Raw genomic sequence first — 112979 nt, 5'->3', positions numbered from 1 at the left:
CTGACCGTAACGCATGCCCCAGTCGACCACGACATTAGGCAGATCTTTCAACGCTGCCGCCATCAACTCGCCCTGGCTGCGTGTATAAGTGCGCAGGTAGCTTTCATTGCGTTCGTGGTTCCAGATTTCCTCATAGGCCTTGCCGACCTTCTGCGGGCGCTTGTTGAGGACGATACCGTAAAGAATGGGATACCAGTAAAGGCGCGACCATTCGATTACGCGCTTGTCGCTCAGAAACTCCGCCAGATAACGGCGCATCGGCCAATAGTCCGTGCCGTCGGGCGTACCCAGATTGACGAGCAGGACGCCCACCTTGCCAAAAGTTACAAGGGGATGGTTTGCGGGGAGTGGGGATAGTTCTGTCGCCATGAATGATACCCTGAAACTCGGACTGGTTGTACGAGGAGCGGCCCGCCTCGGATAAAGGCCAGAAACGCTCCATCTTCTGTTTATCTGCCCGAACGCAAACCGATGAGGTTTGGCCGGAATGCCCGAGCTATACGCTCGGGTCGTCATTTTGTTCACCGTGTTCTAGACGAAATTCTTCAGGATTGAACCATCGGCGGCGGCAATTTCCGGGGTGAGGGGAGGCGAAGGCTGTCCCTTGGCAAATCTTTATCCTTAGCGCCTTGTTTTTAAACAGAAAACAAGAAGCCGGTCCCGATGTCCGGGGCCGGCTCTGTGTCTGCGGCAAATTGCCCTGTTCGTTCCCGCCCGGCTTATTGGGCCGGCAGTTCCAGCTCCTCGCCAATTTCAATGTGGTTCGGCTGCTTCAGCGTGTTTGCCTTGGCAATTCTGTGCCAGAGAGCGCCGTCGCCATATTTCTCCGCTGCGATCTTCCAGAGCGAGTCGCCCTTTTCGACGACGTATTTGCTGACGGCGGCAGCGGCCGCAGCAGGTGCCGGGGATGCCGGCGTGGTTGCAGCCGGTGCTGTGGCAGCAGGCGCCGCAGGTGCCGGAGCAGCAGCTGGGGCAGGCGTGGTTGCGGCTGGCGCTGGTGCCGCAGGCTTTGCCGGAGCAACATAACCGGCAGGCGTCACTTCACTGATACGGCCGTCGGTATAGGGCTTATAGGGGCTGTTGGCGGTGATATAGGCCGCAACTGCCTCTTCGAGGTTGGGGCCGAAGTCATAGGCATTGATCGCCTTGGTCGCGAAAACCTTGAAGCCATCACCGCCGGTGCGCACGTAATTATTGGCCGCCACGATATAGGTCTTGGCGGGATCGAGAGGCACGAAGGCGTCGCCTTCCTTGACGTCGACCGAAACGATACGGCTGCCGGCCGGCTTGGAACGGTCGAAGGAATATTTCATGCCGGAAACCTGCATGAAGCGGCCCGCGCCGTCGTCAATCTGGCTGACGCCGTTTTCGAGGGCGGCACGAATATCTTCGCCCTTGAGCTGGAAGGTTGCAACGGTGTTCTGGAACGGCAGAACCGTCAGCACTTCACCCATGGAGACATCGCCGCCATCAATGGAGGAACGCAGGCCGCCGCTGTTTGCAAAAGCGATGGTGACACCCTGATCTTTGACGCGGGCCAGCGTCGCATCGGCCACCAGATTGCCCATGGAGCATTCCTTCACGCGGCAAACCTTGCGGTCGCCCTCAATCGGGCCTTCCGAAGTGCCGACGACCTTTGCTTTCAGGGCTTCGATCGGCGCCTTCAGCTCGTCGATGCGCTTCAGCGTGGCTTCATCGGGTTTGAACGAGGAATCGACGAGGATCGGGTCGCCCTTGCTTTCCTTCACGACGCCGCTGTCATCGAAGACCACTTTGAGGTCGCCGAGATATTTGCTGTACTGCCCGGCCTGCACGACCGGAACCTTGTAACCGCCGGGATTGTCGACGAGCGTCGGATAAGGGCCTTCGGCCTTCTGGTCGGTGTTGGACAGCAGCGTGTGGGTATGGCCGCCAACCACGACGTCGACGTCAGGAATTTTGGCGATGAATTCGAGATCGCGTGGATAGCCGACATGGGTCAGCGCGATGATCTTGTTGACGCCGTCCTGCTTCAGCTTCTGCACCTGTTCGCTGATTTTCGCGACATCTTCGGCGATGGTGATATTGGGACCGGGCGTTGCCAGTTCCGCCGTGTCGTTGGCGACGGCGCCGACGATGCCGATTTTCTGTCCGCCGACTTCGAGCACGATGGACGGCTTGACGCGGTCGCCGATTTTCGAGGCGGCGGTGGCTACCACATTGGCGGTCACGACCGGGAACTGCACCTTGTCGAGGAAGCCGGCAAGGCCGTCTTCGCTATCGTCGAATTCATGATTGCCGACGGTCATGGCGTCGAACTTCATGGCGTTGAGCACTTCCGCTTCCACCGTGCCTTTATAGGTGGTGTAGAACAGCGATCCCTGGAAATTGTCGCCGGCATTCAGCAGCAGGACATTTTTCCCTTCCGCCTTCAGCGCATCACGGGTCTGGTTGATTGCGGTCAGCAGGCGCGCGGCGCCGCCGAAGCATTCGTTCTTGCCTTCTTCTTCCGCCGAGCAGGTCGAGTCGAATTTGTTGATCGATTCGATACGGGAGTGAAAATCGTTGATGTGAAGAATGTTGAGCTCATAATCGGCCAGAGCCGCTCCAGCTGAAAGCGTTATTGCCGAAACGCTCAGCATGCCCAGTCCCAAAATTTTCTTCATGGTCCCTCTCTCCTGTTCAAAGCGGAAGTCCAGGCCGGCTGATCATTCTCCGACCGAGCTCATTCTTTATTCCGAAAACATGTCAGTCTTTCGAAAACCGGATGTTTCCATTTAGCGGCAGCCGCCGCAAGCGAAATTATGACAGGTGGGCAATAAAGAAAAACGCACGCCGAAGGCGTGCGTTTCAGAAAGTCATATCACTGAAAAGACTAGATTATCAGCCTTGTCGCGTCAGCGAGAACTGGCTGTTTGTGTCGGTCGTGCAGTTCAATTGTGACGGGGAGACGAGGGCGCAGTTGACGCGCGACTGCGTGTTGCGCACCAACGACGTCATGTTGATTTCGTAAAGCGTCGGCGAAATCGTCACGTAGGTGCCGGAGGCCAGCAGCGTGTTGGTGTCTGTCGAACGCGTGGAGAAGGCGCCGTTCTGGAACGTGGATACGATGCCGTTGCGGTCGATCCAGCGGCCGTCAACGGCCGGGCCGCGGGAAAGCGAAGGCGCCATCGAGGTCTGCTGGGAGGGGCCCGGCGCGACGCATGAAGACACCGCGATGGCGGCTGAAAGCAAAGCAGCGCTTGTCTTGAAGTTCATGAGCCTGTTCTCCTGCGATTCGATGAAACCTTTTATGCTTCGACCATGCCGTGAAGCGTTCTTTATTTCAAGGCAACGTTGTTCGCTCTCCCCGGTTCCTGACGTCGTTCAGGAAAGCCCCGGCGTGGCAAATATGAGACTCTGCCCCCTCAGCGTACGAGGATGTTGCGGAACTGCCAGGGATCGGACGTGTCGATATTGTCGGGGAACAGTCCCGGGCGGCCATCGAGCGGCGTCCAGTCGGTATAATGTCCTTCGACGGGCCCGAGATAGGGGCGTTGCACCTCGAGGCAGCGGCGGTAATCCACCTCGTCCGCTTCAACGATGCCGGCCTGCGGATTTTCAATCGCCCAGACCATGCCGGCCAATACTGCAGAACTGACCTGCAATCCGGTGGCATTCTGGCTGGGGGCGAGCGAGCGCGTCTCCTGCAGGGTGAGACGCGAACCATACCAATAGGCGTTCTTGTCATGACCATAGAGCAGAACACCCAGTTCGTCGGCGCCGTCGACAAGCTCGTCTTCACCGAGCACATGCTGGATCGGCTGGGGGTTGCCGCCATTGCCGAACAGCTCATGCAGCGACAGAATGGCGTCGTTGCACGGGTGATAGGCATAGTGACAGGTGGGCCGATAGGTCACATCGCCGTCATCGTTGCGGACGGTGAAATAGTCCGAAATCGAAATCGCCTCATTGTGGGTGACGAGAAACCCATATTGCGGTCCGAGCCCCGGGCACCAGGTGCGCACCCGTGTATTGGCGCCGGGCTGATCGAGATAGATCGCCGACTTGCTTCCCTTTTTCTGCTTTTTCGCGTTTTTCGGCATCCAGTTTTCATGCGTTCCCCAGCCGAGTTCGGCGGGCTGGAAACCTTCGGCGATAAAACCTTCCACGGACCATGTGTTCCAGAAAGCCCCGAAAGGCTTCGGCTCTTTCGCCCGCTGGGTATCGCGCTCGGCCACATGCACGCCCTTGACGCCAAGCTGCTTCATCAGCTTCGCCCAGCCTTCCCGGTCATGTGATTGCGGTTCCTCGATGTCGAGGCCGGTATCCTTGGCGAGATTGACGAGCGCCTGCTTCACGAACCAGGACACCATGCCGGGATTGGCGCCGCAGGTGGAAACCGCGGTCGTGCCGCCGGGCCTGCGCGCTCTTTCCTTCAGCATGGTTTCGCGCAGCGAATAATTGGTTCTGGCCGCATTGTCGGCATCGGCATCGAAATAAAAACCGGGCCACGGTTCCACCACGGTGTCGATGTAAAGCATGCCGTGCTTGCGACAGATCCGCATCAGGTCGACGGAGGCGGCATCAACCGAAAGATTGACACAGAAGCCCTGGCCCTGCACGCCTTTGAGAAGCGGCTTGAGAACTTCCTTATAGTTCTCCTTGGTCAGATGTGTCTGGACGTGGCGAATGTTTCTCTCAGCCAGAAAGGCGGCTATATCTTCGCGCGGGTCGATGACGACGAGCCGGGTCCTGTCGAAATTGAAATGACGTTCGATCAACGGAAGAGTACCGCGCCCGATGGAGCCGAAGCCGATCATGATGATGGGGCCGTCAATATCGCCGTAAATCGGGTGGTTTGCGTCCGTCATTCGTCAATTTTCCTTTTTCAGCCAATAAGTAAGCTAGATCATAAAAGCGTGCCACAATAAAGGGCAGGTGGATGACGGACATATGACGATAATGACGGCGAGACGGGCGAACGCATTGTTTCCACCATTTCTGCCTCTTCGCATTTTAGAGAGTGCGTTTATAATTAAATTCTCCTTTTCGTTTGCACGTCCAGAGGCTTGGGGGCGCTCTGACCGGATGACGGCAGGGGAGTTTTTCGCCATCACAGGGGAGTTGCCTGTTGAATGATCTTTTAGAGCGTGTCGCAGCGCTTCAAAGTGCCACCCCCGTTCTTATCGCCCTTTACGATTCCGAGGACCGGTTGCGCCATGCCAATCCGTCGTTTCGGGAAAGCTTTCAGCTTGCCGACGGTGATTTGCCAACCTGGGCGGATATCATGCGGCTGAACCACCGGCTGCGCACCGGTGTCGTCATCCGCAACAATGATTTCGAGGGATGGCTGCTCTCGGCGCAGTCCCGGCGCGGCAAGCTGCCCTATCGCGCCTTTGAGATGGACCTCTATGACGGTCGCTGGTTCTGGATGACCGAGACGGTGCAGCAGGATGGCTGGATGCTGTGCGTCGCAAGCGACGTCACCGAACTTCGCCAGGGTTACAGAACCCTGCGGCAGGACAGGGATCTGGCGGTGCGCGCCTCGCAGACGGATGAATTGACGGGAACGGCAAACCGCCGGTTCGTCTTCGCCAAGCTCGCTCTGCAGGTGGAGCAGGTCGCCAAGGGGCGTGAGGCGCCCTTTTGCCTCTGCACGCTGGACATCGATTTTTTCAAGCAGATCAACGATCGCTTCGGTCACAAATGCGGTGATGCGGTATTGCGCGATTTTGTCACCATCGCCCACTCCGTCATCCGGCGGGTGGATTGTTTCGGCAGGATCGGCGGTGAGGAATTCATGCTCATTTTGCCGCGTAGTTCGGTTGCCGAAGGCCAGGAGATCGTTGAGCGGCTGCTGCAGAAAGTGCGCCTTTCCAGACCGCTTTCCGAATTCCCGGATTTTTCCTATAGCTGCTCGGCGGGCATGACCGTCTACCAGGCGGCGGAGAGCGCCGACGATGTTTTCCTGCGTGCCGATCAGGCCCTTTATGCGGCCAAGGAGAAAGGGCGGGACCGGCTTCTGGCGGTGACGGTTTAAACAAGCTCCGCCGCAATCAGCCCGTGCAGCGAATTCCCGACGAACAGCTTCCGGCCGGTAATGTCCTCCGGTTTCAGCGCCTGTCCGCGCGCCCTGCGTTCGCGGATCAGATCGGCGCGCAGCACACCCGGCAGAATGCCGCTGTCGAGTGGCGGCGTCAGCAATTGCCCATCCGGCATTTCGACGAAAATGCTGGTCGAGGAGCCCTCGCATAATTCACCGCGCTCGTTGAGCAGCAGCACCTCATCTGCCTCGTCAGTTGAAAATTCGGCTCGGGCGGCGTCATAGGGCTCCCTGCGGGAGGACTTGTGGCGATAGAAGGTGTCGGAGGAATCGAGCCTGGTCTGCCGGGCGATGCGAACCCGCCAGACCGCATCCCGCTGCAAGGGCTGGAAATCGGCGGTTTCGATATCGAGTTCGCCCTTGTAGTTCATCACCAGCCTGACGCAGAGCGGCTTTTCACCGCTCACCTTCTTTTCCAGCAGCTGCACCGCATTGACCGGTGCGCGAAAGCCGAGTGCGTCGGCGGAGCGCAGCAATCGGCGCATATGCTGGTCGATGCGCTGAAAGCCGGTCTGCGGCTCCCAGCGCAGGGTTTCCCTCAAGGTCAGATCGGCGGGTTTGCGTTTCATAGCCTGTGTTCGTCGCCTGATTTGTCTACCGGTGTCTTCTGCCGGCAATATCAACCGGCAAAGCTTGTCCGAAATAGGATAGCCCTGCCGGCGGAAGAGATTAAGCCTGTTTGTTATCCAGCGCTTCCAGTTCGTCAATCAGTCCTTCGATCATTGAAAGTCCCTTGTCCCAGAAGGACGGATCGGTCGCATCGAGGCCGAATGGTTTGAGAAGCTCCGAATGGTGCTTGGTGCCGCCTGCCTTCAGAAGCTCGAAATATTTCTCCTGAAAGCCGGTCTCGGCCTTCTGGTAAACCGCATAAAGCGAGTTCACCAGGCAATCGCCGAAGGCATAGGCATATACGTAGAAGGGCGAATGGATGAAATGGGGGATATAGGTCCACCAGGTCTCATAGCCCTCGGAAATCCGGATCGCCGGACCGAGACTCTCGGCCTGAACGGAAAGCCACAATTCGCCGATCTGTTCGGAGGTCAGCTCTCCCTGTTTGCGGGCGGTGTGCAGCTTTCGCTCGAATTCGTAGAAAGCGATCTGGCGCACGACCGTATTGATCATATCCTCGACCTTGCGGGCGAGCATGGCCTTGCGTTCCCTGATGTCCTTGGTGTCGTCAAGCAGCTTGCGGAAGGTCAGCATTTCCCCGAAAACGGAGGCTGTCTCGGCAAGCGTCAGCGGCGTGGCGCACATCAAGGCGCCCTGTTCGCCGGCCAGAACCTGATGAACGCCATGACCAAGCTCATGGGCAAGCGTCATCACGTCACGCGGTTTGCCGAGATAGTTGACGAGCACATAAGGATGGGCCGAGGGCACGGTCGGATGCGCGAATGCGCCCGGCGCCTTGCCGGGGCGGGCCGGCGCGTCGATCCACTCTTCATCGAAGAAACGGCGGGCAATATCGGCCATCTCTGGGGCAAAATTGCCATAGGCGGAAAGCACGGTATCCTTGGCCTCATCCCAGGGGATGATCGTGTTCGACGTATCAGGAAGCGGCGCATTGCGGTCCCAATAATTCATCTGCTCCATGCCAAGCCATTTCGCCTTCATGGCGTAATAACGATGCGAAAGACGCGGATAGGCCTTTTTGACTGCTGCCGCCAAGGCGTCGACCACCTCGCGCTCGACGCGGTTCGCCAGATGGCGGCTATCGGCAATATCCTCGAACTTGCGCCAGCGGTCGGAAATATCCTTGTCCTTGGCAAGCGTGTTGGTGATGAGGGTGAAAACCCGCAGATTGTCCTTGAAAGTGGCGCTCAGCGCTTCCGCCGCTTTCTTTCGGGTTTCCGGCTCCGGCTCCTGCAGCATGTTGAGCGTCACTTCCAGTGGAAGGCTTGCGCCGTCAATGTCGAAACGCAGATCGGCCATCGTCTCATCGAAGAGGCGGTTGAAGGCTGCCGCGCTGGTCATGGATTTTTCGAGGAACAGCTGCTCCAGCTGGTCGTCGAGCTGGTGCGGCTTGTCCTTGCGCAAATCCACGAGCCATGGGCGGTAGTGGCCCGCCGCGGCATCATTGGCCATGCAGGCGTCCATCGTGGCGTCATCGATGCGGTTGAGTTCAAGTGTGAAAAACAGGAGATGCGCGGAAATATCCGTCAGTTTCGCCTGGGCATCGCCGTAAAGCTTGCCGTTTGCCGGGTTCGACGTATCGGAGAAATAAGTGAGACCGGCAAAGGAGCCGATGCGGCCGATGAGATCGTCCAGCGCCTCATATTCCTTCAGCGCGGTGCCGATGCCGTTTTCTCCCGTGGCCTTCGCGGCGGCTTCGAGCTTTCCCTTCCACTTACCCTCGAAAGCAGCCGCCATCGACGCCGCCTTCTCGAGATCACCCTTATATTCCGGTGAATCCCCCGACGGATAGAGATCCGAGAGCTTCCAGCCGGGCAGATCGCCAAGCGCTGGGCCGGAGGTTTCGGCAAGGGAGAAGACGGGTTGCGGGGTAGCGCGGTTGAGGGTCATCCAACATGTCCTTCTGATTATGCGTGCGAAGCATATGGGGACCTTGTTTCCCGCGGCAATGGATAAAATGCAAGCAATTCTCAAAACTGGATGTTCAAGTCTCCCATGCCAGAGTGCGGAATAAGGGACCGCATGAAGCAGGTCCATAAACCGGAAACCGGAGCTAAAAATGACCGCGCATGTTCTCGTGATAGACGATGATCCCGTCCAGCGCCGCCTGCTCAAAAATGCGGTGGAACGTTATGGGCATCTCGCCTTGCTTGCCGAAAACGGCAAAGCGGGGCTGGAATTGCTCAAGCAATATAGCGGCGAGATCAATGTCGTCGTCCTTGATCTGATGATGCCGGAAATGGACGGGCTTAGCTTTCTGAAGGCCGTCGGCGAACTCGGCACAGACGTTCCCGTCATTGTCCAGACGGGACAGGGCGGCATCGATACCGTCGTGCAGGCCATGCGCGCCGGCGCCTTCGATTTCGTTGTGAAGCCGGTCTCGCCGGAAAGGATCGGCGCCGCCATCTCCAATGCGCTCAAGCTCGACAGGAGAGAGGCAAAAGCCCGCACGGGAAGGCGCGGACGGAGCAATGCAGTGAATTTTACCGATATCGTTTCCGCAAGCCCGGCAATGCTGAGGGTCATTGAACTCGCGCAGCGCGCCGCCCAGTCCAGCATTCCCGTGGTGCTTGAAGGTGAATCCGGCGTGGGCAAGGAAATGGTCGCCCGGGCCATCCAGTCGGCCGGCGACAGGACGAACAAGCCCTTCATCACTGTCAATTGCGGCGCCATTCCCCATAATCTGGTGGAGAGCATCCTCTTCGGCCATGAAAAGGGAGCCTTCACGGGTGCTACGGAAAAACATGTCGGCAAATTCATGGAGGCGGATGGCGGCACGCTGTTCCTCGATGAAATCGGCGACCTGCCGCTGGACGTACAGGTAAAGCTGCTCCGCGCGGTCCAGCAGGGCGAAATCGAAACCGTCGGCTCCGCACGGGTGCAGAAGGTGAATGTGCGGCTGATTTCCGCTACCAACAAGAACCTCATCGAGGAGGTTAAGGAAGGCCGCTTCCGCGAGGACCTTTATTATCGCCTCAACGTCTTTCCGATCACCATTCCGGCACTGCGTCGCCGCAAGGAAGACATCCCGCATCTCGCACGGGTTTTCGCCGAGCGCTTTTCGGCGGAACAGAAATTGCCCAATCCCGTCGGCCTCAACGCCAGCGCGCTGGCGCTGCTGACCGCCTATGACTGGCCGGGCAATATCCGCCAGCTTGAGAACGCCGTTTTCCGCGCCGTGGTGCTGTCGCAGGGTGAGGAACTGTCAGATTCCGATTTTCCGCAGATCGCGCTGCAGCTGCCGGAATTTGCGACCGGCGATGATGCGGATGATCTCATCCGCGCGCCTTCAGGGGCGTCGCTGAAGCTTGCGGCCTATTCACCGCCCCCGCCGGCGGCTGCCGAAAGCCATGCCGTCATCGAGGAGCCGTCGGATATTTCCACCACCATCTACCGCGGCGGAAATCTGATCTCCAGCATGGATGAGTCGGGCAATATCCGCAAACTGGCGGAAATCGAGGAAGAACTCATCCGTTTCGCCCTGCGCTTTTATCGCGGGCAGATGAGCCAGGTCGCCAGAAAGCTCGGCATTGGCCGCTCGACGCTTTATCGCAAGCTGAAGGATTATGGCATCGATCCCGACGATCCCCTTCGAGATGCAGCCTGAAGGCAGCGACCGCGTATTCGAAGGCAGATCGCAAATTCGTTAACTTCTGAGCAAGGATATCCGCTTACCGTCTATAAACCTCTTGTTAGTGGCTGATTCACTATGTAGAGGAAGGTTGTATGTGTGTGGCAATTTTGCCATCGTGTCACCGTATTTGACGTTCATTTGAGGCAATGTGACAGAAATTGTCTTCCAGGCGGGGATCGAATTGCCATATCTGCATCGGAATAACGCGCTTTCGACTAGGATCGCGCGCGGCTTGATCAAGGATATATGCACGAAGCTGTCGGCGCGCGCTGTCACCTTTGCCTGCCTGATGCTCGCCGCAATGCCCTTCGTAGGTGTTTCGGCGACGGAAGCCGCCGCCGAGACGCGTAGCCTCAAACTGTATTATATCCATACACGCGAGAAGGCGGTCATCACCTTCAAGCGCAATGGGAAATATGACCAGAAGGGCCTGCAGGAGCTGAACCGGTTCCTGCGCGACTGGCGTCGCAACCAGCCGACACGCATGGACCCGCGCCTTTTCGATCTCGTCTGGGAAGTTTATCGCCGCAGTGGCGCGACTGATTACATCAACGTCGTTTCGGCCTTCCGCTCGCCGGAGACCAACGGTCTCTTGCGGACGCGCACCAAAGGCGTCGCCGAAAAAAGCCAGCATATGCTCGGCAAGGCCATGGATTTTTATATCCCCGGTGTGAAGCTTGCCCGCCTTCGTGAAATTGGTATGCAGATGCAGATCGGCGGTGTTGGCTTCTATCCGACCTCGGGATCTCCCTTCGTGCACATGGATGTCGGCGGTGTTCGCGCCTGGCCGCGTATGAGCCGCCAGGAACTCGTCCGCATCTTCCCGAACGGCAATACGCTGCATCTTCCGTCCGACGGCAAGCCGCTTCCCGGTTATGAACAGGCGCTCGCCGATTACAAGAAGCGCGTCAACTCCTCCTCCGTTCAGGTTGCTTCCAGTGCCGGTGCCGGCCCTGCCTCTTCCGGCGGCGGCAAACGCAAGACCCTGTTGCAGGCCCTCTTTGGCGGTGGCGACGAGGATGAAGATCCCGATAGCATCGCAGCGCCGGAGCCCGCAGAACGCCCGGCTGTTGCTCGCCCGGCGGCTCCGCAGCAGGCAGCTCCCGAGCCTGAACCCACCATTGCAGTTGCTTCGGCACAGGCACTTCCCGGCGTGAATGATGCGCCGCTGCCGACGGCTCGTCCCGCATTCGGCAACCAGCCGCCTGCCAATACCGGCCTTGCAACAGCGCTTTATTCTCCGGCCCGTAATGCCGCGCAGGACGCACTGCAGGCCGCGACCACGCCGACGCCGACGTCAGCTCCGGCCGAGCGCCAGCAATTTGCTGATCTCGCTGAGGTTTCCGTGCCCGTACCCACACTTCTCGGCCCGCGTGGCATGAAGGGTGATGCGGAAGGGTCTATCCTGACGGCTTCCGCCGATGGTGCGACACCGGCTGCGACCGGCGAACTCGCTTCCGTTCCGGTTCCGGCCAACCGTCCGGCCGTGGCGGAAGCCCTGCTCGCGGCTGCAAATGCCGATTCGGAAGGTGAGGACGATCTCGCCGAGGCGCAACAGGATACGCTTTCGCCGACGGTGGTTGCGGCTCTTGAACAGAGCGGTCAGGCTGCCCGGTCGCAGGTCCAGTCGGCTGCCATGCCGACAGCCGCACCATTCCCGGCTGCCGTCAACCACAAGGTTACCGTCGCACCCGCCGAAACGGCCAAGGCCGAACCGCAGGCTGGCTTCGGTGATGCTTTTGACCTGAAGCCCGCCATCAATGGCGGCCTCAGCGCCGGCATGCCGACCAAGGGTTCGCGTCCAAGCAGGCAGGATGCCGCCGTTTCCCAGCAGGCCATGGTGGGTGGTGGACGCCTGACGCAGGACCTTATTTCGGACTGGGCGCTCAACCAGAACAAGGGCGCGACCGGACGCTCCGTAAAGGCACCGCGTGTTGTCGCCAACCGCATGCTCAGCAACGACATGTCGGCTTCCGCCACTTCGGCGAGCTTCAAGCCGGGCGCCGTGGCCATCGAATCCAGCCGCTTCAGCACGCCGGTGAAGATGCACTGAGCCAGTTCTATCAGATGGCCGAAAGGCCAATAAAAAACCCGCCGGCGACGGCGGGTTTTTTCATGCTGTATGTTGCGAGGCGTCAGACGCCGCTCTGGCCGTCCGAGCCAATATAGGCGATGCGCACCATGTTTGTCGCGCCGGGGGTGCCGAGCGGCACACCTGCGGAGATGATGATACGATCGCCCGGCTTGCCGAAACCTTCGGAAACCACGATGCGACAAGCGCGGTTCACCATGTCGTCGAGGTCGCTGGCATCGCCGGTGACGACGCAGTGCAGACCCCAGACGACCGACAGGCGGCGTGCGGTCTGGATGATCGGCGACAGCGCAATGATCGGCACCTGCGGCCGTTCGCGCGCGGCGCGCAGGCCGGTCGTGCCCGAGGACGTATAGGTGACGATTGCCGCAAGCTTCAGCGTTTCGGCGATCTGGCGGGCGGCAAGCGAAATGGCGTCGGCGCCGGTCGGTTCCGGCTGGGCGCGCTGCGCATAGATGATATTGGAATAATAGGGGTCTTGCTCCACCGTGCTGGCGATGGAGGCCATGGTGGAAACCGCTTCGACCGGGTAGTCGCCGGAGGCGGATTCAGCCGACAGCATGATGGCATCAGCGCCTTCGAAGACGGCGGTCGCGACGTCGGAGACTTCGGCGCGTGTCGGTACAGGCGCGGTGATCATCGATTCCAGCATCTGTGTGGCGACCACGACCGGCTTGCCGGCGCGGCGGCAGGCGCGGGTCAACTGCTTCTGGATGCCGGGAACGGCTTCCAGCGGCATTTCGACACCCAGGTCGCCGCGGGCAACCATCAGCGCGTCGGAAAGCTCGATGATTTCCTCGATGCGCTCGACAGCCTGCGGCTTTTCGATCTTGGACATCAGGCCGACGCGGCCGCGTGCGATCTTGCGCACTTCCGCCAGGTCTTCCGGACGCTGGACGAAGGAAAGCGCCACCCAGTCGACTTCACCGGTTTCGAGGACTGCATCGAGGTCGACGCGGTCCTTGTCGGTCAGAACGCCGACGCCGAGCAGCGTATCCGGCAGGCTGATGCCCTTGCGGTCGGAAATGCGGGTGCCGGAAATGACTGTCGTGACGATGCTGTTGCCGTCGCTCTTTTCAGCGCGCAGATGCAGCTTGCCGTCATCGATCAGCAGGCGGTGGCCGGGCTTGACCGCTTCAAGAATTTCAGGGTGCGGCAGGAAAACACGGGTGTTGTCGCCGGGGGTGTCGTTGTTATCAAGCGTGAAGGTCTGGCCCGGAACCAGATCGACCTTCGTCTCGGCGAATTTTCCGACGCGCAGCTTGGGACCCTGCAGGTCGGCCAGAATGCCGATGGGACGACCGGTACGGCTCTCGACGGAGCGGATGCGCTGAATGAGCGTCCGCATCACGTCGTGGCTCGCATGGCTCATGTTGATCCGGAAAAGATCGGCGCCAGCAAGATGCAGCTTCTCGATCATCGCCTCTTCGGAAGAGGCCGGGCCGAGAGTTGCAAGAATTTTGACTTTGCGGTTACGCTTCATCAGTTTTGATTTCCCTGTGTGCCTGGCGTATCGGAAAGCTGGACCATCCAGCTGCCCTGTCTGCCCGTGTCATATTCCTTGAAACCCATTCTCTGGAAGCTGCGGGCAAAACAATCGTCCACGCCGTTGATCTTGAACTCGTTCTCCGCCACGCACATGTTGACGTCACCGGTCCAGCGGCCGCCATGGGCGGCATCTTCGGCATAGAGATAATAATAACGTGACTGCAGCTCACCTTCGATCAGCGTCGCGCAGGTCGAAGAGGGGACCTGCCACCAGCCTTCGCTGACCCAGCCCTCCTGTGCCCGGTAGCCGATTGCGACCCCCACGAGGTTCTGCGTGCTGTTGCACACGCGAAAATCCGCATGCGCGGGCGCCGCGATCATGAACGGGGTCAAAAACAATGCCGCTGCGGAAAAAAGACGGGCGATATGCCTGAAGTGGCGAGGAAGAGCGAGAGATGACTGAGTCACGGCTTCCATCCGGATTCCATGGTTATAATGAACACACTTCTTGGCGTGGCCGCCCAAGAAAGTCAACGCGAGTTTAATCGATTATATTGTTCGTGGGATCATGAGTGCGATAAGGTAGATGGCTGTTCTGCCGCCGTAACTTGCGCCCGGCCTCAAGCCATGCCATCAAGCTTCTCTCCTCAATCCTGCCCCAGAAAATCATCGATGAACGACTTCATACCCTATGAAATCATAGAAGGCGATTATGACAAAGGCATGGTTCTTCTGGCGGACCATGCCATGAACCTCCTGCCGGCACACTACGGCAAACTTGGCCTTCCGCAAACCGCTTTTCATCGCCACATCGCATTTGATATCGGTATAGAAGGGCTGACGCGCTCGCTTGCCGCGCGCCTGGGCGTGCCGGCGGTGCTCGGGCGGTTTTCGCGGCTCCTGATCGATCCGAATCGCGGCGAGGATGACCCCACTCTCATCATGAAGATTTCGGACGGGGCGATCATCCCCGGCAATCATCCGATTTCGGACGAGGAATGGCAAAGGCGGATCGAGATTTTTCACCGGCCCTATCACAATGCCGTGGACCGTGTGCTTACCGGCGTGGCCGAGGCCTCGGAAGAAGCGCCTCTCGTCCTGTCGCTGCATTCCTACACGCCGTTCTGGAAGGAAACGCCGCGGCAATGGCATGCGGCGGTTCTGTGGGATACCGATCATCGGGCGGTCGATCCGCTTCTGGCGCATCTGCGCGCCACCGGCGATATCCTCGTGGGTGACAACGAACCCTATGACGGGGCGCTGAAGGGCGACACCATGTATCGTCATTGCATGATGAAGGGCATACCGCATGCGCTTCTCGAGGTTCGGCAGGATCTGATCGCGAATGAAGAGGGGATCGCCGAATGGTCGGATCGGCTCGCTCCCATTTTCGCCGCAATGAATGACGATCCCGTCTTGCATGAATATCAGCTTTTCGCCTCCCGCACCGGCCCCTATTGAGCCTGGAGTTTCGCCATGACGAAAGAGAACGACAACAGGCAGATCGAGTTTGAAGCGGCGGCCTTCCGCCGCCTCGTGAAGCACCTTCGCGAACGTCACGACGTGCAGAATATCGACCTGATGAATCTCGCGGGCTTTTGCCGCAACTGCCTTTCCAACTGGTATAGGGAAGCGGCCGAAGAGGCCGGCGTCCCTCTCAGCAAGGATGAATCCCGGGAAATCGTCTACGGCATGCCGTATGAGGATTGGAAAGAGAAATATCAGGCGGAGGCGAGTGATACCCAGAAAGCCGCCTTTGAGCAGAGCCGGCCAAGGGAATAACCTCTGATCGACGGAAACGACTTGACGGGACGCCTTTCAGTGGGCAGTTCACAGGCCTGAATTTTGCTGCCCGCTGGCAGCGGCCGGCGAAGGCTTCGCCCGGAATGATGAACAAGGCTCGCATGCGGGCCGCCAATAAAGGATGATATGATGGACGATACCAGCACCACCGAAACCGTCGCCGCCGCAGAACTGCGCCAGATTATTGAGCGCATTGAGCGTCTGGAAGAAGAAAAGGCCGCCATCCAGGGCGATATCAAGGATGTCATCGGTGAGGCAAAGGGTCGTGGTTACGATACCAAGGCGATCCGCACCATCATCCGCCTGCGTAAGAAAGACGCCAATGAGCGCATCGAAGAAGAAACCATTCTTCAGACCTACATGGCTGCGCTCGGCATGGAATAATAATTAACAGCTAGCTGTGGGGCGACTTCCGCGTGCGCCCTACAGCTAAATCTTATTGTCCAACACGTCCTTGTTGGCGATAAGGAGCTCTAGGATTTTTTCACTTACGAATTTGTGCTCTTTTGACAATTCGGCTTGGCGCTCCTCCGCGGATCGTGAAATCTCTGCAAACATAACGACTGTGAACAGAAACTCCTCGAAGCCGCCTGGACGGGTCACTTCGGATGTGGCGCGTTCCGTCGTGAGAGTACGAAACAAATTGCGCTTCTCCTCGTCCGAAACGTGGAATACCAGTTTGTGCGCAAACCTGTTCCGTAAGTTATTGACCGCCCTTAGAACATTGCCGAATTCATCACGAAAATATCCCAGCGCCTGACATAGGCTGAGTTTCTCAGCGAACGATCTGTGGCCGTTGAAATATGATGCGGGATGATCGAGATGCGTGTTCAAAACTTCAGTGACGATGTGATCTAAATAGATATGGGCGACGATGAGTTTTCCCCAATCCTCAGCCACGGAAATCCGATCTATGAACTCGCTTATATCGAAACTCGGATTGTCTCCGATAGAGTTTAAAAGACTTTCGGCTGCTTTAAATTCATTCTGCTCTGCCAAAATAAAACCCTGCTAAGTCCAATAAATAAAATCAGTGGCTATCGAATTCAGCCGCGCGTACCCGCCAGCTTTTCCGAGAGGTCGGCAGCTTCCTTGCGGGCGTCCTTGTCCGCAGGATAAAGCGCCAGATAACGCTCCCAAGCCTTCAGCGCCAACTCGTCGCGGCCCGAGGCTTCGAGGATGTTGGCAAGGCTTGCGAGCGCCGGGAAATAGCGCGGCTCCCTTGCCAGCGTCAGATTGATGTCCGCCATCGCCTTGCGGGTATCGCCATCGGCGAAATGGACCATGGCGCGGCGATACGGCGCCTGCACATAGTCAGGATCGAGCAAAACAACCTGGTCGAGAAAATCGTAAGCGGCGGCGTTACGCTTTTCGTCGGCGGCTTCGCCCGCCCATTGCATCAGGAGATTGATTGTCGCGCTACCGGAATCATTCCATTCGGAGGCGATCTGGTTGGCAATGCTGCGCGCCTTGACTGCATTCCGTTCTTTTTTCAGCGATGCAAAAAGAGTGTCGATGGTTTTGGCGGGTGAAGGCGCGGAGTCCACCACGGCAGCTGGTTGTCCGTCCGCCGCATGGGCAATGGCAGCCATTCCCGGAAGCGGGAGGCTTGAAAGCAGGAAGCCCTGGGCGAGGATGATAGTCGTGCAAAAACGATTTGGGCGCATGGGTTAAAGCTTAACCCGGCTGCGCCCAATATCAAATGCAAACTTCTGCACTGTCAACAAAGTGATCCGCGAAACCATCGCGAACCGCAGTCAATCAGCCCTGACGAGCCTTGAAGCGCGGGTTCTGCTTGTTGATGATGTAGACGCGGCCCTTGCGGCGAACCAGGCGGTTATCGCGATGACGGGCCTTAAGCGCTTTAAGCGAATTCTTGATCTTCATTTTACTGGTCCGCAGTTTTGCACGGATTTTGCCGTGCTATTCAAACAATCAAAAGCGCGCAACGGGGCGCGCTCTTTTGGGTTGGCAGGCAGATACCCGTTTGAGCCCTGCCTGTCAACACTTGGCCGTGCCTTTGCCTTAAAAGACTAGGCTTTTCCTGTGTGCAGAAGCTCGGTCACATGGCCCATCTTGCGGCCTGGCCGTGCTTCCGTCTTGCCATAGAGATGCACGAGACAGTCTTTTTTCGACAGCCATGCCGGCACATCGTTGATGTCGTCGCCGATTAGGTTGGTCATGACGCAATCCGAATGGCGCTCCGTGCTACCGGGGGCGAGACCCGACACGGCTCGGATATGCTGCTCGAACTGCGAGATCACGCAGGCCGCTTCCGTCCAGTGGCCGGTATTGTGAACGCGCGGCGCCATTTCATTGGCGACCAGCGAACCATCCGGCAGGACGAAGAATTCGATGCCGATGACGCCGACATATTCGAGCGCGGCCAGAAGCTTCTCTGCTGACACCACCGCGACGGCCTTCGCAGCATCGGAGAGCGCTGCCGGAACAGTGGACGTGTGCAGAATGCCGTTCAGATGGACATTCTCGGCGGGATCATAACAGGTGACGGTCCCGTCCTGGAAACGGGCGGCGATGATCGAAATCTCCCGCTCGAAGGCCACAAAGCTCTCGAGAATGAGCGGCACGCCGCCAAGCGCTGCAAAGGCGCCCGCGAGGTCTTCGCCGCCCCGGAAGAGACGCTGGCCCTTGCCGTCATAACCCATGCGTCGGGTCTTCAGCACGCCCTTGCCGCCGAAAGCGGTGAGAGCAGTTTCCAGCTCTTCCTGGCTGTCCACGGCGCGGAAATCGGCGGTCGGGATGCCGCAGCCGTTGAGGAAGCGTTTTTCCGTCAACCGATCCTGCGAGGCGCTGAGCGCCTGTGGCGGCGGATAGACGGGAACGGAGAGGCTGAGCTTTTCGGCGGCCGCGACAGGCACGTTTTCGAACTCGTAGGTGACGACATCGCAGCGGCTTGCGAGTTCAGCAAGCGCTTTTTCATCATCATATTCCGCGACGATCTGGTCGTTGCAGACCTGCGCAGCCGGACAATCGGCTTGCGGTTCCAGCACGATGGTGCGGTGGTTGAGACGGGCTGCGGCCATCGCCAGCATGCGCCCGAGCTGCCCGCCGCCGATGATGCCGATGGTCAGGTTGGTCGTCTTTGCCATCACTTCGGTCGTCACTGGGCGCTGTCCATGGGATATTCGGCGACGGCTGCCGACTGGCGCGCACGCCAGGCATCCAGCCGGTCGGCGAGGTCCTCGTCGCTCAGCGCCAGAACCGCAGCGGCAAGAAGGGCCGCATTGATCGCGCCGGCCTTGCCGATGGCGAGCGTGCCGACGGGGATGCCAGCGGGCATCTGCACGATGGAATAGAGGCTGTCCTGACCGGACATCGTCTTCGATTGGACTGGAACGCCGAACACCGGAAGCGGCGTCATCGAGGCCGTCATGCCGGGCAGATGGGCAGCGCCGCCGGCGCCCGCGATAATGACCTTGAAGCCTTCGTCCTTCGCGCCATTGGCGAAGTCATAAAGCCGGTCCGGGGTGCGGTGGGCGGAAATGATGCGGGCTTCGTATTCGATGTCGAGCGCATCCAGCGTATCGGCGGCGTTCTTCATGGTTTCCCAGTCGGACTGGCTGCCCATGATGATGGCGACGGGGGGCGTTTCTGCTGTCACGTAATCTCTCCGGCTCAGGCAATGATATCGGGAATGACCTGATCTTCAAGCTGGGTCATCTTGTCCTTGACGGCCAGCTTCTTCTTTTTCATACGCTGTATTCTCAGCGCATCGCAGCTGGTCTGGATCATCGCGTTGATCGCCGCGTCATAATCCTCATGCTCCTGGCGCAGCCGCGCCAGCGTGAGCCTGATGTCCGCCTGGTCCTGATCGGGCATCTCGTCATCCCCATTTTATGCTAGCCGGATCGGCTCCGGCGCGTCTGTGATCGTTCACGAGCCTCTATCATCAAATCGCGGTAACGGGAAGTTATCCCTTGCGACCAAATTGCCCACTTATTGCCTTCATTTCGCCTTCGACAAGACCAGCGATCCGTGTCACATTGTCGTCGCAAACCTGAAACTCCAGCGATGGAGAGCTGGAGGTAGGCTTAAAAATGGAAGGACGTGCCGCATGACCATTCAGGCTCATATTGCATCGCTCGAAAAGAAACACGGTGCTCTGGAGGAGGAGCTCGAAAGTATTCTTGCTTCCCCGTCCTCTGACGATAGAGAGATCGCCGACCTCAAACGCCGTAAACTGCGCCTGAAGGATGAACTGCAGAGGCTTAAAGCCTCCACAAGGCACTAATTGATGCCAAACCGCAGCCTTCAATGAAGGACTGACGGATTCCTTTTCGGCCCTGACGGCACCTGCGTGCTGCCAGGGCCTTTTAGTGGCTGCCTGAGCCTAGAAAGGCAACCCGTCCCAAAGCAGTTTCAGCGCGGCAATCAGCGCCATGGAATACATCAGCGGGTAAAACACTGATGGTTTCAGATATTTCACCACCCTTGCACCGGCAAGCGTCGCCAGCATCGCCACCGGCAGCAGGCTGGCCGAGGTTTTGAGGTTGGTGGCATCAAGCGCGCCGAGCGCGAAATAGGGAATGAGCTTGATCGCATTCATGATGGCGAAGAAGCGTACGCTCATGCCGGTATAGGTCTTCGGATCGAGCTTCAGCGGCAGAACATAGATCTGAAAGGGCGGTCCACCCGCATGGGCCACGAAGCTCGCATAACCGGAAAGGCTGGACCAGAGCGTCGCGGCTGCCGGTCTTTGCGGTTTGGCCGGAATTTCCTGTCCCTTACGGCTTTTGAAACTCTCCTGAAAATAACGCAGCACGAACAGGATCGTCACCGAGGCGACGACGAGACGCATGGCATCCGCGGAGATGAGGCTTGAGGTCGCCCAGCCGAGCGTGATGCCGGCGATTGCGCCGGGCAGCATGATGAGGAGCGTTTCCCGGTGGTTGTGGTGCCGCCAGGCCCAAAGCGCCACGAGATCCATCACGATCAGGATCGGCAGAAAGATTGCGGCGGCCTGCACAGGCGATACGGCAAGCGCCATCAGCGGCACGCCCATTAGGGCCAGTGCGCCGCCCAGCCCGCCCTTGGAAAGGCCGACGAGCACGACTGCGGGGATGGCGACGAGATAAAAATGAAAATCGGTCAGCATGGATGGACAGTTGATCCTTTCGCCGGTCCGGTTTATCGGATTTGTCATATGAAAACGAGTGCAGATTGCGCGGCAAGCGTCTTCTGTCTGAAATGGACGAACCGATGACCCTAGTTGAAGATCGTTGCCGCCTTGTCCTGATCGTTCCGGAATCGGACGACGCGCAAAAGCAGGCGACAGAAGTGGAAGAAGCATTGCGGGGCGGCGATGTCGCTTCCGTCATCATTCCGCAATATGGTCTGGATGACGCCGCTTTCCAGAAACGCGCCGAATTGATCGTGCCTGTCGTGCAAAAGGCCGGTGCGGCGGCGCTCATTGCCGGAGACAGCCGCGTTGCCGGTCGCGTGAAGGCGGATGGCCTTCATGTAGCTGGTAATGCCGAGGCGCTTGCCGAGGCCGTGGAAAAGTTCACGCCGAAGCTGATCGTCGGCGGCGGCAATGCGGATGACCGTCACAAGGCTCTGGAGCAGGGCGAGTCCAATCCGGATTATGTGTTTTTCGGAAAGCTGGAAGGCGACATCAAGCCTGAGGCGCACCCCAAAAACCTGGCTCTCGGTGAGTGGTGGGCGTCGATGATCGAAATTCCGGCCATCGTCATGGGTGGCACGGATGTGTCTTCGGTTGTTGCCGTAGCTGAAACCGGCGTGGAGTTCGTGGCGATGCGCAGCGGCGTCTTTGACAATGCCGGTGGCGCTGCCCAGGCGGTTTCTGAAATCAACGCCCTGCTTGACGAAAAAGCGCCACGGTTTGGCGGTTGATACAGGCGATGATCATGCGCTCGGTTCACCTCTGCTTTTCCGTTTCGCTGCTGACGCTTGCTTTCGGCGCGCCGGCGGGTGTCGCTTTTGCTCAATCCGGGCCGCAGAGCGAAAGCAATGCGCTTTCCCGTCAGCTGGAAAATGAGGCTCAGCCGACCCGTCAGGGCAGGGTGCAATCCGAAGAGCAGAAGGACTTGCAGCCGTCCGCAGGCGTCAATGTCTATCAGCGCATGGGTGCGGAGCTGCCCGCCCTGCCGCCTGAAAAGGAATTCAAGGGCAGGGTGGACGAAGCCTATGGGCATTTCCAGCGCGGTGAATATGTGCAGGCGCTCGACAAGGCGCTGAACCGTGCGCAGAACGGTGACGCATCCGCCCAGACGCTGGTGGCGGAAATGATGTCGCGTGGTCTGGGCATTGCCCGTGACGAAAAAACCGCTGCTTTCTGGTATCAGCAGGCCGCACAGGGTGGCGATCCCGTCGCCATGTTCAAATTCGCCCTGATCCTGATGGAAGGCAAATTCGTCACCCGCGACAAGGCGAAGGCCGACGATTTCATGCGCCGCGCCGCGGAAGGCGGTAACGCCTCTGCCCAGTTCAACTGGGGCCAGATTCTGGTTTCGGAAAATCCCGGCGCCAAGGGCCTGCTGATGGCATTGCCGTTCTACGAAAAATCCGCCGAACAGGGCATCGCAGACGCGCAATATGCGGTGTCGCAGATTTACTGGTCGGTGAAGGATGTACCAGCCGAAAAGAAGGCCAAGGCGCGGGACTGGCTGATGCGGGCCGCGAAAGCGGGTTACGACACCGCACAGGTCGATCTGGGCATCTGGCTGGTGAATGGTTTCGGCGGCGAGCGCAATCTGGATGAGGGCTTCCGCTGGCTCTACGGGGCGGCACAGCGCGGCAATGTCGTGGCGCAGAACAAGGTGGCGCATCTTTATATTCAGGCGCTTGGCACCCGGCCCGATGCGGTCGAAGCGGCCAAATGGTATGTGCTTTCCCGTCGCGCCGGGCTGAAGGATCCGTCCCTCGAGGACTTTTATCTCGGGATCACCGACGAGCAGCAGAAGAAGGCGATTGAGGCCGCAAATCGTTTCCGCCCAACGTGATGGAAGACGGGCCTAACCATGCCGGTGCTGCCCCATGGGCTTTTTGCCTTGAATTTCCGCGCGTTTTGTGGTCTTGAACCGCAAACTTTCAATTCAAGAAAATAATGACGTGCCTGCCCGGTGAGCTTCCGGGCGGTTCGCAAGCTTTCCAGGAAACAACATCGATGGCCCGTTCAGCCCTTCTCAATGTCATGGTTCAGGCCGCCATCAAGGCGGGTAAGTCTTTGTCGCGTGACTTCGGTGAAGTGCAGAACCTTCAGGTCTCGGTCAAGGGACCGAGCGATTTCGTCTCGCAGGCGGATCTGAAAGCCGAAAAGATCGTGCGGGATGAATTGATGAAAGCCCGCCCGACCTATGACTTCCTGGGTGAAGAAGGCGGCGAGGAAAAGGGTAGCGATGGCGCGCATCGCTGGATCGTGGATCCGCTTGATGGCACCACCAACTTCCTGCACGGCATTCCGCATTTTGCGGTTTCCATCGCGCTGGAGCGTAACGGTGAAGTCGTTGCCGGCGTGATCTTCAATCCGGCGACCGACGAACTCTACACCGCCGAGCGTGGCGGCGGCGCGTTCCTCAACGATCGTCGCATCCGTGTTGCCGCGCGCAAGGCGCTCACCGATTGCGTCATCGGCTGCGGCGTGCCGCATCTCGGTCGCGGCAATCATGGCAAGTTCCTGGTAGAGCTTCGCCATGTCATGGGTGAGGCTGCCGGCATCCGTCGCATGGGTGCGGCGTCGCTCGATCTGGCCTATGTCGCCGCGGGCCGTCTCGATGGTTACTGGGAAGCCGATCTTTCGCCATGGGATATGGCGGCCGGTCTGGTGCTGATTCGTGAAGCCGGCGGCTTTGCCTCCGACATCAAGGGCGGCACGGATATCTTCGGCAGCGGCACCGTTGCTGCTGGTAATGAATATATCCACAAGGCGCTCGTTGAGGTCGCCAACCGTCCGATCCCGGGCCGCTGATCGGTTTTTGGCGGAAAACCTGTCGTTTTCTGCAAGTTTTAGACGCCCGGCGAATGTTCGCCGGGTGTTTTTGTTTTCCATTGCCGGGTGCTCACACGTTTTCCTAAAACGCCAGTGACGAAAGACCGGCTTTTCGCTTCAAATCGTCGCAATTTTCAAATAGCTTCCGCTGGATACCTGACCAGAGGGAATGCGAACGTTATGGCGGATTCGGAGCTGCTCGATCTTGGCGTCGAGAAACCGGTGACCACACGGCAATACAGCCAAAAGCTGTCCAGCCCCACACCGTTTCTCTGGACGATGGTTCTGTTTCTGATCCTCGTCGGCTTCCTGGCGGCTATTCTCTATCGGCAGGCGCACACCGCCTTCATGACCAATCCGGGGCTCAACGGCTTCATTCTCGGCGTGCTGGCCATCGGCATCATTCTGGTGTTTACGCAGACGATGAGCCTGCGCTCGGAAGTCCGCTGGTTCAATGCCTTTCGCGCTGCCGGCAGCGTCGAAAAGGTCGGTCGTGCGCCAAAACTGCTTGCGCCGATGAGCACGCTGATCGGCAAGCGCGGCGAAGTCCTGCTTTCCACGGTCACGCAGCGGACGATCCTCGATTCCATCGCGACACGGCTCGATGAGTCACGTGATACCTCGCGTTATCTCGTCGGCCTGCTGGTGTTTCTCGGTCTGCTCGGCACCTTCTGGGGCCTGATCGGCACCATCGGCGCCATCAGCAATGTCATCCAGTCACTCGATCCGAGCGCGGGTGACAGCAACGATATTCTCGGTTCGCTGAAGGCCGGTCTCACCGCGCCGCTGGCCGGCATGGGAACGGCCTTCTCCTCGTCGCTGCTCGGTCTCTCCGGTTCGCTGATCCTTGGTTTTCTCGATCTTCAGGCCGGCCGCGCGCAGAACCGTTTTTATACCCAGCTTGAAAACTGGCTGTCATCAGTAACTGATACTTCGGTGGAAGGGCCGAGGGAGTTCAAGGTTGCCGAGCCGGGCGCCGTGGTCAGCACCGAGCGTTCGCTGGCGGCCATGACCAGCCTTGCCGAGGGCATTCAGGGTCTGGTCAAGAACATGCGCAGCGAACAGCAGATGTTGCGAGACTGGATCGAAGCGCAGCAGGAGGAATCGAAATCACTCCGCCGCACGCTCGACCGGTTGTCAGCGCGGATCGACGGCGATACGAAATCTTCCGGACGCACCCGGCACGATAACGGGAGCGAGTAGCCATGGCGCTTGCGCGCAACCGCCGCCGCGACAGGGGTGTGGATTATTGGCCGGGTTTCGTTGATGCGCTTTCGACGCTGCTGATGGCCATCATGTTTTTGCTGACGGTCTTCGTGTTGGCGCAATTCGTGCTGTCGCGCGAAATTACCGGCAAGGACGAGGTGCTGACACGCCTCAACAGCCAGATTGCCGAACTGACCGAACTTCTGGCCATGGAAAAAGGCAACAAGCAGGATATTGAGGACGCGCTGGCAAGCCTGCAATCGACGCTTGCGGCTTCAGAAAACGAGCGTTCCCGACTGCAGGCGCTCCTCGATGCGGGGTCGGGCAACAATGCCAGCGCCAATGCCCGGATTGGCAGCCTGACCGGCGAACTGGACGACCAGAGGCAGGCCAATTCCCGCGCCTCCGCGCAGATCGAATTGCTGAACCAGCAAATTGCGGCGCTGAGAGCGCAGATCGCTTCGGTGGAAGCCGCCCTGCAGGCGTCGGAAGCCAAGGATACCTCCTCTCAGGTCAAGATCGCCGATCTCGGCCGCCGCCTCAATGTCGCACTGGCGCAGCGGGTGCAGGAACTGAACCGCTATCGGTCCGATTTCTTCGGGCGGCTGCGTGAAATCCTGTCGGACCGCGAAAACATCCGCATCGTCGGCGACCGCTTCGTCTTCCAGTCCGAAGTGCTCTTCCCTTCCGGCGGCAATGAACTCAATCCGGAAGGGCAGGCGGAGATGGAGAAGCTGGCGGTCGCGCTGCTCGATCTCGCCAAGGAAATTCCGGCGGAGATCAACTGGGTCCTGCGCGTGGATGGCCACACGGATAATGTCCAGCTTTCCGGTTCCGGACGTTACCGGGACAATTGGGAACTATCCTCTGCCCGTGCCACCTCGGTGGTGAAATTCCTGATTTCCAAGGGCGTACCGGCAAACCGGCTGGTTGCCGCTGGTTTCGGCGAATATCAGCCGATTGCCGAAGGTGATACGCCGGAAGCGCGGCAGCAGAACCGCCGTATCGAACTCAAGCTCACCGAGCGCTAGCATTTATGGAGAATGCATGACGTTTCCACACGAGCCTTACGCCGTTGCTCAATTGGCAATGTCACAGTTGAAGTCGGCCATTTATCTCCTACTGAAGGAGGCTAAGAGCGTCGGAATGAAGAATTCTGAAATCGGTCGTGCGCTTGGAATTTACACGGGCCATATTGAGCACGAAGGCCATATTTCACGGACTTTGTTGTCGATTATGGAGGCAGAGGGCGTGGTAGAACAAAATAAAGAAACAAAGCTCTGGTCACTTAAAAAAATCTAGCTCACTCAAGAATTTTATCTCCCACATTCGGGGGGCTGCGATAAGTTTTGAATTTACGTTCGCGTAAAAGTAATTGCGTCATATCTGGGAGGGGCTGATGGAACGCTATGATGTGATCGTTGTCGGCGCGGGGCTTGCCGGGCTGGTGGCGGCAACCGAGGCTGCTGAGCGAGGTTTCAGCGTCTGTATCGTGGATCAGGAGGGCGAGCAGAACCTTGGCGGCCAGGCCTTCTGGTCGCTGGGCGGTCTGTTTTTCGTCGACAGTCCCGAACAGCGCCGGATGCGGGTGCGCGACAGTCTCGATCTTGCAAGGCAGGACTGGTTCGGCTCAGCCGGTTTCGACCGTCCGGAGGATTATTGGCCGCGCCGTTGGGCGGAGGCCTATCTCGATTTTGCCGCCGGTGAAAAACGCGAATGGCTGCACCGCATGGGCATGCGCTGGTTTCCCGTGGTCGGCTGGGCCGAGCGCGGCGGCAGCCTCGCTCATGGTCATGGCAATTCCGTTCCGCGTTTCCATGTCACGTGGGGCACGGGTCCGGGCGTACTCGCACCCTTCGTTAAAAAGGCGAAGGCCATGGCGGCAACCGGCCGGCTGACCTTCCGTTTTCGCCACCGGGTTGATCGTCTGGATATCACCGACGGCCGGGTGACCGGTATTTCAGGCGCTGTTCTTGCAGCCGACCCCGTGCAGCGCGGGCAGGAGAGCAGCCGGGAAGAGCAGGGCGATTTTACCTTCTCCACTGCGGCGGTCATCGTCAGTTCCGGCGGCATCGGCGGCAATCAGGACTTGGTGCGGCGCAACTGGCCGGTGGAACGTCTGGGCGAGCCTCCTGCCGGCATGGTCTGCGGTGTCCCCGCGCATGTGGACGGCCGCATGGTCGCCATTACGGAAACGGCCGGCGGGGCCGTCATCAATCGTGACCGCATGTGGCATTATACCGAGGGCGTGAAAAACCATGATCCGATCTGGCCGGGTCACGGTATCCGCATCCTGCCCGGTCCCTCGTCCTTCTGGTGCGATGCGGATGGAAACCGCCTCGCCGCCCCCGCCATGCCGGGTTTCGATACGCTCGGCACGCTAAAAATGCTGGGTGAACGCGGCAGCGGCCATAGCTGGTTCATTCTGACCAAGGCGATCATCAAGAAGGAATTTGCGCTTTCGGGCTCCGAGCAGAATCCTGATCTGACCGGCAAGGATATACCGCTGCTGCTCAAAAGGCTGGGCAAGGAGCCGCCGGGACCAGTGCGTGCCTTCATGGAGCGTGGCGAAGATTTCGCGGTTCGGGATACGCTCGAAGAACTCGTGGCGGCGATGAACGCCATCAGTGGTGATAACCGGCTGCATATAGACCATATCCGCCGGCAGATAGAGGCGCGCGACCGCGAAATCGATAACGGTTTCAGCAAGGATGCGCAGGTAACGGCCATCCATGGCGCGCGCCGTTATCTCGGCGACCGGCTGATGCGGACGGCAAAACCGCACCGGCTGCTCGACCCGGCGATGGGGCCGCTGATTGCCGTGCGGCTGCATGTGTTGACGCGCAAGACGCTTGGCGGCCTTCATACCGATCTTGACGCGCGGGTGCTGGATGCTGCCGGTGAGCCGGTGCCGGGCCTTTATGCCGCCGGCGAAGTGGCGGGTTTCGGCGGCGGCGGCATGCATGGCTACAACGCCCTGGAGGGCACATTTCTTGGCGGCTGTCTGTTTTCAGGCCGTATTGCCGGACGCAGCGTGCTGGCGTGAGTCGTTGAGAGCGGAATGGCGAAACGCCAGCGGTTTTGCCTGAAATTCCGCTCCGATTGCGTGAACTAAGCCTGGGCGCGCAATTCGTCCGGCCCGGTCTGAAATTGCAGCCGGGCAAGCCGCGCATAAAGGCCGTTCTGGCGAATGAGGCTCTGATGCGTGCCTTCCTCGATGATGCGGCCCTCATCCATCACCAGAATACGGTCGGCCTTCAGCACAGTGGCGAGGCGGTGAGCGATGACGATGGTGGTGCGGGTCTTCATCAGTTCGTCGAGCGCCTTTTGAACCAGCGTTTCGCTTTCCGCATCAAGCGCCGAGGTCGCTTCGTCGAGCAGCAGGATCGGCGCGTTGCGCAGGATGGCGCGGGCAATGGCGATGCGCTGGCGCTGGCCGCCGGAAAGCGTCACGCCGCGTTCGCCCACCTGGGTGTCATATCCATCGGTGAGACGTTCGATGAAGCTGTCGGCCTGTGCGGCGATGGCGGCGGCGCGCACCTCCTCGCGTGTCGCGTCAGGTCGGCCGAAGGCGATATTGTCGTGGATGGAAGAGGCGAATATCGCCACATCCTGCGGAACGATGGACAGGCGCGCGCGCAGATCGGCGAGGGTGACGTCGCGGATATCCGTGCCGTCGACGGTGATGCTGCCCTGCTGCGGATCGTAAAAGCGCATCAGCAGCGAAAAGACCGTGCTCTTGCCCGCACCTGAAGGCCCGACGATGGCGACGGTTTCGCCGGCGCTGACCTTGAAGGAGAGGCCGGAGACGATTGGCCGCCCTGTCGCGAGCGGATAGACAAAATCGACATTTTCGAATTCGGCTTCGCCGCGCGGCGGCTGCGGCATGGCGACGGGTGTTGTAGGTTCTGCGACGGGCGAGCGCTCGTTCAGCAATTCGGAAAGCCGTTCGGCTGCACCACCCGCCTGCGCCAGTTCCCCCCAGACTTCCGAGAGCTGGCCGAGACCGCTTGCGGCGATGACCGAATAAAGCACGAATTGACCGAGCGTGCCTGCCGTCATGCTGCCCGACAGGACGCTTTGCGCGCCATACCAGAGAATGCCGACGACGCTGCCGAAGACCAGCGCGATGGCGACGGCGGTGAGAATGGAGCGTGCGCCGATTGCCGCCCGAGCGCCCTGATAGGCGGCTTCCACGGAAGCGCCATAACGGGCATTTGCCAGCATCTCGGCGTTAAAGGACTGCACGGTGCGGCTCGCAGCGATCGTCTCGGAAGCATAGGCGGCGGAATTGGCCAATGTATCCTGCGTAGTGCGGGAGCGGGCGCGAACCGAGCGCCCGAAGGCGATCAAAGGAAAAACGATGAAGGGAATGGCAAGCAGTGCGAGGCCGGAAAGGCCGGGGCTGGTATAGATCATCATCGCCACGGCGCCACAGCACATGATGATGTTGCGCAAAGCCACGGAGGCGGACGATCCAAAAGCCGAGCGGATCTGCACCGTATCGGCGGTCAGTCGCGAGGTCAGTTCGCCGGATCTGTTGCTATCGAAAAACTGCTGCGACAGGGTGGTGAGATGGGCAAAGACATCGCGACGCAGATCGGCAACGACCCTTTCACCAATGGTCATGACGTAATAATAACGCATGGCGCTGGCGAGCGCGAGGACAACGGCAATCGCCAGAAGCACGGCGAAATAGCTATTGATCATGCCGCCATCCGGCGTCTGGAAACCGTGGTCGATGATGCGGCGAACGGCGAGCGGCAGGGCCAATGTCGTGGCGGAGGACAGCACAAGCGCGAAAAGGGCTGCCGCCATCAGGCCGCGATAACGGCTCAGATAGGGGAAGAGGCCAAGAAGCGGCTTCAGGCTTCTCTGTTTCGCAGCTTTCTGCTCGTCAATGTCTGCCACGTCCTCTATGCTCCTCGTTCAATGCCGTTTTTGGGCCTTTTGCGGATGAATTTCCGGCGTGCGGTAAAATTCCAGCCCCTGCGGCCATCTCCTTTCACAAGGGGATAGCAGGCTCTTGTTATCTGGGCGACCTTCATGTATAGGCTCCGCATCGAATTGGGAAGCCATAGCCCATCTGGTCTATGGCTTCATTTATTAAAATGGCTCAGTTGACGCAATTGCGGCAAATGGACCGCACGTCACTTAACCAGGAAGATTGTCATGAAGGCTGATATCCATCCCGCTTATCACACGATCAAGGTCGTCATGACCGATGGCACCGAATACGAAACCCGCTCTACCTGGGGTTCGGAAGGCGCAGTCATGAACCTTGAAATCGACCCCAAGTCCCATCCGGCATGGACGGGCGGCAACCAGCAGCTTATGGACCGCGGTGGTCGCGTTTCCAAGTTCAACAAGCGTTTCGGCGGCCTCGGCCTCTGATCCACTTGCGGACGGATCGTTTAAAAAAAGCCCGGTTTTACCGGGCTTTTTTGTTGTCTGATTTTCGCGGCTGTACATATGGGTGTAACGACCAAAACAAAAAAGCAGGCTTTTCAGCCTGCTTTTCAAATTGTCCGGATAAGGTCGTCTTTTCTCAGTTGATCGAGAAAGCCGTGCGCAGAAGGTTGAGCTGCGCCTGCACGCTGTTTTCATTGTCCGGCACCTTGGCGGCTTCGGACGGGCGATAGATTTCGCGGTCGAGCAGGGCGATGCGGTTCTGGAGGCGCAGCGACCGTTCGATGAGGTCGCGGAAGGATTCGGGCAGGTCGTTCCAGCCGGGCGCGTTACGGTCGACATTGAAGCTGTCGAGCCGCACCTTGTTCTTTTCGCTCAGAACCTGGTCGCGCGTCATCTCGCCATTGTTGACGGCGCGCTGCAGAAGCAGCCAGGAGGCCATCTGCATCAGGCGGGTGGTGAGGCGCATTGATTCCGCCGCATAGAGCACAGAGGCCATGCGCGGCAGCACCTTGGAGGCGGCGCGGCCGGCGCCATCGAGATAACTTGCCGTTTCCTCAACCAAGGTCATGCCTTCGGTATAGAGGGTCTTGAACTGGTTGGAAGCAGCCGCGCGACCCGCAAAGCTTATGGTATTTAAAACCTGTTCCGACATTTTCTTTAAATCCCTGCTCACGCACCACACTGTCAGGCAACGACGATCCGGATATTTTGTTCCGGCCTTTAGTGTTTTCAGGATGGTATCTTTACCTGAAATGCGCAAGGCAATTATTAAAGAAGGGTTAATACCCACAGTTTTACGGAATCCGGCGAGCGGCAAAAAAAGAGCCGCGAAAGCGGCTCTCAAGGTAAAACAGGGAGAAAAATCAGACCAATTCGCCGTATGGAGAAGATGCCTGAGGTCCAGAAGAACTGGACATGTATAGTAATCTCTCAGAAAGCTTAATTTTTGGTTAATGGTAAACGAAAGACTGCCCCGGATATTCACTTCCAGATACCGCCTGAGCCGCAGCTTTAGGCATTGGAAGTGCAGTCCCATGTCTATTCTCAAGTGCGCGTCAGGATCGGAAGAGATTCTCAGCCGCCTGCCTGCCGGCGGATTTCCGTGTCCTCTCCTCTTCCAGCCGGGTGATTTCGGCTTGCAGAAGATCGATACGGCTGCTCAGTTCGTCCACCGAAAGAAGGCTGAGATCGCCGCCGATCTCGTGCGCTACCGGCTTTTGCGGACGGTCATCGTCAAAGAGGCTCATATGCCTGCTCCTTTTTCCACATAGTCGCCATCGTCTGCGGGATATTGCTGCGCGCGCGGGTCAAGCGCAATACTCTCCGGCGTGACGAGCGGTGAGGGCGTCGTCGGCATCATGGTCGAGAAATTGTCTTTTTCCTCGGTTGAAAGTGCTGCGCGCTGGCGACTTCTGATGATGGCGTAGGCGGTGATGAGCAGATGCGCCACAGCCGTCACCAGAAACAGGGCATAGGGGCCAGAATGGGTCATGATCGCGCCGCCGAGTGTCGGGCCGATGATGGTGCCGATGCCGTAAAGCAAGAGCAGGCCGCCCGAGACCTTGACGAAGTCTTCCGAGGCGGCGAAGTCGTTGGCATGCGCCACGGCGATGGGATAAAGCGCGTTGGCGGCAGCGCCGTAAATGGCGATCATGAAAATCAGCACATAGACGTCATGCGGTTGCACCACCGCGACAGCGAGACCCGCGACCGCGCCAAGCCCGGCAAGTCCCGCCAGCACGTATCGGCGGTCTATCCGGTCTGAAAGCCTTCCCGCCGGAAATTGCGCCAGCGCACCGACGAAAATCGTGACCGAAACCATGATGGCGATCATGGTCGGGTCCAGACCTGCGCGCGCGCCGAAGACGGCGCCGAGCGTACCGTAAGCGCCGTTGGCAATGCCGATCATCAGGATGCCGACGAAGGAGACCGGCGAGTTGCGGTAAAGGGCCGGCAGATCCAGCTTCACCTTCTGCAACGGTTGCGGACTGGCCGCTTTCGAAAGCGTGGCCGGCAGAATGGCGATGCAATAGATGATGCCGCAGATCATGAACAGCGACGTATTGCTGATATCGCCCATTGGCACGATCATCTGCCCCGCCACGACGCCGAGCAGCGTGATGGCGATATAGAGCGAGAAGATCATGCCACGGCTTTCATTGGTGGCGCGCTCGTTCAGCCAGCTTTCAATGATCATCGAGGTGCCGGCCGTGCAGAAGCCGGTAAGCGCGCGCAGTGCAATCCACGACGTGTCGTCGATGATAAGGCCGGTCATCAGCACCGTCAGGCACACCAGCGCCACGAAGGAGCCGAATGCCCGCACATGCCCCGCACGGCGCACGATGGCAGGCGCGACAAAGCAGCCGACGACGAAGCCCGCCGCCCATGAAGTGCCCAGAAAGCCCAGAATTTCATTGGAGTAACCTTCCGCCGAACCACGAACGGGCAGGATGAGACCCTGAAGGCCGTTGCCGAGAAAAAGAAACAGAGTGCTGGATAAAAGAGCGAATACGGGTAGAAGATTTCTGCTCATGAAAACACTCTCATGCGTTCGGACGGACGGTCGGACAGGCCATAGACGGGCATTGCCCGAATGAGTTGCACTCTTCTGGTGAACGGTAAAAATGTCCAGCCTGTGACGATGCAGAAATAAAGAAAAGGCTCAATAAATGACGAAGGCGATCGGCCTTTTTTTACTGCTGGCCATGGCGATCCAGATCATCCGGCCGCTCGGCCTGCCGGGCCTGAAGAAAAGAGGCGATTGCTGGAAGATCGCGGTTGCCGCCTTTGTCATATGGTCGGCGACGCTGCTTCTGCGCCCTTAACGAAAAAGCCGCCCCTGAGGGCGGCTTTTATTTGACTAAATGCCTGCCGGCGAGGGCCTCAGGCTGCCTTTTCGAGTTCCTGCTTCCAGTTGCCCTTGGCGGCAAGGCTGTTCATCGCGGCGCGGTGCGTGAAGGCGCGCTGGCCGGCGGCGACATTTTCCTGCTTGCCGCCCCAGGTCTTGAGGGCTGTATCCTGAAGCGCGCGGCCGTAGGAATAGGTCAGCGACCAGGGCAGGTCGTAGCCGGCATTCATGGCGGAGAGATGCGCCGTCGCCTCTTCGGAGGACTGGCCGCCGGAAAGGAAGGCGATGCCCGGAACGGCTGATGGCACGGTCGCCTTCAGAACCTTTACAGTCTTTTCCGCTACTTCCTCGACGGAAGCCTTGCGGGCTTTCTTGCCGTCGATGATCATGTTCGGCTTGAGGATCATGCCTTCCAGGTTGACGCGGGCGTCGAACAGATCCGCGAATACGGTCTGGAGAACCCATTGCGTGACCTCCGCACAGCGGTCGATGTCGTGCGTGCCCGGTTCGCCGTCCATCAGCACTTCGGGTTCCACGATCGGCACGATGTCTGCCTGCTGGCAGAGAGCGGCGTAACGGGCGAGCGACTGGGAGTTTGCCTTGATAGAACCCCAGCTCGGGCGCTGTTCACCGATGGTGATGACGCCGCGCCACTTGGCGAAGCGGGCGCCGGCTTCATGATATTTGCGCAGGCGCTCGTAAAGACCGTCGAGGCCTTCGGTGATGAATTCGTGAGGGTGGAAAGCCATCGGCTTCGCGCCGATATCCACCTTGATGCCCGGCAGGCTGCCGGCTGCCTTGATGATATCAACGAAAGGCGTGCCGTCGGCGGCCTTCTGGAACAGGGTCTCTTCGTAGAGAATGACGCCGGAGATGTATTTCTTCATGGCGTCGTCGGAGCGGAACAGCATTTCGCGGTAGTCGCGGCGGGCGGTCTCGGTGGACTCCAGATTGATGCTGTCGAAACGCTTTTTGATCGTTCCTGTGGATTCGTCGGCTGCGAGCAGGCCCTTGCCGTCGGCAACCATTTTGATGGCGATGTCTTCGAGACGTTCGGTCATTTGCTATTCTCCCAAGGCACAATAAATTTCCGATAACAGAAGTTCCAGGGCAGGGAAATGGCACGCTAACTCATTGAAACGATTGAAATCATTTCAATCGTTTGAAACTTTTCCTCAAGGTGCCGCTTACCAAAAGACAAGGCCGGACAAGCATGGCTTGTCCGGCCTTGTGTCAGGCAAGTAGGGTAAGTTTACTTGGCGGCGGTCAGGATGGCAACGCCTGGCAATTCCTTGCCTTCCATCCATTCGAGGAAGGCGCCGCCTGCCGTCGAGATATAGGTGAAATCGTCCGAAACGCCGGCATGGTTGAGTGCCGCCACGGTATCACCGCCGCCGGCGACGGAGACGAGCTTGCCGGCCTTCGTGCATTCGGCTGCGTGTTTCGCGGCAGCCACAGTCGCTGCGTCGAAGGGCTCGATTTCGAAAGCGCCGAGCGGGCCGTTCCAGACCAGCGTTTCCGCACGTGAAATCCAGGCCTTGATGCTTTCAACCGATTTCGGGCCAACATCGAGAACCATGGCGTCGGCGGGAATGGCGTTGATGTCGACGGTTTCATTGGCCGCACCGGCCTTGAACTCGCGGGCGACCACGCCGTCTTCCGGCAGCACGATGGCGCAGCCGGATGTCGCCGCCTCGATCATGATCTGCTTTGCGGTCTCGGCCAGATCATGCTCGCAGAGCGATTTGCCAACATTTGTGCCGCGGGCGGCGAGGAAGGTGTTGGCCATGCCGCCGCCGATGACAAGGGCATCGACCTTCTTGACGAGGTTCATCAGGAGATCGATCTTGCTCGAAACCTTGGCGCCGCCGACGATGGCGACCACCGGACGGACCGGCTGGCCGAGGCCCTTTTCCAGCGCCTCAAGCTCGGCCTGCATGGTGCGCCCGGCATAAGCGGGCAGGTGGCGCGCAAGGCCTTCGGTGGAGGCGTGGGCGCGGTGGGCGGCGGAGAAGGCGTCGTTCACATAGACATCGCCGTTGGCCGCCAGAGCCTCGACGAAGGCGGGATCGTTCTTTTCTTCGCCCTTGTGGAAGCGGGTGTTTTCCAGAAGCAGGATATCGCCGTCGTTCAGTTTCGCGACGGCATCCGCCGCCGGTGCGCCGATGCAATCGGAGGCGAAGGAAACGGCGTGATCCAGCACTTCCTCGACGGCGGGCACGATCTGGGAAAGTGACATGTCGGCGACCGGTTCGCCCTTCGGACGGCCGAAATGAGCGAGCAGGATGACTTTCGCGCCCTTTGAGGACAGTTCCAGAATGGTCGGCGCAACACGTTCGATACGGGTTGCGTCCGTCACCTTGCCATCCGCGACCGGTACGTTGAGATCAACGCGGACGAGAACGCGCTTTCCGGCAATGTCGTTGAGGTCGTCGAGGGTCTTGAAAGCGGGCATAGGTCGATCCTGATTTGTTGCGAGTTCGGCACGGACCATACTATGCCTGATTGACGACGCAAGCCGGTCAGGCCTCATTTTCTCTCACTGTATTGGCCGGGGCGGAGGCGTTTTCTTCAACGCCGGCGGGGCGTGGCTGACGCTTCTGCGCCAGATAATCACGCACACGGTTGAGGATTTCCGAAAAGCTGATGAAGATCGGCAGGCTGGTGGCCGGTTCCACCGGTTCGAGCGAAATTCCGACGCCGGTGATTGCCTCATGCTCGTCCAGTGCGCGGACGATCAGAACGATGGAGCCGAGGCGCACACGGTCGGCATAATCGGCCTTTCCGGCAAGACGCGCCTCGATGAGTTCGGCGACGCTCATCACCTGTTCGGCGGGCGAAAGCAGGCCGGGACCATAGGCCGCGTCCAGCTCCTTCGCCGGGCGGGCGGGTGAGATCGCGAAGGTGCCGAAGAAATCGGCGTCGTCATCAGCAACCGGCAGGGCGCTGGCGAACAGCCGGTCGATCAGGCGGGAATAGCCGGGCGCGATGAAAAGATAAACAAGATCGTTTTCACGCAGCCGTCCGGCATATTGGTAGCGGATCGATTTGCCGTCGCGCACAACCAGCGAGGGCATGGCCCAGCGGGGAATACGTTCACCCTGCATGATGGCGCTGCCCTTGGCGACCCGGTAGGAAATCAGTTCATGATTGGCGGTGCCCGGAAGGTCCACCTCGAGCTTGTCCACCTCGCCCATGCGCGGCGGCACGATCAACCCCAGCCTTGTCGCCACCGGCTTGATGGTCCAGCCCTGCACCAGCAGCGACACTAGCACGATGATGAAGGCGGCGTTGAAATAGATCTGCGCATTATCAAGCCCGCCGAGAATGGGCATGATGGCGAGCAGGATGGAGACCGCGCCGCGCAAGCCCACCCAGGCCACGAAGGATGTTTCCTGCTGGGTATAGTTGAAGGGCATAAGGCTCAGCCACACCGCGAGCGGGCGTGCGACGAAAATCAGGAACAGCGCCAGCAGGACGGCGGGGATGGCGATCGCCGGAAATTGCGACGGTGTGGCGAGAAGGCCGAGCATCAGGAACATGATGATCTGGGCAAGCCAGGTCAGCCCTTCGTGGAAACGGCGGATGGTTTCCTTGGCGAAAATCCGGCGGTTGCCGGCGACTATGCCCGCCACATAGACCGCCAGAAAACCGCTGCCGCCAATGGTGCCGGTGAAGGAGAAGACGAGCAGCGCCAGCGCCAGCACGAAGATCGGCGCGAGCCCGCGGTCGGCGGCGAATCGATTGACGACGGTGGCGATCATGATCCCGCCGAGCAGGCCGAAAATCACGCCAAGGCCCATCTGCTCGATGAAAAGCAGCAGAAAGCCGCTGTCGATGCCAGCAAGCCCCTGACCTTTGGCGATGATTTCGACCAGGGCGATGGTGAGGAAGATCGCCATGGGATCGTTGGTGCCGGATTCGACTTCCAGCGTGGAGCGCACCTGATCGCGGATATGAATGCCGCCGATGCGCAGCAGGAAGAAAACGGCGGCCGCATCCGTGGAGGCGACGATGGCGCCAAGCAGCAGGCCCTCCAGCCAGGAAAGCCCGAGCAGCAGGGCGGCCGCGCCCGCGAAAAAGACGGATGTGAGAATGACGCCGACCGTGGCGAGAGCGACGGCGGGTGCTGCCGAAAGCCGGAAGGATTGTATCGACGTACCGAAACCGGAATCGAAAAGAATGACGGCAAGCACGAGCGAACCGAGCATATAGGCCAGTGGATTGTTGGTGAATTCAATGCCGAGGCCATCCACACCCGCCGCAAGGCCGATCATCAGGAAGAGTAACAGGAGAGGTGCGCCGAAGCGGAAGGCGATGAGGCTCGAAAACGCCGCGACGAGAACCAGAACAGTTGCGACCAGCAACAGAAGATAAAATGATTCCACGTCCACCGCCTCATTCAAACCGCCTTGACCGCCGCAATGAATGCTCTGCGCGTCTGCAGTCAATGCGCCACGGGTTGCGGTCTGTCAGCGCTGTTTCGGGTGGCGTTGAAAGGCGACGCAAGGCGGGGTGTATCGAATGATACGGCAGGGCCGAAGTGCATTGCGCACGACCGTTATCCCTGTGTCTCTTGTCCGTCTCAAAGTGGACCAGACAAAGGCAAGAAAAGGGAATTTTCTCGGCCTGCGGACGAAAAAATACATGGCGTGGATAGCGGCAGATACCCCCCCCCGCAGAAACAATTCATCTTCCGTCGTCTTGACGTAACATAGAGACAATGCAGCTGCGTTAGTTCTCTCGTCCGAATTGCTTTTCAACATTACCGGAGCGATCGGATGAAACGGATAAATATTACTGGAATTATTATAGTATTGGCGGCGGGCGCGATCGTTTCGGGTTGCTCCAGTACGGAACAGACGGCTGAAAACATGGCCGCGCAACGCGAGCGCTGCCGCTCCTTTGGTTACCCTGAAGGCTCGCGGGATGCTGCCGACTGCATGATGAAACTTTCCATGCAGCAAAGTGAGTTGAGGCAACAGACTTTCGATACGATCTGGAGCAATGCCGGCTCGCGGGACCCAATCATCATCAACAACAGAAGGTGACGGTTGCGCGCCGGCGCTGGCTGCGGGTTGGCCCGTCTTGCCCCAACGATGGTTTCGATCCGAAGCGCCCCGCCTTGCTTCCGGATCGATGCCGACGGGTTTCCTCGTTCCCGTCGGCATTTTTACAAATAAAAAGCCGGCAGGATTGCTCCTGCCGGCTTTTTGATCGAACTGAGTTCCGCTTAGATGGTCTTCGCGAATGCGACGGCCGTGTCCGACATGCGGTTGGAGAAGCCCCACTCGTTGTCGTACCAGGACAGAACGCGCACGAACTTGCCTTCCATGACTTTCGTCTGGTCGATCGCGAAGATCGAGGAATGGCTGTCATGGTTGAAGTCGCGGGAGACCAGCGGCTCTTCGGTGTAGCCAAGGATGCCCTTCAGCTTGCCGTTGGATGCGGACTTGATCGCTTCGTTGACTTCCTCAACCGTCGTGTCGCGCTTGGCGATGAACTTGAAGTCGACAACCGAAACGTTCGGGGTCGGAACGCGGATCGACGTGCCGTCCAGCTTGCCCTTGAGGTGCGGCAGAACGAGGCCAACGGCCTTGGCTGCGCCCGTCGAGGTCGGGATCATGGACAGGGCTGCGGCGCGGGCGCGGTACAGATCCTTGTGCATGGTGTCCAGCGTCGGCTGGTCGCCGGTGTAGGAGTGGATCGTGGTCATGAAGCCATGATCGATGCCAACGACGTCATCGAGAACCTTCACAACCGGCACGAGGCAGTTGGTGGTGCAGGACGCGTTGGAAATGACCAGATGGTCCTTCGTCAGCTGATCGTCGTTGACGCCGAAGACGACCGTGAGGTCTGCGCCGTCAGCAGGAGCCGAAACGATGACGCGCTTGGCGCCTGCCGTCAGGTGTGCTGCCGCCTTGTCGCGGGCGGTGAAGATACCCGTGCATTCGAGCGCGATATCAACGCCGAGTTCCTTGTGCGGCAGCGTTGCCGGATCGCGAACGGCCGTCACCTTGATCGGCTTGCCGCCGCCAACGATGATCGTGTCGCCTTCGACCTTCACGTCGGCAGGGAACTTGCCGTGGATCGAATCGTAGCGCAGCAGATGGGCGTTGGTTTCAACCGGGCCGAGGTCGTTGATGGCAACGACTTCGATATCGGTGCGGCCGGATTCGACGATGGCGCGCAGAACATTGCGGCCGATGCGGCCAAAGCCGTTAATGGCAACTTTTACAGTCATTTACAGTCTCCCGAACAAGATATGTGCTTGGTCTTTGTGGAATGTGAGGGCTTGGGAAGCCCTCATGCAAGTTTTGCCTCGACTGCGGCGACAACGGCTTCCGCCGTGATGCCGAAGTGCTTGAAGAGATCCTTCGCCGGTGCGGATGCACCGAAGGAATGCATGCCGACGAATGCGCCGTCGGAGCCGATGAAATAATCCCAGCCCTGGCGGATGGCGGCTTCGACTGCGATCTTGACCGGAGCCTTGCCGATGATGGCGTTGCGGTAGGTTTCCGGCTGTTCCTTGAAAAGCTCGAAGCAGGGAACGGAAACGACGCGGGCGGAAACGCCGTTGTCCTTCAGCATCGCGGCGGCCTTGAGCGCCACTTCAACTTCCGAACCGGACGCGAAGATCGAAACCTTGGCGTCGCTTGCGGATACGAGTTCGTAAGCGCCGTAAGCGGAAAGGTTCTTCTCTTCATATTCCTTGCGCGAGGGCGCAAGGTTCTGGCGGGTGAGCGCCAGCGCAGACGGACGATGCTTTTGCTCAAGCGCCAGCTGCCAGCATTCCGCCGTCTCGGTTTCATCCGCCGGGCGGAAGAGGAGAAGGTTCGGAATGGCGCGCAGCGCTGCGATCTGCTCCACCGGCTGGTGGGTCGGGCCGTCTTCGCCGACACCGATGGAATCATGCGTCAGGACGTGCACGACGCGGATGCCCATGAGTGCGGCAAGGCGGATCGACGGACGGCAATAATCCGAGAAGATCAGGAAGCCGCCGGCATAGGGGATGAGACCGCCATGCAGCGCGATGCCGTTCATCGCCGCCGCCATGCCGTGCTCGCGGATACCGTAATGCAGGTAACGACCGGAGAAGTCCGTCGGCGTGATGGACTTCATTTGGCTGGTCTTGGTGTTGTTGGACGGCGTCAGGTCAGCCGAACCGCCGACCATTTCCGGCAGGATGCCGTTGATGACTTCAAGCGAGTCTTCAGAAGCCTTGCGGGTGGCGACGGTCGGGTTGTTTTCGATGATCTTCTTCTTGAAGGCATCGATCGCGCTGTCGAAGTTGCCGGGCAGGTCGCCGGCGAAACGGCGCTTGAACTCGGCCTTCTTGCCGGCTTCGGTCGCTTCGAGGCGGGCTTCCCAGTCCTGGCGGGCCTTGGTGGAGCGCAGGCCGGCGAGGCGCCATGCATCGAGCACATCTTCCGGAATGACGAAAGCTTCGGCTTCCCAGTTGAGGCTCTTGCGGGCGGCGGCGATTTCTTCGGCGCCGAGCGGGTTGCCGTGGACCTTGTGGGTGCCCTGCTTGTTGGGCGCGCCGAAACCGATCACGGTCTTGCAGGCGATGAAGGTCGGCCGGTCGGATTTCTGTGCGGCTTCGATGGCGGCTGCAATCGCATCCGGATCATGGCCGTCGACGCGGATGGTGTTCCAGTGCACGGCCTGGAAGCGGGCGATCTGGTCGGTGCTGTCGGAAAGGCCAACTTCACCGTCGATGGTGATGTTGTTGTCGTCCCAGAACAGAACGAGCTTGTTGAGCTTCAGATGCCCGGCAAGCGCGATGGCTTCGTGGCTGATGCCTTCCATGAGGCAGCCGTCGCCGCACAGCACGTAGGTGAAGTGGCTCTGCAGGTCGGAGCCGAATTCCTCTTCCAGCTTGCGCTCAGCGATAGCCATGCCGACGGCATTGGCGATGCCCTGGCCGAGCGGGCCGGTGGTCGTTTCGATGCCGGTCGCATGGCCATATTCGGGGTGGCCGGCGGTTTTGGAACCGAACTGACGGAAGCGCTTGATCTCGTCGATCGTCATGTCCTCGTAGCCCGTCAAATAGAGCAGCGAGTAAAGCAGCATCGAACCATGGCCTGCCGACAGCACGAAGCGGTCACGGTCAGCCCAGAGCGGCGCCTTGGGATCGAATTTCAGGTAACGGGTGAAAAGAACGGTGGCGACATCGGCGGCGCCCATCGGCAGTCCGGGATGGCCGGAATTGGCCTTCTCCACTGCATCCATGGCAAGAAAGCGGATCGCATTGGCCATCCGGTTGTGTTTGTCGCGAGAAATCATGGCTTTTCCGTCTGTTTCCGGGTGAAAGGAGATAGTTTTACGCAACTATCCAAAAAGCGGGTTGATCCATAGCAGGTGAGGCAGGCAAGTCAATAAATCCACGGGCGTTTGCGGTTCCCTCAGGGAGAAAAAATCGTTTAGAAAATCGGGCATCCTGACAAAATCCATGCGATATGTGCCGCTGCTCCTTCGTTCATCCACAGAGCAAAACGCCTCAATGCACTGGTTTGATTGACGGGATGGTAAATCGGGTAATAACCTCGTGATTGTTGAAAAGGCCTGAAACCGGACGATTCGGCCGGTTGCGTGCGAGTTGGAAAAAACGATGTCGGCTGAGAAGACCGTACAATCTGCGCTGACGGAGCTGAATGCTGCCATCACAAATCTCGAAAATGCCATCGATATGCGTATCGAGCGGCAAAGGGAGACGGGCGAGATCGATAATGAGGTCAAGCGGGTTCATGTTGACCGCGCAAGGCTCGCGCATGAGCTGGATCAGGCCGAATTTCGCGCCAATCGTCTTGAAGAAGTCAACCGCGAGGTTTCCCGCCGGCTGGTAACGGCCATGGAGACGATCCGCGCGGTGCTGGATCGATAGGAGCGGGCTCATGGCGCAAGTCACAGTTATGATCGACGGCAAGGCGTATCGCATGGCGTGCGAGGCGGGGCAGGAAGACCATCTGACCGATCTCGCAACCAGGTTCGACCGGTATGTCGGGCACCTCAAGAGCCAGTTCGGCGAAATAGGCGATCTGCGCCTCACCGTCATGGCCGGCATCATGGTGATGGACGAGCTTTCCGAACTCAACCGCAAGATCGAGAAGCTGGAAGGAGAGGTCGCATCCCTTTCCCGCAACCGTGACGGCATGGCCGAGCACAGGGCGAAATCGGATGAAGTCGTGGCGCTCGCCATCGGTGATCTGGCCGACCGCCTGAACGGTATTACCGAAAAACTGCTGGCGCGGCCGAAGCCCGCGGCGCATTGACGGCGCAAAGAGTTCTAAGGCGGCAAAATTTCGCTCGTTGCCCTCTGGCGGTTTCCCCTGATCCGTCCTATATCTTGGATGCGTTCTGCGCTTCCCGACAGGAACCACAATCCCTGGGGCCATACTCGATCCAAAGGGAGCTGTCCCTGGCCAGTCCCGTGGGACTGGACACACGGCGCCCACCTACTTTTGTAGGCACCCAGGATCGTAAATCTCCATCGGTCGCCGTGGATCGCGCTTGAAGTTTCGTATCAACCCCGATGCTTCACCATATCCTTGATATATTCGACAGTGATTTTTCATAACTGCCGGACGCGGCTTTTTTATATTGCCGTCATTGCAATGGCGGAACAATTCCCTATTATCCGGATTGGTATGTCTGTCATGCCCTTTAAAAAAGGGCGCTGCGGTCAAAACCGCGACGTGCCGTTCAACAGCCCAAAGAGCTAAACTTGTTTACTGAAATTATGATCGTGGTCCTGCTCACCGTATTGAACGGTGTGCTTGCCATGTCCGAGCTTGCCGTTGTCTCCTCCAGACCGGCGAGGCTCAAGGTGCTTGCCACGCAAGGCAGCAAGGGCGCCACACAGGCGCTCAGCCTTTCTGAAAATCCCGGACGCTTTCTTTCCACAGTGCAGATCGGCATCACGCTGGTCGGCGTCCTTTCCGGTGCTTTTTCCGGTGCCACGCTCGGTGCCCGCTTCACGGCGTGGCTGCTGGAACAGGGTGTTCCCGACCGTGCCGCCGATGCGCTTGGCGTCGGCTCGGTTGTCGTCGCCATTACCTATCTGTCGCTGATCGTCGGCGAACTGGTGCCCAAGCAGATTGCGCTGCGCGATCCCGAAAAGGTCGCCGCCCGCGTCGCACCCACCATGATGCTGCTGTCCAAGGTCGGCGCGCCGCTGGTATGGCTGCTCGACAAGTCGGGCAAGACGGTTCTTGCCCTTCTCGGCCACAGCGGCGAGTCCAACGCATCGGTCACGGACGATGAAATCCGCACGGTTCTGGCAGAAGCCCATAGCGCCGGCGTGATCGAGACCGAGGAATCGGCGATGATCACAAGCGTCATGCGCCTTGCCGACCGCAATGCGCGTGGCCTGATGACGCCGCGTCGTGATGTGGAAGTGGTCGATATCGAAGACAGCGCCGAGGAAATCCGCGAGCAGCTTCGCCAGACGCAGCGTTCGCGCCTGCCGGTGCGTAACGGCGCTTCGGATGAGATTCTCGGCGTGCTTTTCGCCAAGGATGCTTTCGATGCGCTGGCCTCCGGCAAGGAGCTCAATATTCGTGAGCTTCTGCGCGAAGTTCCTGTCGTATCGGATTTGACGAGTGCGGTGGACGTCATCCAGTCGCTGCGTCGCTCCACCGTGCACATGGTGCTGGTCTACGACGAATACGGCCATTTCGAAGGTATCGTCAGCTCCGGCGACGTTCTGGAGGCCATCACCGGCGCATTCCAGGAAGACAATGACGAGGAGCCGGCCATTGTCGAGCGCGAGGACGGTTCCTTCCTTGTCGCCGGCTGGATGCCCGCCGATGAGTTCGCTTATCGCATGGGCTTCAAGATCGACGAGGATGCCGAGTTCGAAACCGTTGCCGGTCTGGTTCTGGACGAGTTCCGTCGCCTGCCGGAACTGGGCGAGCACGTCACCCGCAACGGCTGGCGTTTTGAAGTCATCGACCTCGACGGTCATCGCATCGACAAGGTTCTCGTGAGCCGGGCTGCCTGATGTCCGGCGACGTTGCCGAAAAAGCGAGACTGCGCGGCGAAAGGCTCGCCGCGCGCGATGCGCTGACGCCGACGGAGCGGCAGCAGAAGAGTCAGTCTATAACGGCACATGGCGCCTCCGACATTGCCTTTGCGCGTGGCGCCGTGATTTCCGGCTTCATGCCGATCCGATCCGAGGCCGATACACGGCCGCTGATGGAAGCATTGCGTGAGCGGGGCGGGCGTCTCGTCCTTCCCGTTGTGCTGGATCGTGAAACCATCGTCTTCCGTTGCTTCGAGGCGGATACGCCGTTGGTGAAGACCGGCTTCGGCACGACCGGTCCGGGCGAGGATGCGGAGGTTCTCGATCCGGATATTCTGCTCGTGCCTCTCTCGGTCTTCGATGGGCGAGGGCAGCGGGTCGGTTATGGCGCGGGCCATTACGACCGCGCGATTGCACGGTTACACGCGAGAGGCAAACAGCCAGTTCTCATCGGCGTCGCCTTTGATTGTCAGGAAGTGCCATCCGTACCGGCGGAGCCGCATGATGTCTCGCTTCACGCCATTCTGACGGAAAGCGGCCTGCGCTGGTTTTCCGCTCCGTTGTCGAGCTCCGATCGTGGACAAAAGGCGCTTTAGCACTTTTTAAAAGACGGATTACCCGTTAGAGGGTTTCCGTTTTTGAATGGCCTAGACCCTCTAACTCTTTGTTTTGTCGCATTTCCGGACGGAAAACCGGGTTCCACTTTTCCTGGAAATGCTCTAGAGGGGACGAAATCTAGAAACATGCGCAAGATCGGGGCGGGTGAATGAGGCTTCTTTTTCTCGGAGATATGGTTGGCAAGACCGGACGCACGGCTGTCTGGGAACGATTGCCGGGGCTGATTTCCGATCTGAAGCTCGATTTTGTGATCGTCAATGGTGAAAACGCCGCCGGCGGCTTCGGTATCACCGAAGATATCTATCTCGAGACCATCAATGCCGGCGCCGATGTCGTCACGACCGGCAACCATGTCTGGGACCAGAAGGAAGCGGTTTCCTTCTGCGAGCGTCATGACCAGTTCCTGCGGCCCGCCAATTATCCTGACGGTACGCCGGGCAAGGGTTCGGGCATTTTTTATGCTCGCAACGGCGCACGCATATTGGTCGCCAACATCATGGGGCGGGTCTTCATGCATCCGGAACTGGACGATCCCTTCAAGTCCGCGGAAAACATTCTTGCCGCCTGTCCGCTGAAGGAACAGGCCGACGCCATCATCTTCGATTTCCATGCGGAAGCGACGAGTGAAAAACAGTGTTTCGGCCATTTCGTGGATGGCCGCGCGAGCTTCGTTGTCGGCACCCATACCCATGTCCCGACGGCGGATGCGCAGATTCTTAATGGCGGCACGGCCTATATGTCGGATGCCGGCATGTGCGGCGATTATGACAGCTCGCTTGGAATGGAAAAGGAAGAGCCGATCAACCGCTTCATTTCCAAAATGCCGAAGGGCCGTTTCGAGGCTGCCAGCGGACCGGCGACGATCTGCGGCGTCGGCGTCGAAATCTCCGACCGCACCGGGCTTGCAGAAAAGATCGCGCCGCTACGCATCGGTCCCCGGCTCTCGGAGACCCTGCCCTCCTTCTGGGCGTGATCTCTCCCTGAAGCGTTCACAATGACGAGAGTGTGAGCCTTCCGGCACTCTTGTAACTGGACGCTCCGCAAAACCTGCCTCATCCTCCCACCCTTCGCAAGTTCAGGGAGTGGCATGATGCTGCGCGTGCTAATGCTTGCAATATCGGGGCTGATCGCCTCATCAGGAGCGGCCTTCTCCCAGACGGAAAGCCGCCCGCCCATCAGTCAATGCCAGGCGATAGCCAGCAACATTCCCGGCGTCATGTTTGCGAGCTTCAATCCGCCGGGTGTTCAATTGGCTCAGGCGGCGGCGAAGGAAGAGGTGAAGATCAGCTTCATCGGCCATTCCACCTATCTGATCGAAAGCCCCGGCGGGGTAACGATCGCCACGGACTATAACGGCGTCTATCGCCCGCCCGTCATGCCGACGGTCGTAACGATGAACCGGGCGCATTCGACCCACTTCACCCTTAGTCCGGACCCTGCCATCCAATATGTGCTGCATGGCTGGAGCGATACGCCGGGAGAAAAGGCCGAACACAAGGTTCTGGTAGGCGATGTCTATATTCGCAATGTCGCAACCGATATCCGCAACCGCTGGGGCGATTACGAATCCTTTCAGGAAAACGGCAATTCCATCTTCATCTTCGAAGTTGCGGGCCTGTGCATCGGTCATCTCGGCCATCTGCATCATGAGTTGACGGATACGCATTATGCCGAAATCGGCCGCCTCGACGTGCTGATGGTGCCGGTGGATGGCGGCTTGACAATGGGCGCCGACAGCATGAGCCGGGTGGTCAAGCGCCTGCGCTCCGCGCTGATTTTGCCGATGCATCGTACCGGGCCGCCGCTGGAGCAGTTTCTCACAATGTTCGGCGAAAGTTTCCGCATTGCCTATGCGACCGACCCGGTGATCCGGGTTTCGATGAGAAACCTTCCCCGCCAGCCGCAGATACTCGTGCCGAAAGGCATGTAGCATGGCGATGGGCGAGGAAAGACGGTTGGAGATGTTGATCAGGCAAAGTTGAGATGCTGGCGAACGCCGACATCCGGCGTCTTGTCATCCGACATGTTCGCCTTGGCGATTTCCCAGCCGAATTTGAGCGTGCTGTCCGTCGAAGCCCAGATATCGGCATCATCGACATGCAACGCCAGCATTGTCAGTTGCGGATCGCTCTTGCCATGCTCGTACCAGGCGGCCGTGACGGAATTCCAATATTCGTCGATCTTGGTTTTGTCGTCGCGTACTTCAAGAACGCCTGAAAGGCAGGCATGGTAGTCATGGTCCTTGCCCACCACGCAGAAATGCGCCCGGGAACCGGATTTCAGTGACTTCACCAGATCGGTGTCTTTTTTGGAGAAGAACCAGATCGTGTTGGTCTTGGGATCAGCATGAGGCGCCATGGGCTGCATGTGATTGTGCAGGCCTTCAAGACCGAGCATGCCGGCGTGGACGGAGTTGATCTCGTCCCAGAGCTGACGGGCCGGGGCTTCTCTTGCTTCAGTCAGGCTGACCATATGTTTTCTCCTTCCGGTCTGATGCTGCGATGGAGAGAAATCATGTGCCCTTCCGCCGCGTTCATGATCAGAACGAAGAGCGGATAAATCAGTTCCTTCTGATGTTGCGGCAAGAGAAAGCGCGTGCGGGGTTGAATGGCGCGGCTATCGCACTTATAAGGCCCGCAATCTCCAAATTACGACAATCAGGTTTTCCATGGCTGGTCATTCACAGTTCAAGAACATCATGCACCGCAAGGGCAAGCAGGACTCCGTACGGTCCAAAATGTTTTCCAAGCTTGCACGCGAAATCACCGTTGCGGCAAAGACGGGCATGCCCGACCCGAACATGAACCCGCGCCTGCGTCTGGCGATCCAGAACGCCAAGGCTCAGTCCATGCCGAAGGACAATATCGAGCGCGCGATCAAGAAGGCCTCCGGCGCGGACGGCGAAAACTATGATGAAGTCCGCTACGAGGGTTACGGCCCGGGTGGCGTTGCCGTCATCGTCGAAGCCCTGACCGACAACCGCAACCGCACCGCCTCCAACGTGCGCTCCATCTTCACCAAGGCCGGTGGTGCTCTTGGCGAAACCGGTTCGGTGTCCTTCTCCTTCGACCGGGTCGGCGAAATCTCTTACAAGGCTGAAGTCGGCGATGCCGACAAGGTCATGGAAGCCGCCATCGAGGCCGGTGCCGACGATGTCGAATCCAGCGAAGACGGCCACACCATCATCTGCGGTTTCGAAGCGATGAACGAGGTGTCCAAGGCGCTGGAAGGCGTGCTGGGTGAAGCCGAAAGCGTCAAGGCCATCTGGAAGCCGCAGAATACGGTGCCGGTGGATGAGGAAAAGGCGCAGTCGCTGATGAAGCTCATCGACAATCTCGAAGACGATGACGACGTACAGAACGTCTATTCCAACTTCGAAGTATCCGAAGAAATTCTCGCCAGGCTTTCCGCCTGACGTTTCAGATGTCAAAAAAGCCCCGGCAGCGATCCGCTCCGGGGCTTTTTGTTTACGCGGCCTTTTTTATGGAGGTTCGCACGTCTGCGAAAATCTCGACCGACCGCAGCCGCTTTTCGATGTCATGGATCGGCATCGAGACAATCAGCTCATCCGCCTGCGTTTCCGCAAGGAAGCCGTCGAGATGGCGTTGGATCGTCTCAGGCGAGCCGACGGCCGCGAAACGCAATGTGTGTTCGACAGAGAAACGCTCCATCTCGTTCCAGTAGTCATCCATGCTGTGCACGGGTTTCGGAAACTGCGTGCGCACATTGCGGCGCAGGTTGACGAATTGCTGCTGCGAGGAGGTGAAGAGATGCTGCGCCTCCTCATCCGTCTCTGCGCCGACACCCATTACACCCACCATCACATAGGGCTTGTCCAGCACTTCAGAGGGCTGGAAGCGCTCGCGATAGATATGGATCGCTTCCATCAGCATATCGGGCGCGAAATGCGAAGCGAAGGAATAGGGCAGGCCAAGCGCTGCGGCGAGATGCGCGCTGTAGGTGCTGGAGCCGAGCAGCCAGAGCGGCACGTTGGAATTCATGCCCGGTACGGCAAGGATCGCCTGATCCGGCTGCGGCGGACCAAGATAACGCTGGAGTTCGACGATATCGTGCGGAAAGTTTTCCGCGCCGGCATCAAGGTTGCGGCGCAGGGCTCGCGCCGTGCGCATATCGGTTCCCGGAGCGCGGCCCAGACCGAGATCAACGCGGCCGGGAAGGAGCGCTGCAAGCGTGCCGAACTGCTCGGCGATGACAAGCGGGGAATGGTTGGGCAGCATGATACCGCCGGAACCGACGCGAATATGTTTCGTGGCCGCGCCCACATGGGCAATGACGAGCGACGTTGCCGCGCTGGCAATGCCCGGCATGCCGTGATGCTCTGCCAGCCAGATGCGGTTATAGCCGTGTTCTTCGGCCTTGACCGCCATTCGGCGGGAATTTTCAAGCGCCTCGCTGACGCTCTCGCCTTCGCCGATCGGCGAAAGGTCGAGAATGGAAAAGGGTATCATCCGACGCTCCTGCAATATTTAAATCTTTGCTGCGGATGTAAGGCGCGTGTCCCGATTTACCAGTGAAGTCGCGCAGAATTGAAGGATGGTTCAAAAAAATTGGGGCCTCCGAAGAGGCCCCGGTCTTTTGCCGGCTGGCCTGTCTCAGCCCGCCCGCCTGAATTGCCTGTTCGCGCGATGTCCAGCGGCCTCGTTCTCCGGAGCCAATACGAATTGTCCGAGCCTGCCGTCCATTTCACCCGCTTCGGAAGCGAGATTGTGAATGGCGGCCGTCGTTTCTTCCACCATGGCGGCGTTCTGCTGGGTCATGGTGTCGAGGCTGGTGACGGTACTGTTGATTTCCGAAAGCGTGTGCGCTTCCTCTCGGGTAGACTCCATGATCTCTTCGATACGCGTGCTGATGGTCTGCACGTGTTTGCCGATGCCGGTCAGCGAAGCACCTGCCTTTTCCACCAGCACCACGCCCGAGGAAACCTCGTCGGTGGAGCGTTTCAGCAGGCTGGTGATCTCCTTTGCGGCGGCGGCCGAACGCTGCGCCAGTTCGCGCACTTCCTGGGCAACGACCGCAAAGCCCTTGCCTGCGTCGCCTGCGCGCGCCGCCTCCACGCCGGCATTCAGCGCCAGAAGGTTGGTCTGGAAAGCGATTTCGTCAATGACGCCGATAATCTGGTTGATCTGGCGCGACGAGGTCTGGATCGCCTCCATGGCGGCGATGGTCTGTTCCATCACGCGGCTGGATGCCGTCGCCTCCGTGCTGGCGTCGCGGGCGATCCGCGTTGCCTGTTCGGCGCGTTCGATCTGGTCGCGGACGGCTTCGGTGATCGCCTTGATAGCGCTTGCCGTTTCGGTAATGGAGGCTGCCTGCCGTTCGGTGCGTTCTGCGAGCTGGTCGGCTCCCACCCGCATTTCCTCGGAGCCGCCACGAATGGCGGCGGAATTGCCACCGATGGCCTGCATGGTTTCGCTGAGCCGGGCAAGCGCGGTGTTGAAGTTATGGCGCAGGCTTTCGAGATCTTCGGGGAAGACGGTCTCGATGCGATAGGCGAGGTTGCCGTTCGCCAGCCGGTCCAGCCCCTCATCCAGAGATTGCACGACCATTTGCAGGGCGCCTGCTTCCGCCTCCCGTTCCGCAAGATGCGCGCGCCGGGCCGTTTCGGCTTCTTCCCGTGTGCGTGATGCGGTCTCTTCAATGTCCCGCTGCAGGATGAGTTTTTCACGGAAACTGCCGAGCGTACGCGCCATGCGGCCGATCTCGTCCTTTCGATCCTGATTGCCGATCTCCGCATCGAGGCGGCCTGCAGCCACTTCGCCGGTCAGCCCGGCAAGCTTTTCCAGCGGGGCGAAGAGACGCCGTGCAAAGAAGGCCGTCGCTGCGCACATGGCGGCCAGAACGCAAAGGCCGATCACGGCAAGCGTGCCGGCAATCGAGATGGAGCCGGCGTTCAACTCGCTGCGTAGCATGCTTTCCACCGCGAGATATTTTTCGTCGGCGAAGGAGAAGGGACGGGCATAGGCATTGGCTTCGCCATCCGCGCGGTCGATCTTGGCAATGGTCATGCCCGCCGCGTTCAGGGCCTTTCCGTGGAAATCGTAGATGGCCGGATCAAGGCTGACCAGCCTTTCGCCCTCAACACCGATAGCCTTTCCATCGGCTGATATGATCGCGGATTGTTCCGAACTGCCCGCCGCGATGCCTTTCGTCAAAATCTGGCTGAAAACGCCTTCCTTGACCTGGAAGAGGACGATGCCCTTGAACGCGCCGAATTTGACAACCGGAACGCCGAAATAAATACCGGCCTCTCTCGTGGCCGCATCGATGCGCAGGCCGGAGAAACTGGTCTGCGCCACGTCGTTGACCGCCTTTTCGGCGTTCGCCGCGCCGCGGGCGAAGGCCGTACCAAGGCCGCTCTCCGCCCAGGCGCCGCCCTTGACGGTTTCCCCGAAGGCCGGTCCCTTCAGATAGGAATAATAGACCGTACCGGCGGGGTCGATGAAGAGAACATCGCTGAACGGCGTTCCCTTGATATAAGCGCCGATATCCGTCTGGGTCTTCTCATGGGTGGAGTAATAAAAGCCGCTGGGGCTTTCCGGCTTGATCAGCTTTTCCTTTTCGCCGAAGGGGTTTTCCTTGACGAAGACGCGCTGAAGTTCCGCCTTTGCGTCGCCGGAGTTTTTCTGCACGGTGGCCCAGCCGCTGCGCATGGAGACAACAGCCATCTGCAGGGATTCGATCTTGGCAATGGAATCCGCCTGTGTTTTCAGCTGCTCAAGGCGTTCCTGAAGCATGTCGCCGCGGAAAACCAGAATGCTCTCCATGGATCTCGACGCCTGCTCCTCAAGAACGCCGCTGCTGCTTTGATAGCCGAGAAGCGTCAGAGCCCCGGTCGAGATCGCCATCAGCGCCAGGAAAATCGCCAGCACTTTGGTGGATATGGAATGAAAACGGTTCAGCATGGCCGATGCAGCCCCCAATGCCGGATCAGTTCCCGCGCCATGCATGGATGGCGCCATCGGACGGCTGATATGGCGAACATGTTGTGCTGCGGATCATCATGTCCGCAGCTCCCCTTTTTTGATTTTGTGGGGAACAATGCGGTACGCGGTTTAAGCAGAGGTAAATGCTGCACTGCAAATTTGATCAATGTTGTCGTTTTGTTCACTTATCGCTGGCAGGGTCGCAGCCGGAAAGATAAGGTGCCTCATGCAAAAGACGATTCGAATCATCGGCATTGACCCCGGATTGCGGCGCACCGGATGGGGTGTTATCGAAACCCTTGGCAACAGCCTTCGGTTCGTCGCCTCCGGTACCGTGACATCGGACGGCGATATGGATCTCGCCTCCCGGCTGTGCCAGCTGCATGACGGGCTGGCTGACGTCGTGCACAGCTACCAGCCCGACGAAGCGGCGGTGGAGCAGACTTTCGTGAACAAGGATGCTGTTGCCACTCTGAAACTCGGTCAGGCGCGTGGCATCGCCATGCTGGTTCCGGCGCGGGCAGGATTGCCGGTGTTCGAATATGCGCCGAATGCGGTCAAGAAGGCCGTCATCGGCGTCGGGCACGGCGAAAAGCAGCAAATTCACATGATGCTGAAAATCCTGATGCCGAAGGCCGAATTCAAGGGTAACGATGCGGCGGACGCTCTCGCCATCGCAATCTGCCACGCGCATAATCGCGGCGGCGACAGGATGGCGCGGCTTTTGGCGGCCGGTTGAATATTTGAAGTTTCATTGCAGCGGGCGGCATCATGATCGGAAAACTGAAGGGCAGCATCGAGGAAATCGGCGCGGATTACGTGCTGGTGGATGTGCACGGCGTCTGTTACGTCGCCTATTGTTCGGCACGCACGCTGTCGAAAATCGGCTCCGTCGGTGAGGCGGTGGTGCTGTTCATCGAAACCTATGTGCGTGAAGACCAGCTGAAGCTCTTCGGCTTTCTTTCGGCGCTGGAGCGGGAATGGTTCAACCTGCTGCAGAGCGTGCAGGGTGTGGGCTCGAAAGTGGCCCTGGCCGTTCTTTCCACGCTCTCGCCCTCCGAACTCGCCAATGCCATCGCGCTACAGGACAAGGTGATGATTTCGCGTGCGCCCGGCGTCGGGCCGAAGGTGGCGGTGCGTCTTGTGACCGAACTTCGCAACAAGGCGCCCGCCTTTGCGGGAGAGGCTTCCGCCTCGATCGGGCTCAAGCAGGAGCTTGGTGAAGGCGTTGCGTCCGCGCCGGTGGCTGATGCCGTTTCCGCGCTCACCAATCTCGGCTATTCGCGCGACCAGGCCGCCAATGCGGTTGCCGCCGCGCTGAAGAATGGCGGGGAGGGCGGCGACAGCGCCAAGCTTATCCGTCTCGGGCTGAAGGAGCTTTCGCGGTAAGGACCGTCTGGCATGCGGACGTGGAGCCGCGTTTATCGTGAATTTCGTGAAGCGCGTTGATGCGATAGTCGTGATATAGGGGCGACGACCACCTGATGAATTCGGTTAGAACAATGGAATGCCCTGAATGAGCGATGCGGAGAGACTGATTACCCCGGAAAAGCGCGGTGAGGACATCGACACCACGCTGCGCCCGCAGTCGCTGGATGATTTTACCGGCCAGGCGGAGGCCCGTGCCAATCTCAAGGTGTTCATCGAGGCCGCCAAGAACCGCGGCGAGGCGCTGGATCATGTGCTGTTCGTCGGCCCGCCCGGCCTCGGCAAGACCACGCTGGCGCAGATCATGGCCAAGGAACTTGGTGTCAACTTCAAATCCACTTCCGGGCCTGTCATCGCCAAGGCGGGTGATCTCGCCGCACTTCTCACCAATCTGGAAGAGCGCGATGTGCTCTTCATCGATGAAATCCACCGCCTCAATCCGGCAGTGGAAGAAATCCTTTATCCTGCCATGGAGGATTTCCAGCTCGATCTCATCATCGGCGAGGGGCCGGCGGCGCGCTCGGTGAAGATCGATCTTTCCAAATTCACCCTCGTTGCCGCCACCACCCGTCTCGGCCTCTTGACGACGCCGCTGCGTGATCGCTTCGGCATTCCGGTCCGCTTGGCCTTCTACACCGTCGACGAACTGGAGCTGATCGTTCGGCGCGGAGCGCGGCTGATGGGGCTGAATATGACCGATGAGGGTGCGCGCGAGGTGGCAAGGCGGGCGCGTGGCACGCCGCGCATCGCCGGGCGGCTGTTGCGCCGTGTGCGCGATTTCGCCGAGGTGGCGCGGGCGGAAGCCGTCACCCGTGAGATCGCCGACGAGGCTTTGACGCGGCTGCTGGTCGACAAAATGGGTCTCGACCAGCTCGACATGCGTTATCTCACCATGATCGCCGTCAATTTCGGCGGCGGCCCGGTTGGCATCGAAACCATCGCCGCCGGCCTCTCGGAGCCGCGCGATGCGATCGAGGACATCATCGAGCCCTATATGATCCAGCAGGGTTTCATCCAGCGCACACCGCGCGGGCGCATTCTGACTGCAACGGCCTGGAAACATCTGGGCATGCAGCCGCCCAAGGATATCGAGGCGGCGCAGTTCCGTCTGACGCTTGAGGATGATTGAGGGAACAAACCCGGCTTGCCGGCTTTGATCGTCTTTGGCACGGAGATGGTCATGTCTGGATATCGCAAGGGTACGAAGGTCCGGTGGAACTGGGGCAATGGCGCCGGTGAAGGTAAAATCGTCGAGACTTTCACTGACGATGTCGAACGCACCATCGCCGGTTCCAGAATAAAGCGGAAAGCAAGCAGGCAGGAGCCTGCCTATCTGATCGAACAGGAAGACGGCGCGAAGGTTCTGAAAAGCAGATCGGAGCTTGAGCGTGTCGATTGAACGACGGCGTCCTTCGACGTCAAGGGAGGTACCCTCATGCCTTACGATCCGCTGCGGGTCTTCCGCAAACTTGCACGCAACAACCGGCTGGCCAATTTCCGGCTGCATCAGGCCTGTCTTCAGCTTTCACAGGGGGCGTTTGTCGCTTCCCGCGTCAGTTTCTTTCCCACGCTTAGGGCAACGCTGAACCACATTTACACCGTCGACCGGTTTTATATCGATGCCCTCCAGGGCGGCACGCTCGGCCTTGCCGCTTTTGCCGAAGAGGAGCCCTTCGCCACAATGCAGGCGTTGCAGAGTGCCCAGAGGGAGCTTGACGAGGAGCTGATCGCATTTGTCGATGGTCTCGATGAAAACGGCCTTGCGGCCAACGTCAATATTCATCGGGGTGCGCGTATCCAGCGGGATCGCTGCGACGATGTTCTGTCTCATCTCTTCCAGCACCAGACGCATCATCGCGGGCAGGCGCATGCGATGTTATCAGGGACCACGGTCAAGCCGCCGCAACTGGATGAATTCATTGTGGGAGATGATGCAAAGACGAGAAAAGACGATATGGATGCGTTAGGGTGGACGGAAACCGATTTGATGTTTCCAGCCCGCAGGCCAGCACCATGACACATGATACCAAGCAGGACACCCGTATCCGCATCAAGTTCAAGCCGAAGCGCATTTTTCAGATGCGTGTCGCGGGACTGGCGTTTCGTGATGGCCATGTGCTGGTGCACCGGGCGTCGCATGAAAAATTCTGGACCTTTCCGGGTGGCCGCGCCGAAATGGGCGAACGCTCCGAAGAAACGCTGGCGCGTGAAATGGTCGAGGAGCTTGGCGTCGAAGCCAAGGTGGGACGTCTTCTCTGGGCGGTCGAGAATTTTTTCCACTACGAGGGCAAGGACTGGCACGAACTCGGGTTTTATTACCTGATGGACCTGCCGGAAACACTGGCCTTTCATCCGACTGACATCATTCACCGCGTTCAGGACGGCGATAACGAGCTGGAGTTCCGCTGGGTTGCTGCAACCCGGCAGGCATTGACGGAGCTTGATATTCCGCCCTATTTCATCGCCGACGAAATAGAGCACCTGCCGAAGGCCACACGACACCTCGTCTGGCATGACGGCGATCTGGACGATAAATGACCTCTGCGCCTGAACGCCACATGATCCGGCTGGACCGGAAACCGCAGCTTTTCAGCATGCGGGTTGCGGCGTTGATCTTGCAGAACGGCCATCTTCTGGTCCAGCGCGGCACGAAGGACAATTACTGGGCCTTGCCCGGCGGCCGTGCCGAAATCGGCGAAAGCTCGCAGGAAACCATCATCCGCGAGATCCGCGAGGAGCTTGGCCGGGATTGTTCGGTCGAGCGTCTCGTCTGGTCGGCCGAAAATTTTTTCGCCTATGACGATTATGCGGCGCATGAGCTGGGATTTTATTATCTTGTTTCGCTTCGCCAGCCTCTGCCGTTCCACGAAAGCGATATCGTGCATCGGATACTGGATGGCGTCGAGGTGGAGTTCCGCTGGCTGCCCGCGCAGCCATCAGCGCTTTTGAAGAGCGATCTGAGGCCCCGTTTCATCGCGGAGCGCATCGAGACGCTGCCGCAACGGCATGAGCATCTTATCATTCGCGAAGGTCGTTCCGATGCTGCCGAAATTCTCAAGGAGATAGTATGAGCGAGCTTGTGGTTTCGCTTTCGGGTGAACTGATCGAACATGGCCACCGCCTGACGCAACGGGTCTATTATGAGGATACGGATTTCTCCGGCCTGGTTTACCACGCCCGTTATCTGCATTTTCTCGAGCGCGGACGCACCGATTACCTCCGGTGCCTCGGCTGCGAACAAAGCGCGCTTCTGACCGCCGATGAGGAGGGGCTGGTCTTCGTTGTGCATCGCATGGAGATCGATTTCAAAAGCCCGGCGCGGATGGATGACGTGTTGACGATCACGACCATCACCGAGAAGGCCGGCGGCGCGAAAATGGTGCTCAATCAGGAAATCCGGCGGGGCGAAACGCTGCTGGTCGCCGCGAAGGTCATCATCGCCGTCATCAATGCCAATGGCCGGCCAAGGCGTCTTCCGGAGACAGTGGCGGAAAAATTCCTGAAGTAATTGACGGCCCCGTCGAGTAAATCCATCCGGCGTGGCCCCGCTGTAACACTCCTTTAACCATAATGGTGTCTTACTTTAGCAACTGGCATTTGTGCGGCGCACGCCTTCCTTTCACCAAATTTATTGGCAAGTAAGGCTTACTGGCAAGTATCGGGGTATGGCTAAGGGGTTGGCGGCTGCGGCCGCAGGACTTCGAGCGTTAACACGCGTTTGAATCGCCCGGTCCCGTACCGGGCGTTTGGATTCGGGGATTGGATATTTATGGAACAGGCAGGTTTGGCAGCGGCGACGCACGATGTAAGTCTCTGGGCGCTGTTTATGCAGGCGGGCCTCATCGTGAAGCTCGTGATGATCGGACTTATCGCCGCCTCGGTCTGGACGTGGGCGATCGTCTTCGACAAATATGTGAGCTTCGGCAAGGCAAAGAGGCAGTTCGACCAGTTCGAACAGGTCTTCTGGTCGGGCCAGTCGCTCGAGGAGCTTTATCGCACGCTGGCGGAACGCCAGAACGGCGGTCTTGCGGCAATTTTCGTTTCCGCCATGCGGGAATGGAAAAAATCATTCGAACGCGGCGCGCGTTCTCCCATCGGTCTGCAGATGCGTATCGACCGGGCGATGGATGTGACGATCGCGCGCGAAGGCGAACAATACGAGGCTCGCCTCGGTTCGCTTGCCACCATCGGCTCGGCTGGTCCCTTTATCGGCCTTTTCGGTACGGTCGTCGGTATCATGACCTCGTTCCAGGCGATTGCCGGTTCGAAGTCGACCAACCTTGCGGTCGTGGCGCCGGGTATCGCCGAAGCGCTTCTGGCGACGGCCATCGGCCTTGTCGCGGCTATTCCGGCGGTTATCGCCTATAACAAGTTCACGGCCGACGCGCACAAGCTTTCCGCCCGTATGGAAGGCTTCGCCGACGAGTTCTCCGCGATCCTGTCGCGCCAGATCGATGAAAAACTTCAGACGCGGCAGGCCGCCCAGTAAGCGGTCCCTAATTTACATGCCGTGCAGTAATTTGCCGCAAGGCAAAATGGAGTAGATGATATGGGTATGTCAGCAGGTGGCGGCGGCGGCGGTTCCGGTGGACGCCGGGGTGGGCGCGGCGGACGACGCAAAGGCGGGGCGATCAGCGAGATCAACGTGACGCCGCTGGTCGACGTCATGCTCGTGTTGCTCATCATCTTCATGGTGGCTGCGCCGATGATGACGGTCGGCGTGCCTATCGACCTGCCGCAGACCTCCGCCAATGCGTTGAACTCGGACACGCAGCCGATCACGATTTCCGTCAACGCCAATGGCCAGATCCATCTGCAGGAAACGGAAATCCAGGCGGCTGAAGTGGCCGACAAGCTGCAGGCAATCGCCACGACGGGTTATAACGAACGCATCTTCGTGCGTGCGGATTCCGTTGCCGCCTATGGCGTCGTCGCCGACGTGATGGCGCGTATCCAGGCGGCTGGCTTTAAGAATATCGGCCTCGTGACCCAGCAGAAACAGGACAATTGACGTAAAACGATGAAGGGCAGCCTTACCACATCCGCGATCGTGCATGCGTCGCTTCTGGCTTTCGCCCTCGTTTCCCTGGGCTCGCCGGAACCGCTTGACGTGTCGCAGGCCGAGGCCCTGCCGGTGGAGCTGGTGCCGATCGAGGAACTGACCCAGATCCAGCAGGGCGACAAGAACGCGCCCAAGGCGGAAAAGTCCGCGCCTGTTCCGACCACGCGTCCTGATATCATCGAGAATGCCCAGAATATCGGCAACAACACCGCCGATATCGAAGCGCCGCCGACCCCGACCGCAAAGCCCAACGACAATATCAGCGCGGCAGCTCCGCCCAAGCAGGAGAAACCGCAGCCGGTCGTCGATACCAAGGCAAACGAGGTGAAGGAAATCGTCAAGGAAGAAACCTCGGCTCCCAAGCCGCAGGAAATGGCCGCCTTGCCGCAGACCAAGCCTGAAATTGCGCCGCAGCCGAAGACGGAGCCGCCGCCGCAGGAAACCAAGGCCGAAGAGCCGCCGCCTGCCACGCAGGAACCGGCCGAAATTCCCGTGCCGCAGAACGTGCCGCGCCCGAATTCCCGCCCGGAGCCGCCGAAGCCGGAGGAGCCGAAGCAGGCCGAGACCAAGCCTGCCGAGCAGAAGCCCGCGGAAAAACCGGCCGAAACCAAGCCCGATCAGGCGAAGTCCACGGACAAGCCTTCCGACAAGAAGCCCGGTGAGAAGAAGCAGGAGACTGCGAAATCCGCCTCGTCGAAGGAAAGCGATTTTAACGCTGACGATATCGCTGCACTTTTGAACAAGCAGGCGCCTTCCGGCGGCGGCGCCAAGCGCTCCACCCAGCAGGCAGCCCTTGGCGGCAAGAAATCGACCGGCGGCTCTACGCTCAGCCAGACGGAAATGGATGCGCTGCGCGGCGCAATCCAGAAAAACTGGCAGATCATTCCCGGCATGGCGGATGCCTCGGACGTTCGCGTCCGTGTCACCATGAAGCTTGACCGCGACGGAACCATCATCGGTCGGCCCGAGATCGAGGCAACCGGCGGTTCGGAAGGAACGCGCCGTGCTCTTTCCGGCGGAGCCTATCGCGCCATCATGCGTTCTGCTCCGTTCACGAACCTTCCTGCCGATAAATATGACGCATGGAACGAAGTCGTCGTGAACTTCGATCCCAGTGAATTGCTATGAATGCTGAAAGGCCTGGCAACATGAAGATATTTTCGCCGATCCGGCTGGTGCTCGCTGTCGCGGCCCTCATGTCGGTTTTCTCCGCACCGGCTTTTGCGCGGGTGGAAATCAACATCAACAAGGGTAATGTCGAACCGCTGCCCATCGCCATCACCGACTTCATGTCGAGCGACGGCATCGGTGCGCAGGTTTCCGCTGTTATCGCCGCCGACCTGCAGCGTTCCGGCCTCTTCGCGCCGGTCAACAAGAACGCCTTCATCGAAAAGATCAGCAACCCGGATCAGCAGCCGCGTTTCGAGGACTGGAAGGTCATCAACGCCCAGGCGCTTGTGACCGGCCGTGTCACGCGTGAAAGCGATGGCCGCCTGCGCGCCGAGTTCCGCCTGTGGGATACTTTCGCAGGCCAGCAGATGACCGGCCAGCAGTTCTTCACCCAGCCGGAAAACTGGCGCCGTGTCGCTCACATCATCGCCGACGCCATCTATGAGCGTATCACCGGTGAAAAGGGCTACTTCGATACCCGCGTGGTTTTCGTCTCCGAAAGCGGCCCGAAGACCGCCCGCAAGCGTCAGCTGTCGATCATGGATCAGGACGGCTTCAACGTCCGCAATCTGACCAATTCGAACGACATCGTTCTGACGCCGCGTTTCTCGCCGAACCGTCAGGAAGTGACCTACATGTCCTTCGAAGGCCAGCAGCCGCGCGTTTACCTGCTGCAGCTGGAAACCGGACAGCGCGAAGTGGTCGGCAATTTCCCGGGCATGACGTTCTCGCCGCGCTTCTCTCCTGATGGCCAGAAGGTCATCATGAGCCTGCAGCAGGATGGCAATGCCAATATCTACACCATGGACCTGCGCTCGCGCACCACGACGCGGCTGACCAACACGTCGGCGATCGATACCGCGCCGTCCTATTCGCCTGATGGCCAGCGTGTCGCCTTTGAAAGCGACCGTGGCGGCCGCCAGCAGATCTACGTCATGAATGCCGATGGCTCCGGCCAGCAGCGCGTCTCCTTCGGCGACGGTTCCTATTCCACGCCGGTATGGTCGCCGCGCGGCGATCTGATCGCCTTCACCAAGCAGTCGGGCGGCAAGTTCTCGATCGGCGTGATGAAGACCGACGGTTCGGGCGAGCGCATTCTGACCAGCGGGTTCCACAATGAAGGCCCGACCTGGGCGCCGAACGGCCGCGTACTGATGTTCTTCCGCCAGAACGCCGGCGCCGGTGGTCCGCAGCTCTATTCGATCGACCTGACGGGCTATAACGAACAGCTCATCAAGACGCCGACCTTCGCTTCGGATCCGGCATGGTCGCCGCTTCTGGACTGATATGACTGCCATAATGGCGCCGGCATGAACCGGCGCCATCATGTTTTACTTGATACCATGGGGAAGTGCGCCTCTTTCTTGCCGCAAAGTGTTGTGAGGGAGCAAAAAACGGGGACATTTCCTTTCTGTTAACCATAAGCGTTTGCCGGCTATTAACCGCGATCAGTTAGTGTCCGGCAACGTTATTGAAATCCTAAGGAGAGACCGGCGATGAGCCGTACACACACTTCGGCACTCAGCCCCATGCAGAAACTGGCCCGTAACCCGGCTGTCATCGCCATGACGCTCGCGCTTGCTCTCGCAGGCTGCGCGAACAAGAAAAACATGCCGAACAGCGCCGGTGAACTCGGCCTTGGTGGCGCGGGCTCCGCAACGCCGGGCTCCCAGCAGGACTTCACGGTCAACGTCGGCGACCGCATCTTCTTCGACACCGACTCCACCTCGATCCGCGCCGACGCCCAGCAGACCCTGCAGCGCCAGGCCCAGTGGCTCGCCCGTTACCCGAACTACGCCATCACCGTTGAAGGTCATGCCGACGAACGCGGTACGCGCGAATACAACCTTGCGCTCGGCGCCCGTCGTGCGGCAGCAACCCGCGACTTCCTGGCTTCCCAGGGCGTTCCGGCTAACCGCATGAAGACGATCTCCTACGGCAAGGAAAAGCCGGTCGCGGTTTGCGACGACATTTCCTGCTGGTCGCAGAACCGCCGCGCCGTGACGGTTCTCGGTGGCGCGGGCATGTGATTGCCTGACGTTATTGTGATCTTGAATGAGAGGCGGTCTTCGGGCCGCCTTTTGTTTTTTTCATAGTTTGGCCGAAGTTAAGTTGCTTTTTCGGTTGATATGGAAAAAATCCGGCTTGCGCCATTCCGGTGCAAATCAGTTAAGGCAGGACGAATGAGATGAAGAAACTTGTCGTGGCGGGAATGCTGGGGCTTGCAGCCTGCACCGGCTTGAGCGGCACAGCCGTTTCGGGTCCGCTGTTCGGTGCGGGGGGTAGCTTCGGCACGATCAACTCTCAACAGCAGCTCCCGGTCGTCCGGGTTCAGGCCAATGAAGCCTATCGGGTTCAGCAGCTTGAAGAACAGATCCGGCAGCTCAATGGCCGTATCGAAGAAATGAGCTTCCAGCTTCTGCAGATGCAGGAAACGATCCGCAAGGCGCAGGAAGACAACGAGTTCCGCTTCCAGGAACTGGAAGGCGGCAATGCCGGCGGCAAGGGTGCAAGCCCGACCGCTGCACCGAAAAAGAAGGCGGAAGCCAGTCCGGTCAATCCGGCCTCGCCGCCGACCGACGACGTTGCAACGATCATCGAAACGCCACCCGAGGGTGGCGCTTCCGTTTCTCCCTCTGCTCCGACAGGCGCACCGGGAGAGACGACGCTCGGCTCGATCGAGCTTGATTCCAAGGGAATGCCGATTGGCGGCACACTCAATTCCGGCGCCAGTAATTCCTCCGGTAACCTTCCGGGCGTGACCACCGGCAACGGCACCCGCAAGACCGATCCTGTCAACACGGCGGCACTGACCAGCGAAGGCGACATCTATCAGGCCGCCTACGGTCATGTCCTTTCCGGTGATTACAAGCTGGCGGAACAGGGTTTCCAGCAATATCTGCAGGGTTATCCCAAAGGTACAAAGGCCGCCGATGCGAGCTTCTGGCTGGGTGAGGCGCAATATTCCCAGGGCAAGTTCAACGAGGCCGCCAAGACCTTTCTGAACGGCCATCAGGCCTATGGCAAATCTCCGAAAGCGCCGGAAATGCTGATGAAGCTCGGCATGTCGCTTGCCGCCCTCGACAATACCGAAACCGCCTGCGCCACGCTGCGCGAGGTGCCGAAGCGCTATCCCAATGCTTCGAAGACCGTGCTGAGCAAGGTCGCCAGCGAACAGAAACGGCTGAGCTGCTGATTTTTCCCTGCGATGGCGGGTATTTCCATGCCGGTTGATGCCCGCACTCCGAATGAAAAGACAGTTGCGCCGCTCGCGGCGGCACAGCTTTTTGTCGGAAATCTAGAAAACTCCACCCATATCCTCGTCGCAATCTCCGGCGGCAGTGATTCCACCGGCCTGTTGCTGGCATTGCACGAGGCAACGGCGGGATTGGATGGGGACCGTTTGCGGCTCTCCGCCGTCACGGTCGACCATGCGCTGAGAGCGGAATCCGCCGATGAGGCGCGCAAGGTCGCCATGCTCTGCGCCGAACTTGGCATCCCCCACGTTACCCGCCGGTGGGATGGTGCCAAACCGGCTTCCGGCCTTTCCGAAGCCTCCCGGCTTGCCCGCTACCGCCTGATCGCCGAGGTCGCCCGTGAAACTGGCGCCGATCTTGTGGTGACGGGGCATACAATCGGCGACCAGCGTGAAACCGTGGCAATGCGCGCCGCCCGCAATGGCGGCAGTGATAATCTCGGTCTCTCCGGCATGGCGGACGCGGTTTTATACGATAACCGCTACTGGGTCATGCGGCCGTTCCTGATGTGTGAGAGACAGGCGATCCGTGACTTTGTTTCGTCCCGCTCGCGCGTTTGGCTTGACGATCCGAGCAATGAAAATATCAGATATGAGCGGGTGCGTGTAAGGCAGGCGCTTCCCGTCTCTCCCATGTGGATCGATGCGGAGGCCTCTTTCAAAAGACGGTCGCTTTCCGACAAAACAGCTGTTTTCCTGCGCGATCACGCGCAGATTTTCCATGCTGCTCTCGCCAGGCTCGCCGACGAGGGCGTCAATCCCGATCTTCCCGAGTTCCGGCACGGGTTGGCGGCGATGATCGCCACCCTTGGCGGAAGGGCATATTTTCCGGCCGCAAGCAGCATGGAGCGCGTTTTACGGTTTCTCAAAACGGGTGAAAACGGGCGAATGACAGTCGGCCGTGTTCTTCTCGATCGGCGGCGGGATGGCCTTTATTTGTTGCGCGAGCAGCGAAACCTGCCGCAACTTCACGTCGGCGCGCGTGAGCAAGGGCTGTGGGACGATCGTTTCCTCGTGAAGAACGGATCGGCTTTTCCAATCCTTGTCAAAGCGGGCAGAGTTGGTGATGCCGCGGAAATGGCCGCGCTTTTTCCGTCGGCGCCATCAGGGGTGACAAAGCCGGCGATGGCGGGTCTGCCGCAAATTGCCGCAGCGGCCGGCGGACCGGTTTCCATGCCGCAGGCCGTCACCATCACGCCGAGGCTCGCACCTTTCGATCTTTTCCTGCCGCGTTTCGACCTTGAGTTGGCAAATGCAATCGCGAATTTATTCGGACGGACGGCCTATCCACAGCCCCCGGTTTAAATCCGGCCTCTTTTTCGTGAATTGCCTTGGAATAGTTTTTACACCAAAACGCATCAGATAACGCGCTTTGCCTTGGCAACGGCAGATGTCGTCCTTATGTTAGGGGCACGTAAGAGCGGGCAGCAGATATGCCCGTGTGAGTTCGGGGAGTTCGATGAACCCAAATTTCAGAAATTTCGCCTTGTGGGCCGTGATTGCCCTCTTGCTGATCGCATTGTTCAGCATGTTCCAGACGTCGCCGACGCAAACGGGTTCGCGGGAAATTCCGTATTCCCAGTTTCTTCGCGATGTGGATTCCGGGCGAGTTCGCGACGTGACCGTCACCGGTAACCGGGTTCTCGGAACCTATACCGAAAACGGCACGGCCTTTCAGACCTATTCCCCCGTCATCGACGACAGCCTGATGGAGCGCTTGCAGAGCAAGAACGTCACCATCGTGGCGCGTCCCGAAAGTGACGGCTCCTCCGGTTTCCTGAGCTATCTCGGCACGCTTCTGCCGATGTTCCTCATTCTCGGCGTCTGGCTGTTCTTCATGCGGCAGATGCAGGGTGGTTCCCGCGGCGCGATGGGCTTTGGCAAGTCCAAGGCCAAGCTTCTGACGGAAGCGCATGGTCGCGTGACGTTTGATGACGTCGCAGGTGTGGACGAAGCCAAGCAGGACCTCGAGGAAATCGTGGAATTCCTGCGCGATCCGCAGAAGTTCCAGCGTCTTGGCGGTAAAATCCCGCGCGGCGTGCTGCTTGTTGGTCCTCCGGGCACCGGTAAGACGCTTCTGGCGCGTTCAGTCGCCGGCGAAGCGAATGTGCCGTTCTTCACCATTTCCGGTTCGGACTTCGTGGAAATGTTTGTCGGCGTCGGCGCAAGCCGCGTGCGTGACATGTTCGAACAGGCCAAGAAGAACGCGCCCTGCATCATCTTCATCGACGAAATCGACGCCGTCGGCCGCCATCGTGGCGCCGGTCTTGGCGGCGGTAACGACGAACGTGAGCAGACGCTGAACCAGCTGCTGGTCGAAATGGACGGCTTCGAGGCGAATGAAGGCATCATCCTCATCGCCGCCACCAACCGTCCTGATGTTCTTGACCCCGCACTTCTGCGTCCAGGCCGTTTCGACCGTCAGGTCGTCGTTCCGAACCCTGATATCGTCGGCCGCGAGCGCATCCTCAAGGTGCATATCCGCAACGTGCCGCTGGCGCCGAATGTCGATCTCAAGATTCTGGCCCGCGGCACCCCCGGTTTTTCCGGGGCGGACCTGATGAACCTCGTCAACGAAGCCGCCCTCATGGCTGCCCGCCGCAACAAGCGCGTGGTCACCATGCAGGAATTCGAAGACGCCAAGGACAAGATCATGATGGGCGCGGAGCGCCGCTCCTCTGCCATGACCGAGGCCGAAAAGAAGCTGACCGCCTATCACGAAGCCGGACACGCCATCACCGCGCTTAAGGTTGCCGTGGCCGATCCGTTGCATAAGGCGACGATCATCCCGCGCGGCCGCGCGCTCGGCATGGTCATGCAGCTGCCGGAAGGCGACCGTTACTCCATGAGCTACAAGTGGATGGTGTCGCGTCTCGTCATCATGATGGGTGGCCGCGTTGCCGAGGAATTGACCTTCGGCAAGGAGAACATCACGTCAGGCGCGTCTTCGGATATCGAGCAGGCCACCAAGCTTGCCCGCGCCATGGTCACGCAGTGGGGCTTCTCCGATGCTCTCGGCCAGGTATCCTATGGTGAAAACCAGCAGGAAGTCTTCCTTGGCCATTCCGTCTCGCAGTCGAAGAATGTCTCCGAGGCGACGGCCCAGACGATCGACACGGAAGTTCGCCGCCTGATCGACGAGGCCTATACAGAGGCACGGCGTATTCTCACGGACAATCACGACGGCTTTGTCGCAATTGCCGAGGGTCTTCTCGAATACGAAACCCTGACGGGCGACGAGATCAAGGCGCTGCTGCGGGGTGAGAAGCCGGCGCGCGATCTGGGTGACGATTCTCCGGGCAGCCGTGGTTCGGCGGTGCCGAAAGCCGGCGCCAAGAAGGACGGCCCAAGTGAAGTGAAGGGTGACGGCGAAGCCAAGGGTGACGGTGAGGCGGAAGGCGGCATGGAGCCGCAGCCGCACTGACAGCCCGCGCAAGTCAGAAATTGTAAAAGGCCATCCGGGTTTCCGGGTGGCCTTTTCATTTTGGTAACAAGATATAAGCCATTTTTGCGGTAATTTACGTGCTGTTTATCGTGGTTTGTGGCATCTAGCCAAAAACGCTTCCGGCTGTTTTCAGCTTTTGCCGGAATGCCCGAAAGATTTGGAGTTCAAATGGCACGCCGTTATTTCGGAACCGATGGTATCCGCGGACAATCGAACGTATTCCCCATGACGCCTGATCTGGCGATGCGTGTCGGCATTGCCGTTGGAACGATCTTCCGCCGTGGCCATCATCGTCATCGCGTTGTCATCGGCAAGGATACGCGGCTTTCCGGCTATATGCTGGAGAACGCGTTGGTTGCCGGCTTCACCGCCGCCGGCCTTGATGTCTTCCTGCTCGGACCCATTCCGACGCCGGCCGTCGCCATGCTGACCCGGTCGCTGCGCGCCGATATCGGCGTGATGATCTCGGCCTCGCACAATCCCTTCTCTGATAACGGCATCAAGCTTTTCGGACCTGACGGATACAAGCTCTCCGACGAGCTGGAACTGGAGATCGAGGACCTTCTCGACAAGGATATTTATGCGCAGCTCGCCAAGCCGAGCGAGATCGGCCGCGCCAAGCGCGTGGATGGTGATATTTATCGTTATATCGAATTCGTCAAACGCACGCTGCCGCGCGATGTGACGCTGAGCGGGCTTCGGATCGCGATCGACTGCGCCAATGGTGCTGCCTACAAGGTGGCGCCCGCAGCGCTCTGGGAACTCGGCGCGGAAGTCGTCACCATCGGCAATGAGCCGAACGGCATCAACATCAATCTCGAATGTGGCTCCACCCATCCGGAAGCCCTGCAGAAGAAGGTGCATGAAGTGCGGGCCGATATCGGCATTGCGCTCGACGGTGATGCGGACCGCGTCATCATCGTCGATGAGCGCGGCGAGATCGTCGATGGCGACCAGCTGATGGCTGTCATCGCCGATAGCTGGGCCGCCGACAACACGCTGCGCGGCGGCGGCATCGTCGCAACAGTCATGTCCAATCTCGGCCTGGAACGCTTCCTCGGAGACAAGGGCCTCACCCTTGCCCGCACCAAGGTGGGCGACCGTTATGTCGTCGAACACATGCGCAACCACAATTTCAACGTCGGCGGCGAACAGTCCGGCCATATCGTGCTGTCGGACTACGGTACGACCGGCGATGGCCTCGTCGCGGCATTGCAGGTTCTCGCCAAGGTCAAGCGCTCCGGCCTGACTGTCAGCGAAGTCTGCCGCAAGTTCGAGCCGGTGCCGCAGCTTTTGAAGAACGTGCGCATCTCCGGCGGCAAGCCGCTGGAAAACCCTGTTGTGCAGCAGGCGATTGCAGATGCGGAAAGCGCCTTGGCCAATAATGGCCGCCTCGTCATCCGCCCCTCGGGCACAGAGCCGCTGATCCGCGTCATGGCGGAAGGTGATGACAGCGCGAAGGTGGAGCAAATCGTCAATGATCTCGTCGGCGTCATTGCCAATGCTCGCTCGGCCGCGTGAGCCGAGGCGTCAGTAATGCCCTAACAAAGCCGGCTGCTCAGCCGGCTTTTTCTTTGCGTATTTGCTAATAAATATAGTGAATGATCGTGGTTAATCGGGACTTAACCATTTTACGTCAATCTCAATGACTGAACAGTTCACTGGCATCTGCTGCCGAAAACGCACGTGCCTCTTCTGGAGTGGAAGTCATGAAAAACGCCCTGGCCGGATTTCTGGCCGTCCTGCTGACCGGTACCAGCGCTATCGCTGCCGATCTTTATCAAGCCGAGCCCGCGCCGGCCTATGTCGAGGCCCCCGAGGTTGCGATCACCCAGGCGAGCGGCTGGTATCTGCGCGGCGATGTCGGTTATTCCTTCAACAAGCTGCGTGGCGCCCATTATTATCAGGGTGGCCCGGGTGGCTATCTGCAGGATTTTGACACGGCGACGATCAAGGACAGCTATGTCGTCGGCGCCGGTGTCGGTTATCAGTTCAACAACTATTTCCGCAGTGACGTAACCTTTGACTATATGGGCAAATCGGATTTCCGTGGTTCCACGAGTGGTTTCTGCGGTTCCGTTCCCGGCCGCTGCGTTTCGGCGGATCTTAGCTCCCTGCGCGCCTATACGCTGATGGCCAACGCCTATGTCGATCTCGGCACCTATGGCCGCGTCACGCCCTATGTCGGCGGCGGTATCGGCGGCTCCTACGTCAAGTGGGACAAGCTGCGCAACACATCCTGCAGCGTCAATGGCCTTGGCTGCGACCCGACCACCGAGCATGGCGGCAAGGGCAAGTGGCGCTTTGCCTACGCTCTGATGGCCGGTGCGTCCATCGACGTTACCTGTAACCTGAAGGCCGACATCGGCTATCGTTTCCGCCACATCAACAAGGGCGATATGTTCGCTTATGAGAATGGCGGCGGTCCGGGCCGAGACAAGGGCCTCTATTCGCATGAAGTTCGGGTCGGTGGCCGTTATGTCTTCAACGGCTGCGACACCGCGCAATACATGCCGCCTGCCGATATTCCGCTGCAGCCTGCCGTTTATAAATAAACGTCACGCCTGACTGATAGCTTCAAGCCGTTCGCATCCTTCGCGGGTGCGGGCGGTTTTTGTTTTAGCGGCATTGCGCATGACGCATATGGACCAAGATTCTTCTGCGCAGCGACATATTCCGCTTGACTGCGACCGGCGACAGGAATAGCAACGGCGTCAGGACACTCCACCCTAACGTGGAGCGCCTATCTGGAAGGATAGTCAAATGACAGATATCGTGAAGCCGGACGTCCGTCCGGGCAATACGCATTTTTCCTCTGGTCCCTGCTCGAAGCGTCCCGGTTGGTCGCTAGATGCTCTTTCCGATGCGCCGCTCGGTCGCTCGCATCGCGCCAAGGTTGGCAAAGCCAAGCTGAAGCAGGCCATCGATCTCACCCGCGAAGTTCTCAATGTTCCCACCGATTATCGTATCGGTATCGTTCCCGCGTCCGACACCGGTGCCGTTGAAATGGCGCTCTGGTCGCTGCTCGGTGAACGCGGCGTTGATATGCTCGCCTGGGAAAGCTTCGGCGCCGGCTGGGTCACCGATGTCGTCAAGCAGCTGAAGCTGAAGGACGTGCGCAAGTTCGAGGCCGATTACGGTCTGCTGCCGAACCTTGCCGAAGTCGATTTCGACCGTGACGTCGTTTTCACCTGGAACGGCACCACCTCCGGCGTTCGCGTTCCCAATGCCGATTTCATCCCTGCCGACCGCAAGGGCCTGACCATCTGCGACGCCACCTCGGCGGCCTTCGCACAGGACATGGACTTTACGAAACTCGACGTCGTCACCTTCTCCTGGCAGAAGGTTCTGGGCGGCGAGGGCGGCCATGGCGTCATCATCCTTTCGCCCCGCGCCGTCGAGCGTCTGCTCAGCTATGCACCCGCATGGCCGCTGCCGAAAATCTTCCGCATGGTCTCCGGCGGCAAGCTGATCGAAGGCATCTTCACCGGCGAAACCATCAACACCCCTTCCATGCTCTGCGTTGAAGACTATATTGACGCGCTGCTGTGGGCGAAGAACCTCGGTGGCCTGAAGGCGCTGATCGGCCGTGCCGACGCCAACGCCAAGGTCATCTACGACTTCATCGAGAAGAACAATTGGATCGCCAACCTGGCCGTCAAGCCGGAAACCCGCTCCAACACTTCCGTCTGCCTGAAGATCGTTGATCCCGACGTGGCTGCACTGGACGCCGCCGCACAGGCCGATTTCGCCAAGGGCGTTGTTGCCCTGCTCGAAAAGGAAAATGTCGCCCTCGATATCGGCGCTTACCGTGACGCACCGTCCGGTCTGCGCATCTGGGCCGGCGCGACAATCGAGACGGCCGATATGGAAGCCGTCATGCCCTGGCTCGCCTGGGCTTACCAGACGCAGAAGGCAGCACTTTCCAAGGCTGCCGCCTGATTTTGATACCGGCCCTGCGCAGATGCAGGGCCGCACATTTCCCGCTTTCAAAACTGCACCGCTTTTCAAGGAGCCCGTGAACCATGGCACCTCGCGTACTCGTATCCGACGAACTGTCGGAAACCGCCGTCCAGATTTTCCGTGATCGTGGCGTCGAAGTCGATTTCCAGCCGAAACTCGGCAAGGATAAGGACAAGCTTGCCGAAATCATCGGCAATTACGATGGTCTCGCCATCCGTTCCGCCACCAAGGCGACCGAAAAGCTGATCGAGGCGGCGACCAACCTCAAGGTCATCGGCCGCGCCGGCATCGGCGTCGACAATGTCGATATTCCGGCGGCCTCGCGCCGCGGTATCATCGTCATGAACACGCCGTTCGGCAACTCGATCACCACCGCGGAACATGCGATTGCGCTGATGTTTGCCGTTGCGCGCCAGCTTCCGGCAGCCGACAGCTCCACGCAGGCCGGCAAGTGGGAAAAGTCGAAATTCATGGGTGTCGAAATCACCGGCAAGACGCTCGGCGTCATCGGTGCCGGCAACATCGGCTCCATCGTCTGCTCGCGCGCACTTGGCCTGAAGATGCACGTTCTGGCCTACGACCCCTTCCTGTCGCCGGAGCGCGCGCAGGAAATGGGCGTGACCAAGGTTGAGCTGGACGAACTTCTGGCGCAGGCAGATTTCATCACCCTGCATGTGCCGATGACCGACAAGACGCGCGGCATTCTCAACGCCGAAAACCTTGCCAAGACCAAGAAGGGCGTGCGTATCGTCAACTGCGCCCGCGGCGGTCTGGTGGATGAGGCGGCCCTTGCCGAAGCCATCAAGTCCGGCCATGTCGCCGGCGCCGGTTTTGACGTGTTCGAAGTTGAGCCCGCCACGGAAAGCCCGCTTTTCGGCCTGCCGAACGTTGTCTGCACGCCGCATCTCGGCGCATCGACCACGGAAGCGCAGGAAAATGTCGCGCTTCAGGTTGCCGAGCAGATGTCGGACTATCTGGTCAAGGGTGCCGTTTCCAACGCCATCAATATGCCGTCGATCACGGCGGAAGAAGCGCCGCGCCTGAAGCCTTTCATCCGTCTCGCGGATGTTCTCGGTTCCTTCGTCGGCCAGGTGCAGGAAAGCGCCACCAAGGAAATCGAAATCCTTTATGATGGCGCAACAGCCAGCATGAACACGAAGGCATTGACCAGCGCATTGCTGGCCGGCCTGATCCGCAGCCAGGTTGCGGATGTGAACATGGTTTCGGCACCTGTCATGATCAAGGAAAAGGGCATCATCCTTTCCGAGGTCAAGCGCGACAAGACCGGCGTTTACGACGGTTACATCAAGCTGACGGTCAAAACGGAAAACCAGATACGCTCGGTTGCCGGCACGGTGTTCTCGGATGGCAAGCCGCGCTTCATCCAGATCAAGAACATCAACATGGATGCCGATGTCGGGTCGCACATGATCTACATCACCAACACCGACGTTCCCGGCATGATCGGCTTCATGGGCACCACGCTCGGCGAAGCTGGCGTCAACATCGCCAACTTCCAGCTCGGCCGTGAAAAGGAAGGCGGCGACGCCATCGCGCTGCTTTATGTTGACGGCCCGGTTTCCGAAGATGTGTTGGACAAGCTACGCGCCAACCCGGCAATCCGCCAGGTCAAGCCGCTGACGTTTAACGTCGACTGATCTATCGTTCCTCCCAAGGGGACAATAAGGACCGGTGCAGGGGAAACCCTGCGCCGGTTTTTGTTTTTTCAGTTACTCATTTTATGGCAATTCGCGTCCGCTTCGCGTTTCGGTTGCATATCACAAAAAATTTAAGCCGAGTGGTCTAAAAATGATGATCATGAGTTGCTATATCGCCTGCTGAGATGCCGCTCATGGGAGGGCGGCCAACAGGAGATAACGATGTTTGCTGCCTTTCGGCGCTTCAAGGGTTTGTTCGCAGTCGCCGCACTTGGTATCGCGGTGTCTTTCGTAGCGGTTGATATGGCAGAAGCACGCCGCGCCGGCGGTGGTTTCGGCAGCCGCGGCACGCGGACCTATTCCGCTCCGCCTTCGACCAGCACGGCGCCCGGCCAGACCGCGCCGATCAACCGGAGCATGACGCCCAATACCAATCAGGCGGCACCGAGCGCTGCTCAGCCGGCGCGCCCCGGTGCGCAGGCGGCCCCGCAGCAGAGCCGTGGCCTGTTTGGCGGCATGATGGGTGGTTTGATGGGCGGCCTGTTGATGGGCGGTCTGTTTGGCATGCTGATGGGCGGTGGTTTTGGCGGCATGGCCGGTTTCTTCGGCATGCTGCTGCAGGTATTGCTTATCGGTGGTCTGGTCATGCTCGCCATGCGTTTCTTCGCATCGCGCCGTCAGGGCCAGCCCGCTTATGGTGCAGCCGGCGGCTCGCAGCGCACGGATCATTCCGGTTCCTCCTATAATGGCGGTTCGCAGGCGGGTCCTTCCGCATCCTCGTTCAAGATTCCGAAGATTGGTGCTCTGGCCGGTGCTGCGGGTGGCGCTGCGGCTGCTACTGCTACTGCTACTGCTGCAACGGCAAAGCCCGTGCCCCACGCCAATGCCATCTCGGAAGGCGATGAAATCGGTATCACGCAGGGTGACCTCGAAACCTTCCAGAAAATGCTGGAAGATGTGCAGGCTGCCTATGCGGCCGAGGATTACGGTACGCTGCGCAAGCTGACGACGCCGGAAGCGATGTCCTATCTCGCAGAAGAACTGAGCGACAACGCGACTAGCGGTGTGAAAAACGACGTGCGCGACGTGACGCTGCTGCAGGGCGATGTCGCCGAAGCCTGGCACGAAGAAGGGCAGGATTACGCAACGGTTGCGATGCGTTATTCCGCCATCGACGTGATGCGTGACCGCACCTCCGGCAAGGTGGTCGAAGGCGATGAACAGCATCCGTCCGAAGCGGTCGAGATGTGGACCTTCGTCCGTCGCCCCGGCAACGATAACTGGCAGGTCGCCGCCATTCAGGCCGCCGCCTGATGCCAACAGCCCGAGTTTTATCGAACGACATGGCCCGGAGGTTCACAAACCTCCGGGCTTTCGTTTATCAGGACGCAAAGACGTCGACCGTGCCAAAAATTTGACCCCGGATACTCCTTGCCCTCGGCAGACGCGGCAGGACAAAAAAACGATTGATAAATCTAACGGGTGATATCTCCGCCGATCATCGGCTGCAATTTCCGTGTCACCCTGCTATGCAGGGCTTTGAGCCCTGTTCGTCTTGGCATGTCGCCGGTGCATGGCTCGGCCGCTTCACAGAATTGCCTTTTTTCATTCATCCGGCATTCAGTCCCTGCATCCTAACCAGAAAGCATACACGTCAATGTGACTTTTCGCGCCGGTTCTAAACCGCTTTGGAAAGGGAACCACAGCCGCAAAACAGCGTTGACAATCCAATTCCCGGCCCGCCTCCCGCAAGCCGGGCTGGGTGGCCGGGCAACGCAGGCCCTGTGAGAACGGAGAGCTATCGAGATGAAACGCTTTGACCTGATCGACGGGATGCGTGGTTACTTCCTCGTCTTCATGCTGATCAACCATCTGGTGTTTGCCGGCGGTTTCTGGCTGGTGGAAATCAATCACCGCCAGTTTGCCTTCGTGGAAGATGCGCAGGGTTTCGTTTTTCTGTCCGGTCTGCTGATCGGCATGGTCTATGCCCGCAAGATGATGAAATACGGCTATGACGCTGGCAAGCAGATGATCTGGAACAGGGCGATGGAGCTCTATCGTTATGCGATGGGCCTCGTCATCGCCGTGCTGTTCTTCCGCATGGTCATCCCGCATGCGCCCTATATCTGGTACAACTGGCTTGGCATGACGACGTTCGACGATCCACTGCGTCTGGCGGCGATTGCGACATTCCTTTTCCAGCCGACCTTCATGGATATTCTGCCGCAGTATATCGTCTACATGCTGTTTGCGCCGGTCCTCGTTAAGCTCTGCCTTGACGGCAAGTGGGCCTATGTCATGGCCGGTTCCCTGCTGGTCTGGATGGCGGGCCAGCTTGGACTTCAGCAGATCGTGACGACGCCGCTCAACGAACTCGTCAAGGGTGCGGACGAGCAGGGTATCCGCGTCAGCTTCAACCTGCTTGGCTGGCAGCTCGTTTTCTATTCGGCGCTGGTAATGGGCGCGATGACGGCACAGAACCGCATTCCGTGGAAGGCGATCTTCTCGCCGCAGCACACATGGCTTCCGAAGGCCGCGCTTGTCATCTGCCTGTTCTTCATGCCGCTGCGCATCGCCACCGCCTGGGGCCTCATGCCGGAATTCATGATGGGCAAGTTCTCCACCATGGAAATCCGCGCCGATTTCGGCCCGGTTTACCTCATCAACTTCCTGGCGGTTGGCGTCGGCCTGACCTGGCTGGTGATTGCCGGTCCGCACCACCACCGTCCGCTTGTGCGTTCCATCGCCGAAGGCGTCATCTGGGTGCTGTCGTTGAAGTTCCTGCAACTCCTCGGCCGCCATTCGCTGCAGGTCTATGTCTGGCATGTGGCGATCGTCTACGGCGTCTATTATCTCGACGGCCGCACGGCGGAACTGTCGCAGCTCAACAAGACGCTGATCGCGTTTACGGCCATCGGATTGCTGGCCTTGCCGGCCCTGTGGCGGGAGCGCGACAAGTGGTTCGGCAGCAGCGGCCAGAAGACGGCCGGCGCTTAACAGCCTGTCGCGGACCGAATCTGATTGCTTTGCGGGGCGGTTTTCCGCCCCGTACTTGCGTGCGCGGCCATTCCTTTCTATATGCAGCCCTTAAATCCGCAGATCGGCGAGACAGGACGGCCCGGTTGATGGCCATGGCTTCTCGCAGCGGATGACCGACAGGCGGCGGGGCCTTTACCCCCGTTATGACTGACGATGGGAAAAAACGTGAATACGCTCGATTTTGACAAGAGGCCGGAAGATACCCGGATCGTTGTCGCCATGTCCGGTGGCGTCGATTCGTCCGTGGTGGCCGGTATCCTCAAGCGCGAGGGCTACGATGTCCTCGGCATTACCCTCCAGCTTTACGACCACGGCGCCGCCGTGCACCGCGCCGGCTCCTGTTGCGCCGGGCAGGATATCGATGATGCACGCAGGGTCTGCGAAACGCTCGGTATCCCCCACTATGTGCTGGATTACGAAGCGCGGTTCCGTGAAACCGTGATCAACCCCTTTGCCGAAGCCTATGCGATGGGCGAGACGCCGATCCCCTGCGTGGCCTGCAACCAGACGGTAAAATTCGCCGATCTGCTCGCCACGGCGCAGGAACTGGGTGCGGATGCGCTGGCAACCGGCCATTATATCCGCTCGCGCCCCAATCCCGTTGCCGGCCAACCCGGACGCCGCGCGCTCTATCGGCCGATCGACAGCGACCGTGACCAGAGCTGGTTCCTGTTTGCAACAACGCAGGAGCAGATCGACTATCTGCGCTTTCCGCTGGGCGGTCTCTCCAAGGCCGAAACGCGGGCGCTGGCGGAAGAGATGGGGCTTGTCGTCGCCAAGAAGGCCGACAGCCAGGACATCTGTTTCGTGCCGCAGGGCAAATATACCGATATCATCAACAAGCTGAAGCCGAATGCGGCATTGGCGGGCGACATCGTCCATCTCGACGGCCGCGTGCTCGGCCGCCACGATGGCATCGTGCATTATACGATCGGCCAGCGCCGTGGTATCGGTGTGGCGACCGGGGAGCCGCTTTATGTCGTGCATCTCGATGCGCGGGGCCGCCGGGTCATCGTCGGCCCGCGCGAAGCGCTGGAAACCCGCCGGGTCTATCTGCGCGACATGAACTGGCTGGGCGATGGCGAGCTGGTAAATGATGCCGGGCAGGGCTTTGCCTGTTTCGCCAAGGTGCGCTCCACCCGTCCGCCAACCGAAGCGATGCTGCATGCAGACGAAAACGGCATCTATGTGGATCTGATGACCGGTGAGGCCGGCGTCGCTCCTGGCCAGGCCTGCGTGCTCTATTCCGCACCGGGGGCCGATGCCCGCGTTTACGGCGGCGGTTTCATCGAACGGTCGGAACGCTCAGTGGATGCCGAGGCGTCGCTCAAGGCGCTTCTCGAAAAGCCGGTTGCCGCCTGAAACCATTCGCTTTTTGCAGCAATGCGGAAAGCGAATTTTTTGCGCATCTTGCGCTTGACACTTTGGGGAGCGGCACCTTATAAGCCGCTCATCCTGATGGAACGGCCGGTCACATGACTGTCACGTTTCCACTGTGGCGGGGTAGCTCAGGTGGTTAGAGCAGCGGAATCATAATCCGCGTGTCGGGGGTTCAAGTCCCTCTCCCGCTACCACTTTCCTTCATATGAAAAATCCAAACCGCGTCGTTCTGCGCCCGTGTTTCGTTGCTTTTCCGAGCGGGAAAAACGATGGATCATTTGGTGTTTACCGGTAAGTTTCGCCCAAAAAAAGGGAAACCCGCTTACTGCAAAAATGCAGCCAGCGGGTCTCAACCTCTACCCCCTCCCACAAGGGCGGCTGCACAAAAGCACATTGAATGAATTATGGCAAGATCAAGGCGACCATATTGTTGCGGTGGAGGGCCCTGTTCTCCAGTTTATTGGTGGATGGCAAAGCGTGACCAGTTCCGTGCGCCGTTGGTAAGGGGAGCGGTAGGACACCAGGTTTTCGGTGCAGCCCATTTTTTCAACGGCCCGCGGTTGGTAATGTGTCTTGTGCGGTGAAACCTGTTCGCGGCCATAAACGATCATGTCTGCGGCAAGCGATGTGGTTGGTATCGACAGCACGGCGAATGCGGCAGTCAAAAGAATTCTTCTCGAATATGCGGACATGGCTCTTCCCCGGTTTATCAACGCAGGAGAACGTCCGGCGCTATGAGCCGTTCCAGGGTTGATGCTGATATTTTCGCGCGTGGCGGCGGCGGCAAAAAAAGATGCCCGCTCAAGGCGGGCAATCAGAGGGGAACTGAGGTTAGGAGCCTCGCGTCTGAAACGGACATCTTCAGCATAAGTTCCGCTTGCGGGATAATTTCTGCAACGTCGGGCCGACGGACAGCTGCGAAGGCAATGTATTCCGGGCCGCATCGCACGGAACGATTCGGCATGCGGAAACAATGGTGCTTTCCTGAGGATTCAATCTTTAGGGAAATTTGGAGCGGGCGAAGGGATTTGAACCCTCGACCCCAACCTTGGCAAGGTTGTGCTCTACCCCTGAGCTACACCCGCTCAAATCCACCGGTCCGGGGTAGTACGCTGAACCGTGGGCCGCCAAGCGGCGACGGGCGCTATATCGCTCAATCGATTCTGGAATGCAACAGGGAAATGACAAAAACGCGAAAATTTCTTTGAGAAATGCGACAAGCGGCGGAAATGATTGAGAATTTTTCATTTCACTGTTTTTTCCTGCGTTGCCAAGCGTCAGTTGCCCCCTTAATCAGGAAACAAGGAAAACGGAATCGACAGAGGCAGGCGGCAGGATATGGCGGAAAATTCCCAGAAGACGGCAAAGGAACTGTTCGAGTTTCTCGACGGGCTTGGCATTTCCCACACCACGAAGCAGCATGAGCCGGTGTTCACCGTCGCCGAATCCCAGTCGCTGCGCGACCTCATTCCCGGCGGTCATACAAAGAACCTCTTTGTAAAGGACAAGAAGGATCAGTATTTCGTGCTGACCGTTGAGGAAAACGCGGCCGTGGACCTGAAAAGCGTTCACAAGACCATCGGTGCGGCGAGCCGCGTGTCCTTCGGCCGGCCGGAAAAAATGCTGGAATATCTGGGTGTCGTGCCGGGTTCGGTCACGGTGTTCGGGGCCATCAACGACACGGACAGGCAGGTCACCTTCGTGCTCGACAGCGATCTCCTGGAAAACGAGTTGGTGAACGGCCATCCGCTTTCCAACGACCAGACGACAACGATCGCGTCCAAAGATCTCATTCGCTTTCTCGAGGCAACGGGACATGCGCCGCTTGTCTTGAAAGTCAGCGAGTGAGATACGATCTTTGCTTCAAATAAGACAAATGACAGAAGTTTACGGGAGACCGGCATGAGCGGCGACAATAATCCTTACGGCGGTTCCTATAGCGGGCAGATGACCGCAAGCGCGCATCACAATGGCGAGCTTAACGGTGCGGCCTCCGGCCACATCAAGGACACGACGACGGCCAGTTTCTCCAAGGATGTTCTTGAAGAATCCCGTCGGCAGCCGGTTCTGGTGGATTTCTGGGCGCCCTGGTGCGGCCCGTGCAAACAGCTGACGCCGGTGCTTGAGAAGGTCATCAACGAGGCGAATGGCCGTGTGAAGCTCGTGAAGCTGAACATTGACGATCATCCGTCCATTCCCGGCCAGCTCGGCATCCAGTCCATTCCGGCAATCGTCGCCTTTGCCGACGGCCGGCCCGTGGATGGCTTCATGGGCGCCGTTCCAGAAAGCCAGATCAAACAATTCATCGAAAAGATTGCAGGGCCTGACGCTGGCGATCCCAAGGCTGAGATCGAGGCCGTTCTGACTGACGCAAAGCAGCTTCTGGCAGATGGCGATTTTAACGGCGCAGCGCAGCTTTTCGGCGCCGTCATGCAGGCCGATCCGGAAAATCCCGCAGCGATTGCCGGTATCGCCGAATGCATGATCGCGGCCGGTCAATATGAGCGGGCCAGCGAACTGCTCTCCTCCCTGCCTCAGGAACTCAACGACGATGCGGGCATTCAGCTCGTTTTGAAAAAGATCGCGCAATATGAGGAAGCCCGCAAGATCGGCGACCCCGTGGCGCTCGAGCGCGAGCTGGCGCTCAATCCCGATCAACACGAGGCGCGGGTGAAGCTTGCCAAGGTGCTGAACGCACAGGGGCGGCGTGACGAGGCGGCGGATCATCTGCTCTATATCATGCGCAAGGACCGGACCTTCGACGATGACGGCGCGCGCCGCCAGCTTCTGGAGTTTTTCGAGGCCTGGGGCTTCAAGGATCCGGCAACCGTTGCCGGCCGCCGGAAGCTTTCGGCGATACTGTTTTCGTAATGCGGGCATATCCCGGCCAGGGCGGTTGAACCGCCGGCCGGGCAGCAGTGAACAGGGGGCTTGATCCCATGCACGTCGGAAATGCGAGATACGTGAAGAACGACGACCTGCCGGAAACCGTGCCGGTCTTTCCACTTCCCGGCGCCCTGTTGTTGCCGGAAGGCCATCTCCCGCTCAATATTTTCGAGCCGCGATATCTTGCCATGATCGACACGGCGCTGGCGGGCCACCGGCTCATCGGCATGGTGCAGCCTGCCCTTCACGTCATCGAGTCCGGTCTTGAAGGCGGGCCTCTGAGCGCAGTCGGATGCCTCGGCCGCATCACCTCCTTTTCCGAAACCGGCGATGGCCGTTATATCATCTCGCTCACCGGTGTGTGCCGTTTCCGCCTGCTGGAAGAGGTTGGGGTGGGTGAGCCCTATCGCAGCTTCCGGCATGCGCCTTTCATCGCCGATCTCTCGGGCGAATATGACGAGGAGGCCGTGGATCGCGAAAACCTGCTGCGGGTATTCCGCTCGTTTCTGGACGCCAACCAGCTGGAAGCGGACTGGGAAAGCGTTGAGCGGGCGGGCAACCGTGTTCTCGTCAATTCGCTCTCCATGATGTCTCCGTTTGGACCCGCCGAAAAACAGGCGCTGCTGGAAGCGCCTGATCTGAAGACGCGAGCCGAAACATTGATCGCCATCACCGAGATCGTTCTTGCGCAGGGATCGGGTGAGGGCGGCAACGTGCTGCAATAGGAACGCCGCCATGGACGACAGGATGAGCAGTGTCGACCCCAAGCTGCTGGAGCTTTTGGTCTGTCCTTTGACGAAGGGGCGTCTTTCTTATGATCGCGTCCGCAACGAACTCATTTCCGAAAGTGCAAGGCTTGCTTACCCGATCCGCGACGGCGTGCCGATCATGCTGATTTCGGAAGCGCGCAAGATAGAAGACTAATCTCCCCGGTTATCACCTCCACACATTGCGTGTCGCGAATTGACGAAGATGCGTTGACAACCATGCGTGGATTTGACCAGAGTCCCGCCCGACATATCTGATGCGGGGAGAATACTGATGTCGTTGCGCGCGCTCGTCCGGATTTCGTTGGTTGCGGTCTCGACCGCCCTCATTTTTCCGCCAGCCATGGCGGCGGAGCCCTCCCGCAAGGTTGTCACCACCCAAAACGGCGATTATTTCGGTTTCGATCTTCGCACCGAGCAGAATGTCTCGTTGGAGCAATGCGGCGAGATTTGCGTTGGCGATACCGCCTGCAAGGCCTTCACATACAATCCCAAGGTGAAATGGTGCTTCCTCAAATCGGATTTCAATCAGCTGAACGCCTTCCCGGGCGCAGTTGCCGGCAAGATCGTGGAAGTGGCAACGGAAACCGATATCGGCGCGCCGCAACGCCTGTCCTTCGTCACTGACAGCCTGCAACAGGAAGCGCGCCGGCTGAAATCCGGCCTTGCTGCGAATGATGGTGAAGGCGGACAGGGCGTGGAAGCCCTCTTGCAGACGGCGCGGCAGCAGGCGGCCGCGGGCAACATTCCCGATGCGGTCACCACCTATAAACAGGCGCTTGCGATCACGCCCGACGACGGCGCGCTCTGGGCGGAGCTTTCGGAAAAAGCAGCGCAGGTCACCGACAATTATTCGATTGCCGGGCAGGCTGCTTCCGCCGCCATCAATGCCTACCAGCTGAGCCGCACCGTCAGCGCCCGTACCGAAGCCCTGAACCGGCTGGCGAAGGCTTTCGAAAGAACCCAGAATTATCGCGCAGCACTCAACGCCTATAAGGAGAGCCTTGCGCTGTCAGACAATGCGCAGACCAAGGCGGCCTATGCCGACCTGCGCACGCGTCAGGGTTTCCGCGTCATCAATAATACCGTGGATACGGATAGCGTCAGCCCGCGCGCCTGCGTGCAGTTTTCCGAGCCGCTGGTGAAGAACGGTGTCGATTATTCCTCCTTCATCACGCTGGATGGGGCAGCCCCCAAGGCCATCGAAGCGAAGGGCAGCGAGATTTGCGTCGAAGGCCTCACCCATGGCCAGCGTTACAAGATCGCGCTGCGCGCCGGTCTGCCTTCCTCGGTGGAAGAACCGCTGGAAAAACAGGTCGATCTCGATATTTACGTGCGTGACCGTGCCGCGAGCGTACGCTTCACGGGTGAGAATTTCGTGCTGCCGGGCACGGCGCGCCGCGGCATCCCCATTGTTTCTGTTAACGCCGACAAGGCCGACCTGAAGCTTTATCGTGTTGGCGACCGCAACATCACCTCGCTGCTCACAAACTCACAGTTTCTGACGCAGATGGATGGCTACAACGCCGACCGCATTGAAAACGAGATCGGCGAACTCGTCTGGCAGGGGGCGATCGATATCCAGCCCGATCTCAACAAGGATGTGGTGACGAGCTTCCCGGTGGATGAGGCCTTGCCGGAGCGCAAGCCCGGCATCTATGTGCTGACCGCCGTGCCGCCTGGCACCGCGCCGGAAACGTGGGATTCCCGCGCCACACAATGGTTCCTGGTGTCGGATACCGGCATCACCACCTATGCCGGAACCGATGGGCTGAATGTCTTTGTCCGAGCCCTTGGCAGCGCCAAGCCGCTTGCGGACGTGGATTTGCAGCTGCTCGCCAAGAATAACGAGGTGCTGGGCACGGCGAAAACCGATGCGGACGGCCGCGCGGTATTCTCCGCCGGCCTGATGCGCGGCACGGCGGCGCAGGCGCCTGCCATCCTGACCGCGCGTAACGGCGACAAGGACTACGCCTTCCTCGATATGACCCGCGCAGGCTTCGACCTCTCGGATCGCGGCGTGACGGGACGTGCAGCGCCCGGCGCGATCGACGTGTTCAGCTGGACCGAGCGCGGCATTTACCGCGCCGGCGAGACCGTGCATGCCGCAGCGCTTGCCCGTGATGTCGACGGCAAGGCAATCGAGGATCTGCCGCTCACCTTCATCTTCTCGCGCCCGGATGGCGTCGAGGACCGGCGCTTCGTCAGTGATGGCAAGGCGCTGGGTGGCCATGCGGTCGATCTGTCGCTGCAGGCGAATGCCATGCGCGGCACCTGGACATTGCGCATCCATACCGACCCGAAAACGCCTGCGATCAGCGAAAAGAGCTTTCTCGTCGACGATTTCGTGCCTGATCGCACCGAGTTCGACCTCTCGAGCAAGGCGAAACAGATCGATCCGGGAGCGGAGACCGCAATCGACGTCGATGGCCGTTATCTCTATGGCGCGCCGGCCGCCGGTCTGACGCTGGAAGGCGAGGTCGCGATCAAGCCGACGCGCACCAGCGCCGATTTCGAAGGTTATTTCTTCGGTCTGGCGGATGAGGAAAGCGAAGAGGAAAACCGCACCGCGCTCGCCGACCTGCCGGTGTTGGACGAAGAGGGCAAGGCGAGTTTCAATGTTGACCTCACCGATCTTCCCTCCACCACGCAGCTTCTTTCCGCCAACATCACCGTGCGCATGCGCGAAGCCGGCGGCCGCGCCGTAGAGCGCTCGCTGACGCTGCCCATCAAGGCGGAAGCCTCTGTCATCGGCATCAAACCGCAGTTTTCGGGCGATCTCGCCCAGAATTCCGTCGGTCGTTTCCATATCATCGGCGTCAGCGCCGATGGCGCCAAACAGGCGATGAACGGTCTCAACTGGAAGCTCATCAAGGTCGAGCGGAACTATCAATGGTATCGTCAGGGCAATTCCTGGCGTTACGAGCCGGTGGAATATACCAAGCAGCAGGAAGCGGGCACCTTGTCCGTCGATGCCAATGGCGGCGAGATTTCCGTACCCGTCACCTGGGGCCGCTACCGGCTGGAAGTGGAGGGCGCGGGTAATGGCGCACCGGTTTCCAGCGTCGAATTCGATGCCGGTTTCTACGTCGAGGCAAGCTCGACGGAAACGCCGGATGCACTGGAAATCGCCCTCGACAAACAGAGCTACAAGATCGGCGATACGGCCAAACTCAAGGTGTCATCGCGTTTTGCCGGTGAGTTGATGGTGACATCCGGTTCGGAAAAGCTGATTGCCGTGCAGAATGCCGAGATCGGTGATGATGGCGGCGAGATCGACATTCCGGTCACCGAGGAATGGGGAGCGGGCGCTTATGTCACCGCCACGCTGTTCCGCCCCGGCGATGCGCAGGAAAGCCGCATGCCGATGCGCGCCATCGGCATCAAATGGCTTGCCGTCGATCCGGCCGAGCGCAAGCTTGCCGTCACCCTTGGCGCGCCGCAGAAAACACTGCCGCGCCAGCCGCTTGAAATTCCGATCACGGTTGCCGGCGCTGGCGTCGGCGAAAAGGCTTACGCCATCGTTGCGGTCGTCGATGTCGGCATCCTGAACCTCACCCGCTATGAACCGCCGAAGCCGGATGAATGGTATTTCGGCCAGCGCCGGCTGGGGCTGGAAATACGCGACCTCTATGGCCGCCTGATCGATGGTTCGCTTGGCGCCACCGGTCGGCTGCGCACCGGCGGTGACGGCGGCGGTGCGGCCCTTCAGGGCAGCCCGCCCACCGAAAAGCTGGTGGCCTTCTTTGCCGGTCCGGTCGAACTCGACGCTAACGGCAAGGCGACGGTGAGCTTCGATATTCCGCAGTTCAACGGTACGGCTCGCATCATGGCGGTGGCCTGGACGAAGACGGGTGTCGGCCACGCGGTTTCCGATGCCATCATCCGCGATCCCGTGGTAGTCACGGCGAGCGCGCCGAAATTCCTTGCCCCCGGCGATGTCTCGCAATTGCGGCTCGATATAGCCAATACCGATGGCGAGGCCGGCGATTACCGGCTGGATGTGACCAGCAACACGGCCTTGACCGTCGATCAGGGAGAGATGTCGCAGACATTGGCGCTGCAGAAAGGCGGCAAGTCTTCGCTGACGGTTCCGTTAACGGGTGAACAGCCCGGCAATGGTGCGATCACCATCAAGGTTTCCAATGCCGCGGGTGTTTCGCTGGAGCAGGTTCTGAACGTTCCTGTGCGTCCGGCTGTCCTGCCGGTGACGACACGGCGCGAAATCAAGATTGCGCCCAATAGCAGCCTGACGATCAATGGCGATCTTCTGGCCGACAGCATGCTGCTCGGCTCTTCCGTGGCCGTCAACGTCACGCGCTCGCCCGCCTTCGATATTCCGGCGCTGGTGATGATGCTGGACAAATATCCTTACGGCTGCGCCGAGCAGACGACGAGCCGCGCTTTGCCGCTGCTTTATGTCTCGGAACTGACGAAGGACAGCGGCATGGCTGAGGACCCGGATACCCGCAAGCGGGTGCAGGAAGCGATCTACCGCGTGCTGTCCTTCCAGTCGAGTTCCGGCAGCTTCGGGCTCTGGTCGCCGGGTTATGGTGATCTGTGGCTGGACGCCTATATCAGCGACTTCCTGACGAGGGCGCGCGAGCAGAATTACGACGTTCCTGAAGCGGCCATGGTGCAGGCGCTGAACAACCTGCAGAACGGCCTGTCTTATGACAGCAATGTCAAGGATCGCGGCAACGAGATCGCCTATTCGCTTTATGTGCTGGCGCGCAATCGCAAGGCGGCGATCAACGATCTCAGATATTACGCGGATACGGCACTTGCCGATTTCCCGACGCCGCTTGCCAAGGCGCAGGTTGCCGCAGCCCTTTCGCTTTATGGCGATCAGGCCCGTTCGAAGACCGTTTTCGGCGCTTCGCTCGATATGGCAAGCCGCGCCACCAATGTCAGCTTCGCCCGCGCCGATTATGGTTCAGCCCTGCGCGACGGCGCAGCGACGCTGGCGCTTGCGGCCGAAAGCCGGCCGGTTCCGGCCGTGGTGCCGCAGCTTGCCGGTGCCGTGGCCAAGGAATGGGAAAAGAAGCCCTATACCAGCACCCAGGAGCAGGCATGGATGCTGCTTGCCGCCCGCGCCGTCAAAGGCGAGGACAAGGATATCCGTCTCGATGTGAATGGTGATTTGCAGACTGGCGGTTTCGGCAAGCGGCTGAGCGGCGATGAATTGCTGGCCGCACCGCTGAAGATCGCCAATGCCTCGGCCGATCCGGTCACCGCTGTCGTCACCACGGTGGCGCCGCCAGCGCAACCGCTGGCCGCTGGCGGTGAGGGCTTTACCATCACCCGCACCTATTATTCCATGGATGGCGAGGAGGTGAACCCGAGCGAGGTCACCCAGAACGAGCGTTATGTGGTGGTGCTGAACGTCACGCCACAGAATAACTGGCAGGCGCGCATTCTCGTAACGGATCTCTTGCCCTCCGGCTTCGAAATCGACAATCCGAGCCTCGTCAATTCGGCCGAGCTGTCAAATTTCGACTGGTTGCCGGAAACGGAAGCGGCGCATACCGAATTCCGCTACGACCGGTTCGTGGCGGCCTTCGACCGCTCGGCCGGTGACAGTTCGGAAATTGCGCTCGCCTATGTGGTCCGCGCCGTCACCCCCGGCACCTATGATCATCCGGCAGCTTCGGTTGAGGATATGTACCGGCCGCAATTTGCCGCCCGCACGGCAACCGGCCGCATGGAGGTGCGCTCGGCAACCCCATGAGGCGGAAAAAGGCAATCATCGCCGGCATCGTGTCGGCCGCGCTGCTTTTCGGCGGTGCGGCCTTCGGTCTCAATGCGCTGGACAAGGCCTACCCGCCGCCGCTGGAGGCTGCTCAGCAGCGGTCCTTCGAGGTGCTGGATCGCGATGGTAGGCTGTTGCGGGCCTTTGCGACAGCGGATGGCCGCTGGCGGCTTAAAACCACGGCGGCCGAGGTCGATCCGCAGTTCATGCGTATGCTGGTCGCTTACGAGGATCAGCGTTTCTACGATCATCACGGGGTCGATCCCTTAGCGCTTTTGCGCTCCGCGTGGCAATTGGCCAGCAACGGCCGGATCGTTTCCGGCGCATCGACGCTGTCCATGCAGGTGGCGCGGCTGATCGAGCCGCGCGCCGACCGGTCATTCTCGGCGAAATTGCTGCAGGCCGTGCGTGCTCTCCAGATCGAAAGAAGGCTCAGCAAAGCTGATATCCTCGATCTCTATCTGAATATCGCGCCCTATGGCGGCAATCTCGAAGGCGTCAGGGCCGCAAGCCTTGCCTGGTTCGGCAAGGAGCCGGGCCGGCTGGATACGGCGGAGGCGGCTCTTCTGGTGGCGCTGCCGCAATTGCCGGAAAAACGCCGCCCGGATCGCTTTCCAGAGGCGGCGAAGCAGGCGCGGGAGCGCGTATTGCAACGGCTTGCCGTCGAACGCGTGGTGGGCGATGGGGAGGCGGCGCGGGCGGCTCTTGCAGATGTGCCTTCCAGCAGGCGCGATCTTCCCTCCTATGCGCCGCATATGGCCGTTGCCGCACGGGCGAAATTCCCGAATAACGCCAAAGTGCGCTCTACGCTGACGCTGCCGATTCAGCGGGAACTGGAAGATGTTGCCCGCCATGCGGCGGAAAAGCTTGGGGACAAGGTCTCCGTCGCCATCGTCATGGCCGACGCGCAGACCGGCGATATTCTGGCGGAGGTCGGTTCGGCGGATTATCTCGATACGGCAAGACGCGGTTTCGTGGAGATGAGCCGGGCGGTGCGTTCGCCGGGCTCCACCCTCAAGCCGTTCATCTATGGCCTCGCCTTCGAAAATGGCCTCATTGGGCAGGAAACCATCATCGAGGATCGCCCGGCTGATTTTTCCGGCTACCGGCCGCGCAATTTCGACATGCATTACCAGGGTGATGTCAGCATCCGCCAAGCGCTGCAGCTGTCGCTCAATGTGCCGGCCGTGAAGCTGCTCGATGCGGTGAGCCCCTCGGCGCTGATGGTGCGGTTCCGGCGGGTGGGGGTCCGGCTCGTGCTGCCCGCCAGTGAAGCGCCGGGGCTCGCCATCGCCCTTGGTGGCGCCGGCATTTCTCTGGTCGATCTGGTGCAGCTTTATGCCGGGCTTGCCGGCGGTGGTGATCCCGTGCGGCTTGGAGATGGTGTTCGCTCTGCCCCGGAACGGCTGGAGGGCGACCGGTTGTTCTCCGATGCCGCGATCTGGAATGTCTCTGATATTCTTTCCGGCGTGCTGCCCCCGCTCGGCATGAAACAGCGCGGCATCGCCTACAAGACCGGCACCAGTTATGGATATCGCGACGCGTGGTCGGTTGGCTATGACGGGCGGCACGTCATCGGCGTCTGGGTTGGCCGTGCTGACAATGGCGCGGTGCCGGGCATTGCCGGATACGCAACGGCGGCCCCGATCCTGTTCGAGGCTTTCGCAAAATCCGGCGTGGCGGTGACGCCGATGCCGGCCGCACCCTCCGGTGTCGCCCGCGTTGCCGTGAGCGACCTTCCCGCCAACCAGCGGCGTTTCACCACAACGGCCAGCGGCCTGCTTGCGGCATCGAGGCGGGAAAGCGCCCCGCGCATCGTTTACCCACCGGAAGGCGCACGGGTGGAACTCTCCGGCCAGTCGGGCATTTCGCCGCTGGTGCTCAAGCTGCAGGGCGGGCGCGCACCCTTCCGCTGGCTTGCCAATGGCTTGCCTTTGCCGGATGCGTCTCACCGCCGCAACAGCGAATGGCGACCGGAAGGTCAGGGATTTTCCACACTCACGGTAATCGACGCCGATGGCCGTGCTTCGAGTGTACGGATTTTCGTCGAATAGTAGGGACGTCCAACTCAACAAAGGGTCGCCCCCGTGCTTGCGTCGTACAGCGCCGCGAGCGTCTCATCAGTTCTTTTCGCCGTCTTGCCTATTGCGCCACATCGAATGAATGGCGGTCGATCCGCTCCTGAAGCGCAGCCACGACGGCTTGCAGAAACTCCCGGCGCCTGGGGTTGGTCGTCGCCGTCAGTGTCACCTGTAACCGGCTTCTGATCCTGTTCAGAAATCCAACGTGATTGAAACTATCGGCGGCGATATTGACCTCCACCTCGTCCATGTAATGCGCCAGATGCGGCTCCAATACGAGATTTGCATCCGTCTGGTAGCAGGCAGCCATCTGTTCCCCAAGCGTAGACACCTGTACATATGGACCATATTCGTCGATCATCAAATCTCCTTCCTCTAGCGCAAACAATTCTGACAGGCGCCTCATCATCACTGATAGGAAATAGGAAGCAATTGCCGGCTTTCAACGTTCCATTTTGAAGCTTTGAATTTTCCGTGTTCGTGAAGGATGTCGCCGATACTTCGGTCGAGGCAGAGACGTGTCAAATGGCCGGCGGCTGCGCCGGGTGAGGCTGCGCTCAATCTACATTGTTGTTTTTACAAGATTTTACAGGAAAAATGGCGTCCACGAGAGGATTCGAACCTCCGACCCCAGGATTCATACCGCTTCGGCTTTCGCCGCCGTCCCGCCGTTGCCGGGCAAGACGTTCGTGGTCTGGACTGTCCCTTCACCATGGGCCGTCAGGCCTTTAGGTGCTGCCCATCCAGTCTCTACACCTTCACCAGATTTCTCCGGAGCTTGGCTCGGGATTGGCATGCTGGAAGACCAGCGAAGCTTTCCCCGACTTTGAGCAGATCGATTGCGTCGTTTCCGGGCGCAACCCCCAATTTGTCTTAGGAATCCTGTGCTCTATCCTGCTGAGCTACGTGGACACTGAATTGCTCTTTAACCTGACGATGCCTGCGGATCAACCGCGATCTTTATCGCGGCTGATCTCCTCCTCGGCTTTCTTCACTTTCGCCGGCAATCAGCTTGTCAGACGCTGTTCAGCCAGTTTCACCCAATAGGAAATGCCGTAGGCGATGGCCTCATCGTTGAAATCATAGCCGGGATTGTGAAGGCCTGCCGAATCGCCGTTGCCGATGAAGATGAAGCAGCCCGGTCTTTCCTTCAGCATGAAGGAGAAATCTTCACCCGCCATGGAAGGATCGACATCGGGGTCGACATTTGGTTCGCCCGCCACATCGCGGGCAACAAGGATGGCGTGGTCGGTCTCGGTGGCGTGGTTGAAGGTCACCGGGCAATAACGCTCGTAGACGACTTCCGCTTCCGCCCCGTTGGCAAGGGCAATGCCTTCCGCCATCTGCTTGATGCGATCCTGCGCCAGATCGCGCACCGTTTCATCCAGGCTGCGCACCGTACCGGCGATCAAGGCCTCGTTGGGGATGATGTTGTGACTGGAGCCGGCGTGAAAGCGGGTGACGGAGACGACGACGGAACGGATCGGATCGGCGTTGCGCGAGGCGATCATCTGCAGGTTGCCGACGATCTGCGCGCCGATGGTAATCGGATCTATGGTGCGATGCGGCTGGGCTGCATGGCCGCCGCGGCCCTTGACGGTTATCGAGAACTTGTCGGGCGCCGCCATGATGCCGCCCTTGCGGATGGCGAAGGCGCCGAGCGGAATGCCCGGCATGTTGTGCATGCCATAGACCTCGTTGATGCCGAAACGCTCCATCAGGCCGTCCTCGACCATCGCGAGCGCACCCGCGCCGCCTTCTTCGGCGGGTTGGAAGATGACGGCGATGGAGCCGGCGAAGTTGCGGGTCTCGGTGAGATATTTGGCCGCGCCGAGCAGCATGGCCGTGTGGCCGTCATGGCCGCAGGCATGCATGGCGCCTGCGGTTTTGGAGGCCCAGGGCTTGCCGGTTTCCTCCAGAATGGGGAGGGCGTCCATATCCGCGCGAAAGCCGATAGTGCGATTGCCCGGAAGATTGCCCCTGATGACGCCGACCACACCCGTGCGGCCGAGACCGGTCACGATTTCGTCAACACCGAAAGATTTCAGCTTCTCCGCAACGAAGGCTGCGGTGTTGTCGACATCATACAAAATCTCGGGATTTTCATGCAGGTGATGCCGCCATTCGCTGACTTCCTGCTGGAGTTCGGCGGCTCTGTTCAAAATCGGCATTCGTTCATTCCTGGGTTCATCGGTACGGCGTGTCGTAAAATCCTATCCTCCGTGGTGGATAGTGCGCCGCATAATTGACGTAATCAATGTACTTTGCCATTGCTAGGACATATATGGTGAATATTGCCATTCCCCGACCGAAGACGGGAATTCGAGGACTAGCCTTGCCACAGACTTTCAAATCGCCAAACGCCGCCCGGCGGCTCTCCGCAGCTATTGCCATCATGACCGCAGGCCTCGTTGCCGCGGCGCCCGTGGCGAATGCCAATCCGAAAATGGTGGTCGATGTCAAAACCGGCAAGGTGATTTCCCATCAGGAAGCCTTCCGCAAGTGGTATCCCGCCTCGCTGACCAAGCTGATGACAGCCTATATCGCCTTTTCGCAGATGAAGGCCGGCAAGATCAGCCCGCAGACGGAAGTGGTGATGAGCAAGAAGGCCGCCGACCAGCCGGCCTCGAAAATGTATTTCAAGCCGGGCCAAAAGCTGACCATGGACAGCGCCTTGAAGCTGCTGCTCATCAAATCCGCCAATGACATCGCCGTGGCGATCGCTGAGACCATCGGCGGCACCAGCGATAATTTCGTGGCGCAGATGAATGCGCAGGCGCAGCGGCTGGGCATGAGTTCCACCCGCTACATCAATGCCAATGGCCTGCCCGGCAAGGGGCAATATACGACCGCCCGGGATCTGGCGCTGCTGGCGTTGATCATCAAGCGGGAATTCCCGGAATATGCCCATTATTTCTCGCTGGAGGGCGTCAGCACCGGCAAGAAGAACTACGCCAATTTCAACATGCTGGTCGGCCGCTTCGATGGCGCTGACGGCATGAAGACCGGCTTCATCTGTGCCTCCGGCTTCAACCAGGTATCGTCCGCCGTGCGCAATGGCCGCTCGGTCATCACGGTCGTGCTGGGTGCGGACAGCCTTGCCGGGCGCACCGACCAGTCGGCCGATCTGCTGCAGATGGGTCTGACGGCCCCTTCTGGCCAGGGCGTTTCCCTCGCCTCGCTGGCGCCCTATGGCGATACAGCCGATGTCAACGATATCAGCGCCGAAATCTGCAATCCGAAGGCCGCCAAGGTGCGCAGCGAAAGCCGCGATGAGGCTGGCCGCATGGTCATCCATTCGCCCTATGTGCAGGAAATGACCCGCCCGCCGGAATATTCCTTCGCCGGTCTCATTCCGGGCAGCGAGACTGTGGCGGTGAATGCCACCAAGGGAGCCGGCAAGGGCGAACTTGCGAACGTGCCGATCCCGATCCCGCGCCCGACATTCTGATGATCGGTGACGATCTCGTGGGCGAACCTCGCGGTTGATATGCGCTTTGTGTATTCGCAGGCCGATGATGTTATGATATTACAGTGTCGCTCGCGGCTTTCAGGCGCGGGCGATTTCTTTTAGCTCCATGCGGCTCCGGGTTTCGTGTCGTCCAGTGACCTGCCGGAGCGGCCATCAACACACAGGCAAGTCATGTCTCGCGATCGCATCCCGGTTTCCATCATCACCGGATTTCTCGGCGCCGGAAAATCGACGCTGCTCAACCGGCTTCTCAAGGATCCCGAGATGAGCGATGCGGCGATCATCATCAATGAATTCGGCGATGTCAGTATCGATCACATGCTGGTCGAAAGTGCAGGCGAGGGCATCATCGAACTGGCGGAGGGTTGCCTCTGCTGCACGGTACGCGGCGAGCTGGTGGATACGCTGGCGGAACTGATGGATGGCATCCAGACAGGCAAGCTGAAGCCGGTAAAGCGGGTGGTAATCGAGACCACAGGCCTTGCCGATCCCGCCCCCGTTATGCAGTCGGTCATGGGCAACCCCGTCATCGCACAGAATTTCGTGCTGAACGGCATGATTACGGTGGTGGATGCCGTGAACGGCCTTTCCACGCTCGACAATCATCAGGAGGCGGTGAAACAGGCGGCCGTGGCCGACCGTCTGGTGATGACCAAGCGCGCGCTTGCCGATGCCGCCACGATTTCCGCGCTGACAGCTCGCCTTCAGGCCATTAATCCGCGTGCGATAATTGAGGATGGCGACAAAACTGACTGGAGCGCTGCCGGTCTTCTCGACAACGGACTTTACGATGCCGGCAGCAAGAATGCCGATGTCGGCCGCTGGCTGGGCGAAGAGGCGGCGCACGATCACCACCATGACCATCACCACCATCATGGCGACCACGACGACCATCACCATCATCACGATGTGAACCGGCACGACGCATCCATCCGGTCCTTCTCGATCATCCACGACCAGCCGGTAAGCCCGATGGCGATCGACATGTTCGTGGATCTGCTGCGCTCGGCGCATGGTGAAAAGCTCCTGCGCATGAAGGCCATCGTCAAGCTGTCGGATAATCCGGGCCGGCCACTGGTGCTGCATGGGGTGCAGAATATTTTCCACACGCCTGAACGCCTTTCAGCGTGGCCGGACCCGGCTGATCAGCGCACGCGCATGGTGCTGATTACGAAGGATTTGCCGGAGGCGTTTGTAAAGGACCTGTTTGCCGCCTTCACAAGCGCACCGGGCATTGACCGGCCGGACAGGCAGGCGATGACGGATAATCCGTTGGCGGTTTCCGGGTTGCGGTTTTAGGGCGTGTCGTGATGGTCTAGGTCGGCGGGTGTGGTTCACCCCCCTCTGTCCTGCCGGACATCTCCCCCTCAAGGGGGGAGATCGACTTGCGGCTAGGTCTCGCCCATCTTAACCGTTGCGAATGTAGTGGCGACGGCGCATCTTGCTGATCTCCCCCCTTGAGGGGGAGATGCCCGGCAGGGCAGAGGGGGGTGAACCACCGGCGACACCGTCAAATGTCGGTTTCCCCGCCCTTCACAATCCGAAACCGATGCCCCTTATCCAGCGCAGTGGTCTCCACTAGCATATGCCCATCCTCGTTGCACATATGGGCAATATCGATCACCGCCAGCGGATCTGTCGTCTCGACGGTCAGAACATCTCCCGCCTTCAGGCTTGCGAGTTTCTTGCGGCTTCTCAAAACCGGAAGGGGGCATTTAAGCCCCCTCAAATCATAAACGATGTCGGCCGTGTCGCTCATTCCTTGGCCCAGAACTTCCAGAACGGCTTCTTCTCCGGCGCTTCGGGTGCAGGCGCTGCGGAATAGGCAAGCGGGTTCATGGTCGGAACCGGAACGCTCTGGGCGGCAGCGCCAGTCTGACCGGCTGCGGCCGGGGTGGCGGAGGCAACCATTGTCGGTGCTGCGGGCGCCGGGTTCGATTGCGGTGCGGTGGCGGGCTGGACAGCCGAAGGGCGTGGGCCGCGCAGCGCGGAGGCGGTTGCGGTCGTCGCCGGTGAGGACGACGTGACCTGCTGCGCCTTTTTCTCCATCAGCGCTGCATATTCCGTTTCCTTCATCAGCTTGCCGGCTTTCAGCGCCGAACCGGTCGGTGCATAAGCGGGTTCGCGGCCCTTGCGCTTTTCGGCAACCAGCGCCTTGCGCTCCGCCTCGCTCGGGTCGTACCAGGCCATGCCGTCATATTTCTTCATCGCCGTTGCATAGGCGAGATCATAGGTCTTCTCATAGCTCGAAAGCGCGCTTGCGAGTGCCGGCGGCGTGCTCATCGGCGGGCACTGGGCGGCGGCATTGAAACTGCCGCCTTCGGTCTGCTGGTTGAAGACATATTTCTTCTCGCAGACATTCACTTCCGGCGGGCGCTTGGTGACTTCGAAATTGTCGTAACCGACCTTCAGCATCTTCCAGAATTGGAGATGCTCGCTCTGGCGATGGCGAGCCATGTTTTCCGCCGTCATGCGGAAGGGGAAGGCCTGCAGCTGCACGGTTTTCTGGCCGCCCTTGAAGGCGTCGCGCGCGAAACCGTAGATTTCAAGAATCTGTGCATCCGTCATCGAATAGCAGCCAGAGGACGAGCAGGCGCCATGGATCATCAGATTGGTGCCGTTGCGGCCATTGGCGGCATCGTAACGGTTCGGGAAACCGGTATTGATGGCGAGATAATATTTCGAATTCGGGTTCAGATGAGCGGGAGTGAGGTTGTAGAAACCTTCCGGCGCCTGCCGGTCACCCTCTTTCACCTTGGGGCCGAGTTTGCCGGACCATGCGCAAATCTCGTAGCCGGCGATCTTCTCGAAACGGTTGTCGCGCCTCGCTTTCCAGATTTCCAAGGCACCTTCTTCCTTGAAGATGCGGATCATGATCGGCGAGGTGCGGTCCATGCCCCTTTTGTCGATCTCGGCCAGAATGGACGGAGACAGCGGGTAATCGACCTTGTTCTTGACGTGTGAGACGTCGCGCTCAACGGTTTCGAGCGTATCGTTGCAGCCGGCAAGAACGAGCGCGGTGCAGGCAAGAAGTGCAAAATGTGTCAAACGCATGATCTGATCCGAAAGACGATGGCACGAAGCGGCGGCAGTTCTACACCGTCCCGTGTGTATTTTAAATACGGTATTAACCGTTTACATCTTCTTAACTCAAATCGGATCCGCCCCCGCGGCCGCCGATACATCTTTTGATGTGACCGGACTATGGCCGAGTTGGGGCGATATTCAAGGAAAATAAGGCCGGGCTTAAAGGTTCCGGCCGATATCCAGGAATTTCTGGCGGCGTTCGGCGCGCAGCTGTGTGCCGGAACGCTGGGAAAGATCGGCCAGAGCCTTGGCGATGACGTCACCGGTTGCACTGATGACGGTTTCCGGGGCGCGATGCGCGCCGCCGATCGGCTCCGGAATGATCCCGTCGATGACGCCGAGCGACTTCAGATCTTCCGAAGTGATCTTCATATTGGTCGCGGCTTCCTTGGCGCGGGTCGAATCGCGCCAGAGAATGGAGGCGGCACCTTCCGGCGAGATCACCGAATAAATGGCATGCTCGAGCATGTAGACGCGGTTGCCGGTGGCGATCGCGATTGCGCCGCCCGAGCCGCCTTCGCCGATGACGACGGAGACGATCGGTACCTTCACGTTGAGGCACATTTCCGTCGAACGGGCGATGGCTTCGGCCTGGCCGCGCTCTTCCGCGCCAACACCGGGATAAGCGCCAGCCGTATCGATGAGGGTGATGACAGGCAGCGAGAAACGGTCGGCCAGTTCCAGCACGCGGATCGCCTTGCGGTAACCTTCCGGGCGCGGGCTGCCGAAATTGTGCTTCAGGCGGCTTTTGGTGTCGTTACCCTTTTCCTGGCCGATGATGGCGACGGGCTGACCGTTGAAACGGGCAAGGCCCGCCTGAATGGCGGCGTCTTCGGAAAATTTGCGGTCGCCGGCAAGCGGCGTGAAATCGGTGAACAGCGCCTTGGCGTAATCGACGAAATGCGGACGCTGCGGATGGCGCGCGACCTGTGTTTTCTGCCAGGCGTTCAACTTGGAATAGATGTCCTGCATCGCGTCGTTGACACGCGATTCCAGGCGGTTGATCTCCTCCGAGGTGTCTATGCTCTCGTCTTCATCGGCAAGCTTCTTCAGCTCGATGATCTTGCCCTCAAGGTCCGAGATAGGTTTTTCGAAGTCGAGATAATTGTGCATGAGATCCGTTTCCGATCGTTTTGCGCAAGGTTTGACCGGATTATCCGGCGGTTCCGGTCGCTCTAATCAAGGTTTTTGCCCTGTTTGGCAAGGGGGTGATGTGTTTGTACCAGCTCTTGCAGGCGTTCTTCCAGCACATGTGTATAGATTTGTGTCGTTGAAATGTCGGAATGGCCGAGCAGTTCCTGCACCGCGCGCAGATCAGCACCGTTCTGCAGAAGGTGGCTGGCAAAGGCGTGGCGCAGCACATGCGGCGATATCACGGACGGGGTCAGACCCGCGCGAATGGCGATGTCCTTGAGGTCGCGCGCGAAGACCTGGCGGGGCAGGTGCCCTTGTCTGCTGCTGGAAGGAAAGAGCCAAGGGCTCTCCGTGGCTTCGGCTTTTTTGGGCGCCTTGTCTTTTTCCTGCACGAGCGCCTTTCGGGCGGCTTCGTATTTTTCCATCGCTTCGATGGCGGCACGGGAAAGAAGCACCATGCGGTCCTTGTTGCCCTTACCGCGGATCATCAGGAAGCGGCCTTCCTGGCGCAGCACCTTTACGGGAAGTGACACGAGTTCGCTGACACGCATGCCGGTGGCATAAAGCAGCTCAAGCAGCAGATGCATGCGGATGCGGGCAAGCTGGCCGGGACCTGCGGTCGCCGCCTCTTGCGCCGCGAGCCCAAGTAGCCTGTTCACATCGGCGACACTCATCGTTTTCGGCAGGGCGAGGCCTTTCTTGGGCGCATCGATGATGCCGGTCGGGTCGTCACCGCGCAGCCCTTCCGAATAAAGAAAGCGATAAAACTGCCGCATGGAGGAAAGGCGTCTTGCCTGCGAAGTTGCGGCAAAGCCCTGAGCGGAAAGGTGGGTCAGGTAAGCGGAAAGGTCTGGTGTCGCGGCATCGGTCAATGACTGGCCGCGGCGGCTGAGAAATTCACTGAGATCGGCGAGGTCGCGCTCATAGGAAGAGAGCGTGTTGGCGGCGGCGCCGCGCTCGGCGCTCATCATTTCCAGAAAACTCTCGAGCCACGCGCCGTCGCGCCCTGTCGCCGGTTGCCGGCTCATGGGGTGCGCCTTGCCGGTTCTGTCGCCGGCGGATTCAGCCGCTCGGAGGGGATGCGCACCGTCACCTCGCGGTCGCGCGGCTTGACGACCATGACGAGCAGCACCATGCCGCCATAGATCAGCCCCGCGATGGTCGCCAGTATCATCGTGAAGCGGAAGAGGGTGGGCATGGCGGCTCCGTAAGGGTGGCGGTCGAAATCTATATGCGGTGCGGCGAAAGCGGCGACAAGATCAAAATGGCCGCTCCGCCCAGCGCCGCATGCGGCGATGATTGTGATTCACCGCAATTCAGTCAGCAATTTGGCTTGACGCTTCGTAAACATTTGCAGATATCCATGCCAAACGGGCTTTCAAATTTATGAATGAAACGAATTTATCCGTCCCGGCCACACTCGGGGAGCAAGCGCGGGCAAAGCTCGGACGGCGCAACATCGTCTTCGTCGGGCTGATGGGGGCTGGAAAGTCGGCGGTGGGCCGCATGGTCGCCCAGCAGCTCAAGGTTCCTTTCATTGATACGGATGTCGAAATCGAGCGCGTATCGCGCATGACGATATCGGAACTTTTCGCCACCTATGGCGAAGAGGAATTCCGGGCGCTGGAAACGCGGGTCATCAAGCGCCTGCTGCGCGGCGGGCCCAAAGTCATTTCCACCGGCGGCGGCGCCTTTATCAACGACAATACCCGCCGGCACATTACGCGCGGCGGCATTTCATTTTGGCTGAAGGCCGATCTCGAGGTGTTGTGGGAAAGGGTCAACAAGCGCGACCACCGTCCGCTTCTCAAGACCGAAAATCCCAAGGCCACCCTGGCGGCGCTGATGGAGAAGCGCTACCCGATCTATGCGGAGGCGGACATGACCATCGAGTCCCGTGATGTCCGCAAGGAAATCATCGTGACCGAAGTGCTGACCGCCATAGCCGGCATCGAACAGAAAGACTGACCACCATGACGCCTTCCGAAATCCACGCCGATGAACGTCTCGTCCATGTGCCGCTCGGCGAGCGCGCCTATGACATTCTGATCGGGCCTGGCCTGATCGGCCGGGCGGGCGGCGAGATTTCGGCACGGCTGAAGGGCAGGCGCGCGGCGATCATCACCGACGAGCATGTCGCGCCGCTTTATCTCGAAGGCCTGATGGATGGCCTGCAGACTGACGGCATCGAGGCCGTTTCGCTCACCCTGCCGGCTGGCGAAAAGACCAAGAGCTTCGAACACCTGGTTACCGTCTGCGATGCGGTTCTGGCAGCAAGGGTGGAGCGCAACGATGCGGTGATCGCACTCGGCGGTGGCGTTATCGGCGATCTCGCCGGTTTTGCGGCGGGCATCGTGCGCCGTGGCGTGCGCTTCGTGCAGATACCGACCTCGCTGCTGGCGCAGGTCGATTCCTCCGTCGGCGGCAAGACCGGCATCAACACCCGCCACGGCAAGAACCTTGTCGGCGTCTTCCACCAGCCCGATCTGGTGCTGGCGGATACGGCGGTGCTCGATACGCTGAGCCCGCGGGAGTTCCGCGCCGGTTATGCCGAAGTCGTCAAATATGGCCTGATCGACAAGCCGGATTTCTTCTTCTGGCTGGAAAAGAACTGGGATGAAATCCGTACCGGCGGCCCGGCCCGCATCCAGGCGATTGCGACCAGCTGCCAGGTCAAGGCCGATGTGGTGGTGGCCGATGAGAAAGAAAACGGCGTGCGTGCGCTTCTCAATCTCGGCCACACTTTCGGCCATGCGCTGGAAGCGGCGACCAATTACGACAGCAAACGGCTGGTGCACGGCGAAGGCGTCGCCATCGGCTTGGTGCTGGCGCATCAGTTTTCCGCCCGCCTGAACCTCGCAAGCCCTGATGATGCGGCCCGCGTCGAGGCGCATCTGAAGGCAGTTGGCCTGCCGACCACGATGAAGGATATTCCCGGTGAGTTGCCGCCGGTCGAGACGCTGATGACGGCGATCGCGCAGGACAAGAAGGTCAAGGGCGGCAAGCTCACCTTCATCCTCACCCACGGCATCGGCCAGTCCTTCGTGGCCGACGATGTTGCGGCGTCCGAGGTGCAGTCCTTCCTGTCGGAGAAGCATCCGGGTTAAGTGATCCCCTGCGCCACTCGGTCAAAAGGCGCCGGTCTCGCTGGCAAGGCGTCCTATCGTTTGCAGCGGCATTGTCGACACATCTGCACGCCTTTGAAGGCGGATTTTGCCGCCGCCGAAGGTTTCATAAAGCTGCAAATGTCCCGCAAAGGAGGATGACGTCGTCCGCGTCCAATAATCTCCTGCCCAGGCCAGAAGTGCCGCCTGATCGCTCTCGGTCTCGCCGTGCTGCGCTCCGCGCGGCAACAGGCCTTCGCGGCATTCTGCCCAGGGGAGGTCGAGCCATATCAGCACCTTGGCGCGCGGCAGCGCCGTTTCAACCAGCCAGCCATAGACCCCTTCGATGATCCAGTCGCTGGTATTGGCATGCCGGGCCACCAGAAGTCTGGCTTCCGCTTCGTCCCGTTTGCGGCCATCCTCCTGCCAGTGAAGGCGATCGAGATCGTAAAAGGGTAATTTCAGCGCCGAACCGGCTTTTGCGGCGAGACTGCTTTTGCCGGATCCGCTGTTGCCGATGATGGCGATGCGGAGCGAAGGGCTGGCTGCTGTCGACATTCGGGTAATCCGTCGAGTTAAGGTTCTCTCCTGAAATGCAGAATCTTTGCACCAACTGGATTTTTAGGCCGAAAATGCGAAAGCAATGTTGCGTGGTTAAAACTAGAACCGCACTGCTTCCCCCGGCGCCGCCGCCTCGATCGCCAGCGCATGCAGCCCGGCGTCGAGTTCCGGCTTTAAAAGTGCGTTGATCGCCCGGTGGCGTTCGACGCGAGACTTGCCGGAAAAGCTTTCAGACACTATCTGAACACGCATATGCGTCTCGCCTGTGCCGGTCATGTCCGGCTGGTGGCCCGCATGCATCTGGCTTTCATCTACGACCCTCAAGCGTTCGGGTGAAAAGCTCTCCCGGAGCTTGGTTTCTATGCGGTCTCGCAGGGACATGCGACGGGCTCCATTCTTGTTGGCTGGTCTTGAAGGGGGCTACCTAAAAGCCAGCAACATTCCGCTTTGTCAATTCTTGTTGTGCAGCTTTTAGCACCCCATAATCAGGGCATCATGAAACTGGATTCGAAATATTTCGATCGCATCCGCACGCGCCGGAAAAGGGAGCGGGAACCTGAGGTTCAGGCCCCAACCTGCCAGTGGGACGGATGCGACAAACCGGGTATTCACCGGGCACCCGTCGGCCGCAATGCCGAGGGGCAATTCTTCCTGTTCTGTTTTGAGCACGTGAAGGAATACAACAAGGGCTATAATTATTTTTCCGGCCTCTCCGACAGCGAGATCGCCCGTTACCAGAAGGAAGCGATCACCGGCCATCGCCCCACCTGGACGGTCGGCGTCAACAAAACGGCCCGCGATAGCCCGCTGCATTCCACGCTGCGTTCCGGCACGGCCAGCGGCAATGCCCGTATCCGCGATCCTTTCGGCTTTGCCGGCGGTTTTGCGGGCGGCGCAAAGGCAGGCGGCACCCGCCTGCAGCAGGACCGCAAATTGAAGACGCTTGAGGCAAAAGCCTTCGATACGCTTGGTCTTTCTTCCAGCGCAAAGCAGGAAGACATAAAAAGGCGCTACAAGGAGCTTGTCAAAAAGCATCATCCTGATGCTAATGGTGGCGATCGTGGTTCGGAAGAGCGTTTTCGGGCTGTTGTTCAAGCATATCAATTGTTAAAGCAGTCAGGTTTCTGCTAAGCCAACTTATGTGTTTACCGCCTGATTGATGATGTGGCCGGGTGGCTGCCGCCCGCCTTGGAGACGTGATGAGCAAAATCGACCTTGATATTTCCAACCTGCCCGACACGACGGTGTCCGTGCGGGAGGTTTTCGGCATTGATACGGATCTGCGGGTCCCCGCCTATTCGCAGGGCGACGCCTATGTGCCTGACCTTGATCCCGACTATCTTTTCGACCGCGATACGACACTCGCGATCCTTGCCGGTTTTGCTCACAACCGACGTGTCATGGTCTCCGGTTTCCATGGCACGGGTAAATCCACCCATATCGAGCAGGTCGCCGCCCGCCTGAACTGGCCCTGCGTGCGCGTCAACCTCGACAGCCATGTCAGCCGTATCGACCTCGTCGGCAAGGACGCCATCGTCCTGAAAGACGGCAAGCAGGTTACCGAATTCAAGGACGGCATTCTGCCCTGGGCCTACCAGCACAATGTCGCGCTCGTCTTCGACGAATATGATGCCGGTCGTCCGGACGTGATGTTCGTCATCCAGCGCGTACTGGAATCTTCCGGCCGCCTGACGCTGCTCGACCAGAGCCGCGTCATCCGTCCTCACCCCGCCTTCCGCATTTTTGCGACCGCCAACACGGTCGGCCTTGGCGATACGACGGGCCTCTACCACGGCACGCAGCAGATCAACCAGGCGCAGATGGACCGCTGGTCCATCGTCACCACGTTGAACTACCTGCCGCATGAGCAGGAAGTGAACATCATCGCCGCCAAGGTGAAGAGCCTCGACAATCCAAAGGGACGCGAAACCGTTTCCAAGATGGTGCGTGTGGCCGATCTCACCCGTTCGGCCTTCGTCAATGGCGATCTTTCCACCGTCATGAGCCCGCGTACCGTCATCACCTGGGCGGAAAACGCGGAAATCTTTGGCGATCTCGCCTTTGCCTTCCGTGTGACCTTCCTCAACAAGTGCGACGAACTTGAGCGCACGCTGGTTGCCGAACAGTATCAGCGGGCCTTTGGCGTCGAGCTGAAGGAAAGCGCCGCGAACATCGTTCTCAGCGCCTGATCGTCCCCGGCTTGTCCGGAGACGATTTCGATGACTTGAAGACGCCGGCAGACCGCGCACATATCGATGGGCGGTCTCCACGCGTCGGCAAATGACAGGAAAGACAATGGCAGCGCGCGGCGACAATTCCAGAGCAAAACCGGGTACGGCTGTTGATACGGAGCCGTTGCGTCAGGCGATTGCCGGATGCGTGCGATCTGTCGCTGGCGATGCCGAAGTTGAGGTCGTCTTCGCCAATGAGCGGCCGGGCCTTGCAGGTGAGCGCATGCGCCTGCCGGAAATCTCCAAAAAACCGACCGCGCAGGAAATCGCCATTACCCGCGGCCTCGGTGATTCCATGGCGCTGCGCCTTGCCTGCCATGACGCCGACACCCATGCGGTGATGTCGCCGCAGGGCGCCGAAGCGCGGCTGATCTTCGACGCGGTTGAACAGGCGCGCGTGGAATCGATCGGCGCGCTGCGCATGCCGGGCATGGCCTCGAACATCCAGGCCATGAACACCGAAAAATACGCCAAGGCCAACTTCGCCGGCATCACCAACAAGGACGACGCGCCGCTTGCCGAAGCCGTGGCGCTTCTGGTGCGCGAGAAGCTGACGGGTGAGAAGCCGCCGGAAAGCGCCGGCAAGGTTGTCGATCTGTGGCGCGATTTCATCGAGGACAAGGCCGCTGGCGACCTCAAGGATCTCTCCAGCGTCATCACCGACCAGAAGGCGTTTTCGCGGCTGGTGCGCAAGATGCTGACTTCCATGCAGATGGCGGAAGATTTCGGCGACGAGGATAACGAGCCTGACAGTCAGGAGGCGGAGTCCAACGAGGACCAGCCGCGCACCAACGAGACGGAAGAAGAGCAGGTCGAGGAAGAGGCCGGCTCGGACGCGACGCCCGCCGATGAAAACGAGGCCTCGCAGGAGGAAATGGAAGAAGGCGAGATGGACGGCGCCGAGATGTCGGACGAAGAAATGTCCGATGATCTCGACGAGGATTCCGAAACGCCCGGCGAGACCCGCCGCCCCAACAGCCCCTTCGACGACTTTAATGAAAAGGTCGATTACCGCATCTTCACGCAGGAATTCGACGAGGAAATCCACGCCGAGGAATTGTGTGACGAGGCCGAACTGGACCGTCTGCGCGCCTTCCTCGACAAGCAGCTCGCCCATCTTCAGGGTGCGGTCGGGCGCTTAGCGAACCGGCTTCAGCGCCGCCTGATGGCGCAGCAGAACCGTTCGTGGGATTTCGATCTGGAAGAGGGTTATCTCGATCCGGCCCGCCTCGTCCGGCTTATCATTGATCCCATGCAGCCGCTTTCCTTCAAGAAGGAGCGCGACACCAAGTTCCGCGATACCGTCGTGTCGCTCGTCATCGACAATTCCGGTTCGATGCGCGGCCGTCCCATCACGGTTGCGGCCACCTGCGCGGATATTCTGGCGCGCACGCTGGAGCGCTCGGGCGTGAAGGTGGAAATTCTGGGCTTCACCACCAAGGCGTGGAAGGGCGGGCAATCGCGTGAGCAATGGCTGGCCAGCGGCAAGCCGGCTTCGCCGGGCCGTCTGAATGATCTGCGGCACATCATCTACAAATCGGCGGATGCCCCGTGGCGGCGCGCCCGGCGCAATCTTGGCCTGATGATGCGGGAAGGCCTGCTGAAGGAAAATATCGACGGCGAAGCGCTGATGTGGGCGCATAACCGCCTGATCGGCCGCCCCGAGCAACGCAAGATCATGATGATGATCTCCGACGGTGCGCCGGTGGACGATTCGACCCTGTCGGTCAATCCGGGCAATTATCTGGAGCGGCACCTGCGCGCCGTCATCGAGCAGATCGAGACACGGTCGCCGGTGGAACTGCTGGCGATCGGTATCGGCCACGACGTGACGCGTTATTATCGCCGCGCCGTGACCATCGTGGATGCGGATGAGCTGGCGGGCGCGATGACCGAGCAGCTCGCGGCGCTCTTTGAGGATACGAGCAGCGCCTCCGGTTCGTCCCGCAGGGTTCGCCGTGCGGGATAAGCGGGGCCGGGTTTCCTCCGCCTGCAAAACACTCTCAATGGCCGCCATTCTGGCGGCCGCATCGCTGTTCCCGGTTTCCATCGGCGCTTCGACCATCGATGTGCCGGTGAGCGCGCGTCTCCTCTCGTCTTTCGAAGTCGGCACCAGCGAGAAACGTTTTGGCAAGCTGGAATTTGTCGGCGGCATGGTTATGAGCGCGCCGGAAAAACTGTTCGGGGCCATATCCTCCATCCGCTTTCGCCCAAACGGTGAGGATTTTATTGCGGTGCTGGATACGGGCCATTGGCTGACGGGCAGAGTCACGCGTGATGCTGTCGGGGCGCTGTCTGGCCTTGCTGAAGTCCGTATCACCCCCATGCTGGACATGAGCGGACGCGAACCGCCGCGCAAGATGGAAATGGATGCGGAAGGACTGGCGCTGCGTGACGGCAAGGTTTTCGTCAGTTACGAGCAACGTCACAGGATCGATATCTATCCCGATCCGGGCTTCGCTACCTCGAAACCGCTCGGCCGTCTGCCGCATCTCATTCCCAATAACGAATTGCGCCACAATGGCGGCATGGAGGCGCTGGCAGTATCACCGGCCGATTCGCCGCTCGCCGGCTCTCTCGTCGTGGTGGCTGAAAAAAGCATCGATGCTGACGGCAATCTTCTTGCCGCCATATTGGAAGGTCCGCGCAAGGGCACATTTGCCGTTACGCATCATCCGTCATTCGACGTGACGGACGGCGCGTTCCTGCCCAATGGCGACTTGCTGCTTCTTGAGCGCCGCTTCAATTTCGCCGAAGGCGTAGGCATGCGCATCCGCCGCATCCGTGGGGCCGATATCCGGCCGGGTGCTGTGGTGGATGGTGAAATCCTCATGGAAGCGGGCATGGCCTACCAGATCGACAATATGGAAGGCATGGATGTGGTGAAGGGGCCGGACGGCTCGACGCGCCTCATCATCGTTTCCGATGACAATCACTCGTTCCTCCAGCGCAACCTGATGCTGGAATTCAAGCTGGTGGAGTAAAATCAGGCCTGCTGCTGCTGTGCCGCCTTGTAGGCTGCCATCAGGTCCTCGACGGGAATGCCGTCGATCTTCATGCCGGTCATTCGGCATGACGTTATCTGCGCACCGGACAGGTTTGAGTTGCTCAGTTTCAGACCGGAAAAATTGACGTCATCAATCGACCAGCCGGACATGTTGTTATCCGTGAACGACGCGCCTGACAAATTGATATTGTTAAAGCTCGCCCCGGAAAGATTGACATTGTCGAAGACCGTGCCGGATAGATTGACGTCGTTGAAGGTTGAGCCTGAAAGCGTGGCGCTGGCGGCCTCCACGATGTCGATAACGTCCTTGATCTGCATGTCGACCTGCCTCCGCGCTGTGCCACGGACCGCAGACTGCAATGCTGACTGCTGGTTTGCAAGCGCGATTTGATTCACGCTTGCCCGGCCTCAAACGCGGCCCGTTTTGACGGCGCCCGGCATCGGCTTTAGCGTGTTCATCAGCGCGCCGTAAGGCAACAACATGATGAGGCCGACGAGAACCTTCACCGAGAGATCACCCAGCGCCCAGGAAATCCAACGGGGCGCTTCCACGGCGAAGACACCGAGGATGGGAGCGCTTTCGATGGCGAAGGCGTCGTTGGGGCCGACGAAGGAGAAGCTCGCGGCAAAGGCGATGGAGAAGAACAGGGCCGTATCCAGCACCGAGCCCAGCATGGAGCCGGCCAGTGGCGCATGCCACCAGCGCTGGCGCCGCAGGCGGTTGAACACGGAAATATCCAGCAGCTGGCCGATCAGATAGGCGGTGCCGGATGCAACAGCGATGCGCGGAATGGATGTCCAGAAGGACAGCGTGACACCGACGACAAAGCCGGCAAGCACGACGCGACGCGCGATGGACGGGCCGAACTGGCGGTTGGTCAGGTCTGTAACAAGGAACGCGATCGGATAGGTGAAGGCGCCCCAGGTCAGGAGGTCGCCGAGATTGACGCCGAACAGCGAGCCGGAGAGCGGGTATTGCACCAGAATATTGGAAGCGACGACGACGAGCGTCATCAGCAGAACATAGATAAGCGTATAGCGCAGATAGGGCATTTTTTTTATCCTGGGTGATGCCACCAGTTAGAGCCAAGCATCGGAGCAAAACGTCTCAAACGGTTTTCGCAAAACCCGATGCAACGAAAATCTAAAACAAACAAAAGGCTTGAGCGGCAAAAGCCATTCAAGCCCTCTGAATATCAGATGATGTCGAAACCGCTATTACGCAGCTTCGGCCGTCTTCTTGGCGATCTGGCGGCGCAGGAGACGAGCGCGCATGCTCAGTTCGTTTTCGCCGGACTTCAGAAGGAAGGCATCGAGGCCGCCACGGTGTTCAACGGAGCGCAGAGCGGCTGCGGAAACACGCAGGCGGAAGCGCTGGCCGAGAGCATCGGAGATCAACGTGACCTGGCAGAGGTTCGGAAGGAACCGGCGCTTGGTCTTGTTGTTGGCGTGGCTGACGTTGTTGCCCGTCTGGACGCCCTTGCCGGTCAATTCGCATACACGGGACATGGGTACACCTATTTCGTTTCGTCTGTTTCACCACTGGCTCGCCACCGGCAAAACCGGGTTGGCAATCCAACTGGCCATGATTGGAAAGTTGCGGTTCTATAGTCAGACGGGACTTAACAGTCAAGCCGCCCGCGAGCAAATCAAAGGAAATTCCGGCGTTTTCAACCGGCATCCGCTTTTTTATTGCCACAAGTCAGCGTATATGATCGCCCGATAAGGCCGCTTCCGCGCCTCTTTTAAGGTGATATCGAAATGATTGCCAGAGGAAAAAGCATTTTCATGGCCGCTACCATGGCGCTTGCGGGTGTCTCTCCCTCGCTCGCCGCCGAAGCGCGCCACACAAGCGAATACAGCATCAATCTCGGCATTTTGCCGATTGCGCGGGCAAGTTTTTCGACTCGCATGGATGGGCCGAATTATTCGATCTCCGGCTCCTTCAGCGCCGCCGGCCTCGCCAGCATCCTCAAGGATATTTCCGGCAAGACAACGGTTTCCGGCGCCAAGCGCGGCCACCGGCTGCAGGCCAATGAATATTCGCTGGTCTACAAGGACGGCAAGCGGGTGCGCACCTATGACGTCGTCTATCGCAACGGTAACGTCACATCGACGACGGTGAAACCCGAGCCCAAGGCGCGGCCGGACAACTGGGTTGACGTGAAGGACCGCGATCTGCGCTCGGTTCTCGATCCGATTTCCGGTCTCATCATTCCCGCCGGGGGCCGCATCTGCCCGACTCGCCTGCCGATCTATGACGGCGAATCGCGGCTCGATCTCGTTTTGAGCTCCAGCGGCACCAAGCCTTTCAAGACCAACGGTTTTAATGGCGACGCCATCGTCTGCAAGGCGCGTTATGTGCCGAAGTCGGGCTATCGGCAGGGACGCAAGGATATCGAATATCTGAAATCCATTTCGATGGAGATCTGGTTCGCCAAGTCGAACAACATGGATGTCTATGCGCCGGTCTATGCCATCATTCCGACGCGGGTGGGGCAGGTCTACATCACCGCCACTAAATACGGAGGCTGACCAAGATTGATGGCAGGGCAATTGAAAGCAGGCGTTGCCGCGTATTTCTTCTCCCCGTTCGGGGAGAAGGTGGCCCGAAGGGTCGGATGAGGGGGCACCCTCTCCGAATATCGCTACCGTTTCCCCCTCATCCCGCTGCCGCGGACTTCTCCCCGGCGGGGAGAAGAAACAAGCGGAGCACGACCGGGCTTTTGATTGCTCTCAGGGTTACGCCGCATCACCCGGCGACCAGCCGGGCTCTGCCATAACGAAGCTCGAAAAGGCAAAGCCCGGCGAGACGGTGCAGCCGACAAGGGTGAAATCGCCGAGGCTTTCGGCCGATTGCCAGCAATTGGCGGGAACGATCACCTGCGGGCGCTCGCCTTCCAGAATGGCGGGGCCGAGCGTGAAGGTCTGCACCTCCCGGCCGTCCTGTGAAAGATGCAGCGCAATCGGCGCGCCGGCATAATAGTGCCAGACCTCGACCGCATCGGTGACCCGATGCCAGTGCGAGCGGTCGCCTTTTTCCAAAAGATAATAGATCGCCGTGGAGTGGCCGCGCTCGCCGCCGGCCTTGTCACGGAAAGTCTGGTGGTAAAAACCGCCCTCGGGATGCGGCTCCAGCCCCAGTTCACGAATGATCGCCTGCGCGGATATATCCGTTCCCATCAGAAATTGTCCTTGCGCGTGCGGATTTCCGCGAAGACGTCGGCATCGGTGGCGCTTTCCAGGCCAAGATATTTGCGGATGCCGGGATCGGCCACCCGCATATAGGGGTTGGTCTGTTTTTCGAGCCCGATACTGGTGGGAATGGTGAATTCATTCGCCTGCCGCGCCTTTTCCACCCGCTCCGCGCGCTCGCGCAGCACGGTATTGTCGGGATCGACGGTCAAGGCGAAACGGGCATTCGTCAGCGTATATTCATGGCCGAAATAGACCTTGGTCTCATCCGGCAGGGCAATGAGTTTCTGGAAGGAGTGCCACATATCCGCCGCCGGGCGTTCGAACAGGCGGCCGCAGCCCATGGCGAACAGCGTATCGGCGGCAAACAGCAGCCCGTCATCCGGCATATAATAACAGATATGTCCCGCCGTATGACCGGGCGTGGCGATGATCTGAACGCGGCGACCGGCGAATTCGAATTCGTCACCATCAGCCTGCGAGCGGTCGAGCCCCGGTATTGCAACAGCCTCATCATAGGGACCGTGAATTTCGCACTGAAACTTGTCTTTGAGCGCCAGATTGGCTTCCACATGGTCCTGATGGTGGTGAGTGGTGAAGATGTGCGTGAGCTTCCAGCCGTGGCCATCGAGAGCATGCAGTATAGGGCCTTCTTCCGGGGCGTCGATGGCGGCGGTCGCCCCGCTTTCGGGATCGTGCAGGAGAACCCCGAAATTGTCGCTGCGGCAAAGAAAGACGTCTATTTCCAAAGGTTTCATCTTATCCTCTCCATTTGCCGGCCAAAACCGGCGCATTCGCCCGCCTGATCTTCTATGTAAGGGCAGACGCCTTGAAGTCCAACCGCCTGATGCTACATTCTCGCCATGAATACCGATATCGTCGATCTGCGCGAATTCTATCATTCTCCGCTTGGCCGCTCGGCCGAGCAGGCGATCACCATGGCGCTTTCGACGCTCTGGCCGCCTTTGCCGGAAGAGCGGCTGGTCGGGCTGGGTTATGCCGTGCCGTTTCTGGACCGGTTCCGCCGCGATACGGAGCGCACCTTCGCCTTCATGCCGGCGGGGCAGGGGGCGGTGAACTGGCCGGCGGGCGAGCTTTCTTCCACCGCACTGGTGTTCGATGAGGAACTGCCGCTGCCTGATTCGTCGATAGACCGGGTCCTGATGGTGCATGCGCTGGAATTTGCCGAAAATCCGCGCGAAAGCCTCAAGGAACTGTGGCGGGTGCTGGCGCCGGGTGGCCGCCTCGTCATCGTGGTGCCGAACCGCCGCGGCGTCTGGGCGCGCATGGAACATACGCCCTTCGGTTCTGGAAGGCCCTATTCGCGCGGGCAGCTGACGGCGCTTTTGCGCGAAACCAATTTCACACCGGGCGCTTCCGCCGAAGCGCTGTTCTTCCCGCCGACCACAAGCCGGCCGGTGCTGAAATTCCGCCGTTATCTCGAGCATACCGGCCGCCGGCTGTGGCCGCTATTTTCCGGTGTCATTGTGGTGGAAGCGCAAAAACGCCTCTATCAGGGATTGCCCGTCACGCAGCGCGCCTCGCGCCGGGTTTTCGTGCCTGTACTCGCGCCGCAGGGGGTGCCCACCACCCGCGCCGCTGCAAGCCAAGGAAAGCCGCGCTGACCCTCGACAAAACGCCCATTCCGGTCTAATGCCTCCGGCATTGCTTTTGCCGGGTTCTCCGGCGTTTTTCCAAAGGTCGATCAAATGAGTGCAGAGCTTAGCCAACCTGTTCCGCGTCCGGGTATTCTGGATATCGCTGCTTATGTTCCCGGCAAGGAACATGTGGACGGCGTCGCGAAGGTTTATAAGCTCTCCTCGAATGAAACGCCGCTTGGGCCGAGCCCGAAGGCCATCGAAGCCTTCGGTACGGCCGCCAGCCATCTGGAAATCTATCCGGACGGACAGGCGATTGCGCTGCGCCAAGCGATTGCCGATGTGCATGGTCTCAACATCGCGAATATCATGTGCGGCAACGGTTCGGATGAGCTGCTTGGCCTGCTCTGCCACGTCTATCTGGGTGCAGGCGATGAGGCGATCATCACCGAACATGGTTTCCTCGTCTACAAGATCCAGATCATGGGCGCGGGCGCGACCCCGGTGACGGTGAAGGAAAAGGACTGCGCGGTCGATGTGGATGCCGTGCTTGCCGCCGTCACACCGAAGACGAAGATGGTTTTCATCGCCAATCCCGGCAATCCCACCGGCACCTATGTTCCGGTCGCGGAAATCCGCCGCCTTCAGGCTGGTCTGCCGAAACATGTCGTGCTGGTGCTGGATGCGGCTTACGCCGAATATGTGCGCAAGAACGATTATGAGGCGGGGCTTGAGCTGGTGTCCGGCAACCGCAACGTGGTGATGACCCGCACCTTCTCCAAGGTTTACGGTCTGGCCGCACTGCGTGTCGGCTGGATGTATGCTCCGGCAGATATTATCGATGCGTTGAACCGTGTGCGCGGCCCCTTCAACATGAGCGCGCCGGCCATTGCGGCCGGTGCCGCTGCGATCCGCGATCAGGCCTTCGTTCAAAAAGCGGTGGCACATAATGCCCTGTGGATGGAAAAGCTGGTCACGACCTTTACCGGCCTCGGCCTCGAAATCACGCCATCGGTCACCAACTTCATCCTCATCCATTTCCCCGATCAGGATGGCAAGCGGGCAACGGATGCTGACGAGTTCCTGAGCCGCCGCGGTTACATTCTGCGTGCCGTGCGCGGTTACGGCTTCCCGAATGCGCTCAGAATGACCGTCGGTTCTGAAGAGGCCAATCTCGGCGTCATCGATGCTCTCACCGAGTTCATGGGGCAGGCGTGATGGCTGAGATCATGTTTGAACGCATCGCGCTGATCGGCATCGGCCTCATCGGCTCGTCGATTGCCCGAGATATCAGGGAACTGGGTCTTGCCCGCCATGTGACGATTTCCACGCGCAGCGAAGACACGCTGAAAAGGGCGGAAGAACTGGCGCTCGGCACGGATTACACCGTGTCGGCGGCTGAGGCGGTGAAAGAAGCCGATCTCGTCATCGTTTCGGTGCCTGTTGGTGCATCGGAAAGCGTGGCGCAGCAGATCGCGCCGCATCTGAAACCGGGAGCTATCGTTACCGATGTCGGCTCCACCAAGGCCTCGGTTATCGCGCAGATGGCTCCGCATATGCCTGATAACGTGCATTTCATTCCCGGCCACCCGCTGGCGGGTACGGAAAAATCCGGCCCGGATGCCGGTTTTGCCGGTCTCTTCCGCGACCGCTGGTGTATCTTCACGCCGCTGCCGGGCACGGATGCGGCGGCGCTGGAAAAGCTCAAGGATTTCTGGCGCGCGCTCGGCTCCCGTGTCGATGAAATGGATGCCGAACACCATGACAAGGTTCTGGCGATCGTTTCGCATCTGCCGCACATCATCGCTTATAATATCGTCGGCACGGCGGATGATCTGGAGACGGTGACCGAATCGGAAGTCATCAAATATTCCGCCTCTGGTTTCCGTGACTTCACCCGTCTGGCCGCCTCCGATCCCACCATGTGGCGGGATGTCTGCCTGCACAACAAGGATGCCATCCTTGAAATGCTGGCGCGGTTTTCCGAAGACCTCGCCTCCCTGCAAAGGGCGATCCGCTGGGGAGAGGGCGACAAGCTGTTCGAACTGTTTTCCCGCACCCGCGCCATCCGCCGCTCTATCGTGCAGGCCGGTCAGGATGTCGATGCGCCGGACTTCGGGCGTCATGCGCTGGATCAGAAGAAGTAAGGCGCATTTCGCTTATAGTCGTGGTGGGATTTGATCCGGCCCATAACGCCCGCCGGCAAAGTGCCAAAGCCTCCCCGTCGTCATCCTCGGGCTTGACCCGAGGATCCACGATCCGACGCGCCATGGATCCTCGGGTCAAGCCCGAGGATGACGTCGAGTATAAATCAATCCCTCAGATCGGCGGAATCTTTCCAAGCGGAATAAAGCCGCTGACAGTCGCGCGGCCACGGTCCACCACGAGATCGACGGACGCCCGGTCACCACCTCCGGCGAGCGCGCCGAGCAGCTTGCGGGCCGTATCGATGGTGGATTGCAGCTGCGGAAAGGCCTGCTTGGCATTATCAGACCATGAGCCGAGCTTTTCGATCTCAAGCTTGAACTGGCCGGAGAGATAGCCCTCATTGTCGAAAGAGAAGGGGCCGCTGATGCGCATGGTGCGGCCCTCGCCAATATCGGCCACCAGGCGGCGAAGCTCGCCGCTTGCGCCATAGAGACCCGACTTGTCGCTGCCATCCACCATGCCTGCCTTGCCCGCGAGCGTGACATCAACGATGGCATCGAGGCGGGGAAGAACCTGCGGCCAGTCCTTGATGACGGTCGCCGAATCGGTGAGCGTGATTGCGCCGTCGAGATCGGCCCCGTTCTGGCGCAGATGCATTTCCGTCTTGACGGCATCAAAATCGATGGTCTGGCCGGTGACCGAGGAAACCGCCTGCGCCTTCAGTCCGTCGATGACGAGCGAGCTGCGGTCAATGCCCTTTAGTTTGGTGACGATGCTGGACTGCATGTTCTTCCAGGCAGCCGAAATCGTCAGGCCGTGGGCGGAACGGATTTCCGCGGGCGAATCGAGTTCCCAGACGATATGGCCGGGATTATAGACCTGCGCCGCCGAGCGAAGTTCGCCGAAGGAAGCGGAAACGCCGTTCTGGCTGTCATCCACCGTCACCTTCGAGCAGAAGAGGCCGATGCGGAAGGGATAACCCTTGAAGGCGATATCGCCGCATTCCCCGCTGACGCTGCGGGCCTGCGAAGGAGAAATGACGTTCAGCACCGTCTGTTTCAGCCTGTCGGCGGCATAAAACCACCCGGCAGTGTAAAGTCCGATGACCACCACAATGGCGATGGCGAGCCAGAGGAATTTTTTGGCCGTGCCGGATTGGCTTGACGCTGCCATATTGATCTCCGATGAACAGACTTCAGGGAATTTTGATTTGGCTTGGGATATGGACGATTTTTGGGTCTTTGGCTACGGTTCGTTGATGTGGAACCCCGGCTTTGCCTTCGAGGAGAGGCAGCAGGCGCGGCTGCACGGTTATCGGCGCTCGCTCTGCATCAGTTCCAACTTCTACAGAGGTACGGAAGAAAAGCCCGGTCTCGTTCTCGGTCTGGAGCGCGGCGGCTCCTGCCTCGGCGTCGCCTTCCGCGTGCGCGGACAGGACCGCGACCCCGTGATGGTCTATCTGCGCGAGCGCGAACTGGTGACCAATGTCTACAAGGAGCGGATGGTTTCCATCGCACTGTCAGATGGCAGGCGCGGCAGCGCCGTGACCTATGTGGCCGACCCCGCGCATGAGCAATATATCGGCGGTCTCGGCGTTGCCGAATCGGCGACCATCGTCGCGGCGGCAACGGGCCGGTCCGGGCCGAATACGGATTATGTCTTCAACACCGTGCAGCATCTGCAGGAGATGGGCATTCGCGACTCACTGCTGGAAAGCATTGCCAAAAATGTCGGCACGCTCGCCGCTCAGCCGGCCGTGGTTTCCTTGCCCTGAAGTTCGGCGATCCGCTTCACGGCGGTCGGCGGCAGCGGCAGGTGGGG

The 112979-nt window shown here is 59.6% G+C and carries 110 protein-coding genes, 2 tRNA genes and 1 other RNA gene (2 of these 113 cut by a window edge); 69 read left to right on the top strand and 44 right to left on the bottom strand.

The annotated features are described in order from the left end of the window. The 4 genes from hemH to WDZ78_RS03130 form a co-directional block, all read right to left on the bottom strand. Positions 1-369, bottom strand: the 5' portion of a protein-coding gene (gene hemH, locus WDZ78_RS03145) for a ferrochelatase (RefSeq protein WP_026364048.1). The gene continues 666 nt to the left of window position 1, outside the view; the window shows 369 of its 1035 coding nt (coding positions 1-369); it begins with the start codon at positions 367-369; its stop codon lies off the left edge, out of view. Between the two features lie 350 nt (positions 370-719). Then, positions 720-2645: a 5'-nucleotidase C-terminal domain-containing protein gene (locus WDZ78_RS03140; RefSeq protein WP_020012249.1), complete on the bottom strand. Its 1926-nt coding sequence runs from the start codon at positions 2643-2645 to the stop codon at positions 720-722. A 217-nt stretch (positions 2646-2862) separates the two neighbouring features. Continuing rightward, positions 2863-3237, bottom strand: coding sequence for an outer membrane lipoprotein Omp10 (omp10, locus tag WDZ78_RS03135; RefSeq protein ID WP_003506132.1), 375 nt, complete (start codon positions 3235-3237; stop codon positions 2863-2865). Between the two features lie 149 nt (positions 3238-3386). Then, positions 3387-4832: a homospermidine synthase gene (locus WDZ78_RS03130; RefSeq protein WP_425672288.1), complete on the bottom strand. Its 1446-nt coding sequence runs from the start codon at positions 4830-4832 to the stop codon at positions 3387-3389. Positions 4833-5092: 260 nt separating this feature from the next. On the opposite strand from WDZ78_RS03130, the gene WDZ78_RS03125 reads away from it, so the two are divergent. Then, positions 5093-6001 carry a sensor domain-containing diguanylate cyclase gene (locus WDZ78_RS03125; RefSeq protein ID WP_020012247.1) on the top strand — a complete coding sequence of 303 codons (909 nt, stop codon included), beginning with the start codon at positions 5093-5095 and terminating at the stop codon, positions 5999-6001. Here the strand turns inward: WDZ78_RS03125 and WDZ78_RS03120 are convergent. Next, the gene (locus tag WDZ78_RS03120; protein WP_425672287.1) at positions 5998-6633 is read right to left on the bottom strand and encodes an aminotransferase class IV family protein; all 636 of its coding nucleotides are present in this window, start codon (positions 6631-6633) and stop codon (positions 5998-6000) included. The two genes, WDZ78_RS03125 and WDZ78_RS03120, sit on opposite strands and share 4 nt — an antisense overlap. A 100-nt stretch (positions 6634-6733) precedes the next feature. Further along, complete coding sequence (locus tag WDZ78_RS03115) at positions 6734-8584, bottom strand: M3 family oligoendopeptidase (protein WP_425672286.1); 1851 nt, start codon at positions 8582-8584, stop codon at positions 6734-6736. A gap of 169 nt (positions 8585-8753) precedes the next feature. Between WDZ78_RS03115 and WDZ78_RS03110 the strand changes: the two genes are divergently transcribed. After that, entirely contained in the window at positions 8754-10301 is a 1548-nt protein-coding gene (locus WDZ78_RS03110) for a sigma-54-dependent transcriptional regulator (RefSeq protein ID WP_425672285.1), read from the top strand. Positions 10302-10476: 175 nt separating this feature from the next. Continuing rightward, positions 10477-12381, top strand: coding sequence for a DUF882 domain-containing protein (locus WDZ78_RS03105; protein WP_425672284.1), 1905 nt, complete (start codon positions 10477-10479; stop codon positions 12379-12381). 82 nt (positions 12382-12463) lie between these two features. On the opposite strand, the gene pyk is transcribed toward WDZ78_RS03105, so the two are convergent. Further along, complete coding sequence (pyk, locus tag WDZ78_RS03100; RefSeq protein WP_425672283.1) at positions 12464-13903, bottom strand: pyruvate kinase; 1440 nt, start codon at positions 13901-13903, stop codon at positions 12464-12466. Continuing rightward, entirely contained in the window at positions 13903-14289 is a 387-nt protein-coding gene (locus tag WDZ78_RS03095) for a DUF1036 domain-containing protein (RefSeq protein WP_020012242.1), read from the bottom strand. The genes pyk and WDZ78_RS03095 overlap by 1 nt, the downstream gene beginning before the upstream one ends. A gap of 291 nt (positions 14290-14580) precedes the next feature. Here WDZ78_RS03095 and WDZ78_RS03090 point away from each other — a divergent pair, with 291 nt between their 5' ends. The 3 genes from WDZ78_RS03090 to WDZ78_RS03080 all read left to right on the top strand — a co-directional run bounded on the left by WDZ78_RS03090 (position 14581) and on the right by WDZ78_RS03080 (position 16095). Beyond that, positions 14581-15369 carry an N-formylglutamate amidohydrolase gene (locus WDZ78_RS03090; RefSeq protein ID WP_425672282.1) on the top strand — a complete coding sequence of 263 codons (789 nt, stop codon included), beginning with the start codon at positions 14581-14583 and terminating at the stop codon, positions 15367-15369. A gap of 15 nt (positions 15370-15384) precedes the next feature. Then, a complete protein-coding gene (locus WDZ78_RS03085) occupies positions 15385-15690 on the top strand; it encodes a DUF1244 domain-containing protein (protein WP_087746055.1) in 306 nt (101 codons plus the stop codon). A 147-nt stretch (positions 15691-15837) separates the two neighbouring features. Further along, on the top strand, positions 15838-16095 hold the full coding sequence (locus tag WDZ78_RS03080) for a DUF2312 domain-containing protein (protein WP_026364047.1): 258 nt from the start codon (positions 15838-15840) through the stop codon (positions 16093-16095). A 45-nt stretch (positions 16096-16140) separates the two neighbouring features. On the opposite strand, the gene WDZ78_RS03075 is transcribed toward WDZ78_RS03080, so the two are convergent. From WDZ78_RS03075 to WDZ78_RS03050, 6 genes are all read right to left on the bottom strand, one after another. Then, complete coding sequence (locus WDZ78_RS03075) at positions 16141-16710, bottom strand: hypothetical protein (protein WP_020012239.1); 570 nt, start codon at positions 16708-16710, stop codon at positions 16141-16143. Between the two features lie 47 nt (positions 16711-16757). After that, positions 16758-17378: a tetratricopeptide repeat protein gene (locus tag WDZ78_RS03070; protein WP_425672281.1), complete on the bottom strand. Its 621-nt coding sequence runs from the start codon at positions 17376-17378 to the stop codon at positions 16758-16760. Positions 17379-17472: 94 nt separating this feature from the next. Further along, positions 17473-17598, bottom strand: a complete 126-nt coding sequence (ykgO, locus tag WDZ78_RS03065) for a type B 50S ribosomal protein L36 (RefSeq protein ID WP_003497670.1) — start codon at positions 17596-17598, stop codon at positions 17473-17475. Positions 17599-17744: 146 nt separating this feature from the next. Next, complete coding sequence (locus WDZ78_RS03060) at positions 17745-18821, bottom strand: 5-(carboxyamino)imidazole ribonucleotide synthase (RefSeq protein ID WP_026364046.1); 1077 nt, start codon at positions 18819-18821, stop codon at positions 17745-17747. Between the two features lie 11 nt (positions 18822-18832). Further along, positions 18833-19300 carry a 5-(carboxyamino)imidazole ribonucleotide mutase gene (purE, locus tag WDZ78_RS03055; protein ID WP_035212960.1) on the bottom strand — a complete coding sequence of 156 codons (468 nt, stop codon included), beginning with the start codon at positions 19298-19300 and terminating at the stop codon, positions 18833-18835. A gap of 47 nt (positions 19301-19347) precedes the next feature. Beyond that, a complete protein-coding gene (locus WDZ78_RS03050; RefSeq protein ID WP_003497661.1) occupies positions 19348-19551 on the bottom strand; it encodes a YdcH family protein in 204 nt (67 codons plus the stop codon). A 235-nt stretch (positions 19552-19786) separates the two neighbouring features. On the opposite strand from WDZ78_RS03050, the gene WDZ78_RS03045 reads away from it, so the two are divergent. Continuing rightward, on the top strand, positions 19787-19963 hold the full coding sequence (locus tag WDZ78_RS03045) for a YdcH family protein (RefSeq protein ID WP_003506164.1): 177 nt from the start codon (positions 19787-19789) through the stop codon (positions 19961-19963). Between the two features lie 99 nt (positions 19964-20062). Here the strand turns inward: WDZ78_RS03045 and WDZ78_RS03040 are convergent, their stop codons facing one another. Beyond that, positions 20063-20827, bottom strand: coding sequence for a sulfite exporter TauE/SafE family protein (locus WDZ78_RS03040; protein ID WP_003506166.1), 765 nt, complete (start codon positions 20825-20827; stop codon positions 20063-20065). Between the two features lie 104 nt (positions 20828-20931). Here WDZ78_RS03040 and WDZ78_RS03035 point away from each other — a divergent pair, with 104 nt between their 5' ends. The 7 genes from WDZ78_RS03035 (at position 20932) to WDZ78_RS03005 (ending at position 27932) form a co-directional block, all read left to right on the top strand. Further along, entirely contained in the window at positions 20932-21585 is a 654-nt protein-coding gene (locus WDZ78_RS03035) for a thiamine phosphate synthase (protein WP_003506168.1), read from the top strand. Between the two features lie 8 nt (positions 21586-21593). Further along, complete coding sequence (locus tag WDZ78_RS03030; RefSeq protein ID WP_020012233.1) at positions 21594-22694, top strand: tetratricopeptide repeat protein; 1101 nt, start codon at positions 21594-21596, stop codon at positions 22692-22694. Positions 22695-22858: 164 nt separating this feature from the next. After that, on the top strand, positions 22859-23659 hold the full coding sequence (locus WDZ78_RS03025; RefSeq protein ID WP_003506172.1) for an inositol monophosphatase family protein: 801 nt from the start codon (positions 22859-22861) through the stop codon (positions 23657-23659). A 201-nt stretch (positions 23660-23860) separates the two neighbouring features. Then, positions 23861-24883, top strand: coding sequence for a hypothetical protein (locus tag WDZ78_RS03020; protein ID WP_020012231.1), 1023 nt, complete (start codon positions 23861-23863; stop codon positions 24881-24883). A 2-nt stretch (positions 24884-24885) separates the two neighbouring features. Further along, positions 24886-25917: a peptidoglycan -binding protein gene (locus WDZ78_RS03015; protein WP_020012230.1), complete on the top strand. Its 1032-nt coding sequence runs from the start codon at positions 24886-24888 to the stop codon at positions 25915-25917. A gap of 16 nt (positions 25918-25933) precedes the next feature. Continuing rightward, positions 25934-26188, top strand: a complete 255-nt coding sequence (locus tag WDZ78_RS03010) for a hypothetical protein (RefSeq protein ID WP_425672280.1) — start codon at positions 25934-25936, stop codon at positions 26186-26188. A gap of 97 nt (positions 26189-26285) precedes the next feature. Beyond that, positions 26286-27932, top strand: coding sequence for an FAD-binding dehydrogenase (locus tag WDZ78_RS03005; protein ID WP_425672279.1), 1647 nt, complete (start codon positions 26286-26288; stop codon positions 27930-27932). Positions 27933-27997: 65 nt separating this feature from the next. On the opposite strand, the gene WDZ78_RS03000 is transcribed toward WDZ78_RS03005, so the two are convergent. Next, complete coding sequence (locus tag WDZ78_RS03000; protein ID WP_425672278.1) at positions 27998-29797, bottom strand: ABC transporter transmembrane domain-containing protein; 1800 nt, start codon at positions 29795-29797, stop codon at positions 27998-28000. Between the two features lie 261 nt (positions 29798-30058). Between WDZ78_RS03000 and rpmE the strand changes: the two genes are divergently transcribed. Beyond that, positions 30059-30280: a 50S ribosomal protein L31 gene (gene rpmE, locus WDZ78_RS02995; RefSeq protein ID WP_003506183.1), complete on the top strand. Its 222-nt coding sequence runs from the start codon at positions 30059-30061 to the stop codon at positions 30278-30280. A 154-nt stretch (positions 30281-30434) separates the two neighbouring features. Here the strand turns inward: rpmE and WDZ78_RS02990 are convergent, their stop codons facing one another. The 3 genes from WDZ78_RS02990 to WDZ78_RS02980 form a co-directional block, all read right to left on the bottom strand. Then, entirely contained in the window at positions 30435-30950 is a 516-nt protein-coding gene (locus WDZ78_RS02990; protein ID WP_003506184.1) for a DUF1465 family protein, read from the bottom strand. A 403-nt stretch (positions 30951-31353) separates the two neighbouring features. Further along, positions 31354-31545 carry a DUF1192 domain-containing protein gene (locus WDZ78_RS02985; RefSeq protein WP_020012227.1) on the bottom strand — a complete coding sequence of 64 codons (192 nt, stop codon included), beginning with the start codon at positions 31543-31545 and terminating at the stop codon, positions 31354-31356. Then, the gene (locus tag WDZ78_RS02980; protein WP_020012226.1) at positions 31542-32831 is read right to left on the bottom strand and encodes an MFS transporter; all 1290 of its coding nucleotides are present in this window, start codon (positions 32829-32831) and stop codon (positions 31542-31544) included. Before WDZ78_RS02980 ends, WDZ78_RS02985 begins: the two co-directional genes overlap by 4 nt. A 136-nt stretch (positions 32832-32967) precedes the next feature. Between WDZ78_RS02980 and WDZ78_RS02975 the strand changes: the two genes are divergently transcribed. Next, positions 32968-33123 carry a hypothetical protein gene (locus WDZ78_RS02975; RefSeq protein WP_003506189.1) on the top strand — a complete coding sequence of 52 codons (156 nt, stop codon included), beginning with the start codon at positions 32968-32970 and terminating at the stop codon, positions 33121-33123. 58 nt (positions 33124-33181) lie between these two features. Here WDZ78_RS02975 and WDZ78_RS02970 read toward each other — a convergent pair whose 3' ends face one another. The 3 genes from WDZ78_RS02970 to WDZ78_RS02960 form a co-directional block, all read right to left on the bottom strand. Next, a complete protein-coding gene (locus WDZ78_RS02970) occupies positions 33182-34207 on the bottom strand; it encodes a class I fructose-bisphosphate aldolase (RefSeq protein ID WP_003523197.1) in 1026 nt (341 codons plus the stop codon). Between the two features lie 191 nt (positions 34208-34398). Further along, positions 34399-35601 (bottom strand): phosphoglycerate kinase, encoded by a 1203-nt coding sequence (locus tag WDZ78_RS02965; protein ID WP_425672277.1) that lies wholly within the window; start codon positions 35599-35601, stop codon positions 34399-34401. Between the two features lie 67 nt (positions 35602-35668). After that, on the bottom strand, positions 35669-37534 hold the full coding sequence (locus WDZ78_RS02960; RefSeq protein WP_425672276.1) for a potassium/proton antiporter: 1866 nt from the start codon (positions 37532-37534) through the stop codon (positions 35669-35671). A gap of 393 nt (positions 37535-37927) precedes the next feature. Here WDZ78_RS02960 and WDZ78_RS02955 point away from each other — a divergent pair, with 393 nt between their 5' ends. After that, positions 37928-38197, top strand: a complete 270-nt coding sequence (locus tag WDZ78_RS02955; RefSeq protein ID WP_020012223.1) for a hypothetical protein — start codon at positions 37928-37930, stop codon at positions 38195-38197. Between the two features lie 182 nt (positions 38198-38379). Here the strand turns inward: WDZ78_RS02955 and gap are convergent, their stop codons facing one another. Both gap and tkt read right to left on the bottom strand, forming a co-directional pair. After that, positions 38380-39390 (bottom strand): type I glyceraldehyde-3-phosphate dehydrogenase, encoded by a 1011-nt coding sequence (gene gap / locus WDZ78_RS02950; protein WP_003511409.1) that lies wholly within the window; start codon positions 39388-39390, stop codon positions 38380-38382. Positions 39391-39452: 62 nt separating this feature from the next. Then, on the bottom strand, positions 39453-41435 hold the full coding sequence (tkt, locus tag WDZ78_RS02945) for a transketolase (protein WP_026364041.1): 1983 nt from the start codon (positions 41433-41435) through the stop codon (positions 39453-39455). Between the two features lie 325 nt (positions 41436-41760). Between tkt and WDZ78_RS02940 the strand changes: the two genes are divergently transcribed. The 7 genes from WDZ78_RS02940 to WDZ78_RS02910 all read left to right on the top strand — a co-directional run bounded on the left by WDZ78_RS02940 (position 41761) and on the right by WDZ78_RS02910 (position 46720). Beyond that, the gene (locus WDZ78_RS02940; protein WP_003506205.1) at positions 41761-42033 is read left to right on the top strand and encodes a DUF4164 domain-containing protein; all 273 of its coding nucleotides are present in this window, start codon (positions 41761-41763) and stop codon (positions 42031-42033) included. A gap of 10 nt (positions 42034-42043) precedes the next feature. Beyond that, positions 42044-42421, top strand: coding sequence for a cell division protein ZapA (locus WDZ78_RS02935; RefSeq protein ID WP_003506206.1), 378 nt, complete (start codon positions 42044-42046; stop codon positions 42419-42421). Positions 42422-42500: 79 nt separating this feature from the next. Beyond that, positions 42501-42659: non-coding RNA, 6S RNA (gene ssrS, locus WDZ78_RS02930), on the top strand. 229 nt (positions 42660-42888) lie between these two features. Beyond that, positions 42889-44151 carry a hemolysin family protein gene (locus WDZ78_RS02925; RefSeq protein WP_020012220.1) on the top strand — a complete coding sequence of 421 codons (1263 nt, stop codon included), beginning with the start codon at positions 42889-42891 and terminating at the stop codon, positions 44149-44151. Continuing rightward, positions 44151-44768, top strand: a complete 618-nt coding sequence (locus tag WDZ78_RS02920; protein ID WP_425672275.1) for a 5-formyltetrahydrofolate cyclo-ligase — start codon at positions 44151-44153, stop codon at positions 44766-44768. The genes WDZ78_RS02925 and WDZ78_RS02920 overlap by 1 nt, the downstream gene beginning before the upstream one ends. Before the next feature lie 170 nt (positions 44769-44938). Continuing rightward, positions 44939-45763, top strand: a complete 825-nt coding sequence (locus WDZ78_RS02915) for a TIGR00282 family metallophosphoesterase (protein ID WP_020012218.1) — start codon at positions 44939-44941, stop codon at positions 45761-45763. A gap of 114 nt (positions 45764-45877) precedes the next feature. After that, positions 45878-46720, top strand: a complete 843-nt coding sequence (locus WDZ78_RS02910; protein ID WP_020012217.1) for an MBL fold metallo-hydrolase — start codon at positions 45878-45880, stop codon at positions 46718-46720. 38 nt (positions 46721-46758) lie between these two features. Here WDZ78_RS02910 and WDZ78_RS02905 read toward each other — a convergent pair whose 3' ends face one another. Continuing rightward, the gene (locus WDZ78_RS02905; protein ID WP_020012216.1) at positions 46759-47262 is read right to left on the bottom strand and encodes a pyridoxamine 5'-phosphate oxidase family protein; all 504 of its coding nucleotides are present in this window, start codon (positions 47260-47262) and stop codon (positions 46759-46761) included. 196 nt (positions 47263-47458) lie between these two features. On the opposite strand from WDZ78_RS02905, the gene WDZ78_RS02900 reads away from it, so the two are divergent. Next, the gene (locus WDZ78_RS02900; RefSeq protein ID WP_425672274.1) at positions 47459-48205 is read left to right on the top strand and encodes a YebC/PmpR family DNA-binding transcriptional regulator; all 747 of its coding nucleotides are present in this window, start codon (positions 47459-47461) and stop codon (positions 48203-48205) included. A gap of 52 nt (positions 48206-48257) precedes the next feature. Here the strand turns inward: WDZ78_RS02900 and WDZ78_RS02895 are convergent, their stop codons facing one another. Together WDZ78_RS02895 and WDZ78_RS02890 are read right to left on the bottom strand one after the other, a co-directional pair. Further along, positions 48258-49259, bottom strand: a complete 1002-nt coding sequence (locus tag WDZ78_RS02895; RefSeq protein ID WP_425672273.1) for an LLM class flavin-dependent oxidoreductase — start codon at positions 49257-49259, stop codon at positions 48258-48260. 144 nt (positions 49260-49403) lie between these two features. Continuing rightward, the gene (locus WDZ78_RS02890; RefSeq protein WP_425672272.1) at positions 49404-51713 is read right to left on the bottom strand and encodes a methyl-accepting chemotaxis protein; all 2310 of its coding nucleotides are present in this window, start codon (positions 51711-51713) and stop codon (positions 49404-49406) included. Between the two features lie 247 nt (positions 51714-51960). Between WDZ78_RS02890 and ruvC the strand changes: the two genes are divergently transcribed. From ruvC to WDZ78_RS02770, 24 genes are all read left to right on the top strand, one after another. Then, entirely contained in the window at positions 51961-52473 is a 513-nt protein-coding gene (gene ruvC / locus WDZ78_RS02885) for a crossover junction endodeoxyribonuclease RuvC (protein WP_003506222.1), read from the top strand. Between the two features lie 32 nt (positions 52474-52505). Continuing rightward, complete coding sequence (gene ruvA / locus WDZ78_RS02880; RefSeq protein ID WP_003506224.1) at positions 52506-53123, top strand: Holliday junction branch migration protein RuvA; 618 nt, start codon at positions 52506-52508, stop codon at positions 53121-53123. Between the two features lie 127 nt (positions 53124-53250). Then, the gene (gene ruvB / locus WDZ78_RS02875; RefSeq protein ID WP_003506226.1) at positions 53251-54291 is read left to right on the top strand and encodes a Holliday junction branch migration DNA helicase RuvB; all 1041 of its coding nucleotides are present in this window, start codon (positions 53251-53253) and stop codon (positions 54289-54291) included. A 51-nt stretch (positions 54292-54342) separates the two neighbouring features. Further along, positions 54343-54561 (top strand): DUF2945 domain-containing protein, encoded by a 219-nt coding sequence (locus WDZ78_RS02870; protein ID WP_425672271.1) that lies wholly within the window; start codon positions 54343-54345, stop codon positions 54559-54561. A gap of 36 nt (positions 54562-54597) precedes the next feature. After that, complete coding sequence (locus WDZ78_RS02865; RefSeq protein WP_425672270.1) at positions 54598-55179, top strand: DinB family protein; 582 nt, start codon at positions 54598-54600, stop codon at positions 55177-55179. Continuing rightward, complete coding sequence (locus WDZ78_RS02860; protein WP_425672268.1) at positions 55176-55700, top strand: NUDIX hydrolase; 525 nt, start codon at positions 55176-55178, stop codon at positions 55698-55700. The genes WDZ78_RS02865 and WDZ78_RS02860 overlap by 4 nt, the downstream gene beginning before the upstream one ends. Beyond that, positions 55697-56233, top strand: a complete 537-nt coding sequence (locus tag WDZ78_RS02855; protein ID WP_425672267.1) for an NUDIX hydrolase — start codon at positions 55697-55699, stop codon at positions 56231-56233. Before WDZ78_RS02860 ends, WDZ78_RS02855 begins: the two co-directional genes overlap by 4 nt. Further along, on the top strand, positions 56230-56670 hold the full coding sequence (gene ybgC, locus WDZ78_RS02850) for a tol-pal system-associated acyl-CoA thioesterase (protein ID WP_065656478.1): 441 nt from the start codon (positions 56230-56232) through the stop codon (positions 56668-56670). Before WDZ78_RS02855 ends, ybgC begins: the two co-directional genes overlap by 4 nt. A gap of 261 nt (positions 56671-56931) precedes the next feature. Further along, the gene (gene tolQ / locus WDZ78_RS02845) at positions 56932-57651 is read left to right on the top strand and encodes a protein TolQ (protein ID WP_003497570.1); all 720 of its coding nucleotides are present in this window, start codon (positions 56932-56934) and stop codon (positions 57649-57651) included. 60 nt (positions 57652-57711) lie between these two features. Then, positions 57712-58173, top strand: a complete 462-nt coding sequence (gene tolR / locus WDZ78_RS02840; RefSeq protein WP_020012206.1) for a protein TolR — start codon at positions 57712-57714, stop codon at positions 58171-58173. 9 nt (positions 58174-58182) lie between these two features. Beyond that, positions 58183-59352, top strand: coding sequence for a hypothetical protein (locus WDZ78_RS02835; protein ID WP_020012205.1), 1170 nt, complete (start codon positions 58183-58185; stop codon positions 59350-59352). Between the two features lie 20 nt (positions 59353-59372). After that, positions 59373-60680, top strand: a complete 1308-nt coding sequence (gene tolB, locus WDZ78_RS02830; RefSeq protein ID WP_026364039.1) for a Tol-Pal system beta propeller repeat protein TolB — start codon at positions 59373-59375, stop codon at positions 60678-60680. A gap of 210 nt (positions 60681-60890) precedes the next feature. After that, positions 60891-61424 carry a peptidoglycan-associated lipoprotein Pal gene (pal, locus tag WDZ78_RS02825; RefSeq protein WP_026364038.1) on the top strand — a complete coding sequence of 178 codons (534 nt, stop codon included), beginning with the start codon at positions 60891-60893 and terminating at the stop codon, positions 61422-61424. 158 nt (positions 61425-61582) lie between these two features. Continuing rightward, positions 61583-62590, top strand: coding sequence for a tol-pal system protein YbgF (gene ybgF / locus WDZ78_RS02820; protein WP_425672266.1), 1008 nt, complete (start codon positions 61583-61585; stop codon positions 62588-62590). Between the two features lie 27 nt (positions 62591-62617). Next, entirely contained in the window at positions 62618-63955 is a 1338-nt protein-coding gene (gene tilS / locus WDZ78_RS02815) for a tRNA lysidine(34) synthetase TilS (RefSeq protein ID WP_425672265.1), read from the top strand. A 154-nt stretch (positions 63956-64109) separates the two neighbouring features. Beyond that, the gene (ftsH, locus tag WDZ78_RS02810) at positions 64110-66074 is read left to right on the top strand and encodes an ATP-dependent zinc metalloprotease FtsH (RefSeq protein WP_020012201.1); all 1965 of its coding nucleotides are present in this window, start codon (positions 64110-64112) and stop codon (positions 66072-66074) included. 189 nt (positions 66075-66263) lie between these two features. Then, positions 66264-67616, top strand: a complete 1353-nt coding sequence (glmM, locus tag WDZ78_RS02805; protein ID WP_003523248.1) for a phosphoglucosamine mutase — start codon at positions 66264-66266, stop codon at positions 67614-67616. Positions 67617-67804: 188 nt separating this feature from the next. After that, on the top strand, positions 67805-68650 hold the full coding sequence (locus WDZ78_RS02800) for an outer membrane protein (RefSeq protein ID WP_020012200.1): 846 nt from the start codon (positions 67805-67807) through the stop codon (positions 68648-68650). A 208-nt stretch (positions 68651-68858) separates the two neighbouring features. Next, the gene (locus WDZ78_RS02795) at positions 68859-70037 is read left to right on the top strand and encodes a phosphoserine transaminase (RefSeq protein ID WP_425672264.1); all 1179 of its coding nucleotides are present in this window, start codon (positions 68859-68861) and stop codon (positions 70035-70037) included. Positions 70038-70120: 83 nt separating this feature from the next. Then, on the top strand, positions 70121-71716 hold the full coding sequence (serA, locus tag WDZ78_RS02790; RefSeq protein ID WP_020012198.1) for a phosphoglycerate dehydrogenase: 1596 nt from the start codon (positions 70121-70123) through the stop codon (positions 71714-71716). A gap of 222 nt (positions 71717-71938) precedes the next feature. After that, positions 71939-73030: a Tim44 domain-containing protein gene (locus WDZ78_RS02785; RefSeq protein ID WP_425672263.1), complete on the top strand. Its 1092-nt coding sequence runs from the start codon at positions 71939-71941 to the stop codon at positions 73028-73030. Positions 73031-73522: 492 nt separating this feature from the next. Beyond that, entirely contained in the window at positions 73523-74713 is a 1191-nt protein-coding gene (locus WDZ78_RS02780) for an OpgC family protein (protein WP_003506259.1), read from the top strand. Between the two features lie 207 nt (positions 74714-74920). Beyond that, on the top strand, positions 74921-76117 hold the full coding sequence (mnmA, locus tag WDZ78_RS02775) for a tRNA 2-thiouridine(34) synthase MnmA (RefSeq protein WP_026364036.1): 1197 nt from the start codon (positions 74921-74923) through the stop codon (positions 76115-76117). Between the two features lie 135 nt (positions 76118-76252). Continuing rightward, positions 76253-76329 (top strand) — tRNA-Met (locus WDZ78_RS02770). A gap of 816 nt (positions 76330-77145) precedes the next feature. Here the strand turns inward: WDZ78_RS02770 and WDZ78_RS02765 are convergent. Continuing rightward, positions 77146-77220, bottom strand: a tRNA-Gly gene (locus tag WDZ78_RS02765). Between the two features lie 253 nt (positions 77221-77473). Here WDZ78_RS02765 and WDZ78_RS02760 point away from each other — a divergent pair. From WDZ78_RS02760 to pbpC, 6 genes are all read left to right on the top strand, one after another. Then, positions 77474-77983, top strand: a complete 510-nt coding sequence (locus WDZ78_RS02760; protein ID WP_003506262.1) for a prolyl-tRNA synthetase associated domain-containing protein — start codon at positions 77474-77476, stop codon at positions 77981-77983. A gap of 54 nt (positions 77984-78037) precedes the next feature. Beyond that, complete coding sequence (trxA, locus tag WDZ78_RS02755; protein ID WP_087745946.1) at positions 78038-79006, top strand: thioredoxin; 969 nt, start codon at positions 78038-78040, stop codon at positions 79004-79006. 68 nt (positions 79007-79074) lie between these two features. Continuing rightward, positions 79075-79746, top strand: a complete 672-nt coding sequence (locus tag WDZ78_RS02750) for an LON peptidase substrate-binding domain-containing protein (RefSeq protein ID WP_003506267.1) — start codon at positions 79075-79077, stop codon at positions 79744-79746. A gap of 10 nt (positions 79747-79756) precedes the next feature. After that, entirely contained in the window at positions 79757-79945 is a 189-nt protein-coding gene (locus WDZ78_RS02745; protein WP_026364035.1) for a Trm112 family protein, read from the top strand. A 117-nt stretch (positions 79946-80062) separates the two neighbouring features. Next, the gene (locus WDZ78_RS02740) at positions 80063-85519 is read left to right on the top strand and encodes an MG2 domain-containing protein (RefSeq protein ID WP_425672262.1); all 5457 of its coding nucleotides are present in this window, start codon (positions 80063-80065) and stop codon (positions 85517-85519) included. Then, positions 85516-87594: a penicillin-binding protein 1C gene (gene pbpC / locus WDZ78_RS02735; protein WP_425672261.1), complete on the top strand. Its 2079-nt coding sequence runs from the start codon at positions 85516-85518 to the stop codon at positions 87592-87594. Before WDZ78_RS02740 ends, pbpC begins: the two co-directional genes overlap by 4 nt. An 88-nt stretch (positions 87595-87682) precedes the next feature. On the opposite strand, the gene WDZ78_RS02730 is transcribed toward pbpC, so the two are convergent. Beyond that, positions 87683-87982: a hypothetical protein gene (locus WDZ78_RS02730; RefSeq protein WP_425672260.1), complete on the bottom strand. Its 300-nt coding sequence runs from the start codon at positions 87980-87982 to the stop codon at positions 87683-87685. A 646-nt stretch (positions 87983-88628) separates the two neighbouring features. Further along, complete coding sequence (locus WDZ78_RS02725; RefSeq protein ID WP_020012190.1) at positions 88629-89792, bottom strand: M20 aminoacylase family protein; 1164 nt, start codon at positions 89790-89792, stop codon at positions 88629-88631. Positions 89793-90016: 224 nt separating this feature from the next. On the opposite strand from WDZ78_RS02725, the gene WDZ78_RS02720 reads away from it, so the two are divergent. Continuing rightward, on the top strand, positions 90017-91072 hold the full coding sequence (locus tag WDZ78_RS02720) for a D-alanyl-D-alanine carboxypeptidase family protein (protein WP_020012189.1): 1056 nt from the start codon (positions 90017-90019) through the stop codon (positions 91070-91072). A 192-nt stretch (positions 91073-91264) separates the two neighbouring features. Then, a complete protein-coding gene (locus tag WDZ78_RS02715; RefSeq protein WP_425672259.1) occupies positions 91265-92392 on the top strand; it encodes a CobW family GTP-binding protein in 1128 nt (375 codons plus the stop codon). 211 nt (positions 92393-92603) lie between these two features. Here WDZ78_RS02715 and WDZ78_RS02710 read toward each other — a convergent pair whose 3' ends face one another. From WDZ78_RS02710 to WDZ78_RS02690, 5 genes are all read right to left on the bottom strand, one after another. Continuing rightward, positions 92604-92852, bottom strand: a complete 249-nt coding sequence (locus WDZ78_RS02710; RefSeq protein ID WP_425672258.1) for a sulfurtransferase TusA family protein — start codon at positions 92850-92852, stop codon at positions 92604-92606. Then, positions 92849-94147, bottom strand: coding sequence for a L,D-transpeptidase family protein (locus WDZ78_RS02705; protein ID WP_099087319.1), 1299 nt, complete (start codon positions 94145-94147; stop codon positions 92849-92851). Before WDZ78_RS02705 ends, WDZ78_RS02710 begins: the two co-directional genes overlap by 4 nt. Positions 94148-94339: 192 nt before the next feature. Further along, positions 94340-95293: an acetyl-CoA carboxylase carboxyltransferase subunit alpha gene (locus WDZ78_RS02700; RefSeq protein ID WP_111797637.1), complete on the bottom strand. Its 954-nt coding sequence runs from the start codon at positions 95291-95293 to the stop codon at positions 94340-94342. Between the two features lie 62 nt (positions 95294-95355). Continuing rightward, positions 95356-96342: a site-specific tyrosine recombinase XerD gene (xerD, locus tag WDZ78_RS02695; RefSeq protein WP_020012184.1), complete on the bottom strand. Its 987-nt coding sequence runs from the start codon at positions 96340-96342 to the stop codon at positions 95356-95358. Further along, complete coding sequence (locus tag WDZ78_RS02690; RefSeq protein ID WP_003509868.1) at positions 96339-96512, bottom strand: hypothetical protein; 174 nt, start codon at positions 96510-96512, stop codon at positions 96339-96341. Before WDZ78_RS02690 ends, xerD begins: the two co-directional genes overlap by 4 nt. A 188-nt stretch (positions 96513-96700) precedes the next feature. Here WDZ78_RS02690 and WDZ78_RS02685 point away from each other — a divergent pair, with 188 nt between their 5' ends. Further along, on the top strand, positions 96701-97282 hold the full coding sequence (locus tag WDZ78_RS02685; protein ID WP_003509869.1) for a shikimate kinase: 582 nt from the start codon (positions 96701-96703) through the stop codon (positions 97280-97282). Between the two features lie 5 nt (positions 97283-97287). Then, positions 97288-98421 (top strand): 3-dehydroquinate synthase, encoded by a 1134-nt coding sequence (aroB, locus tag WDZ78_RS02680; RefSeq protein ID WP_425672257.1) that lies wholly within the window; start codon positions 97288-97290, stop codon positions 98419-98421. A 21-nt stretch (positions 98422-98442) separates the two neighbouring features. Here the strand turns inward: aroB and WDZ78_RS02675 are convergent, their stop codons facing one another. Together WDZ78_RS02675 and WDZ78_RS02670 are read right to left on the bottom strand one after the other, a co-directional pair. Then, positions 98443-98976 carry an AAA family ATPase gene (locus tag WDZ78_RS02675; RefSeq protein ID WP_425672256.1) on the bottom strand — a complete coding sequence of 178 codons (534 nt, stop codon included), beginning with the start codon at positions 98974-98976 and terminating at the stop codon, positions 98443-98445. A 102-nt stretch (positions 98977-99078) separates the two neighbouring features. Continuing rightward, a complete protein-coding gene (locus tag WDZ78_RS02670) occupies positions 99079-99360 on the bottom strand; it encodes a BolA family protein (RefSeq protein WP_026364032.1) in 282 nt (93 codons plus the stop codon). A gap of 114 nt (positions 99361-99474) precedes the next feature. On the opposite strand from WDZ78_RS02670, the gene WDZ78_RS02665 reads away from it, so the two are divergent. The 4 genes from WDZ78_RS02665 (at position 99475) to WDZ78_RS02650 (ending at position 104194) form a co-directional block, all read left to right on the top strand. Then, entirely contained in the window at positions 99475-100110 is a 636-nt protein-coding gene (locus WDZ78_RS02665) for a J domain-containing protein (protein WP_020012181.1), read from the top strand. 68 nt (positions 100111-100178) lie between these two features. Continuing rightward, complete coding sequence (gene cobS, locus WDZ78_RS02660; protein WP_003509875.1) at positions 100179-101168, top strand: cobaltochelatase subunit CobS; 990 nt, start codon at positions 100179-100181, stop codon at positions 101166-101168. A gap of 106 nt (positions 101169-101274) precedes the next feature. Further along, on the top strand, positions 101275-103179 hold the full coding sequence (gene cobT / locus WDZ78_RS02655) for a cobaltochelatase subunit CobT (protein WP_026364031.1): 1905 nt from the start codon (positions 101275-101277) through the stop codon (positions 103177-103179). A gap of 37 nt (positions 103180-103216) precedes the next feature. Then, positions 103217-104194, top strand: a complete 978-nt coding sequence (locus tag WDZ78_RS02650) for an esterase-like activity of phytase family protein (protein WP_425672255.1) — start codon at positions 103217-103219, stop codon at positions 104192-104194. A gap of 2 nt (positions 104195-104196) precedes the next feature. Here the strand turns inward: WDZ78_RS02650 and WDZ78_RS02645 are convergent, their stop codons facing one another. The 3 genes from WDZ78_RS02645 to rpmB form a co-directional block, all read right to left on the bottom strand. After that, complete coding sequence (locus WDZ78_RS02645; protein WP_026364030.1) at positions 104197-104535, bottom strand: pentapeptide repeat-containing protein; 339 nt, start codon at positions 104533-104535, stop codon at positions 104197-104199. Positions 104536-104625: 90 nt separating this feature from the next. Then, on the bottom strand, positions 104626-105270 hold the full coding sequence (locus tag WDZ78_RS02640) for a queuosine precursor transporter (RefSeq protein ID WP_425672254.1): 645 nt from the start codon (positions 105268-105270) through the stop codon (positions 104626-104628). Positions 105271-105435: 165 nt separating this feature from the next. Next, a complete protein-coding gene (rpmB, locus tag WDZ78_RS02635) occupies positions 105436-105726 on the bottom strand; it encodes a 50S ribosomal protein L28 (RefSeq protein ID WP_003509888.1) in 291 nt (96 codons plus the stop codon). On the opposite strand from rpmB, the gene WDZ78_RS02630 reads away from it, so the two are divergent. Further along, entirely contained in the window at positions 105725-105943 is a 219-nt protein-coding gene (locus tag WDZ78_RS02630; RefSeq protein ID WP_425672253.1) for a hypothetical protein, read from the top strand. The two genes, rpmB and WDZ78_RS02630, sit on opposite strands and share 2 nt — an antisense overlap. Positions 105944-105978: 35 nt before the next feature. Then, positions 105979-106752 (top strand): DUF3108 domain-containing protein, encoded by a 774-nt coding sequence (locus tag WDZ78_RS02625; RefSeq protein ID WP_003509889.1) that lies wholly within the window; start codon positions 105979-105981, stop codon positions 106750-106752. Positions 106753-106959: 207 nt separating this feature from the next. Here the strand turns inward: WDZ78_RS02625 and WDZ78_RS02620 are convergent, their stop codons facing one another. Beyond that, positions 106960-107400, bottom strand: coding sequence for a cupin domain-containing protein (locus WDZ78_RS02620; RefSeq protein ID WP_020012174.1), 441 nt, complete (start codon positions 107398-107400; stop codon positions 106960-106962). Continuing rightward, a complete protein-coding gene (gloB, locus tag WDZ78_RS02615; protein WP_020012173.1) occupies positions 107400-108170 on the bottom strand; it encodes a hydroxyacylglutathione hydrolase in 771 nt (256 codons plus the stop codon). Before gloB ends, WDZ78_RS02620 begins: the two co-directional genes overlap by 1 nt. Positions 108171-108275: 105 nt before the next feature. On the opposite strand from gloB, the gene WDZ78_RS02610 reads away from it, so the two are divergent. The 3 genes from WDZ78_RS02610 to WDZ78_RS02600 all read left to right on the top strand — a co-directional run bounded on the left by WDZ78_RS02610 (position 108276) and on the right by WDZ78_RS02600 (position 111157). Next, entirely contained in the window at positions 108276-109037 is a 762-nt protein-coding gene (locus WDZ78_RS02610; RefSeq protein ID WP_425672252.1) for a class I SAM-dependent methyltransferase, read from the top strand. A gap of 84 nt (positions 109038-109121) precedes the next feature. Further along, positions 109122-110228 carry a histidinol-phosphate transaminase gene (hisC, locus tag WDZ78_RS02605; RefSeq protein WP_425672251.1) on the top strand — a complete coding sequence of 369 codons (1107 nt, stop codon included), beginning with the start codon at positions 109122-109124 and terminating at the stop codon, positions 110226-110228. Further along, positions 110228-111157, top strand: coding sequence for a prephenate/arogenate dehydrogenase family protein (locus WDZ78_RS02600; RefSeq protein ID WP_425672250.1), 930 nt, complete (start codon positions 110228-110230; stop codon positions 111155-111157). The genes hisC and WDZ78_RS02600 overlap by 1 nt, the downstream gene beginning before the upstream one ends. Positions 111158-111329: 172 nt before the next feature. On the opposite strand, the gene WDZ78_RS02595 is transcribed toward WDZ78_RS02600, so the two are convergent. Next, a complete protein-coding gene (locus WDZ78_RS02595) occupies positions 111330-112331 on the bottom strand; it encodes a DUF2125 domain-containing protein (protein ID WP_003509897.1) in 1002 nt (333 codons plus the stop codon). 49 nt (positions 112332-112380) lie between these two features. Between WDZ78_RS02595 and WDZ78_RS02590 the strand changes: the two genes are divergently transcribed. Then, positions 112381-112932: a gamma-glutamylcyclotransferase gene (locus tag WDZ78_RS02590; protein ID WP_003509900.1), complete on the top strand. Its 552-nt coding sequence runs from the start codon at positions 112381-112383 to the stop codon at positions 112930-112932. Here the strand turns inward: WDZ78_RS02590 and WDZ78_RS02585 are convergent. Next, positions 112905-112979, bottom strand: the end of a protein-coding gene (locus tag WDZ78_RS02585) for a lysophospholipid acyltransferase family protein (protein WP_003509902.1). 723 nt of this gene lie beyond the right edge of the window; only the last 75 of its 798 coding nucleotides appear in the window; the start codon falls outside the window, past its right edge — the gene reads right to left on this strand; its stop codon occupies positions 112905-112907. The genes WDZ78_RS02590 and WDZ78_RS02585 overlap by 28 nt on opposite strands.

The sequence above is a fragment of the Agrobacterium sp. M50-1 genome (genome assembly GCF_049843495.1).
Lineage (GTDB): Bacteria > Pseudomonadota > Alphaproteobacteria > Rhizobiales > Rhizobiaceae > Agrobacterium > Agrobacterium radiobacter.
This window is presented reverse-complemented; position numbering and strand designations above follow the sequence as displayed.

Excerpts from the sequence above, each read along its gene's own strand:
- WDZ78_RS03020 (WP_020012231.1), top strand. The coding sequence starts at position 23,861 with ATGGCGGATTCGGAGCTGCTCGATCTTGGCGTCGAGAAACCGGTGACC.
- ftsH (WP_020012201.1), top strand. The coding sequence starts at position 64,110 with ATGAACCCAAATTTCAGAAATTTCGCCTTGTGGGCCGTGATTGCCCTC.
- WDZ78_RS02990 (WP_003506184.1), bottom strand. The coding sequence starts at position 30,950 with ATGTCGGAACAGGTTTTAAATACCATAAGCTTTGCGGGTCGCGCGGCT.
- WDZ78_RS02665 (WP_020012181.1), top strand. The coding sequence starts at position 99,475 with ATGAAACTGGATTCGAAATATTTCGATCGCATCCGCACGCGCCGGAAA.
- tolB (WP_026364039.1), top strand. The coding sequence starts at position 59,373 with ATGAAGATATTTTCGCCGATCCGGCTGGTGCTCGCTGTCGCGGCCCTC.
- WDZ78_RS02595 (WP_003509897.1), bottom strand. The coding sequence starts at position 112,331 with ATGGCAGCGTCAAGCCAATCCGGCACGGCCAAAAAATTCCTCTGGCTC.
- WDZ78_RS03085 (WP_087746055.1), top strand. The coding sequence starts at position 15,385 with ATGACGAAAGAGAACGACAACAGGCAGATCGAGTTTGAAGCGGCGGCC.
- WDZ78_RS02590 (WP_003509900.1), top strand. The coding sequence starts at position 112,381 with ATGGACGATTTTTGGGTCTTTGGCTACGGTTCGTTGATGTGGAACCCC.
- WDZ78_RS02915 (WP_020012218.1), top strand. The coding sequence starts at position 44,939 with ATGAGGCTTCTTTTTCTCGGAGATATGGTTGGCAAGACCGGACGCACG.
- WDZ78_RS02955 (WP_020012223.1), top strand. The coding sequence starts at position 37,928 with ATGAAACGGATAAATATTACTGGAATTATTATAGTATTGGCGGCGGGC.
- ykgO (WP_003497670.1), bottom strand. The coding sequence starts at position 17,598 with ATGAAGATCAAGAATTCGCTTAAAGCGCTTAAGGCCCGTCATCGCGAT.
- WDZ78_RS03010 (WP_425672280.1), top strand. The coding sequence starts at position 25,934 with ATGACGTTTCCACACGAGCCTTACGCCGTTGCTCAATTGGCAATGTCA.
- WDZ78_RS02940 (WP_003506205.1), top strand. The coding sequence starts at position 41,761 with ATGTCGGCTGAGAAGACCGTACAATCTGCGCTGACGGAGCTGAATGCT.
- purE (WP_035212960.1), bottom strand. The coding sequence starts at position 19,300 with ATGGGCAGCCAGTCCGACTGGGAAACCATGAAGAACGCCGCCGATACG.
- pyk (WP_425672283.1), bottom strand. The coding sequence starts at position 13,903 with ATGAAGCGTAACCGCAAAGTCAAAATTCTTGCAACTCTCGGCCCGGCC.
- omp10 (WP_003506132.1), bottom strand. The coding sequence starts at position 3,237 with ATGAACTTCAAGACAAGCGCTGCTTTGCTTTCAGCCGCCATCGCGGTG.
- WDZ78_RS02800 (WP_020012200.1), top strand. The coding sequence starts at position 67,805 with ATGAAAAACGCCCTGGCCGGATTTCTGGCCGTCCTGCTGACCGGTACC.
- WDZ78_RS03130 (WP_425672288.1), bottom strand. The coding sequence starts at position 4,832 with ATGACGGACGCAAACCACCCGATTTACGGCGATATTGACGGCCCCATC.
- WDZ78_RS02710 (WP_425672258.1), bottom strand. The coding sequence starts at position 92,852 with ATGAGCGACACGGCCGACATCGTTTATGATTTGAGGGGGCTTAAATGC.
- ybgC (WP_065656478.1), top strand. The coding sequence starts at position 56,230 with ATGAGCGAGCTTGTGGTTTCGCTTTCGGGTGAACTGATCGAACATGGC.
- WDZ78_RS02935 (WP_003506206.1), top strand. The coding sequence starts at position 42,044 with ATGGCGCAAGTCACAGTTATGATCGACGGCAAGGCGTATCGCATGGCG.
- WDZ78_RS03110 (WP_425672285.1), top strand. The coding sequence starts at position 8,754 with ATGACCGCGCATGTTCTCGTGATAGACGATGATCCCGTCCAGCGCCGC.
- WDZ78_RS03015 (WP_020012230.1), top strand. The coding sequence starts at position 24,886 with ATGGCGCTTGCGCGCAACCGCCGCCGCGACAGGGGTGTGGATTATTGG.
- WDZ78_RS02700 (WP_111797637.1), bottom strand. The coding sequence starts at position 95,293 with ATGCACAATTATCTCGACTTCGAAAAACCTATCTCGGACCTTGAGGGC.
- WDZ78_RS02865 (WP_425672270.1), top strand. The coding sequence starts at position 54,598 with ATGCCTTACGATCCGCTGCGGGTCTTCCGCAAACTTGCACGCAACAAC.
- WDZ78_RS02675 (WP_425672256.1), bottom strand. The coding sequence starts at position 98,976 with ATGTCGACAGCAGCCAGCCCTTCGCTCCGCATCGCCATCATCGGCAAC.
- rpmE (WP_003506183.1), top strand. The coding sequence starts at position 30,059 with ATGAAGGCTGATATCCATCCCGCTTATCACACGATCAAGGTCGTCATG.
- WDZ78_RS03045 (WP_003506164.1), top strand. The coding sequence starts at position 19,787 with ATGACCATTCAGGCTCATATTGCATCGCTCGAAAAGAAACACGGTGCT.
- WDZ78_RS02970 (WP_003523197.1), bottom strand. The coding sequence starts at position 34,207 with ATGACCGAACGTCTCGAAGACATCGCCATCAAAATGGTTGCCGACGGC.
- WDZ78_RS02620 (WP_020012174.1), bottom strand. The coding sequence starts at position 107,400 with ATGGGAACGGATATATCCGCGCAGGCGATCATTCGTGAACTGGGGCTG.
- WDZ78_RS03095 (WP_020012242.1), bottom strand. The coding sequence starts at position 14,289 with ATGATCGCGGCGCCCGCGCATGCGGATTTTCGCGTGTGCAACAGCACG.
- WDZ78_RS03050 (WP_003497661.1), bottom strand. The coding sequence starts at position 19,551 with ATGCCCGATCAGGACCAGGCGGACATCAGGCTCACGCTGGCGCGGCTG.
- WDZ78_RS03120 (WP_425672287.1), bottom strand. The coding sequence starts at position 6,633 with ATGAAACGCAAACCCGCCGATCTGACCTTGAGGGAAACCCTGCGCTGG.
- ruvC (WP_003506222.1), top strand. The coding sequence starts at position 51,961 with ATGCAAAAGACGATTCGAATCATCGGCATTGACCCCGGATTGCGGCGC.
- ruvA (WP_003506224.1), top strand. The coding sequence starts at position 52,506 with ATGATCGGAAAACTGAAGGGCAGCATCGAGGAAATCGGCGCGGATTAC.
- pal (WP_026364038.1), top strand. The coding sequence starts at position 60,891 with ATGAGCCGTACACACACTTCGGCACTCAGCCCCATGCAGAAACTGGCC.
- WDZ78_RS03060 (WP_026364046.1), bottom strand. The coding sequence starts at position 18,821 with ATGGCAAAGACGACCAACCTGACCATCGGCATCATCGGCGGCGGGCAG.
- WDZ78_RS02855 (WP_425672267.1), top strand. The coding sequence starts at position 55,697 with ATGACCTCTGCGCCTGAACGCCACATGATCCGGCTGGACCGGAAACCG.
- WDZ78_RS02610 (WP_425672252.1), top strand. The coding sequence starts at position 108,276 with ATGAATACCGATATCGTCGATCTGCGCGAATTCTATCATTCTCCGCTT.
- tilS (WP_425672265.1), top strand. The coding sequence starts at position 62,618 with ATGCCGGTTGATGCCCGCACTCCGAATGAAAAGACAGTTGCGCCGCTC.
- pbpC (WP_425672261.1), top strand. The coding sequence starts at position 85,516 with ATGAGGCGGAAAAAGGCAATCATCGCCGGCATCGTGTCGGCCGCGCTG.
- WDZ78_RS02670 (WP_026364032.1), bottom strand. The coding sequence starts at position 99,360 with ATGTCCCTGCGAGACCGCATAGAAACCAAGCTCCGGGAGAGCTTTTCA.
- WDZ78_RS02985 (WP_020012227.1), bottom strand. The coding sequence starts at position 31,545 with ATGAGCCTCTTTGACGATGACCGTCCGCAAAAGCCGGTAGCGCACGAG.
- WDZ78_RS02690 (WP_003509868.1), bottom strand. The coding sequence starts at position 96,512 with ATGCCCACCCTCTTCCGCTTCACGATGATACTGGCGACCATCGCGGGG.
- WDZ78_RS02740 (WP_425672262.1), top strand. The coding sequence starts at position 80,063 with ATGTCGTTGCGCGCGCTCGTCCGGATTTCGTTGGTTGCGGTCTCGACC.
- gloB (WP_020012173.1), bottom strand. The coding sequence starts at position 108,170 with ATGAAACCTTTGGAAATAGACGTCTTTCTTTGCCGCAGCGACAATTTC.
- WDZ78_RS02890 (WP_425672272.1), bottom strand. The coding sequence starts at position 51,713 with ATGCTGAACCGTTTTCATTCCATATCCACCAAAGTGCTGGCGATTTTC.
- WDZ78_RS02640 (WP_425672254.1), bottom strand. The coding sequence starts at position 105,270 with ATGCCCTATCTGCGCTATACGCTTATCTATGTTCTGCTGATGACGCTC.
- ybgF (WP_425672266.1), top strand. The coding sequence starts at position 61,583 with ATGAAGAAACTTGTCGTGGCGGGAATGCTGGGGCTTGCAGCCTGCACC.
- gap (WP_003511409.1), bottom strand. The coding sequence starts at position 39,390 with ATGACTGTAAAAGTTGCCATTAACGGCTTTGGCCGCATCGGCCGCAAT.
- WDZ78_RS03115 (WP_425672286.1), bottom strand. The coding sequence starts at position 8,584 with ATGACCCTCAACCGCGCTACCCCGCAACCCGTCTTCTCCCTTGCCGAA.
- serA (WP_020012198.1), top strand. The coding sequence starts at position 70,121 with ATGGCACCTCGCGTACTCGTATCCGACGAACTGTCGGAAACCGCCGTC.
- WDZ78_RS02730 (WP_425672260.1), bottom strand. The coding sequence starts at position 87,982 with ATGATCGACGAATATGGTCCATATGTACAGGTGTCTACGCTTGGGGAA.
- WDZ78_RS02725 (WP_020012190.1), bottom strand. The coding sequence starts at position 89,792 with ATGCCGATTTTGAACAGAGCCGCCGAACTCCAGCAGGAAGTCAGCGAA.
- cobS (WP_003509875.1), top strand. The coding sequence starts at position 100,179 with ATGAGCAAAATCGACCTTGATATTTCCAACCTGCCCGACACGACGGTG.
- cobT (WP_026364031.1), top strand. The coding sequence starts at position 101,275 with ATGGCAGCGCGCGGCGACAATTCCAGAGCAAAACCGGGTACGGCTGTT.
- WDZ78_RS02750 (WP_003506267.1), top strand. The coding sequence starts at position 79,075 with ATGCACGTCGGAAATGCGAGATACGTGAAGAACGACGACCTGCCGGAA.
- glmM (WP_003523248.1), top strand. The coding sequence starts at position 66,264 with ATGGCACGCCGTTATTTCGGAACCGATGGTATCCGCGGACAATCGAAC.
- WDZ78_RS02645 (WP_026364030.1), bottom strand. The coding sequence starts at position 104,535 with ATGCAGATCAAGGACGTTATCGACATCGTGGAGGCCGCCAGCGCCACG.
- WDZ78_RS03005 (WP_425672279.1), top strand. The coding sequence starts at position 26,286 with ATGGAACGCTATGATGTGATCGTTGTCGGCGCGGGGCTTGCCGGGCTG.
- WDZ78_RS02705 (WP_099087319.1), bottom strand. The coding sequence starts at position 94,147 with ATGCGTTTGACACATTTTGCACTTCTTGCCTGCACCGCGCTCGTTCTT.
- WDZ78_RS02895 (WP_425672273.1), bottom strand. The coding sequence starts at position 49,259 with ATGATACCCTTTTCCATTCTCGACCTTTCGCCGATCGGCGAAGGCGAG.
- WDZ78_RS02720 (WP_020012189.1), top strand. The coding sequence starts at position 90,017 with ATGACCGCAGGCCTCGTTGCCGCGGCGCCCGTGGCGAATGCCAATCCG.
- WDZ78_RS02920 (WP_425672275.1), top strand. The coding sequence starts at position 44,151 with ATGTCCGGCGACGTTGCCGAAAAAGCGAGACTGCGCGGCGAAAGGCTC.
- WDZ78_RS03070 (WP_425672281.1), bottom strand. The coding sequence starts at position 17,378 with ATGCGCCCAAATCGTTTTTGCACGACTATCATCCTCGCCCAGGGCTTC.
- rpmB (WP_003509888.1), bottom strand. The coding sequence starts at position 105,726 with ATGTCCCGTGTATGCGAATTGACCGGCAAGGGCGTCCAGACGGGCAAC.
- WDZ78_RS03090 (WP_425672282.1), top strand. The coding sequence starts at position 14,581 with ATGAACGACTTCATACCCTATGAAATCATAGAAGGCGATTATGACAAA.
- WDZ78_RS02795 (WP_425672264.1), top strand. The coding sequence starts at position 68,859 with ATGACAGATATCGTGAAGCCGGACGTCCGTCCGGGCAATACGCATTTT.
- WDZ78_RS02835 (WP_020012205.1), top strand. The coding sequence starts at position 58,183 with ATGAAGGGCAGCCTTACCACATCCGCGATCGTGCATGCGTCGCTTCTG.
- ruvB (WP_003506226.1), top strand. The coding sequence starts at position 53,251 with ATGAGCGATGCGGAGAGACTGATTACCCCGGAAAAGCGCGGTGAGGAC.
- tolR (WP_020012206.1), top strand. The coding sequence starts at position 57,712 with ATGGGTATGTCAGCAGGTGGCGGCGGCGGCGGTTCCGGTGGACGCCGG.
- WDZ78_RS02975 (WP_003506189.1), top strand. The coding sequence starts at position 32,968 with ATGACGAAGGCGATCGGCCTTTTTTTACTGCTGGCCATGGCGATCCAG.
- WDZ78_RS02925 (WP_020012220.1), top strand. The coding sequence starts at position 42,889 with ATGATCGTGGTCCTGCTCACCGTATTGAACGGTGTGCTTGCCATGTCC.
- tkt (WP_026364041.1), bottom strand. The coding sequence starts at position 41,435 with ATGATTTCTCGCGACAAACACAACCGGATGGCCAATGCGATCCGCTTT.
- WDZ78_RS02965 (WP_425672277.1), bottom strand. The coding sequence starts at position 35,601 with ATGCCCGCTTTCAAGACCCTCGACGACCTCAACGACATTGCCGGAAAG.
- WDZ78_RS03080 (WP_026364047.1), top strand. The coding sequence starts at position 15,838 with ATGATGGACGATACCAGCACCACCGAAACCGTCGCCGCCGCAGAACTG.
- WDZ78_RS02745 (WP_026364035.1), top strand. The coding sequence starts at position 79,757 with ATGGACGACAGGATGAGCAGTGTCGACCCCAAGCTGCTGGAGCTTTTG.
- WDZ78_RS03040 (WP_003506166.1), bottom strand. The coding sequence starts at position 20,827 with ATGCTGACCGATTTTCATTTTTATCTCGTCGCCATCCCCGCAGTCGTG.
- WDZ78_RS03030 (WP_020012233.1), top strand. The coding sequence starts at position 21,594 with ATGATCATGCGCTCGGTTCACCTCTGCTTTTCCGTTTCGCTGCTGACG.
- WDZ78_RS02860 (WP_425672268.1), top strand. The coding sequence starts at position 55,176 with ATGACACATGATACCAAGCAGGACACCCGTATCCGCATCAAGTTCAAG.
- WDZ78_RS02910 (WP_020012217.1), top strand. The coding sequence starts at position 45,878 with ATGATGCTGCGCGTGCTAATGCTTGCAATATCGGGGCTGATCGCCTCA.
- aroB (WP_425672257.1), top strand. The coding sequence starts at position 97,288 with ATGACGCCTTCCGAAATCCACGCCGATGAACGTCTCGTCCATGTGCCG.
- WDZ78_RS02685 (WP_003509869.1), top strand. The coding sequence starts at position 96,701 with ATGAATGAAACGAATTTATCCGTCCCGGCCACACTCGGGGAGCAAGCG.
- WDZ78_RS02785 (WP_425672263.1), top strand. The coding sequence starts at position 71,939 with ATGTTTGCTGCCTTTCGGCGCTTCAAGGGTTTGTTCGCAGTCGCCGCA.
- WDZ78_RS02780 (WP_003506259.1), top strand. The coding sequence starts at position 73,523 with ATGAAACGCTTTGACCTGATCGACGGGATGCGTGGTTACTTCCTCGTC.
- trxA (WP_087745946.1), top strand. The coding sequence starts at position 78,038 with ATGAGCGGCGACAATAATCCTTACGGCGGTTCCTATAGCGGGCAGATG.
- WDZ78_RS02980 (WP_020012226.1), bottom strand. The coding sequence starts at position 32,831 with ATGAGCAGAAATCTTCTACCCGTATTCGCTCTTTTATCCAGCACTCTG.
- WDZ78_RS02900 (WP_425672274.1), top strand. The coding sequence starts at position 47,459 with ATGGCTGGTCATTCACAGTTCAAGAACATCATGCACCGCAAGGGCAAG.
- WDZ78_RS02760 (WP_003506262.1), top strand. The coding sequence starts at position 77,474 with ATGGCGGAAAATTCCCAGAAGACGGCAAAGGAACTGTTCGAGTTTCTC.
- hisC (WP_425672251.1), top strand. The coding sequence starts at position 109,122 with ATGAGTGCAGAGCTTAGCCAACCTGTTCCGCGTCCGGGTATTCTGGAT.
- WDZ78_RS03140 (WP_020012249.1), bottom strand. The coding sequence starts at position 2,645 with ATGAAGAAAATTTTGGGACTGGGCATGCTGAGCGTTTCGGCAATAACG.
- WDZ78_RS02630 (WP_425672253.1), top strand. The coding sequence starts at position 105,725 with ATGGGTACACCTATTTCGTTTCGTCTGTTTCACCACTGGCTCGCCACC.
- tolQ (WP_003497570.1), top strand. The coding sequence starts at position 56,932 with ATGGAACAGGCAGGTTTGGCAGCGGCGACGCACGATGTAAGTCTCTGG.
- xerD (WP_020012184.1), bottom strand. The coding sequence starts at position 96,342 with ATGAGCCGGCAACCGGCGACAGGGCGCGACGGCGCGTGGCTCGAGAGT.
- WDZ78_RS02600 (WP_425672250.1), top strand. The coding sequence starts at position 110,228 with ATGGCTGAGATCATGTTTGAACGCATCGCGCTGATCGGCATCGGCCTC.
- WDZ78_RS02905 (WP_020012216.1), bottom strand. The coding sequence starts at position 47,262 with ATGGTCAGCCTGACTGAAGCAAGAGAAGCCCCGGCCCGTCAGCTCTGG.
- WDZ78_RS02715 (WP_425672259.1), top strand. The coding sequence starts at position 91,265 with ATGTCTCGCGATCGCATCCCGGTTTCCATCATCACCGGATTTCTCGGC.
- WDZ78_RS03035 (WP_003506168.1), top strand. The coding sequence starts at position 20,932 with ATGACCCTAGTTGAAGATCGTTGCCGCCTTGTCCTGATCGTTCCGGAA.
- WDZ78_RS02870 (WP_425672271.1), top strand. The coding sequence starts at position 54,343 with ATGTCTGGATATCGCAAGGGTACGAAGGTCCGGTGGAACTGGGGCAAT.
- WDZ78_RS02650 (WP_425672255.1), top strand. The coding sequence starts at position 103,217 with ATGGCCGCCATTCTGGCGGCCGCATCGCTGTTCCCGGTTTCCATCGGC.
- WDZ78_RS03025 (WP_003506172.1), top strand. The coding sequence starts at position 22,859 with ATGGCCCGTTCAGCCCTTCTCAATGTCATGGTTCAGGCCGCCATCAAG.
- WDZ78_RS02625 (WP_003509889.1), top strand. The coding sequence starts at position 105,979 with ATGATTGCCAGAGGAAAAAGCATTTTCATGGCCGCTACCATGGCGCTT.